This window comes from Bradyrhizobium sp., assembly GCF_016219575.1.
Classification (GTDB): Bacteria; Pseudomonadota; Alphaproteobacteria; order Rhizobiales; family Xanthobacteraceae; genus Bradyrhizobium.
Window position 1 is genome coordinate 171707 of the sequence record NZ_JACRMG010000009.1, and the last position, 111054, is coordinate 282760.

Sequence of the window (111054 nt, forward strand, 5' to 3'; positions counted from 1 at the left end):
GCGGGCCGAAGATGCGGGGGCCGCTACGTGAACCGTGTCCGTCATTTTCCCTCCAATGTCCGCTGTTCTATCCAGACGTGACAGCTGGTCGCGGACATTGGTATATATTATGCCAGTAGACAAGAGAAATCTTTTACGGCCAGCCAAAATATTCCCGGGCCGTGTGGAAAACTGATGCGAAACAAAATCTTAGGGCAGCGCCGCGGCGGCGGCACTGCCTCAAGATCGAAGCGAGGTGGTATTACGGATTAGGCCAATCGGGTGCGCAGGCGCGTATAGCCTTCCTGGATTGCCGTCCAGAACAGCGCGATCAGGCCAAGGATCATGATGGAGCTCACCAGCGCGTTGGAGAAGAACACGCCGAGCGAGCCCTGGGATCCCAGCAGGGACTGCCGGAAGGCCTCCTCCGCCTTGTCGCCGAGCACGATGGCGAGCACCAGCGGCGCAAGCGGGTAGTTGCACTTCTTCAGGAGATAGCCGAGCACGCCGAACACCAGCATCAGCACCACGTCGAAGGTGGAGCTGTGCACCGAATAGGCGCCGATCGCGCACAGCACGAGGATGAGCGGCGCGATGATGCTGAACGGCACGCGCAGGATTGCCGCGAAGATCGGCACGCAGGTGAGCACGACGATGAGGCCGACGAGATTGCCGAGATACATCGAGGCGATCAGGCCCCAGACGAATTCCTTCTGCTCGACGAACAGCATCGGTCCGGGCTGCAGGCCCCAGATCAGGAGGCCGCCGAGCAGCACGGCTGCGGTGGGCGAGCCGGGCACGCCCAGCGAAAGCATCGGCAGCAGCGCTGCCGTGCCGGCGGCATGCGCCGCCGTTTCGGGCGCGACCACGCCCTCGATCTCGCCCTTGCCGAAATTGTTGCCGCGCTTGGCGACGCGCTTGGCGATGCCGTAGCTCATGAACGATGCCGGCGTGGCGCCGGCAGGCGTGATGCCCATCCAGCAGCCGATCAGGCAGGAGCGCAGCGACGTCATCCAGTAGGCCGGAAGCTCCTTCCAGGTCTGCAGCACGACACGCAGGTTGATCTTGGCGTTGCCGCCGCGGAACGCGAGGCCTTCCTCCATCGTCAGCAGAATCTCGCCGATGCCGAACAGGCCGATCACCGCGATGAGGAAATCGAACCCGTTGAGCAGTTCGGTGACGCCGAAGGTGAGGCGCAGCTGTCCCGTGATGGAATCGAGCCCGACCGCGGCAAGCGCAAAGCCGATCATCATGGCGGCAATGGTCTTGAACGGCGGCTCCTTGCTGAGGCCCACGAAACTGCAGAAGGCGAGGAAGTAGACGGCGAATTTTTCCGCCGGCCCGAACTGCAGCGCAAAGCTCGCGACCAGCGGCGCGACCAGCGTGATCATGATGACGGCGAACAGCGCGCCGACGAAGGAGGAGGTGAAGGCGGCGGTGAGCGCTTCGCCGGCCTTGCCCTGCTGCGCCATCGGATAGCCGTCGAAGGTGGTCGCCACCGACCATGGCTCGCCGGGTATGTTGAACAGAATGGAAGTGATAGCGCCGCCGAACAGCGCGCCCCAGTAGATGCAGGACAGCATGATGATCGCCGATGTCGGCGACATGCTGAAGGTGAGGGGCAGCAGGATGGCGACGCCGTTGGCGCCGCCGAGGCCCGGCAGCACGCCGATGACGACGCCGAGCACGATGCCCAGGATCATCACCATGATGTTGAAGGGCTGCAGGGCTACCGCAAAGCCGTGAAAGAGATTGGCGAGTTCTTCCATGTCAGATCCTGCAGCCCCGAGCTGTCGGTTGCGATGTCGTTGTCAGAGACCGAGCCATTCCTCGACCGGGCCCTTGGGCAGCGGCACGAGAAACCAGCGCTCGAAGATGAAATAGGTGACGACGGGCATACCGATCGCGATCGCCGCAACCGTCAGCCAGTTGTACTTGCCGAGCCAGCGCATGAACCAGGCGATGAAGATCATCGAGGCGAGATAAAGCCCGGTGAACGGCATCGCGCCGACATAGATCGCGGTCGGCACCACGACGCTCATCACCTGGCGCAGTTGGCCCCATTCGGCGAACAGGCCCCTGTCGTGTTCGCGCAGCGCGTTCCGGAGATTGATGGCGCTGGCGAGGACGATGGTGATCCCGACATAGAAGGGGAAGAAGCCGGCGCGAGGGCCTTCCGCGCCCCAGTTGATGCCGGCCTTCACGCTGCCGATGATGACGATCACGCCGAACAGCGCTATCGCCAGCGTGACGCCGGCCTCCACCGTCTTGTGCATCGGGCCGGCGCCCGGGCCGTTCGTGGTCATGCGATCCCCCTCTGCGATCACGGTGTCCCGTGATCGCCCCTCGCTAGCTGTTCATCTTTACGCGACTGATACGTCAGTTGGAGGGCGCGAGGAAGCCGGCTTCCTTCATCAGCACCTGGTGCCGCTTCTCCTCGGTTTCGACCCATTTGGCATAGTCGTCCCCGGTCATGAAGGTGGTGTTGAACGCGCCGCTCTTCATGAACTCCTGCCAGTCGGGTGTGGCGCGCACCTTGTTGAAGAGGTCGATGTAATAGGCGACCTGGTCCTTGGTGGCCTTCGGCGCCATGAAGATGCCGCGCAGCATCAGGTATTCCATGTCGAGGCCCTGCGACTTGCAGGTCGGAATGTCCTTCCACGCCTTGCCGTCGGCGATCGGCTCGTCATAGGCCATCGGCTTGCCGTCGAACACGCAAAGCGGGCGAAGCTTGCCGCCGCGCCATTGCGCGATCGCCTCGATCGGATTGTTGACGGTGGAGTCGACGTGGTTGCCGACCAGCTGGACCGCCACTTCACCGCCGCCCTTGTAGGGAATGTAGGTGAACTTGGCGCCGCTGGCCTTTTCGATGCCCACGGTGATGATCTGGTCTTCCTGCTTCGATCCGGTGCCGCCCATCTTCATGGAGCCGGGGGAGGCCTGCTTCAGCGCGTCGACGTAGTCCTTGACGTTCTTGTACGGCTTTTCGGCGTTGACCCAGAGCACGAATTCGTCGAGGGCGAGCATCGCGACCGGCGTGAGATCCTTCCAGTTGAAGGGGATGCCCGTCGCCAGCGGCGTGGTGAACAGGTTCGACAGCGTGATGATGATCTTGTGCGGATTGTTCTGCGACGCCTTGACGTCGAGGAAGCCTTCGCCGCCGGCGCCGCCGGACTTGTTGATCACCACCAGCGGCTGCTTCATCAGGTTGTGCTTGGTGACGATGCCCTGGATGGTGCGGGCCATCTGATCGGCGCCGCCGCCGGTGCCCGCGGGCACGATGAACTCAACCGGCCGAACCGGTTCCCAGGCTGCCGAGGCTGCGATGCTGCTCGCGCCCAATGCGGCCGCAGCCGAGAACGCGATGGATAAGATCGAACGATACATGGTGCTCTCTCCCGTCTGATTTTGCTTCGCCGGTCTTTGCCGGCTTTACCAACCACTGAACCTAACTTTCGCGCGAATTGCAGCCTCTCGTCTCCCGGAGATTGCCATCCGACATCGCGACGGAGCCGCGAAGGGGAATTGTAGGGAAGCCGGGCGAGCGCGGCATCCGCGTCTTTGGGATAATCGGGGAACCGGCGCAATATGGAACTCGCCCGTCGGCTGGGCCATCCATCGCGCACCCGGTGCTGCTGGTGAACTGCACCTTCCATCCCCCGCCACGTTCCGGACCATCCCGGCGCATTTCTAGGACGAGTTTGGTATGCGAAATGCCAGCAAGCAATCCATAGATCGCGCCATTCTGTCGCTACGGCTAATTTGTCGCAGCCCCCCTTGGGTGGGAATTGCGGGCGCAAAAAAAGAGGCCCCGGAAAACCGGGGCCGTCAAGTCTTGGGAGGAAACTCTGGCGCCCGCGACACGGAATGCGCCGGCACCGGAAAGCTGGGATAAATGCCTAGAGACCGAAGCGGGGAAGGTCGCCGTTGCGCAGCGAAATGCGGGCGGAGCCCATCAGCGCGCGATCGATCGCGGCAAGCAGACGGGCGAAGAGCGGGGTGTTGGGCGCGAACCCGATAGCGGCAGTCTTGGCCATGATAGTTCCCTTTCCTGGAGTACGGCCCGGAGGCCGTCTCTTTGAACAGGAACAATTTATGTATACCAAATACCAGAGGCAACAGACTTGTTTGCATAGCAGCATTTTGTCTTTTGCAATGCAATATCGAGGGCAGCGGTATTGTCCTATCTGGGTTCCCGACCAGTCCGTTAGGCGCGCCGGAACGAAAAAGGCCGCCGGTTTGGCGGCCTTTCGTACGGTGCATGGGGTTGTTTTCGCGGTTTACTCGGCGGCCTGCTTGCGCGGCGGGTCGAGCGCGCCGGAATCGTGGATTTCGGCGACCTGGTGATCGCTGAAGCCGAGCACCTGGCGCAGTATCTCGTCGGTGTGCTCGCCGAGCAGCGGGGAGCGGGTGACATCGCTCGGTGAGTCCGACAGCTTGATCGGATTGCCGACCGAGATGTACTTGCCGCGGGTGGGGTGGTCGACCTCGACCACGGTGCCGGTGGCGCGCAGCGACTCGTCCTCGATGATCTCCTTCATCGAAAGGATCGGGCCGCAGGGGATGTCGTCCTTGTTGAGGATTTCCATCGCCTCGAACTTGGTCTTGGTCATCGTCCACTGCTCGATGCGGCCGAAGATTTCGTTCAGCCGCGACAGCCGCGCAGGCGGCTTGGCGTAGTCGGGATGGGTCTTCCAGCCGGGCTCGCCGATCACGTCGCAGATCTTCTCCCACACCGGCGCCTGGGTGATGAAATAGAGGTAAGCGTTGGGATCGGTCTCCCAGCCCTTGCACTTGAGGATGCGGCCGGGCTGGCCGCCGCCGGAATCATTGCCTGCGCGCGGCACGGCATCGCCGAACGGGATGCCTTCGCCGAACTGGCTGTATTCCTTCAGCGGGCCGTGGGCGAGGCGCTGCTGGTCGCGCAGCTTGACACGGGCGAGATTGAGCACGCCGTCCTGCATCGCGGCGGTGACCTTCTGTCCCCTGCCGGTCATGGTGCGCTGGTACAGCGCGGTGACGATACCGAGCGCCAGATGCAAGCCGGTGCCGCTGTCGCCGATCTGCGCGCCGGTGACGAGCGGCAGGCCGTCGCGGAAGCCGGTGGTGGAGGCGGCGCCGCCGGTGCACTGGGCGACGTTCTCGTAGACCTTGCAGTCCTCGTACGGGCCCGGACCGAAGCCCTTGATCGAGGCCACGATCATCTTCGGGTTGATGCTCTGGATCTTCTCCCAGGGAAAGCCCATGCGATCGAGCACGCCGGGGCCGAAATTCTCGACCAGCACGTCGCAGCTCTTGATCAGGGCGGTCAGCACTTCCTTGCCCTTGGGGTTCTTGGTGTCGAGGGTGATGGAGCGCTTGTTGTGGTTCAGCATGGTGAAATACAGGCTGTCCACGTTGGGGATGTCCTGCAGCTGGCCGCGCGTGATGTCGCCGACGCCGGGGCGCTCGACCTTGATCACGTCGGCGCCGAACCAGGCGAGCAGCTGTGTGCAGGTCGGACCCGACTGGACGTGGGTGAAATCGAGAATACGAACGCCCGTAAGCGCCTTGGTCATAATCTTTGCTCCGTAACTCTGTCTGCCCCTGCAGCCGCAGGGAATACCGGGGTTGAGGGGGACTTACTTCTTCTTCAGAACGCTTTGCGGATTGAGGTTGCCGATGCGGCCGCTTTCCGAGCCTGCCGCCGGATCGATCACCGCGTTGATCAGCGTCGGCTTGCCGGAATCCATCGCCGCATTGACGGCGCGCTTCAATTCGTCCGGGGAAGTGGCGTTGACGCCGACGCCGCCGAAGGCTTCCATCATCTTGTCGTAGCGCGCGCCCTTGACGAACACGGTCGTCGCGGGATCGGAATTGGCGTTGTTGACGTCGGTGCCGCGGTAGATGCCGTCATTGTTGAAGATGACGACGCAGACCGGGAGGTTGTAGCGGCAGATGGTCTCGATCTCCATGCCGGAGAAGCCGAAGGCGCTGTCGCCCTCGACCGCGAGCACCGGGTGGCCGGTCTCGAGCGCAGCTGCAATCGCCTGGCCCATGCCGATGCCCATCACGCCCCAGGTGCCGACGTCCAGCCGCTTGCGCGGCTTGTACATGTCGATGACGCCGCGGGCGAGGTCGAGCGTGTTGGCGCCTTCGTTGACGAGGATGGCGTCGGGGCGCTCCTTGATGACGTTCTTCAGCACGCCGAGCGCGCCATGATAATCCATCGGCGACTTGTTGTTCATCAGCTTCGGCGCCATCTTGGCGACGTTCTCCTCGCGCTTCGACTGCACCGCCCTGGTCCAGTCGGCGGGCGGGGCGGTCCAGCCGCTTCCCATCGCCTGCACGAATGCGGAGACGCAGGAGCCGATATCGCCCACGACAGGCGCGACGATCTCGACGTTTGAGTCCATTTCCTTCGGCTCGATGTCGACCTGGATGAACTTCTTCGGCGCTTCGCCCCAGGTCTTGCCCTTGCCGTGCGACAGCAGCCAGTTGAGCCGCGCGCCGATCAGCATCACGACGTCGGAGTCCTTCAGCACCGTGGAGCGGGCAGCGCCGGCGCATTGCGGATGGGTGTCGGGCAGCAGACCCTTGGCCATGCTCATGGGCAGGAAGGGCACGCCGCTCTTCTCGACGAAGTTCTTGATTTCCTCGTCGGCCTGCGCATAGGCCGCGCCTTTGCCGAGGATGATGAGCGGGCGTTTTGCGCTCTTGAGCACGTCGAGCGCGCGCTTGACGGAGGCGGGGGACGGGATCTGCGCAGGAGCAGCGTCAATCACCTTTACCAGCGAGTTCCGTCCGGCGTCGGCATTCATCACCTGTCCGAACAGCTTTGCCGGCAGGTCGAGATAGACGCCGCCCGGACGGCCCGAGACCGCGGCGCGGATCGCGCGCGCCAGCCCGATGCCGATGTCCTGGGCGTGCAGCACGCGATAGGCGGCCTTGCACAGGGGCTTGGCGATCGCGAGTTGGTCCATCTCTTCATAGTCGCCCTGCTGCAGATCGACGATCTCCCGCTCCGACGAGCCCGAGACCAGGATCATCGGGTAACAGTTGGTGGTGGCGTGGGCGAGCGCGGTGAGGCCGTTGAGAAAACCCGGTGCCGAAACGGTAAGGCACACGCCCGGCTTCTTGGTGAGGAAGCCGGCGATGCCCGCGGCATAGCCGGCGTTCTGCTCGTGACGGAAGGAAATCACGCGAATGCCGGCAGCCTGCGCCATGCGGCCCAAATCCGTGATCGGGATACCCGGCACATTATAGATGGTGTTGATGCCGTTGAGCTTGAGCGCGTCGATGACGAGATGGAAGCCGTCGGTCAGCTCTTGCTCGGTGCCCGGTGCCTCGGACTTGACTGCGGTATTCAGCATGGGCGTCGTCTCCCTGATCGTTGGTTCGGACGAGTGGCTCGTCTCTTCGGTGAATGGTTACGTAAAGAGTTCCTGGCCGTGCGTCTCGACATAGGCAGCAAGACCCAGCGTGTGGTCGCGCGCGCGCTTTTCGGCGAGTTCTGTGTCGCGCGCTTCCAGCGCTTCGATGATCGCGAGGTGCTCGGGCAGGGAGGTCGCGGTACGATCCCTGCGCCCGATGGTGAGCTGGCGATAGCCGCGCACGTGCAGGAGAATGTCGTTGGTCATGTCGATCAGCGTCGGCGATTCCGACAGCGAGATCAGCGCCTGGTGGAAGGCTATGTTGGCGCGCGAATATTCCTCGACGTGATCCTGAGGCAGCCGGTCCTTCAGATTGAAATCCTTGAAGAAGTCACGCAGCGCCGTGATGTCGCGCTTGCGGGCGGTGGTGGTGATCAGCCGCGCCGCCATGCTCTCCAGCGCCGCCCAGGCGCGGATCATGTCGACGATTTCGGTCTTGGTGCGGCGGACCACGATGATGCCACGGCGCGGCACGGTCTTCACGAAGCCGTCCTGCTCGAGCATCGCGATCGCTTCGCGAATCGGCGTGCGGCTGACGCCGAGTCGCTCCGACAGCGCGCGCTCGTCCAGCATGACCGGTTCCGGCGTGGAATAGATGTCCATCTTGAGAATGGCTTCCTTCAACGCCTCATAGGCCTTGTTCTTGAAACTGGTCTCTGGCGCAATCCGAACGATCGCTATGTCTGCATCAGCCATGGTTGGCGGCGCCTTGGTTGCTTTGTTCTGGGGCACGACTCGTCTCCTCCTGGGGGAGAGGTCTTTTACCAGAAGAAATGTAGGAAGGTTTTTGGCATACCAAATACCAGTGTGTCAAGTTGCCTCTGTTTTCCGCGAAATGGCACGCTAAGCTGACTTGACAAGTTTCCTTCTGGCATACCAAATACCATAAAATAGCCCGAGCCAAGAGGAAGCCCAGATGTCACATGCCAAGGAAGCCACCGCCAGAGTGCTCCAGGAGGACCCCCCGATGTCCAACAAAGATGCCGTCCGCAAAGTGCTTGATGCGGTTAAAGCCGAGAAACGCACCAGCCTGACTGCGCCTGAGGGCAAGCTGGTTTGCGATGCCTACGGCATCCCGGTTCCGAAGGAGGGCGTGGCAAAGTCGGCGGCGGAAGCCGGCAAGCTGGCCGGCGGCATGGGTTTCCCGGTCGTGATGAAGATCGTCTCGCCGGACATCCTCCACAAGACCGAGGCCGGCGGCGTGGTGGTCGGCGTGAAGACTGCCGAGGACGCCCAGAAGACCTACGACACCATCTTGGCCAATGCGAAGAAGTACAAGGCCGACGCCAAAATCGAGGGCGTCCAGGTGCAGCAGATGCTGGCCGGCGGCACCGAAGTCATCGTCGGCTCCATCACCGACGGCTCGTTCGGCAAGCTGGTCGCCTTTGGGCTCGGCGGCGTGCTGGTCGAAGTGCTGAAGGACATCACCTTCCGCCTTGCGCCAGCCACCAAGGCAGACGCGCTGTCGATGCTCGACGGCATCCAGGCCCATGACATGCTCAAGGGCGTCCGCGGCGGCGATCCGGTGAATCGCGACGCGCTTGCCGACGTCATCGTCAAGGTCTCGCAACTCGTCAGCGATTTCCCCGAGATCGTCGAGCTCGACCTCAACCCGGTATTTGCCACCAAGAAGGACGCGATTGCCGCCGACGTGCGCATCGTCGTCGACTTCGACTACAAGCCGCGCCCGGCGCCGCGTCCGACCGAAGAAATCGTGACGGCCATGAAGCGCATCATGCAGCCGAAGGCCGTCGCCGTGATCGGCGCGTCCGCCGAGGACGGCAAGATCGGCAACTCCGTGATGAAGAACCTGATCAACGGCGGCTACAAGGGCGAGATCTACCCGATCCATCCGAAGGCTGCCGACATCCTGGGCTACAAGGCCTACAAGAGCGTCAAGGACGTGCCCGGTGTGATCGACACCGCGGTGTTTGCCATCCCCGCGAAGTTCGTCGCGGGTGCCCTGGTGGAATGCGGCGAGAAGAAAATTCCCGGCGCGGTCCTGATTCCGTCGGGCTTCGCCGAAGCCGGCGCCCCCGAATTGCAGGCCGAGATCGTTGAGGTCGGCAAGAAGTACAATGTTCGCCTGATGGGCCCGAACATCTACGGCTTCTATTATACATGGTCGAATCTCTGCGCCACGTTTTGCACCGCCTATGACGTCAAGGGCCATGCGGCGCTGTCGTCGCAGTCGGGCGGCATCGGCATGGCAATCATCGGCTTCTCGCGTTCGGCCAAGATGGGCGTCTCCGCCATCGTCGGCCTTGGCAACAAGTCCGACATCGACGAGGACGATCTGCTCGCCTTCTTCGAGCAGGATCCCAACACCAACCTGATCGCGCAGCACTGCGAAGATCTCAAGGACGGCCGAGCCTTTGCGGAGGCTGCCAAACGCGTCGCCAAGAAGAAGCCGGTAATCGTGCTGAAGGCAGGCCGCACCTCGGCCGGTGCAAAGGCCGCGTCCTCGCATACCGGCGCGCTTGCCGGCAACGACAAGATCTACGAGGACGTGTTCAAGCAGTCCGGCGTGATCCGCGCCCGCTCACTCCGGCAATTGCTGGAGTTCGCGCGCGGCGTGCCGGTGCTGCCGACGCCGAAGGGCGAGAACGTGCTGATCATCACCGGCGCCGGCGGCTCGGGCGTGCTGCTGTCGGACTCCTGCGTGGACAACGGCCTGTCGCTGATGTCGATGCCGCCGGATCTCGATGCGGCGTTCCGCAAGTTCATCCCTCCGTTCGGCGCGGCCGGCAATCCCGTCGACATCACCGGCGGCGAACCGCCGATCACCTATGTCAACACCGTGAAGCTCGGCCTGTCCGACGATCGCATCCATTCGCTGATCCTCGGCTACTGGCACACCATCGTCACCCCGCCGATGGTGTTCGCCCGCAACATGGTCGAGGTGAAGAAGGAGATGGAAGCCAAGGGCTTCGTGAAGCCGATCGTGGCTTCGCTGGCCGGCGACGTCGAGGTCGAGGAAGCCGCCGAATATCTCTACCAGAACGGCATCCCGGCCTACGCCTATTCGACCGAACTGCCGGTCGAGGTGCTCGGTGCCAAGTACAAGTGGGCGCGCGGCGCGGGCCTGCTGTGACGCGACTACACCTCGCCCCGTTTGCGGGGAGAGGCATAGGCCGCCTCCGGCGGCCGTTCTTCAAGAATGCCGAAGCGAAGCTCGGCTATGTCGCATCGGAGATGCGATCCGGGTGAGGGGGCTCTCCGCGCACTCACGTCTGTCGAATTTGTGGAGACGGCCCCTCACCCCGACCCTCTCCCCGTAAGGAACGGGGAGAGGGAGAAGGGGAGAGACGTGATCCGACGCAAGGCGACCAGCGCGAAAGAGACGGACGAGCCTGACGTCAGGGATGGCGGCGTCCAGTCGGTCGATCGTGCGCTCTCGATTCTCGAGACGCTGGCCGAGGACGATGAGGGTTATCGCCTGAGCGACCTTGCGGTGCGCACGGGCCTGTCTACCTCGACGGCACACCGCCTGCTGGCGACGCTGGAGAAGCGCCGCTTTGTGCAGTTCGACCGCAGCGAATCGAAATGGCACATCGGCGCGCACAGCTTTTCGGTCGGTGCTACCTTTGCCCGCCGGCGCAATTTTGCGGCGCAGGCGCTGCCGTATCTGCGCAAGCTGCGCGACCAGACCCGTGAGACCGCCAATCTCGCCGTGGTCGACGACGAATCCATCATCGTGCTGATCCGCGCCGAAAGCCGCGAGATCATGCGCTCGCTGACCAAAGTAGGGGGCAGGGTGGCGATGGTCGCCTCCGGCGTCGGCAAGGCAGTGCTTGCGACCTATGCCGACGCAGACGTCAACGCCATCATCCGGCATCACGGCATGCCGCGGCTGACGGAAAAATCAATCGTTCGGCCTTCCGACCTGTTCCGCGAGCTCGAGAATGTCCGCAAGCAGGGCTACGCGGTCGATGACGAGGAAGCCTGCATGGGCCTGCGCTGCATTGCCGCCGTGGTCTACAGCGATTGCAGCGAGCCGCTGGCGGCGATTTCGGTCTCCGGCATGACCAGTCGGGTTACCGACGGCCGGCTGCCGTTGCTCGGGCGCCTCGTGCGCGACGTCGCCACTGAGCTGACGCTGGCGCTGGGTGGCGTATTGCCGGCGACAAAGACCGCCTAACCCGGGCCGGCTCCGCCTGCCGTGGGTTGCTGCCCATCAGCACCTGCAAGGCGCGACACCATCTTGCCACCACGATTCAGTCACAAGCTGCGCCGATAGCTGCTCGCAACCGGTCGCGGACCGGCCTAGCCTTGCGGCCGCCTGGCCGGATCAACCGGCCGGCACACGCATGGGAGGATGTGATGACACGCCAAGTGCGCGATCCCGGGTCGATGATCTCACGACGAACACTGGTCCAAGGCCTGGCAATCGCCGGTGCTGCGGTTGCCGGCGCTGGAAGCGCGCTGGCGCAGAACGGTCAGGTGGCTCCGCCGTCCACTGTGACCACCCCGCCGCGCGATTTCAGTCCGCGCGGCGCCCCGACCACCTATTTCTGGGATCCGGATATCATCGCGGTCGATCCGTCGTTCAATAACCTTGCGCAGCCCAACGCCGCGATCAAACGTCTTTATACCGGGCTGTTGTGGGCCGAAGGCCCAGCCTGGAGTGCGCAGGGCCGCTATTTGCTTTGGAGCGACATTCCGAACAACCGCCAGATGCGATGGTCGGAGGACGACGGCCATGTCAGCGTCTTTCGCACGCCGTCCAACAATTCCAACGGCAACTCATTCGATTTCCAGGGCCGTCAGCTCTCCTGCGAACACCTGACGCGCCGCGTGGTGCGCTATGAACATGACGGCACCGCAACGGTGCTCGCCGATTCCTACAACGGCAAGCGCCTCAACTCGCCCAACGACGTCGCCGCCCATCCCGATGGCAGCTACTGGTTCACCGACCCTCCCTATGGCGGGCAGCTCTATGAGGGTGAGCCGGACGTCGCGGGAGGGCCGAGCAACGCGGGCGGCAAGCTCAATCCGAGGATCGGTCAGCCCGCCGGCTTCGTGCCGGGCAAGCGCGAACTGCCGACGAATTGTTATCGCATCGATCCGTCCGGCCGCGTCGATCTCGTCGTGACCGAGGAGCAGGTGCCCGATCCGAACGGCCTTTGCTTCTCGCCGGACTACAAGAGGCTGTACGTTGCCTCCACCGGCAAGGGGCCGGGCGATACCGGTCCGGGCGGCAAGGGCGAGATGTTCGCGTTCGATGTTGGCACCGACAACAAGCTCACCAACCACCGGCGGTTCAGCGACTTCATGGTCGACGGCGTGAAATGCGGTCCGGACGGCGTGCGTTGCGACGTCAACGGCAATGTCTGGTGCTCGAGCAATGCCGGCCGCGCCGTCGGCTATAGCGGCGTGACGGTTTGGTCGCCGGACGGCAAGCTGATCGGCCGCATACGCCTTCCGGAAGTATGCGGCAACATCTGCTTCGGCGGTCCCAAGCGCAACCGGCTGTTCATGGCTGCGAGCCAATCGCTCTATGCCGTGTACACGGCAACGCAGGGCGCGGGGCCGGGCTGAAACGTTCAGCTCTGGTTGGATGAAACGAAGGAAGCGCCGGCATGAACTGCCGGCGCCCTCGAGTCAGAGATTTGAAATCTGCAGCAGCTTGCGATCGCCGATCCAGGTTTTCGCAAGGTCAGCCTCGGCCTTGCGGGCCGCGACCTTGTCGCCGCGCGCCTTGTGCAGTTCCGCCAACCCGTAATAGGACCAGCCGTTGGCCGGCGCCTTGCGCAGCGCCAGCTCGAATTGCTGCTTCGCCTCGCCATGGCGGCCGGCCTGCAGCAGCGCTGCGGCAAGCGACTGCCGGATCGGGTAGTACCAATAGGGCGGCTCGGTATACGCAAGCTTGTCCTGCAGCGCCGCCGCTTCCTCGAAACGAGTGATGGCGGTGCGCTTGTCGCCTTTGCCCTGGGCGACGCGCGCCATGATCACCGTCCGCGCGATGCGAAGCACCTCCTGCGCCGGAATGCCGGAATCCTTCAGCAGCTTGAAGTCCGAACTGACTTCGAGCTTTTCGATCGCATCGGCCGCGGCCGTTGCGCCCGCAAAGTCGCCCTTCGCCGCCAGCGCCGTGCCGCGCGCATAGAGCCAGAGCGCCTTGACGTAGGGGATGGCATCGCCGGGATCGGGCAGCGCCAGGATCGCCTCGGGCGAGCTGAACTGCGCATGCGCGAAGTACGGCGCCGCCTTGACCGGTTGCACCATCGCGATGCCGCGGGCGGCTTCGTCCGGAATGAGCTTGCCGAGCTTTTCCGCTGCAGCGATCACGGTCGGCCCGTCGCCGGCCATTTGCGCCGAGGCCATCACGAAGTGCACGTTGTGCGGATAATAGCCCATCCGGTAGACGCCCATCGGCGCCTTGGTGTCGTCGAGATACTTCTCGTCGACCTTGACCGCAATCTTGTTGTCCTCCAGCGCGTCGAGATAGCGGCCGACGCGATAATAGATATGGCTCGGCATGTGCACGAGATGGCCGGCGCCGGGGATCGCGTTGCGCAAGCGGTCGGCATAGGGCTCGGCCCGCCGGGGCCGGTCGGACGCCTCGACGGCATGGATGTAGAAGTGGATGGCGCCGGGATGGTTCGGGTTGCGTGCGAGCACGCGCTCCAGCGTCGGCACGATCGGCACGCTCTGCGGGTTGGGCTCGCGGCCGCCCGGCTTCCAGTAGTCCCAGGGGCTGAGATCCATCACCGCCTCCGCGTAGAGCGTGGCGATCTCGTTGTCGGCGGGAAATTGCTTTGCGGCCTTGGCCATTCCGGCGGCATAGGCCTTGTCGAGCGGCGGACGCTCCGCCTTGGGATCGCTGCTGTAGCGCGCAGCGACAGCGTCGATCAGCGCCTGCTCGCGCGGGTTGGCCTTGCCGGCAAGCGACTTTGCCTTCTGCGCAGCGGCATAAGCGGGGGCGATGGCATTTTCCTGCATCGGAAGATTGATGTTGGGCCCGAGCACGTAGGCCTCGCCCCAGAAGCACATCGCGCAGTCTGGATCGAGCTTCTGTGCCTTGCGGAAAGCGCGCTGCGCCTCGTCATGGTTGAAGGCGTAGGCCAGCCGCAGGCCCTGATTGAAATAGGCCTGGGCCTGATCGTTCGCGGTCGTAATCTTGTAGGTGATGGAGCCGAGACCGCCCCACAGCGGCGGCTCGGTGCTGGCGAAATCCGGCGCGGAAGTGGCGGCACTCATCTCGGCGCGCGGCACTTCGGTCTGCGCCAGGCGAACCATCATCATGCGCGGCGGGCCGCTCGCTGCCGACGAGCCGCAGAGTGGAATGGCGGGATCAGCGAGCGATATTTCCGCCGCTGCGGTTGCGCCTGCATCGGCGAGGGTTACGATGTTGCTCGCCAGCAGCGCCGCCAACGCGGTGCCTGCGAGTGCTGCAGCTCCAGCCGAAGCAAGCAGCGAGTGCGTGGATGTGGTCATGTCGTGCTCCCAACATTTGTGCGCGATCCACCCACAACTGTCGTGGCACGTCTTTCTTGCCACAAGTGGATCTCATCCGCACCGAGTTCGTGCTGCCGAATATGGCGCAGCGCGACTTCCCCGGCTTGGAACCGGCGTCCAGAGAACCTCCAGAAAATCTTGATTTATGGCCATCTCGTGCGCGGCGACGACGACGGTTGATACGCGATCCAACCAGAGAATTCGCATCTGGACAGCGGCGGCCTTTTTGGCTGATATGCGGTCAAATGACGCAGGCCACGTCAGCCGCGTACCGCCGGGAGAAAGCCCAATGATTGCACTGCACAAGCGCCTGTTTGGCGCCGCCATCGCCTTCACCCTTGCAGCCATCGGCCCCGCTTTCGCGCAGCCGCTCGAGCTGAAGCTGATGGCGCCGGCAGCCCCGGGCGGCGGCTGGGATCAGACGGCGCGATCGATGCAGCAGGCCCTTGTCGCCGCAAAGATTGCGCGCAGCGTCCAGGTCACCAATGTTCCGGGCGCCGGCGGCAGCGTCGGAATCGCGCAATTCGTCAACAGCGCCAAGGGCGACGGCAACCAGCTGATGGTGAACGGCTTCGTCATGGTTGGCGCGCTCGCCATGAACAAGTCGCCGGTGACGCTCGATCAGGTGACGCCGATCGCGCGCCTCACCGAGGAGATCCAGGTGATCGTCGTGCCGGCGAGCTCGCCGATCAAGACGGCGCAGGATCTGGCCGCAGCCGTCAAGGCCGACATCGCCAAGGTCACGTTTGCCGGCGGCTCGGCCGGCGGTGTCGACCATGTGATGGCGGCACTGTTCGCAGGCGCAGTCGGCGCCGACGCAAAGAAGGTCAACTACATCCCGTTTTCCGGAGGCGGCGAGTCGCTGGCGGCGATCCTCGGCGCAAAGGTCACTGCGGGCATTTCGGGACTGAGCGAATATGAAGGGCAGATCAAGTCCGGCAAGTTGCGCGCGATCGGCGTGACGTCGGAAAATCGGCTGCCCGGCGTCGACATTCCGACCTTCAAGGAGCAGGGCGTCGATCTCGTGCTCGCCAATTGGCGTTCGGTGGTCGCGCCTCCGGGCATCACGGCCGAGCAGCGCAAGACGCTGGGCGATGCCGTCGAGAAGATGGTCAAGTCCGACGCCTGGAAGGATATCCTCAAGCAGAAAGGCTGGGCGGACGCCTATCTCGGCGGCGACGCGTTCGCGGATTTCCTGAAGAAGGAGAATGCCCGAGTCACCGATGTGCTGAAGTCCGTCGGCCTCGTCAAATCATGACGGACAGCCCGTCCCGCGCCACTCCGCCTGCGGCCTCGCCGAGCGTCGATCGCGCCGGCCTCGTCATCGCATTCCTGCTCGCGGCGCTTGCCGCCGTGCTCGTCTGGGATGCAAGCCGGCTGCCGGCCGGCGCGATGTACGGGGTGGGGCCCGGGGCGATGCCGATCGTCGTCGCCGTCGGTCTCGGGCTCCTCGCGATCGGCAATTTGATCGATGCGCTGCGCGGCGGCCTGCCGCCGCGCGAGAGTACCGATCCCAAACCGGTGTTGCTGATTCTCGCCGGACTTGCCCTCCTGATCGCCATCATCGCTTTTGGCGGCGGCTTTATCCTCGCAACGTCGGCGCTGTTCGTCGCGACGTCGGCCGCATTCGGGCGGCGCGCGATTCTCAAGGACGCGGCGATCGCGATCGTTCTGACCACCCTGATCTATCTCGCCTTCGACAAGCTGCTGACGTTGAGCCTTCCCGCCGGGCCGCTGGAGCGACTGCTGTGATCGAGACGTTTGCCGCACTCGCGCATGGCATGGCAGTGGCGCTGCAGCCCATGAACCTGTTGTACGCGCTGATCGGCGTGTTCCTCGGCACGGCGGTCGGCGTGTTGCCCGGCATTGGACCCGCGCTGACCGTGGCGTTGCTGCTGCCGGTGACCTACAAGCTCGATCCCGGCGGCTCGCTCATCATGTTCGCCGGCATCTACTACGGCGGCATGTACGGCGGGTCGACCACCGCGATCCTGATCAATACGCCGGGCGAGAGCGCCTCGATGGCGACCGCGCTCGAGGGCAACAAGATGGCCAAGGCCGGTCGCGGCGGTCCTGCGCTGGCAACTGCGGCCATCGGCTCGTTCGTGGCGGGCACCATCGCCACTATCGGCCTTGCTTTCCTGGCACCCTGGCTGGTCGACGTCGCGGTGAAATTCGGGCCCGAGGATTACTTCGCCCTGATGTGCGTGGCGTTCATCACGGTGTCGGCCACCTTCGGCGACTCGCCGATCCGCGGACTGACCAGTCTCTTCATTGGGCTGACGCTCGGTCTTGTCGGCATCGACAAGCTCACCGGCCAGGCCCGGCTCGCGTTTGGCATCCCCGAACTGCTCGACGGTGTCGAAGTGACGACGCTCGCCGTTGGCCTGTTCGCGGTGGGAGAGGCGCTCTATGTCGCCTCGCGCCGCCATCACACCGAGGAAAAGCTCGAGCCGGTGCGCGGCTCGCTGTGGATGACCAAGGAAGACTGGAAGCGGTCATGGAAAGCATGGCTGCGCGGCACGATGTTCGGCTTTCCGATCGGCGCGCTTCCAGCCGGCGGCGCCGAGATTCCGACCTTCCTCGCCTATTCCACCGAGAAGCGGCTGACCAAGCATCCCGAGGAATTCGGCAAGGGCGCCATCGAAGGCGTGGCCGGACCGGAAGCCGCCAACAACGCCTCCGCTGCCGGCACGCTGGTTCCCTTGCTCACGCTCGGCCTTCCGACATCGGCAACGGCTGCGATGATGCTGGCGGGCTTCCAGCAATATGGCCTCAATCCCGGGCCGCTGCTGTTTGCGGAGCGGCCCGACCTGGTGTGGGGCCTGATCGCAAGCCTGTTCATCGCCAACGCCATGCTGCTCGTGCTCAATCTGCCGCTGGTGGGCCTGTGGGTGCGTTTGCTGGCGATCCCGCAGCCATGGCTCTATGCGGGTATTCTCGTGTTCGCGACCATGGGCACGATTGCCGCAAAGCCGTCGGTGGTCGAACTGTCGATGCTGGCGGGCTTCGGGGTGCTGGGCTTCCTGATGCGCCGCTATGATTTCCCCATCGCGCCTGTTGTCGTCGGCCTGATCCTCGGGCCCATCGCCGAGAGCCAGCTTCGCCGCGCGTTGGCGATCAGCCTCGGCGATCCCATGACGCTACTGCAAAGCCCAATCTCGGCAACGCTGCTCGCCATCGCCCTGATCGCGCTGGTGGCGCCGTTCGTGCTGAAGGGGCTGGGCCGGTTCAAGGCGAACGAGGACTAGTGTGATCGCGCCCCACTTTTTCCAGGGCCTAATCGTTTGACGTGGCGCAGGAATTCCCGCGGCGTCCCACCCTGCGGGAAATAAAGACGCTCTCATTGAGATCGTGCCGCGCCGCCGCGATGATCCTCGCATCGAACACGTTCAAGCGAGGCGCGAAATGGCGAAGATGCGGGCTGTCGATGCTGCCGTGCGCATTCTGGAGAAGGAGGGCGTCTCGATCGCCTTCGGCGTTCCCGGTGCGGCGATCAATCCGCTCTATTCCGCGCTGAAGGCGAGGGGCAGCATCAACCATATCCTGGCACGCCATGTCGAGGGCGCCTCGCACATGGCGGAGGGCTATACGCGCGCCAAGGCCGGCAATATCGGCGTCTGTATCGGCACCTCGGGGCCGGCGGGCACCGACATGATCACCGGGCTCTATTCGGCGATCGCCGATTCCATTCCGATCCTCTGCATCACCGGACAGGCACCGCGGGCGCGGCTCTACAAGGAGGATTTTCAGGCCATCGACATCGAGTCGATCGCCAAGCCCGTCACCAAATGGGCGGTCACCGTGCGCGAGCCCGGTCTGGTGCCGCGCGTGTTCAGCCAGGCCTTTCACATCATGCGCTCGGGCCGGCCGGGGCCGGTGCTGATCGACTTGCCGCTCGACGTGCAGCTCGCCGAGATCGAGTTCGACGACATCATCTATGCGCCGCTGCCGGTCTACAAGCCGGCCGCGACGCGCAAGCAGGTCGAGAAGGCGCTGGAGATGCTCAACGCCGCCGAACGGCCGCTGATCGTCGCGGGCGGCGGCGTCATCAACGCTGATGCCTCGGATCTGCTCGTCAGTTTTGCCGAGACCGTCAACGTGCCTGTCGTGCCGACGTTGATGGGGTGGGGCGCCATCCCCGATGATCATCCGCTGATGGCGGGCATGGTGGGGCTGCAGACCAGCCACCGCTATGGCAACGCCACCATGCTGCAGTCCGACTTCGTGCTCGGCATCGGCAACCGCTGGGCCAACCGCCATACCGGCTCGATCGAGACCTACACCAAGGGCCGCAAGTTCGTGCACGTCGACATCGAGCCGACGCAGATCGGGCGCGTCTTCAATCCCGATCTCGGTATCGTCTCCGATGCGAAGGCGGCGCTGGAATTGTTCGTCAGCGTCGCGAAGGAATGGCGCAAGGCGGGCAAACTGAAAGAGCGGCAGGCATGGCCGGCGGCGTGCCAGGACCGCAAGCGCTCGATGCTGCGCCGGAGCAATTTCGACGACATCCCGATCAAGCCGCAGCGCGTCTATGCCGAGATGACCAAGGCGTTTTCCCGCAACACCTGCTTTGTCAGCGTGATCGGGCTGTCGCAGATCGCAGGCGCCCAGTTCCTCGGCGTCTATCACCCGCGCAACTGGATCAATGCGGGGCAGGCCGGGCCGCTCGGCTGGACGCTGCCGGCCGCGCTCGGCGTGCGTGCCGCCGATCCGGATCGGGAGATCGTCGCGCTGTCAGGCGATTACGACTTCCAGTTCCTGATCGAGGAGCTCGCGGTCGGCGCGCAGTTCAAGCTGCCCTACATCCACGTCGTCGTGAACAATTCCTATCTCGGCCTGATCCGTCAGGCGCAGCGCGGCTTCGATATGGACTATCACGTCCAGCTCTCCTTCGAGAACATCAACGCACCGGAGCTCGGCGTGTACGGCGTCGATCATGTCGCCGTCGCCGAAGGACTGGGCTGCAAGGCGATCCGCGTTACCGATCCGCATCAGGCGCAGGCGGCGTTTGCCACCGCGCGGCAATGGATGAAGGAATACCGGGTGCCCGTGGTGGTCGAGTTCATCCTCGAGCGCGTCACCAACATCGCGATGGGCACCGAGATCGACAATATCGTCGAGTCCGAGGAGATCCTCGACCTGCCGCTCGACGAAGTGCCGGTCAGCCGCACTGAGACGCTGCAGCCGGCCTGAGGCCAGCGCACCATCCGACCTGCAACGCGAGGGAATTTGCCGTGCCCAGATTTGCCGCCAATCTCACCATGCTGTTCGGTGAAATGCCCTTCATCGACCGCTTCGCCGCCGCGCGCGCTGCAGGTTTTCGCGGCGTCGAATATCTCTTTCCCTATGATTTCGACGAGGCGGAGTTGCGGGAGCAGCTCGCCCAGCATGGCCTGACGCAGGTGCTGCACAATCTGCCGGCGGGCAACTGGGCGGCGGGCGAACGCGGCATTGCGATCCTGCCCGACCGGGTGAACGAGTTCCGCGACGGCGTGCACCGCGCCATCGACTACGCCAGGGCGCTCGATTGCAAGCAGCTCAATTGCCTGGCCGGCATCGCGCCTGCCGATGCCGACTTGTTCGAGCTCAACGAGGTGCTGGTCGGAAACCTGCGCTACGCCGCGGAAGCGCTGTCGAGGGAGGGGATCAGGCTGCTGATCGAGCCGATCAACACCATCGATATTCCCGGCTTCTTCCTCAACCGCACCGAACAGGCGGCGCAGATCGTCGCCGACGTCGGCTCGCACAATCTCTTCATCCAGTACGACATCTATCACATGCAGATCATGGAGGGTGACATCGCGCGCACCCTGCAGAAGCATCTCGCGCGCATCGCCCATGTTCAGCTCGCCGACAACCCCGGCCGCAACGAGCCGGGCACCGGCGAGATCAACTATCCCTTTCTGTTCCGGCATCTCGATGCGATCGGCTATCGCGGCTGGGTGGGATGCGAATACAAGCCGCGCACCACGACAGTCGACGGACTCGGCTGGCATGCAGCGCAGATCTTCGAGACCTGAGGATACAAACATGATGAAAATCGGTTTCATCGGCCTCGGCACCATGGGGCGCCCGATGGCTGGCCATCTCCAGGCTGGGCAGCACAAGCTGTTCCTGCACGACGTCGCGCCGCTGCCGCAGGAGCTGATCGACGGTGGCGGCGTCGCCTGCAAATCCGGCAGGCAGGTCGCGCAGGAGTCTGACGCCGTTATCGTGATGGTGCCGGATACGCCGCATGTCGAGGCCGTGCTGTTCGGCGCCGATGGCGTTGCCGCGGGGCTGTCGAAGGGCAAGATCGTCGTCGACATGAGCTCGATCTCGCCGCTCGCGACCAAGGAGTTCGCCAGGAAGATCGAGGGGCTCGGCGCCGACTACCTGGACGCGCCGGTCTCCGGCGGCGAGGTGGGCGCCAAGGCCGCAAGCCTCACCATCATGGTCGGCGGTCCGGAGCGCACCTTCGCCGCCATGAAGCCGGTGTTCGACAAGATGGGCAAGAACGTCACCCATGTCGGCGGCAATGGCGACGGCCAGACCACCAAGGTGGCCAACCAGATCATCGTGGCCTTGACCATCCAGGCGGTCGGCGAAGCCCTGCTGTTCGCCTCGCGCGCCGGCGCCGATCCCGCGCTGGTGCGGCAGGCGCTGATGGGCGGCTTTGCGTCCTCGCGTATTCTCGAGGTGCACGGCGAGCGCATGATCAAGCGCAATTTTGCGCCCGGCTTCCGCATCGAGCTGCACCAGAAGGATCTCAATCTCGCGCTGGAAGGCGCGCGCAGCCTCGGGCTGTCGTTGCCGAACACGGCGCTGGCGCAGCAGATGTTCGCATCCTGTGCCGCCCATGGCGGCAGCGCCTGGGATCATTCCGCGCTGGTGCGCGCGCTAGAGATGATGGCGAACCACGAAGTCGCGAAAGCCTAGTGCTCCCTGGGAAGCGGAAACCTTGTGTTTCCGCTGACTCCCCCGCGGAGCCTGGCTCCGCGGGGATTTTCCCGGGGCGCGGCGCCAGTATTGTTCCGAGGATGGCGAGACTTCGCGATTCGTCTGAAGAGTTCCGGGTCGAGGGAACCGGAACATCATGTTCCTCCAGCGGTTGAGACACATCTTTCAACCACTGGAGGACATGATGAACAAACGTCTCGCTGTTTCGCTGATTGCGGCCTCTCTGCTCGCATCCGGCTCCGCGTTCGCGCAATCCACCACCGTGCAGGGCGCGCAGGAAGGTGCGCGGGCCGGTAGTGAGGTCGGCGGCCCGATCGGCGGGGTCGTCGGCGGCACCGTCGGTGCCGCCGTTGGCGCTGCCGTCGAAATTCCCAATGCCGTGATTACCGCGATTCCGAGGGGCGAGCGGTCGGTTGTGGTGCAGGAGCGCGTCGTGGTCGGCGAATCGCTGCCGCCGAGCGTGGAACTGCGCGTCGTGCCGAACCACGCCGAATATCGTTATGCCGTGGTCAACGATCGCCGCGTGATCGTGGAGCCCCGTACGCGCAAGGTGATCCGCGTCATCGACTGACCGACCGGATGTGCGTGAGGCCAAGTCCCTGCGGAGCGTGTCTCCGCGGGGATTTTTCCTACGAGGCCTGCGTGCGATAGCGGCTGATGAGCCAATCGAGCGTCGCTGCCATGGCGAGGCCGGCGCAGGCGGCCAGCGCGTCGACGATAAAATCCGACAGCCGGGCATGCCGGCCCGGCGCCAAGAATTGCAGGGCCTCCATTGCGCCGGTCACGATGACCGCCACCGTTGCGGTGAGCAGACGATTGCGCCGGTAGGCAAGCCCGAAGGCGAGCCCGACCAGGATGAAGGCAAGCGCGTGCTCGCCGCTCTGGCCGAGATCGGCATGCGGGCGGTAGCGCGGGGGTCCAAGCGTCGCAAGAGTGACGGCGGCGGCGAGGCCCCAGGCGATCAGGCGAAGAAGCATTGTCATGCGAGAGGCATAACACGGATAGGGGACAAGTATTCCGCAGATGCGAGATGCCCGGCGTATTTGGTTAATGCCGCTTCTTTCGGCAAGGCCCGGCTACAGCGGCTGCCGCACGCCAAGCCCGTGCATGAAACGCTCCCTGATCTGAACCGGATCGCGGCGGGTGGTTCCGGTTCCCGGCTTGTCGTCGATGCGCACGCCGATCAGCATCGGCCCGTCCGTGACGAGCGATTGCGCGATCAGGCGCTCAAAATCATCCTCATCCGCGGCCCAGCTGCTGTTTGAAAGGCCGCTGGCGACGGCCACCGCGATGAGATCGGTCAACCCCGCACCCGGCGTCGGCTGCGAGCCGGTGATCTGGTAGATGCCGTTGTCCATCACCACCATGGTGAGATTTTTCGGCGCCAGAGTCGCGATGGTCGCCAGACAGCCGAGCTGCATCAGCAGCGAGCCGTCGCCCTCCAGCGCGATCACGCGCCGCTTCGGCTGCGCCAGCGCCACCCCGAGCGCGATCGGGAAGGCCAGCCCCATGCTGCCGAGCATGTAGAAATTCTGCGGACGGTGACCGGCGGCCCAGAGATCGAAATTGGTGTTGCCGATGCCGCCGACGACGGCTTCCTCGTTCTTCAGCCTGGCAACCAAACGCGAAGTCAGATCGAATCGGTTCATCACTTTGGTGTTGCGGACAGGGCTCGTACTCATGGGCGCGCTCACTTGTCGAAGGTCTTGCCGCCGGTCAGCAGCGGCGACAGGATCAGCGCCACCGGCGCCTGTGTGGTGATGGCCTGCTTGATCGAGCGGTCGGCAATGAACTCGAACTCGTCGAGGCGGGTGCAGGTGTGGTGCTCCATCGCCAGCGAATCCAGCACCGGGCGCATGGTGCGGCAGACCAGCGACTGGCCGAGGTTGAACTCACCGAGCGTGCCGCGTTCGGAAACGAACATGATCAACGGAATCTGCGAGGGGACGACGAGGGAAGCCAGCACGTTGGCGAGCGTGGCAAAACCCGATGTCTGCATCAGCATCGCGCCGCGCATGCCGCCCATCCAGGCGCCGGAGAGGATGCCGACCGCCTCTTCCTCGCGCGCGGTGGCGAAGACGTTGAAGAAGGGATCGGCGTGCAGGTTCCTGATCAGCGGCGTCAGCACCCGGTCCGGCACATAGGGCACTAGTCTTATGTCGTTGCGCTTGAGCGTCTGCAGCACGATCTCGTGCCAGCTCTGCGCAGTCTCCGCGGCCGCCATCAACGTCTCCCTTGTCTTGCGACGATCTTCCTCTAGCGACTGCCTCGCGGTCGTCTGCGCGGCCGAACTTGACGCGCCCGGCAAGATTGTCAACATGCTGCGATCGTAAGCGGCGCATGCGATAATGTGAGATGGCGCGCTTGCGACGATGTGGGAAACAGGGCGCATCAGCTGCGGCATAAGCAGCGAAATCGGGAGGGACGCCATGAACAAGTGGTTGCGGGCCGTTGCCGCGGCAGTTGCCGTTCTGGTCTTCAACGATGTGGCGAGCGCGCAATCCTTTCCCACCAAGCCGGTTCACCTCTTCGTGCCTTATCCGGCCGGTGGCGCGGTGGACGTGGTCACGCGCACGCTGGGCGATGTCGTCGCGAAAAGATGGGGGCAGACGGTCATCGTGGAGAACCGGGCCGGGGCCGGCGGGGTGATCGCGTCCCAGGCGCTGGTCGCCGCGCCTCCGGACGGCCACACGCTGATCGTCGTGGCGAGCGGGCACGCCACCAACCCGTTTCTCTATCCGAAGCTCCCGTACGACACGTTCAAGGATTTCACGCCGATCTCGCTGCTGGCGTCCTCGCCCAACATCCTTCTGGTGCGGGCGGACTCGCCGTTCAAGACGCTCGGCGACCTGATCGCGGAAGCCAGGGCCAAGCCCGGCAGCCTTTCCTTTGCCCACGCCGGCAACGGCACCTCGACCCATCTCGCCGGCGAACTGCTCAAGAGCCTCGCCAAGGTCGATATCGCGGCGATCCCCTACAAGGGCGGCGCGCCTGCGATCAACGATCTCCTGGGCGGACAGATCCCGATCTCGATCAACAATGGACCGGAATCGGTCGGACAGATCGCCGCCGGGAAGGTGAGGGCGCTTGCGGTGACCACGGCCAAACGTGCGTCCTTCCTGCCTGACGTGCCGAGCATGAGCGAAGTCGTTCCCGGCTACGACACCGAGGTATGGTGGGGCCTGCTCGGACCTGCCGGCATGCCGCCGGACGTCGTTGCCAAACTGTCGCGCGACTTCCTCGACGCGCTCAACAGCGACACGGTCAAGGACCGGCTGACGAAGCTCGGCGCCACGCCGATCGGTGCCTCGCCGCAGGAGTTCGGCGCCAAGATCCGTGCCGACTACGAGAAATGGGGGCCGATCTTCAAGGCCGCCGGCATCAAGGCGGAATGATATAGTGTCTGCCGCCATGAGGGCAGCGATCCTCGTCAGTAATCCCGCAACGCTCTATGGTTTTCCCAACTGAAAGTCGGCAAGGCAAATGTCGGTCAACAACAAGCGCGTCTTCTACGTCAAATATCTCGCCCACGACATCTACATCGAGATCATGAAGGGCCGGCCCGATGTGCGGCTTGACCGGCTCGAGAACGAAAGCCCGGCTGATGTTTTCACGCCGATCCTCGCGGCAGCGCACGCCTACCAGATCGGCGCGGCGCGCGACGAGCTGGCGCGGCACTTCCACGTCGACAAGGACTTTCTGAAGCGGACGCCGAACCTTCTGATCGTTTCCTCCAACGGCGCGGGATTCGATCCCGTCGACGTCGATGCCTGCACCGAGGCCGGCGTGCTTGTCGTCAACCAGTCCGGCGGCAACGCCAATTCCGTTGCCGAGCATGCGCTCGGCATGCTGCTGACGCTGTCGAAGCGCATCCTGGAATCCGACCGCGCGCTGCGGCGCGAGCGCAACGTCAACCGCAACGCGCTGATCGGCAATGAGGCCAAAGGCAAGACCATCGGCATCGTGGGGCTTGGCAATGTCGGCCGCCGCATCGCCGAGCTCTGCAACGGTCTGCTGCACATGAAGGTGATCGCCTACGATCCCTACCTGACGGCTGAAGAAATGGCGGCGCGGGGCGGGGAGAAGGTCGAGCTCGACGATCTTCTGCGCCGCTCCGATTTCGTCTCGATCTCTTGTCCGCTCGATGCCGGCAGCCGCGGCATGATCGGTGCCAAGCAATTTGCGCTGATGCAGCCGCATGCCTTCTTCATCACCACCGCGCGCGGCTTCATTCATGACGAGCACGCGCTGTACGACGCCTTGAAGGAGAAGCGCATCGCGGGTGCCGGCCTCGACGTCTGGGACAAGGAGCCGCCGCCGCCGGAGCATCCGCTGCTGCAGTTCGACAATGTGCTGGCGAGCCCGCACACCGCGGGCGTGACCAAGGAAGCGCGGATCAATATGGGCCGCATCGCCGCCGAGCAATTGCTCGATGCGCTGGACGCCAAGCGGCCGCCGCGCATCATCAACCCCGGGGTCTGGCCGGCTTATTCGAAGCGGTTTGCGGCGGCCTTCGGGGTGACGCCGAAATAGGCGCCGGAACGCAGGAGCGGGGGAGAAGAATTCCTCCGCCCCGGAGCCGCGCGAGACAATAAACCCACTGCGGAACGCCGGTTTGGCGAAGCGCTCATTGCTATTTTCGCTGATATCTCGACTACTTAGCTCCGAGATATCATTTTCCCGGTGTGGCCGGAGGTTCCGGCTCCGTTGGGAACAAGCACGATGGCAAAGGTACGCAAATTGCTGCAGACCGCACCGGGCCGGATCGGCCGCCGGTTCGCCCAGTTCGTCGCGATCGCCGCCGCCAGCCTGCCGTCAGTCGGCGCCTGATCCCGATCCCCCCAATCACTCCGGCACGATGCGAACGGCGCCGCGCGCGGCGCTGCTGGCGAATGCTGCGTAGGATTTGAGCGCCGTCGAGACGGCGCGCTTGCGCGGCGCCGGCTTCCATGCGGCCTTGCCCTTCGCCACCATCGCCGCGCGGCGGCGCTCGAGTTCGGCCTCCGGCACGGCGAGGTTGATCTTGCGGTTGGGAATGTCGAGCTCGATGGTGTCGCCTTCCTCGACCAGACCGATCAGCCCGCCTTCGGCCGCTTCCGGCGAGATGTGGCCGATCGACAGGCCGGATGAGCCGCCGGAGAAGCGGCCGTCGGTGATCAGCGCGCAGGCTTTGCCAAGTCCCTTCGATTTCAGATAGCTGGTCGGATACAGCATCTCCTGCATGCCGGGACCGCCGCGCGGGCCTTCATAGCGCACCACGACGACGTCGCCGGCCTTCACCTTGTTGCCGAGAATGGCCTCGACCGACGCATCCTGGCTTTCGAAGATGCGGGCGGGGCCGGAGAATTTCAGAATGCTCTCATCGACGCCGGCGGTTTTCACGATGCAGCCGTCCTTGGCGAGGTTGCCGAACAGCACGGCAAGGCCGCCGTCCTTCGAATAGGCATGCGCGGCGTTGCGGATGACGCCCTTCTCGCGGTCGAGATCGACGTCGTCGAAGCGGCGATCCTGGCTGAAGGCGACCTGTGTCGGCACGCCGCCGGGCGCGGCCTTGTAGAAGTTGCGCACCTTCTCGCTGGATGTGCGGACGATGTCCCAGCGGTCGAGCGCATCCGCGAGCGTCGTCGCGTGCACCGTCGGCACGTTTGTCGTGATCAGCCCGGCGCGATCGAGTTCGCCGAGGATGCCCATGATGCCGCCGGCGTGGTGCACGTCCTCCATGTGCACGTCCTGCACCGACGGGGCGACCTTGCAGAGCACCGGCACCTTGCGCGACAGCCGGTCGATGTCGCTCATGGAGAAGGGCACTTCGCCCTCATGCGCGGCGGCGAGCAGGTGCAGCACGGTGTTGGTCGAGCCGCCCATGGCGATGTCCAGCGTCATGGCGTTCTCGAACGCCTTGAAGCTGGCGATGCCGCGCGGCAGCACGCTCGCGTCGTCCTGCTCGTAGTGGCGGCGGGCGAGGTCGACGATGAGATGGCCGGCCTCGACGAACAGGCTCTTGCGGTCGGCATGGGTCGCCAGCACCGAGCCGTTGCCGGGCAAGGCGAGGCCGAGCGCTTCGGTCAGGCAGTTCATGGAATTGGCGGTGAACATGCCCGAGCAGGAGCCGCAGGTCGGACACGCCGAACGCTCGATCACCTCGACGTCGGCATCGGTGACCGCGCTGTCCGCCGCCGCCACCATGGCGTCGATCAGATCGACGGCGCGCTTCTTTCCATTGAGCACGATCTTGCCCGACTCCATCGGGCCGCCCGAGACGAACACGGTCGGGATGTTGATGCGCAGCGACGCCATCAGCATGCCCGGCGTGATCTTGTCGCAGTTGGAGATGCAGACCATGGCGTCGGCGCAATGCGCGTTGACCATGTATTCGACGCTGTCGGCGATCAGTTCGCGCGAGGGCAGGCTGTAGAGCATGCCGTCATGGCCCATCGCGATGCCGTCGTCGACCGCGATGGTGTTGAACTCCTTGGCGACGCCGCCGGCCTTCTCGATCTCGCGCGCCACGAGCTGCCCGAGATTCTGCAGATGCACGTGCCCGGGCACGAACTGGGTGAAGGAATTGACGACCGCGATGATCGGCTTGCCAAAGTCCTCGTTCTTCATGCCGGTCGCGCGCCAGAGGCCGCGGGCACCCGCCATGTTGCGGCCGTGGGTGGTGGTGCGGGAACGATAGGGCGGCATCGTAAATCCTTGGGCTGGTTCTGGATTTTGTAGAATTGCCGCCCTTATGCCCGCCTTGGCCTTGGGACTCAAGGGCACGGGCGCATGGCTGGACCGCGTCGCCGGCCGTTTTGGCCGGTCGTCCTTGATTAGGCCCCCGAAGTCGGGAAACTGCGGATACGCAAAACGAAGAAAATCCCAGGGAGACGCAATTGGCCCGACTGCCCCTCATCGATCCCGCGAACACCTCCGGCGACATCCGCGCCTCCTTCGACCGGATGACGGTGAAGCTCAATATCTTCCGCATGATGGCGCATGCGGAAGCCAACATGATCCCGGCGATGCGGTTCGCCAATTCCATCCTGCACAAGCAGAAGCTGAGCCACGTCAACCGCGAACTCCTGATCCTGCAGGTCGCCCGCATCGAGGGCGGCGAGTATGAATGGCGCCAGCATGTGCCGATCGCGCTCGGTGTGGGCGTGACCCAGCCGCAGATCGATGCGCTCGAGCGCGGCGACCATGCGGCCGCGGCATTCAACGAGGCCGAGCGCGCGCTGCTCGCCTTCGGCCGCGAGGTCGTCGAGAACGTCCGCGTGCCGGCGTCCGTGTTCGCGGGCATGCGAAAGCATTTCAGCGACCAGGAGATCGTCGAGTCCATCTTCACCATCGGTTGCTACATGATGATGGCGCGGTTGACCGAAGCGACCGAGACCGATCTCGATCCGGCCGCCGGCATGGCCGTGTTCGACAGCGGCAAGAAGCGGAGCGCGTGATGGGCGACGCGGCCGACGTCAAGCCGGAGCGCTACGTCCGCCCGCTCTCCGCGGAGTCGGCGGGCCGCGCACCGGGCAGGGGGCGGCTGGACGGCCGCCGCATCCTGATCGTCGGCGGCGGGCAGCGCATCTTCGATGCGGCGACCGATCCGATCGGCAACGGCCGCGCCATGAGCATCCTGTGCGCGCGGGAAGGCGCCCATGTGGCCGTCGCCGACATCAACGGCACGGCTGCCGATCATACGGTCAGCCGGATCACCGAGGAGGGCGGCCGCGCCTTCACCATCCAGGCCGACGTCACCTCCGAGCATGACGTCGCGCGCATGATCGGGGAAGCGCACCGCACCATGGGCGGCCTCGACGGCATGGTGCTCAACGTCGGTACCTTCGGCAAGACCGGGCTCGACGGCGTCAGCGCCGACGAGTGGAACCGCATCTACGACGTCAATGTGCGCGGCCCGATGTTCTGTTGCCGCCAGGCGCTCGAAATGTTCGAGAATGGCGGCGCCATCGTGTTCATCTCCTCGATTGCGGCGCTGAAGGCGGGTTCGCAGATGGCGGTCTACGATTCATCGAAGGCCGCACTCGGCGGGCTGATGCGCAACATCGCCCATCTCGGCGCGCGGCGCGGCATCCGCGCCAATCTGGTCTATCCCGGCCTCGTCGACACGCCGAACGGCCGCGCCGCCGGTGCCGGCCGGCCGTCGCGCGGCAAGGGAAGCACGCCGTTCGGCCGGCAGGCGACGGCATGGGAGATCGCCTATGCCGTGCTGTTCTTCCTGTCGGAGGAGAGCGTCTACATCACCGCGCAGACGCTCGCGGTGGATGCCGGGTTGAGCGGGTTGTGAGAACGGGAATTGCCGCATGAGCGCGTTGTTCGGAAAAGTCTGCCAGAACGGCTATGTGGTCCGCGACATCGCCTCGGCGATGAAATTCTGGACCGAGGTGCTGCGCGTCGGCCCGTTCTTCTACATCCCGTCGGTGAAAGCCGACTGGTTCAGATATCGCGGCGCCGACTCGGCCGTCGAGATGAGCATTGCGCTCGCGAACTCCGGCGATCTCCAGATCGAACTGATCCAGCAGCGCAACGACGCGCCTTCGATGTATCTCGATTTCCTGCGCGACCACGGCGAAGGGCTGCAGCACATGTCCTACTGGAGCACAGATTATCAGGCGCTCTACGACCGCGCCCTCGCGGCAGGCTTCAAGGTCGGCCATGAAGGCCAGATCGGCGGGCCGAAAGGGCGGTTTGCCTATTTCGAGACGCCGGGCCATGCCGGCACGGTGATCGAGATATCTGACATCAGCGGCTCCAAAGGCCGCTTCTTCGAGCGCGTCAGGGCAGCCGCCGCAGATTGGGACGGCGCCGATCCGGTACGCCTGGTCGGCTAGCGCAGAACTAGTATCCGAACGCCGGAGTGCGCATCAGGTGATCCGTTATGCCGGTCACGCCCGGGATGGATTCAACTGCCACCTTGATGGCCTGCCGCTCCTGCTCGGTTTCGATGAAGCCCCAGAGCTCGACGACGCCGTCGGTCACGGTGACATTCAGCTTGTGGGCGTGGGCCCAGGGTTGCTTCTTGAGCTCGTCGAGCAACCGGGTGCGGATCGCGACGTCCGGAAGGCTCACCTCGAGCCGCGGCCGCACGCTGGCAACGGCCTGGATGATGTTGGCACGGCTGACGATGCCGACCAGTTCTCCATTCTTGTTCACGACGGGAACGCGCTTGATGTGATTCTTCTCGAACAGCTCGGCGACCTCGTGCAGGGGCGTGTCGGGGGCGACCGTCTTGACGTTCGATGTCATCACGTCCTTGACGCTGTTGGCGTGCGACTTGACGTAGTCCGCCGCGAGCGTGCGCGCGTCTGCAAGCATCCACAGCCACCAGGAATAGTGGCGTTCCGTTCCGATCTCTGCACGGCGCATCAGGTCGGATTCCGTGACGATGCCGGCGAGTTTCCCGGCCGCATCGACGACGGGAACGGCGCTGATGCGCTGGCCGATCAGAAGCTTGGCGACTTCCTGGACCGTCGCATTTTCGCCGACGGTAACGACCGGCGAAACCATCACGTCTTGAGCGTTCATGAGAGCCTCCTCTGGGGCGCAGGTAATCCTGATATTTCGAGACGGGCAGGGGCGGGTTGATCCGTGTCAAGCTGGCGGGGGCGTTCGGCGCTTATGTTCAACACGGTTGCACCGCGAAAAATGAGGGGCCTTGATGACGCCTGTCCCCTCGGTTGTCGTGGTCCGTTCAATTGGAGCCTTCGGGGATGAACAAGCTGAAAATTCCACATGATGCATTCGTGTTCGTGGGCGACGGCCGCAAGGCCATTTTCCTGCGCAACGAGGGCGACGAGAAATTCCCGAACCTGAAGACCGAACAGGTGTTCGAGGACGAGAACAATCCGCCCACCCGCGAGCAGGGCACCGACAGGCCCGGTCACCTCGGCAAGGCCATGGGCTCGGGGCGGCGCAGCGCGGTCGAGCCGGCGGATTGGCACGATCTTAACGAGCATCGCTTTGCGAAGACGGTCGCCGCTGCGATGGAGCGGGTGATGCGCGAGAGAAAGGTTCCGGCTCTGGTGATCGTGGCGCCGCCGCGGACACTGGCGGACCTGCGGAGCGCGCTGCATGCCGACGTCGCCGCGCGCGTGATCGCGGAGGTGAACAAGGATCTGACCCGCCATCCGGTGGGAGACATCGAGAAACATCTCACCGGCGGCTGATGCGCCGGCCCCGGCCCTCGCCGGGCGAGGCATGGTCCGCGGCGATCCACGCATCGCCGACCTTGACATATGAACGCTTCACTGCGGCCCAGCCGGTGCGATGGGCGATTTCCTCCTGCCGCGGGTCGCCGGCATGGGAGGCAAAAGCGTGGTTGAAGGCTTCGCGATAGATGTCCTGCGCGTGCGCCGGCAGATGATTGCGGACCGGCGCAGGAAGATCCTCGTTCGTTCGATAGGGCATGGCCGTCAGGCCCCGTTCAGAGCGGCTGTTCGAACTCCTCGGCCGAGTGGCCGAATTGTGAAAGTGCTTCCTCGAGGTAGTCGCTCAGCAGGGGTATGCCGATCAGGTACTGGGCCGTGCGCCTGTTGTGCGCGCGATCTGCCTCGCGGCGGATTTCCTGCCAGTCGCCGATATCGCCATCGCCGCGGCCGAGCCAGGCAAGGGCAACGAGGTCGATCTGCTCGTCCTCGTTCAATCCGCGGATCATGGCGCTCAGCTCGGTACGGGAGGGATCGGATGCGTGGTCTTCCAGCACGGACAGCATCGCGTCATCGCTGCCGTTGGAACCGGAATCGGGATCGGTGACCACGTCTTTCACGTCGAATTGACGAGCCTTGGCGAGGATCACTGCGACCTTTTCGGGCGAGATCGTGAGTTCGGGAATGTCGTTCATGTCCGGCTCCCTTCGAATATGTTCAAATCCTAGCCACCGCTGGCGCCGGATTGTTGAGGAAGGTCAAACACGCAGCCGGCCGGGTCGGTTGTGGTGGCAAGCGGAGCTCGGATCGGGTTGCCGAAAGGGGACAGACGGCCTTTTCGAGCGGCGCGCCAGCATCTAGTCTGCCCTTTGAACCACGGGACCCATGGAAAAAAGACGCATGGGCGAACCATCGGATAGACCTGCGAAACCGGCGGGATCGGGTGCGGCCTGGCCGCATGATCCGATGCTGTGGCCCTATGCCGCCACGAAATTGGCCATGGATTCGTTCTTCTGGTGGGCTCATCGGGGCTCCGCACATCCGGCACCTGGCAACACGCCGCCATTGCCGTGGACGACGCCGAACAAGGTCGCGCTTGAACTGACCACCATGCGCCTGCGAGATTTCTCGCAGCGGCACAGCGGGCAGCCCGTGCTGATCTGCGGGCCCTTTGCGCTGCACACGACGCTGATCGCGGATTTCGCGCCCGGTCACAGCATCATCGAGCGGCTGCAGCAGAGCGGCCTTGACCGGGTCTTTCTCACCGACTGGCGCTCCGCCTCGCCGGACATGCGCTATCTCGCCATCGACCAGTATCTCGCCGATCTCAACGTCGCCGTTGACGAGATCGGATATCCCGTCGATCTGATCGGCCTGTGCCAGGGCGGATGGCTGTCGCTGGTCTATGCCGCACGGTTTCCGGAAAAGGTGCGCCGGCTGGTTCTCGCCGGCACGCCGGTCGACCTTTCCGTGGACTCCGGGCTGGCGCGGCTGGTCGGCAGCACGCCGCAAGCCGCCTTCGAGGGAATCGTCGAAAGCGGCGGCGGCATCGTCAAGGGCGAGCACATCCTGCGCCTCTGGAGCCGCGCCTCCGACACCGATACGGTGCTGCAGCGAAATCTTTCGCAGGCCGGCGTTGTCGATCAGGAACTGCTGGCGCGCTTCATGCGCTGGCATGACGAGACCGTGGACTTGCCCGGCACCTATTTCCTGCAGGTGGTAGGCTGGATTTTCCGGGAGAACCGGATTGCGAACGGGACATTCGTGGCGCTCGGCCGCGCCGTTCGTCCCGGCGACGTGAAGGTACCTGTGTTCCTGCTGGCCGGAAGCGACGACGAGATCGTGCCGGCGCCGCAGGCGATGGCGACCGCGTCGCGGCTGGGAACGCCGGCCATCGACATCGAGCGCGCCGTGGTCCCCTCCAGCCACCTCGGCCTCTATCTCGGCAGCCAGACGCTGGCCGTGGCCTGGCCCCGGATTGCCGGCTGGTTGCAGGCCGACAGGGCGGTTCCGGTGGCCGCCCGGCTCTGATATCAGGTCGGCATGGCGAGATGCGGGCGTCCTGTTGCCCGCGAGAGAAGGACACCACGAATGATTGAATCAGTTGGCATCATCGGAGCAGGCACCATGGGCAATGGCATCGCGCAGGTCAGCGCGGCGGCCGGGCTCAGCGTCACCATGGTCGACATCTCGGATGCGGCGGTGAAGCGGGGACTTTCGACCATCGACGGCAGCCTCGATCGCCTGGTCAAGAAGGAGAAGATGAGCGCCGCCGACCGCGACGCCGCGCTGGCGAGGATCAACGCCACGAGCGACAAGGCAAAGCTCGCCAATTGCGACCTCGTCATCGAGGCTGCGACCGAGAACGAGGAACTGAAGGTAAAGATACTGAAGGACCTCTGCGCCACGCTGCGGCCGAAGGCGCTGGTTGCCACCAACACCTCGTCGATCTCGATCACGAAGCTCGCCGCTGCGACCGACCGTCCCGACCGCTTCATCGGCATGCATTTCTTCAACCCGGTGCCCGTGATGGCGCTGCTCGAGCTCATCCGGGGCTTGCAGACCTCCGACGACACCCACGCGAAGGCGGAAGCGTTTGCAAAACGCGTCGGCAAGGTACCGATCACCGCGCGCAACAGCCCCGGCTTTGCGGTCAACCGCATCCTGTGCCCGATGATCAACGAGGCGGTTTTCGCGCTGCAGGAAGGCATTGCGACGGCGGAAGAGATCGACGCCGGCATGAAGCTCGGCTGCAACCATCCGATCGGGCCGCTGGCGCTGGCCGACCTGATCGGGCTCGACACCATGCTGTCAGTGATGGAAGTGTTTTACACCGGCTTCAACGACCCGAAATACCGGCCGGCGCCGCTCTTGAAGGAGATGGTCGATGCCGGCCGCCTCGGCCGCAAGACAGGCCGCGGCTTCTACGATTACGGCAAGGCCTGATACGGGAAACCTGATGAGGAGAAAACCGGGCGGTCGGGGCGCGCAGCCTTGATCGCCGGTGAACTGCGGAGCGTCAGGCAATCGGCGCCGACGGCACGTGTGGGCTCACCCCTATACTTTAGATATTGCTAAATTAGAATTATTGAATATAATGATTTGCACGGCCGCGCGACGAAGTTCGCGCCATAGGCTGCAACAGCATGACCGGGGAGAAACGCCCGTGACGACGCTCACTCACGATATCGCTCGACAATTTCCGCGCACGGCGCGGATCGACTGGTCGCCCTACCTCGTCGGCGCCGGAATAGGGGTGCTGAGCTGGATCGCATTTGCGGCATTCGGCGATCCGATCGGCGTCACGACGGCTTATTCGCGCATCGCGTCGTGGTTCGCCACCCCGCTGATCGGGGCCGATGGGGTCGCGCAGAACAGCTACTGGAAGAGCATGCCGCTGAAGTGGGACTATGGCGTCTGGTTCCTGGTCGGCATACCCCTTGGCGCATTCCTGTCGGCCTGGCTGTCGGGAACGTGGCGCCTCGAACTCGTCCCCGAGGTGTGGGAGGAGAGATTCGGGCCCTCCATTATCAAACGATTTGCTGCGGCTTTCCTTGGCGGTGTCGTCATCATGTACGGCGCGCGGCTGGCAGGCGGTTGCACCAGCGGCCACGGGATCTCCGGCGGCCTGCAGCTCGCGCTTTCGAGCTGGCTGTTCCTGGCGGTGATGTTCGCCACCGGGCTTGCCGTATCCGCCCTGATGTTCCGGAAGTCGTGAGGAGGTCCCGATGACGACGATGTTGGCGATTTTTGGTCCGCTGTTGATGGGTGGCGCCTTTGGCTTCCTGCTGCAGCGTGGCAAGGTCACGAGCTGCAACGTGATCGAGAACCAGTTCCGCCTGCGGGACTTCACGGTGCTCAAGGTAATGGGCACTGCCATCGTGGTTGGCGGCATCGGCGTCCTGCTGCTGATCGATACCGGCAACAGCAAATACTACGTCAAGGACGCCAACATGCTCGGCGTCGCGCTGGGCGCCGCACTGTTCGGCGTCGGCATGGTGGTTTACGGCTACTGCCCGGGAACAGCGCTCGGCGCGATCGCGTCGGGGAGCATTCACGCGCTGGTCGGCGCGCTGGGCATGGTGGCAGGTGCGATTCTCTACGCGCTGAGCTTCGATTGGCTGAAGGCCCACGTGCTCAACGTCTGGACCCTCGGCAAGGTTCGGCTGCCGGATATCACGGGCATTCCGGACGCCGTCTGGTTTGCCGCGCTGGCGGTCGGTGCCGGATTGTTCTTCTGGTGGATCGAGTCCAGGGAAGCGCGGAAGGCTTGAGCCGGCCGGCCGCGTCTCTCACCGCGGCCGGTTCAGCGACCCCTGCGGCCGCAGAACAGCCTGTGCAGGGTCGAGAACAGCTCGTCGATCCGCGGATCGGCGATGCGATACCAGATCGTCTGACTATCGCGGCGGAAGGTGACCAGACCCTCTCCACGCATCTTGGCGAGGTGCTGCGACAGCGCTGAAGCCGACAGGCCGACCTCGTCGGCGAGTGTGCCCACATTGGCCTCGCCCAGCTCGACCAGCTTGCAAAGGATCAACAGCCGGTGCTCGTTGGCGAACATGCGCATCAGCGCAGCGAGTTCGCCTGCTTTCTTCTCGAGGGTGGCCGTGTCGGGTTTGCGCATGCCGAACTTCAATCACAGCCGGCCGCGGATCGTCAACGGCCTTGCGGCACGCTTGCGCGCTAGAAGGGCGATGCCGCAGCCCTGACGGAAGCCTCGCTGCGTCGCGCGACCGGGACGGCGTCGGCCTTGCCGGATGTCGCCTCGGCTTGCTGCGCCGGCGTGCCGATGGCCGCCGATTCGGTGCGGTATTGCGGCAGCTCGCCCTCGAGCGAATAGAAGACGCAAAGCGCAAGGCTCGCCCACACTGCGCCGCTGAAATAGAGCGACATCCAGGCGATCTCGCCCTTCCAGTGGGCGATGTCGTGGGTCTTGACCCAGCGCGTTGAGACGTCGCGCAGGCCCTCCAGCAGGCCGAGCAGCCGGTTGCCGTCGGCATGATTGGCGCGCCATCGGCTGAAATACATCGGCACGTCGACGGCAATGAGGAAGGCGAGATAGGCGACGATGCCGGCGATCGAAATCACCAGGACGACGCGAACCGGGCCGTGGAATTCCGGCAGCAGCCGCACGAGACCGATCCCGACCAGGAAGAAGGCGACGGCCCACAGCGAATTCTCGATCGCGTTGTAGAGGAAGTTGGTGGTCAGCACGGCGTACCACGAAAAGCATTCGGCAATGAGGATCAGCGGCACGATGATCCACGCGACGTTCAGCACCGTATCCGATCCCGTGATCGTTCCGAGCTGATGCAGGATGATCGCCCATTGCGCGACGAAGCAGATCTCGGCGACCGTCGCCACGGAACGGCCGACCAGCACGCTCGACAGCCAGGTATCGAACAGGCAGATGCGTTGCACATCCGCGCGCGGCAGCACCGAGCGGAAGGCACAGCCGAACACATAAGCGGCGCAGAGCAACAGCATCAGCTCCATGCTGCCGACCGGCTGGGTGCGGAGTTCGCGATAAAGCATGAACCACAGCGCGATATTGACGGTGCTCACCAAAGTCAGCATCGCCCACCACCACGCCAGGGGATTTTGCCGCGCACGCCACAGGCTCATTGCATCGCTCCACAGAATTAATCGAACTGACACTCAGTCGTATTAATTCTGTCACAGGGCGCGGCAAGTCACGACAAAAAATCGCGAGTGTGAATTGTCATATAACTGTCATAAAACGCCGGTGGCGTTGCACAGAAGTGGCGAGTCAGCGCGTCGTGCGCTTGCTGGTGCGGCGGAAGTCGTGATTGCCGCACGCCGGACAGCCTTTATCCTTCAACTCCTCGATCGTTGCGGGGATGTCGTCGTTGCCGAGCTCCCAGCGCTGCCTGCATTCCGTGCACTGATACAGACGGACGCGCGGATTCACCTCCGCTGTATAGAGAGGCCCGTGCCATTGCGCGTTGGCGACAGCGGTCCCCGTCGCAACCAGTTCATGCAACTCGCTGGTCGATCCCAGGATCGATGCGCCGGCATACCGGTTGAAGGCGGGGTAGAGCGCCGTGGTCGCCACGCCGATCGACGTCAGCGCCGCCTGCAGCTTCAATCGGTCGGGCGGCGAGGTGTGACCGAACGACAGCATGCCGTAGCCGCGTCCGTGCTCCAGCAGCTCGACGCCGCGGCGCACGAACAGCGAGGCGCCGGCGATGGTGTAGGGCGGATCGGTCTCGAAACTGTCGAACGTGCCGAGGAGTTGCGCCGGCAGCGGCTCGCGCAGATCGTGAGCGATGATTTCGACAGCGAGATCGGCCTCGCGCGCGGCGCGCTGAAGGAATGCGACGCGCCGCTCGTCGATCTCGAACACCACCAGCCGTCGCGGCAATTGCCGGCCGGCGAGCAGGCGGCCGAACAGGCCGATGGACAGCGCGACCGAATCGTCGTCGCCGAGCAGCGCGATGCGGCGGCCCTCCAGCGCGCCGGACCGGTAGAGCAGGGCGGCGCGCCGAACCGATGTCTCTGCCGTGCAAGGCGCCTGGTCCAGGGTGACGTCGGTCTGCGGCGCAGCAGCCAGATGCGCCTCCATCGCGCGCACGACCTGCTCGAGCGCGGGCGGCAACTGCGCCTGCGGCGTCAGGGGAACCTCGACCGAAAGCGACTCCTCGGCGAAGCCGAGCGCCTCGCGAACCCACTGCTCGCCCTCCTCGGTGAAGGCAAGGCCGTGCTGGCGCATCAGGATGCCGCGCTTTTCAAGCTCGCGGCGGATGGCGGTGGCAATCGGAATCGGCAGGCGTGCCTCGCGTGCTGCATCGGCGAGCCGTCCGGACTCGTTGCGATGCACCGCGCGCAGCAGCGCCTCCACGCCCGCCACGCCCTCGCGAAGCGAGGTCGCTTCCGCGACGTCCTGCAGGATAGTGTCCTTCAACCCGACTTCCCCGTCTTCCGGCACCGGCGTCCGGTCATTTGCGCCGCCCACCATAGTATATTAAGGCTGCGAACCCTATTGCCCCCGGCTCCAGAGATCAGGCCCCCGCAATGTTGATGACCCAGGTTCTCGCAGATTGCTACGCTTGCGAGACATCGATCGAGGACGCCGACGCGCTGATGGCGGCCGCCATGGCGGCGGCCAGGGCCGTCGGGGCGACGATCGTCGGCGAATCGACCGTGCGCTACGTGCCGCATGGGCTGACGATCGCCGTCTTCCTCGCGGAGTCGCATATCGTGCTGACGACATGGCCAGAGCACCGGCTGTTGCTGATCGACACGCTGCTCTGCAATCCCGACATGGACGCGGACAAGGCGATCGACGCCATCGTGGCGCGGCTGTGCCCGGCCGGCGAGGTGGTACGCAGCCGGGTGCCGCGGCGTATCGCGGATGCGCCGAATCAAGCTTAGGCTTCCGCCGGCGGCAGCTCAGCTCTCGCCGGAAAAATGCTTCTCGTAGAAGATCTGCGTCGGCTCAAAACCGACGCGCGCCAGCACCGCCTTCATCGGCTCGTTGGTCGCGCGGGTGCGGAACACGACGCGGTCAAATTTCTGTTCGCGGCAGTAGTCGAAGACGGCCTCGCACAGCTTGCCGACAGTGCCGGTGCCGCGCTGCGAGGGGCTGACGAAGATGGAGTGGAAGTCGGCATAGGATTCCTTGGTGATGAAATTCTGCCGCTTGCTGACATAGGCCCAGCCCACGACCTCGCCGTCGGCTTCCGCCACGAAGGTCGCCGCGCCGCGGTCGTCGACCAGCCGCCGCACCTTCTTGATATAGAAGTCGAGATCGGTGATGGGATCGTCGGGGAACGAGATCTTTGCAATCTCGCGCTCGAAGCCTGCCACGGCCTCCACATCCTTGGCCTGCAGAGGCCGCAACCGGGCCTGGGGTTTGTCGTTCATGGTGTCGTCCGGTATCGCTTCAGCGTTGAGACAGGCAAAAATCGGCTTCAGCTTCGAAATTCGACCTGAAACCAGGGTTGAGAAGTCTATAAGCGCATGAAATGAATAGCGAAAGCCCTGATGGGCGGGTGCGGGTAACGGACCGCGGCCACGCTTCGACGGGCGCCACATGCTTGGGAGTGAAACATGAACCTCATCAAATCCGCCCTGTCGGCCCTGGTACTCGGCTCGGTCGCATTGTCAGGGGCAGCGCTGGCGCAAGGCAAGCCCACCGTCGGGATCGCCATGCCGACCAAGGCTTCGGCGCGCTGGATCGACGACGGCAACAATATCGTGAAGGTATTGAAGGAGCGGGGCTACAACACCGACCTGCAGTACGCCGAGGACGATATCCCCAACCAGCTCTCCCAGGTCGAGAACATGGTCACCAAGGGCGCCAAGGTCCTGGTGATCGCGGCGATCGACGGCACGACGCTCTCCAACGTGCTCAAGCAGGCCAAGGACCGGGGTATCGTCGTGATTGCCTATGACCGGCTGATCCGTGACACGCCCAATGTCGACTACTACGCGACGTTCGACAATTTCCAGGTCGGCGTGCTGCAGGCGCAGTCGATCGAGGAGGGGCTGAAGCTGAAGGAGGGCAAGGGCCCGTTCAACATCGAGCTGTTCGGCGGCTCTCCCGACGACAACAACGCCTACTTCTTCTACAACGGCGCGATGTCGGTGCTGCAGCCCTATCTCGACAGCGGCAAGCTGGTGGTGGCGAGCAAGCAACTGGGCATGGACAAGGTCTCGACCTTGCGCTGGGACGGCGCGACCGCGCAGGCGCGCATGGATAACCTGCTGAGCGCGTTTTACACCACCAAACGAGTCGATGCCGTTCTTTCGCCCTATGACGGGCTCTCGATCGGCATCCTGTCTTCGTTGAAGGGCGTCGGTTACGGCAGCGGCAACATGCCGATGCCGATCGTTTCCGGTCAGGATGCCGAAGTGCCCTCGATCAAGTCGATGCTGCGCGGCGAGCAATATTCCACGATCTTCAAGGATACGCGCGATCTCGCCAGGGTCACCGCCGACATGGTGGACGCAGCATTGAGCGGCAAGACGGTCACAGTGAACGACACCACCACCTACAAGAACGGTGTGAAGGTCGTGCCGGCTTTCCTGCTCAAGCCCGTGATCGTCGACAGGACCAATTGGGAGAAGATCCTGATCGACGGCGGTTACTACAAGAAGGGGCAGATCAACTGAGCCGGATCGTGACCGGGGCCGCGGAGCAGGGTGCGATGGGCCCGGATTATCCTCCCTCGAGGGAATTTGAATGACGGCCCTGCTCGAGATGCGCGGCATCGGCAAATCCTTCGCGGGCGCAAAGGCGCTGGACGACGTCAACTTTTCCGTGCGGCAGGGCGAGATCCATGCCCTGGTGGGCGAGAATGGTGCCGGCAAATCGACCCTCGTGAAGGTGCTGAGCGGCGTCTATCCCCACGGCAGCTATGGCGGCGACATCGTCTATGACGGCGAGGTGCGGCACTTCCGCGACATCAATGATTCCGAGGCGCTCGGCATCATCATCATCCATCAGGAGCTGGCGCTGATCCCGCTGCTCTCGATCGCCGAGAACATCTTCATCGCCAATCCGCCGTCGCGGCTGGGCGTGATCGACCGCGACGCTGTCTACCGGCGGTCGCTGCAATTGCTGGCGAAAGTCGGCCTCGACGAGGCGCCGGATACGCTGGTCACCGACATCGGGGTCGGCAAGCAGCAGCTGGTCGAGATCGCCAAGGCGCTGTCCAAGCAGGTGCGCCTCTTGATCCTCGACGAGCCGACCGCAAGCCTCAACGAAAGCGACAGCTCGGCCTTGCTCGACCTGCTGCTCGAATTCCGGGCCCAGGGCATGTCCGCGATCCTGATTTCGCACAAGCTCGGGGAGGTGGCCCGCGTCGCCGACCGCATCACCGTGCTGCGCGACGGCCATGTCGTCGATACGCTGGAGCGCGAGGCCGGCGGCTTCGAGGAGGATCGCATCATCCGCAAGATGGTGGATCGTGACCTCAAGCATCGCTTTCCCGCGCGCAAGCCCGCGATCGGCGAGGTGGCGTTGGAGGTCGAAAACTGGTCGGTCTATCATCCCCAGCATGTGGACCGGCAGGTCATCCGGAACGTGGACTTCCACGTCCGCCGCGGCGAGATCGTCGGTATCGCCGGTCTGATGGGGGCCGGGCGCACCGAGTTCGCCATGAGCCTGTTCGGCAGGTCCTGGGGCCACCGGATCACCGGACGCGCCCGGCTGAACGGCCGCGAAGTCGACCTCTCGACGGTCAGCCGCGCCATCGACGCGGGGCTTGCCTATGTCACGGAGGACCGCAAGCAGCTCGGACTCCTCCTGGCCGAGGACGTCCGCAAGAACATCACGCTTGCCAATCTCGATCGCGTCGCAGCCGGCCGCGTCATCGACGATATCAGGGAGCTCGCGGTAGCGAGCGAATACCGCGAGCGCATGCACATCCGTTGCTCCGACGTCTATCAGGCGTCGGGCGAGCTGTCCGGCGGCAACCAGCAGAAGGTCGTGCTGTCGAAATGGCTGTTCACCGATCCGCAGGTGCTGATCCTGGACGAGCCGACCCGCGGCATCGATATCGGCGCCAAATACGAGATCTATTGCATCATCAACGAGCTCGCCGAAGCCGGCAAGGCGATCGTCGTGATCTCGTCGGAAATGCCGGAATTGCTCGGCATCTGCGACCGCATCTGCGTGATGGACGCGGGCGCCTTCGTCGGCGAGTTCAGCCGCGCTGAAGCGACGCAGGAGAAGATCATGCGCGCCATCATGCGCAAGGGCGAGCGGCTGGTCGACAGGGAGCTCGAGCGAAAACTGGAACAGAAGCTGCCGGGAGACGCGCATCCATGAGCGACAACACCGCGATGCTTCCCGGGGCAGGCAAGCACACCGGCTTCATCAAGGCCAATCTACGCGAATACGGCATGCTGCTGTCGCTGTTTGCCATCATGCTGTTCTTCGAGTTCGCCACCGACGGCACGTTGCTGCGCCCGCTCAACCTCACCAATCTGGTGCTGCAGAACAGCTATATCGTGATCATGGCGCTGGGCATGCTGCTGGTGATCGTCACCGGCCACATCGACCTTTCGGTCGGCTCCGTCGCGGGCTTCATCGGTGCGATCGCCGCGGTGCTGATGGTGCGGTACGGCGTGCATTTCATTCCCGCCACCATCGTCTGCCTGGCGCTCGGCGGCCTGATCGGCGCGGCGCAGGGCTATTGGGTGGCCTATTTCAGGATTCCGTCCTTCATCGTCACGCTGGCGGGCATGCTGGTGTTCAAGGGGCTGGCGCTCGCCGTGCTGCAGGGACAGTCGGTAGGCCCGTTCTCGCCGACCTTCCAGAAGCTCTCTTCCGGCTTCATTCCGGAACTGTTTCCCGATGCCGGCTCGCTCTATCCGACGTCGCTGCTGATCGGCGCAGTGCTGGCGCTCGGCCTGATCTACGTCGGCGCCAAGACCCGCGCCCGGCTTGCAAGCCACGGTGTCGAGATCGAACCGGCCGCTTTCTTCGCATTGAAGAACTTCATCCTGTTCGCCGCGGTCATGTACTTCACCTACCTGATCGCCTCGCATCGCGGCCTGCCCAACGTTCTCGTCATCATGGTCGCGCTGATCGCGCTTTATGGCTTCATCACCACGCGCACCACCATCGGCCGGCAGGTCTATGCGGTCGGCGGCAACGAGAAGGCGGCGAAGCTCTCGGGCATCAAGACCGAGCGGCTGACCTTCCTGACCTTCGTCAACATGGGTGTGCTGGCCGCGCTCGCCGGCCTGATCTTCGCTGCACGGCTCAACACGGCAACCCCGAAGGCCGGCGCCGGGTTCGAGCTCGACGTGATCGCCGCCTGCTTCATCGGCGGCGCCTCGGCCTATGGCGGTGTCGGGCGGGTCGCGGGCGCCGTGATCGGTGCGCTGATCATGGGCGTGATGAACAACGGCATGTCGATCCTCGGCATCGGGATCGACTACCAGCAGGTGATCAAGGGCCTGGTGCTGCTCGGCGCCGTCTGCCTTGACGTCTACAACCAGCGGCGCTGAGGCTGCGCGCCGGGTTGGCCAGTGAAGCTACTTTGCATGGGGTTGTTTTCGACATTTCAGTTGGACGGATGGGCAGCGTTTTCAGGAACATCAGGTTGCATTGAGCCGGTACTGCGGTTAGGCAATTGAGATGAAATGGAAATTCTCCGTCGCCCCGATGATGGACTGGACCGACCGGCATTGCCGCGTCTTCCATCGCCTCATGACGCGGCGGGCGCGGCTCTATACGGAGATGCTGACCACCGGCGCCATCCTCCATGGCGACCGCGCCCGGCTGCTCGGCTTCGATGCCAGCGAGCATCCGGTGGCGCTCCAGCTCGGCGGCTCGTCGCCGGCGGACCTCGGAGAGGCCGCGCGGATCGGCGAGGATTTCGGCTATGACGAGATCAACCTCAATGTCGGTTGCCCCTCCGACCGCGTGAAGGACGGCCGCTTCGGTGCCTGCCTGATGGCGGAGCCGGCGCTGGTTGCCGAATGCGTCGCCGCGATGAAGCAGGCGGTGAAGATTCCGGTCACGGTAAAATGCCGGATCGGCATCGACGACCAGGATCCGGAAGCCGCCCTCGATACGCTCGCCCGCGGCGTGGTCGCGGCCGGCACCGATGCGCTGATCGTGCATGCGCGAAAGGCCTGGCTGAACGGGCTGTCGCCGAAGGAGAACCGCGACATCCCGCCGCTCGATTACCGGCGCGTCTATCGGCTGAAAGTTGCGCTCCCCGATGTGCCCGTCATCATCAACGGCGGCATCGGCAGCATCGAGGAGGCGAAGGCGCATCTGGCGCATGTCGATGGCGTCATGCTCGGGCGTGCGGCCTATCAGGACCCGTGGCGGCTCCTGGCGGTCGATCCCCAACTGTTCGGCGAGACGGCGCCGCACGCATCGATGAAGGACGTGTTCGAGGCGATGACGCCCTATATCGCGCGCGAGCTCGCATCAGGCACGCGGTTGCACGCGATCACGCGGCATTTCGTCGGCGCCTTCCATGGCGTGCCCGGCGCGCGCGCGTTCCGCCGGCATCTCGCCGAACATGGCGTCAGGAGCGGGGCGGGCATTGACGTGCTGCGCGATGCGGTCGCGCTGGTCCGCGAGCGCGAGGCCGCCTCACTTGCGGCGTGAGTGCTCGGGATAGCCGTGCAGCGACAGCCTGTCGGAGCGCACGCCCCAGCTCTCCAGCCGGTCGAGAAAGCTCATGCCGAGCAGATTGGTCTTCATGTGCCCGCGCGGCACCACCAGCGCCGGCACTGATTTCTCTGTAAGCTTGCCCACGGTGAGGCGATCCAGCGTCAGCCGCGCCGCCCTGGTGTGGCCGCCGGCGGTTTCCAGATCGACATTGTATTCGAGCATCTCGATGGGAACGCCGATTGCCTTCGCCGTCTCCCAGGTCAGCACGACGGATGTTGCGCCGGTATCAATCACCATCGGTGCGGTGACGCCGTTGATCTTCGCCTTCAGTGCGAATTCGCCGCTCTGGCCGCGCGGGATCTGCACCGGAGGCGGTGCCGACAGGCTCTTCTGCCGCAGCATGTGCGAGATGCTGTCGCCGGCGCGCGAGATCTGCTCGGGATCGCCGTAGGCCACCACGGCGCCCGCGGTGCCCGCCAGAAACAGCAGGATGAGCAGGACGCGGGTCATGGTGCCGCTCCCGCAAGAGCCGGCGCGATCAGGCTTTCTTGCGCGCCTCCGGCGGCGTCAGGCCGGCTTGCGCCATGCGCGATGCGAGTTGCGCCATGACGGCGCGCCGCTCGGTGCCGTCCATGCCGGACCAGCGCGCGATCTCCGGCAGCGTGCGGCCGCAGCCGAGGCAGAGATTGGTTCCGGGGTCCATCTGGCAGACTGCGATACACGGCGTTTCTTGGCTCATTCTTGCATAGTGAAGGATGGTTTGGCGCTTGCGCAAGCGCCGGCTGCTACAGCCCGGTGCCCGCGCTCATGATCGGCTTGTGGCGCGGGCGGCGTTTTTCGTCGGCGACATTGGCGTTCTCCGGCTGCAGCGGCGGGGCTTCCTCGGTCATCGGCCCGAGCGCCGACATGACGCGCTCCGGCGGGAAGGTGATGATCACCTCGGTGCCGATGCGAACCTTCGATTTCAGCGTGAAGGTGCCGCCGTGCATGTCGATCAGGCTTTTTGCGATCGGCAGCCCGAGCCCCGCGCCTTGCTCCGCCGACTTGATGGAATTGGAACCCTGGCCGAAAGAGGCGAGCACGATCGGGATCTCGTCCTCAGGGATTCCGGAGCCGGTGTCCTTGACGCTGAGATATTGCCCGCCGGATGCGGTCCAGCCTGCCTTGAGCCAGATCTCGCCGCCCTGCGGCGTGAACTTGATCGAGTTGGACAAGAGGTTGAGCACGATCTGCCGGATGGCGCGCTCGTCGCCCCAGATCTTCGGCATGCCGTGCTCGAACACCTCGTGGATGGTGATGCCGCGGCTGGAAGCGCGCAGCTTCAGCAGATGATGGCAATCGGCGACGACGTTCACCAGCGACACCGCTTCCTCGTTGAGCTCGTAGCGGCCGGCCTCGATGCGGCTGAGGTCGAGGATCTCGTTGATCAGGTTGAGCAGGTGAACGCCGGAATTGTGGATGTCCGCCGAATATTCCTTGTAGACGGGCACGCTGTGCGCGCCGAAGATCTCGCTCTTCATCACCTCGGAGAAACCGAGGATGGCGTTCAGCGGCGTGCGCAGCTCGTGGCTCATCTGGGCGAGGAAGCGCGACTTGGCGACGTTGGCGGACTCGGCGCGGTGGCGCGCTTCGTCGGAGATCGCCTTGGCCTGTTCGAGCTCGCCGATCAGCGCGTCCTTTTCGGCCCGCGCCTCCAGCGTCGCGAGCGTCGTCGAGTGCAGGCGATGGGCGAGCAGCGCAAAGTAGCCTTCGGCGGCGAGCGCCAGCACCGCCAGCACGTAGTTGTCGAGCGTGCCTGACAGGATGAAGTTGAGCGCGATTGCTGCCGTCACCGGCGCGGTAGCCGCCAGCGCCGCAATCGGCAGGCTCGCCGCCAGCATGCTGGACACCGCGATGACCAGCAGCATCAGGAACATCATCAGCGTGTTGGAGGCGACGTCGAGCCCGGCGGGGCGGATCAGGATCGCGGTCCAGGTCAGGCCGTAGAGCAGATCGAGCAAGACGAAACGCGTGCGCCATTTGCGTGTCGCGGGAAGGGAGGCAGGTTCGGCGAGGAAGCGCGCGCAGCTGCGAATGATCGCGGCATGGATGCAGAGCATGCCGCAGGTCCAGGCCGCTGCGGAAACCGGCTGCATCCAGAAGCCGAACAGCGCGCCGGTCGCCACCACCAGCAGCATGACGACGAAGGACGCCGACATCCGTGTTTGTGCGTACTGCCGGAGCAGTTCCGTGTCGAAGGCGGGGCGGGTGCCGCTGGTTGACGTTAACCGGTCGCGCGCCTCGCGGACCCGCTGTGCCGCCACGCGCCGCGCATTGACGGGCGCAGCGGGGGCAGGTTCGGCCGGAAGCTGGACAACTTCAGGCTTTTCAGCGGGTTTACTCATCAGACAACACAATTGCGCCCACGAACCGCGCGGACTTTTGCATTATCTATCTGTGGGCCGAAATCGTTAAGCGATGCCTTAAAGAGCTAAAGAATCCCGTTAACGCGGGGTTAAATTAACCTTTGTTCCTCTCGCGCGGCAAATCCACAAGCGGCTTGCTGGCGAGCGTCGGCAGCGTCGATACGCCGCGATCCCTGGCGTCCAACGCCGACAAGGGACGAAGCTGCTCAAGAGGCCGAAGCTTCTATTTCTGGTTTAAATTGCGATCTGGCGTCAAAACCATAGCAAAGCCCTGAAAAGGGGGTTGATTGACGCTTGCCGCGCCAGAACTCCACCGCGCCAGCGACCATCGGTCTGGCCTGTCTCAAATATAAGTTGAATTCGCGGAACCCTTGGTCGCCGCGCCCGTTGTGAAGTGATCCCCTGGCGCGATGGGATTGGTCAGCCGCCAGCCGACAAGGCCGCTGAGGTTTCACAACCCCGCGTTTGGAGAACACAATGAACAAGATAGCAATCTCTTTCGCGGTGGGCGCGAGTGCACTCTTCGTGACTGGCGCAACGGCTGCACCGCTCGCGGTGAACCGGCTGGCTGCCCCTGACGGCAATGTCCAGAACGTCCGCATGGTATGTGATGAATACGGCCGCTGCTGGCGTCAGCGCTCTGATCGACGCATGATCCTCCGCGAGTCATACGGAAGCGATGTTCGCCGCGATCGCTACGTCCAGCGCCGTGGCTATGAAGAGCGTGGCGGTATCGGCTTCAGTGCGCCTGGCGTGAGCGTCGGTATCGGCACCGGCCGCTACTGACAAGCGAACCTCTTGCAACAGGCCGCGGAGAAATCCGCGGCCATTTTGCATTTGTGCCAGCGACACAAAAACAAAAACTGTACCGTTGGAACTGCCTTGTGTTTCGTCGGTTGGTGATGGGAAGCCCCGAGAGCGGTGGGGTTGAATCCAACCAAGGTCAGCACCCCCCACAATGTTCAAAACCCTGTCAGCCCTGGCGGCATTCGTGGTCCTCGGAGCCTCAGTCATCGCCTTACCCGTACTGGCTCCGAAGGTTGAAGCCAGTGAAGCAATGGCACTCGCAAAGAGCGACCGCCTGCAGGTCCGGGCGGAGGTGTTGAATTGCGGGAACCAGGTCTGGCCACAGATCGAAGCTGCATGTTTACGAACTGGCGCAGGTACGAAAGTTCTGGAAGCCCGTCTTGTCACCGCTCGCCGGTGAGGAATAGCCGACATTTGTTCTGCTCTATCGCAGAGAATCTTGCGTGACTTATTCCGCGTACATGGCCCAATTGCGCGATGATCGCAGCAGCAGTTCAGCGGACCCTGGCACATGAAAGATTTCCCACATGCGTCCTTCCCGCCCGACATCATCAGAGTCATGACGGAAGCGATGGAGAGCGCCGTGTCCGCGCTCCCTCATCCCGTCGCGTCTGCGCACATCCAATCGCTGGCCGAAACCATTCTGCGCACCACCAAGGAAGGCGAGAGAGATCCCGCAACCCTCGCCAGAATGGCTTTGCTGGAGCTTATGGTCTCACCGCGGGCCTGATCGAATCTTTCTTCCGGCTCGGCGCGATTTTAGCTCGCTATTTGCCCGCAATGAGCGCAGCAACGATCTGCGAAACATGAGTTCAGGCAAGTCTCGCTCGGCGACCGCCCGAATTCAGTTGGCCGCCGATGTATTGCCTTCCGAACCCGGTTGCCCGCGCTGGGCGACTTGCGCCGCGCAGACGCTTATCAACTGTCTCGAGGAGAAGTCGCGATGTCGACCGCAATAGGACCGATCGAGGTGCCCAAGGTGCTCGTCGTTGAAGACGAGATGGTCTTGCGCATGCGTGCCGCCGATATCGTCGAAGATGCCGGATTTTGTCCTGTCGAAGCCGTAAATGCCGACGAGGCGATGGCCATTCTGGAGTCCCGCTCGGACATAGCTCTGCTGTTCACGGATATTCAGATGCCCGGCAGCATGGACGGGCTGAAGCTGGCCCATGCCGTGCATGCACGCTGGCCTGCCATCAAGATCGTGCTGGTTTCTGGTCAGGTGAGGCCGTCCGACGCCGAAAGACCGGCCGACAGCCACTTCTTCGGCAAGCCGCTGGGCGTCGAGCAAATGATCGCCGAATTGCAGGCTATGGTAGGCGTGGGCGCGCTAAAGATCTTTCCGGGGGCTCCATCGGCGCAGTCCGGAGAGGATGTTCATCCGGGCACCCCGATCGATCCGCCGTCCCGCTCCGCCCATGAGACTGCATTGTCGGCGGAGAACGACAGTCTTCGCCTGTTGCTGGAACAAGCCGGGATCGACGCCAAGGCCCTGCTTGCGCAAGCCGGGATCGACGCCAAGGAGCGCGAGGCCGCCGACAAGCTGCAAAAGCTTATTCTTGGTGAACTGCATCATCGCATCAAGAACACTCTCGCCACCGTCAGCGCCATCGCTTCGCAAAGCTTCCGGACGGCGACCAGCATCGAACACGGACAGACGGCCATGGAGGGCCGGCTACTCGCTCTCGGACGCGCCCACGATCTGCTGATGCAGATCAGCTGGTCCAGTGCCAGTCTCACTCATACCTTTAGCGGCGCGACCGAACCCTATGACAGCCAGGGGATGCGGCGATTCCATTTCAACGGGCCGGATATCAGGATCACTTCAGGCGCCGTCATTGCGCTTGCGATGACGCTCAACGAGCTTTGCACCAACACCACCAAATTTGGCGCGCTCTCGAACGTCAACGGCCGTGTCGAAATCGCCTGGACGATCGACGAAGAGAAGCAGCGGATGCGTCTGACCTGGACTGAAAAGGGTGGCCCGCCGGTTCAGCAGCCGGCGCGGCGCAGCTTCGGCACGCGCATGATGGAGTCGCTGGGTCAGCAATTGAATGGCCGTGTGCAGCTCACCTACGATCCATCCGGATTTGTCTACCTTCTGGATGTGCCGCTTGGTTCAATCATTGCGACTGCGTGAGGAATCGCTTCCGCAATTGGGAGGAGGTGACATGGCCAACTTCAGGCTTGCGCCAGTCAGTTCCAAACGCGCCTCACCGCTCCAGCCGCGCCATCAGGCTCGAGGTGTCCCAGCGCTTGCCGCCCATTTTCTCGACCTCGGCGTAGAACTGGTCGACCAGGGCGGTGACCGGCAGATTGGCACCGTTGCGGCGGGCTTCTGCGATGCAGATCGAGAGATCCTTGCGCATCCATTCCACCGCGAAACCGAAGTCATATTTCTTTTCGTTCATCGTCTTGTAGCGGTTGTCCATCTGCCAGGACTGCGCTGCGCCCTTGGAGATGGTGTCGACCACGTCGGCGATGTCGAGCCCGGACTTCCGGGCGAAGTGGAGGCCCTCGGACAGGCCCTGGACGAGGCCGGCGATGCAGATCTGGTTGACCATCTTGGTCAGCTGGCCTGCTCCGGCGGGGCCGAGGCGCTTGCACATCCGCGCATAAGCGGAGTTGATGATCGGCTCGGCCGCGGCATAGGCATCCTCGTTGCCGCCGCACATCACCGTCAGCACGCCATTCTCGGCGCCGGCTTGGCCGCCCGACACCGGAGCGTCGACGAACTTGAAGCCGCCCTTGGCGGCTGCGGCGTCAAGTTCACGTGCCACTTCAGCGGAAGCCGTGGTGTGATCGACGAAGGTTGCGCCTTTCTTCATGCCGGCGAAGGCGCCGTCGGGCCCGATCGCCACCGCGCGCAGGTCGTTGTCGTTGCCGACGCAGCACATCACGAAGTCCTGGCCCTCGGCGGCTGCTTTCGGCGTCGCGGCGGTCTTGCCGCCGAATTTTTCCGCCCATTGCTGGGCCTTGGCCGCCGTGCGGTTATAGACGGTCACTTCATGGCCGCCCTTCTTGACGAGGTGTCCTGCCATCGGAAAACCCATCACGCCGAGACCGAGAAAAGCGACTTTCGCCATCGTTGCTACCTTGGGAGTTTGGCCCAGTGGCCTTGAACTGGCCGGGCGGTTCTTGGAGGGAGGCCGCACCATAACCCCTGCGCAGGGGAGGGCAACGGCTTCGTTTGGCCGAAATGGCGGGTTTTGTGCTATGGTCGCCGATCAAAGCGACGTCGCAAGAATGACTTCACAAAAAAGGGAGTGTTTCGCATGGGCGTGAGCGTGGGCGTGCTCGATCATTTCAACATCCGGACCCGGAATCTCGCCGATACGGTCCGCTTCTATGAGGACATCCTGGGTCTCGAAAAGGGCCCCCGGCCGAACTTCGCTTTCCCCGGCGCGTGGATGTACAGCGAGGGCAAGGCCGTGGTGCACCTGGTCGACATTTCCAGGACCGACGAGGCACAGAAGCCGGACTCCGGCGTTGTCCACCATGTCGCCTTCGCCTCGACCGGCTTTGACGGCATGAAGCAGCGCCTGCAGTCGAAAGGCATGGCCTTCGATTCCCGCCAGGTGCCGGGTGGCGACCTCTGGCAGATCTTCGTCGATGACCCCAATGGCGTCATGATCGAGCTGAATTACGAGGCCGCCAAGGAGGGGGGCTCGGTGGCTCCGGTGGAGCGGCGGGAAGACATAGGCGCTAGGTAATTGGGCGCAAGGTAATTGGGCGCGAGGTAGCATTTCCCGCCCAATCGCTCTATAGGCGCTTCCGGAAATAGCTTTAGGAGATGCGCCCTTGAGCGTGACGCAACAGCAGGTTCTCGATGCCCTCTCCAGGGTGATGTCGCCGCGCGGCGTCGCCTTGCCCAATGCCAATGTGCTGTCGGCGATCACGGTCACCGACGGCAAGGTGTTCTTCTCCGTCAATGTCGACGCCGCCGAGGCCCGCGCCTGGGAGAGCGTCCGGGCGCAGGCGGAAGCCGCCGTGCGCGCCATTCCCGGCGTTTCGGTCGCGATGATCGCGCTGACAGCGGAGCGCAAGCCCGGCTCGGCCAGCCCGCCGCCGGTTCCGCAGCCGCACCGCCATACCTCAGGCCACTCACACAGTGCCGGCGTGCAGCCGGCCGCCTCGCACCGGCCGCCGCAGGGCGGGCAGAACCCGATGTCGAAGCAGGCGGAAATCCCCGGCATTGCCGCGATCATCGCCGTTGCCTCCGGCAAGGGCGGCGTCGGCAAATCGACCACCGCGCTCAACCTCGCGCTCGGCCTGCGCGACCAAGGGCTGCGCGTTGGCCTGCTGGACGCCGATATCTATGGTCCTTCGGTACCGCGGCTGACCGGCATCCATGACAAGCCGCAGCTCAACGCCGACCGGAAGATGATCCCGATCGAGCGGTTCGGGCTCTCGATCATGTCGATCGGCTTCCTCGTCGAGGAGGACACCGCGATGATCTGGCGCGGGCCGATGGTGATGTCGGCAATTACCCAGATGCTGCGCGACGTCGAGTGGGGCAAGCTCGATGTGCTCGTGGTCGACATGCCGCCGGGCACCGGGGACGCGCAGCTCACCCTGGCGCAGAACGTGCCGCTGAAGGGCGCGATCATCATCTCGACGCCGCAAGACCTGTCGCTGATCGACGCGCGGCGCGGCCTTGCCATGTTCAGGAAGGTCAACGTGCCCGTGCTCGGCATCGTCGAGAACATGAGCTACTTCCAGTGCCCGCATTGCGGCACGCGCTCCGATATTTTCGGCCATGGCGGGGCGCGGCACGAGGCGGAAAAACTCGGCGTGCCCTTCCTCGGCGAGATACCGCTGCACATGTCGATTCGTGCCACGTCCGATGCGGGAACGCCCGTCGTGGACAGCGAGCCGGACGGCCCGCATGCCGCGATCTACCGTTCCATCGGCGCCAGGGTCCGTGAGCAGCTTCAGGATGTTATCGCAGCTGCCTGAAGCGGTTCTTCAACTTTGGTTTTAGTCAGTGCTGTCATGCCTTTGTTGCGTTTCCGCTTCGCAACTTCCGTGTTAAAGCGCCCCCGCCAGAGCGTCGCCGGTCGTATGCAGCGTGGCCGCCGGACGAACCGCTCGCGAAATCCCCCGGGTACTTCCCACCAAGGAGAGACTTGAATGAAGCGTCGTGATTTTTTGAAGGTTTCAGCGGCCGGAGCTGCCGCAACAGCCGTTGCCTCGCCGGCCATTGCGCAGTCGTCGCCTGAGATCAAATGGCGCCTGACCTCGAGCTTCCCGAAATCGCTCGACACCATCTATGGCGGCGCGGAGCAGGTCGCGAAGTATGTCGCCGAAATGACCGACAACAAGTTCCAGATCCAGGTATTCGCGGCGGGCGAAGTTGTTCCCGGCCTGCAGGCGCTGGACGCGACCTCCAACGGCACCGTCGAGATGAGCCACACGGTGGCCTACTATTATGTCGGCAAGGATCCGACCTTTGCGATCTTCTCGGCGGTCCCGTTCGGCCTCAATGCGCGCCAGCAGAATTCCTGGTGGTTCCAGGGCGGCGGCGAGCAACTTGGCAACGAGTTGTTCAAGAAGCACGGCGTGATCGGCTTCGCCACCGGCAATACCGGCACCCAGATGGGCGGTTGGTTCCGCAAGGAGATCAAGACGGTCGCCGACCTCTCGGGCCTCAAATTCCGCATCGGCGGCATCGCCGGCCAGGTGCTGCAGAAGGTCGGCGTGGTGCCGCAGCAGATCGCGGGCGGCGATATCTATCCGGCGCTGGAAAAGGGCACCATCGACGCGGCCGAGTGGGTCGGTCCCTATGACGACGAGAAGCTCGGCTTCCAGAAGGTGGCCAAATTCTACTACTACCCGGGCTTCTGGGAAGGCGGCCCGATGGTGCACACCTTCTGCAACCTCGAGAAGTGGAACTCGCTGCCGAAGTCCTATCAGGCGGTGCTGGCCAATGCGACCGCGCACGCCAACACCTGGATGGGCGCGCGCTACGACATGCAGAACCCGTCCGCGCTGAAGCGCCTGGTCGCCGGCGGCACGCAGTTGCGCCCCTTCAGCAACGAAGTGCTGGAGGCCTGCCTCAAGGCCACCAACGAGCTTTGGGCGGAGCTGTCGGGCAAGAACGCCGACTTCAAGAAGGTGATCGATGCCATGCAGGCCTACCGGTCCGACCAGTATCTGTGGTGGCAGGTCGCCGAATATACCTTCGACAGCTTCATGATCCGCTCGCGCACCCGCGGCTGATCTAGACTTTAGTCGCAGAGAAAGCCCGGCCCTCCTGAGGGCCGGGCTTTTTTGCGTTCTGGGCCCGGTTTCGGGATGGAAATCGGGCGGGGGATGTTCCATGCTCATGCCAAGCCTCGCCAAGAAGGCCAAAAGCGTTTTCGAGCGAGGCGGTTAGCGTCTTGCGTGAAGAGGACGCGTCAACAACGAAGCATCATGCACAAACACCCAAGGCAGGACTCAATGAAGCGAAGAGATTTTCTCAAGGTCACCGGTATTGGCGCCGCGGGCGCCGCAACCCTGGCCGCACCGGCGATTGCCCAGTCGGCGCCGGAAATCAAATGGCGCCTGACCGCCAGCTGGCCGAAATCGCTCGACACGTTGTGGGGCGGCGTCGAACTGTTCGCCAAGATCGTCGGCGAGGCCACTGACAACAGGTTCCAGATCCAGGCCTTCGCCGGCGGCGAAATCGTTCCCGGTCTGCAGGTTCTCGACGCCGTGCAGAACGGCACCGTCGAGATGGGCCACACCGCCTCCTACTATTATTTCGGCAAGGACCCGACCTTCGCGTTCGGCACGGCAGTGCCGTTCGGTCCGAACCAGCGCCTCAACCAGGCCTGGTACATGCATGGCGGCGGCCGGGAACTGATGAACGAGCTCTACAAGGGCTACAATTGCACGACCTTTCTTGCCGGCAACACGGGCTGCCAGATGGGTGGCTGGTTCCGCAAGGAGATCAACACGGTCGACGATATGAAGGGGCTGAAGATGCGCATCGGCGGTTTCGCCGGCAAGGTGATGCAAAAGCTGGGCGTCGTGCCGCAGCAGCTCGCCGGCGGCGACATCTATCCGGCGCTGGAAAAAGGCACGATCGACGCGGCCGAATGGGTCGGGCCCTATGACGACGAGAAGCTCGGCTTCAACAAGGTCGCGCCGCACTACTATTTCCCGGGATGGTGGGAAGGCGGTCCGATGCTGCTCGGCCTTGTCAATATCGAGAAATGGAACTCGCTGCCGAAGTCGTATCAGTCGGTGATCGAGCAGGCGGGCCAGACGGCCAACAGCTGGATGATCGCAAAATACGACCAGGCCAATCCGGCGGCGATGAAGAAACTGCTTGCCGGCGGCACCAAGCTGCATCCCTTCTCGCCGGCGATCATGCAGGCCTGCCTCAATGCCACCAAGGAGGTCTACGCCGAGACGTCGGCATCCAACCCCGGCTTCAAGAAGGTCCTGGATTCCATCAATAGCTTCACGTCCAACGGGTACCAGTGGTGGCAGGTCGCCGAGCTCGGCTACGACAGCTTCAAGTCGCGTAACCCGCAAGTCTGATCGCACGCGGACGCTTCAAACAAGAACCCCGGAGCGCGACGCTCCGGGGTTTTTTTGTTGCCTGCGACGAGGAGGCGCCGGCTATTGCTTCGGCGGCCCCTGGCCGAAATCGATTGGCGGCAGCTCGATCTGCGGCACCTCGATCTTGACCTTGCTGAGGTCGACGTCGATGGGCTTGTCGAGCAGGGCGGTCACGGTGATCGGGAAGGCGATCACCAGAGCCACCATGATCAGCTGCAGGAAGATCCACGGTACCGCGCCCCAGTAGATGTCGGAGCTCTTCACCTCGCGCGGCGCCACGCCGCGCAAATAGAACAGCGCAAAGCCGAACGGCGGATGCAGGAACGAGGTCTGCATGTTGACGCAGAGCATGACGCCGAACCAGATCAGTGCAGCATCGGCGCCTACCACGGGAGTGAGGACCTTCTGCGCGATCGGCGCCACCATCGGCAGGATGATGAAGGCGATCTCGAAGAAATCGAGGAAGAACGCCAGGAAGAAGATGAAGACGTTGATGAAGATCAGGAAGCCCCAGACGCCGCCCGGGATCGAGGTCAGGTGGTGCTCGAGCCAGACGCCGCCGGATACGCCGAGGAACACCACCGAGAAGCAGGTCGAGCCGATCAGGATGAACACCACCATGGTGGAGATGCGCATGGTCGACTCGTAGCCCTGCTTGATGAGATCGCGCAGGTCGGGAATCTTCACCGCCTCGAGGCAGAGCCAGATCACCGCGATGTAGACCACGGCGAAGGCGAGCTTGAAAAACAGGCTGTCGCGCGACAGCAGTATCGCGATGATTGCGCCGATGCCGGCGGCGATGATGCCGATCAGCATCATCCGGTGACCGGGCTTGCTGAGTTCCTTGTGGTGGATCGCGGCGAGAACGATAGCGCCGATCGCGCCCATGGCGCCGGCTTCGGTCGGCGTCGCGAGGCCCAGCATCATGGTGCCGAGCACGACGAAGATCAGCACCGCGGAGGGGATGATGCCCATCAGGCACTTCTTCCAGAGCGGCCAGCCGGTCAGCGTGCGCGCCTCTTTCGGCACCGCCGGCACATGGTCCGGCTTTACGATACCGAGCAGGAACGTGTAGCCGGCGAACAGCGCGATCTGCAGGATCGAGGGACCCCAGGCGCCGAGATACATGTCGCCCACGGACTTGCCGAGCTGGTCGGCCATCACGATCAGTACCAGCGACGGCGGCACCAGCTGCGTAATGGTGCCGGACGCCGCCAGCACGCCGGTGATGTATCGGACGTTGTAGCCGTAGCGCATCATGACCGGCAGCGAGATCAGCGCCATCGCGATCACCTGCGCCGCCACCGTGCCGGTGATGGCGCCCAGGATGAAGCCGACGATGATGACGGAATAGCCGAGGCCGCCGCGCACCGGTCCGAACAGCTGGCCCATCGAGTCCAGCATGTCCTCGGCGAGACCGCATCGCTCCAGCACCGATCCCATGAAGGTGAAGAAGGGAATCGCCAGCAGCAATTCGTTGGACAGCACGCTGCCGAAGATGCGGCCCGGGATCGCCTGCAGGAAGTTGAGGTCGAAGAAGCCGAGATAGATCGACAGGAAGCCGAACGACAGCCCGAGCGCGGCGAGCGTGAAGGCCACCGGGAAGCCGATCAGCATGGCCAGGATCAGGCCGCCGAACATCAGCGGCGGCATCATCTCCAGGGAAATCATTGCGTCGGCCTCTCGTACTTGGCGTCGATCACCACATAGCCCTGCAGCGCGGCCATGCGCTTGATGACCTCGGAGACGCCTTGCAGTGCGAGCATGACGAAGCCGGCCGGGATGACGAACTTGATGGGCCAGCGGATCAATCCGCCGGCATTGGAGGAAATTTCACCGACCGAGTAGGCCTGCATGAAGAACGGCCAGGACAGATAGGCGAGCAGCAGGCAGGACGGGATCAGGAAGCACAGCGTGCCGATCAGGTCGAGCCAGAGCTGTCCGCGTTCCGACAGCATCAGATAGAGGATCTCGACGCGGACATGCTCGTTGCGCTTGAAGGTATAGGAAGCGCCGAACATGATGACGACGGCGAACATGTACCATTGCAGTTCGAGCCAGGCATTGGAGCTGTAGCCGAATGCGTAGCGGATCATGGCATTGCCGGCACTGACGACGCAGGCGGCCAGGATCAGGAAGTTACAGACATCGCCGAGTTTTTGATTCAACAGGTCGATCGCGTTGCTGAGACCTAGCAATGGACGCATCATTTTCTCCCCGGCGGCCGCGCCGGCGCGCCGATGTTCTTGTTGGGCACCGCTACGCCGCCGCGCGCCGAACGCACGGAACCGTCACACACCTGCAGCAGTGATTGCAACGAAAGTCCTCCCCCTTCACGTGCTTCGCCGTCTTGGCTGTCCCCAACGGAAACAACGGCCTGTTGTCCGGCCGCGCAGGCTTGAAGCACGGGCACCATTTCAGCGCGCCTTGCCGCCGTCAATCGGAAAATGGACAAATTGACGCGGGGGTAAGCGGTTAGGCAGGCCGGGGCCGGCGGGCAGCGAATTCAGCCGCCGGTCACGCTCATGTGGCGGCTGACGCTCGGCCGGTTGTGGCGGCGGTCGATGATGAAGTCGTGCCCCCTCGGCTTCAGCCCGATGGCGCGATCGATCGCCGCGGAAAGCAGCTCGTCATCGGGCGAAATGCGCAACGGTTTGCGCAAATCGGAGGCATCTTCATGCCCGAGGCAGGTGTGCAGCGTACCGGTGCAAGTGATGCGGACCCGGTTGCAGGATTCGCAGAAGTTGTGCGTCATCGGCGTGATGAAGCCGAGCTTGCCGCCGGTCTCGGCCACGCGCACATAGCGGGCAGGGCCGCCGGTGGTCTCGTCGAGATCGGTCAGCGTGAACTGCTGGGCGAGCCGTGTCCGCAACAGCGACAGCGGCACATACTGGTCGATGCGGCCTTCGCCGACATCTCCCATCGGCATAACCTCGATCAAGGTAAGCGCCATGCCCTTGCCGTGCGCCCATTGCATCAGCGCGGGGATCTCGTCCTCGTTGAGGTTCTTCAGCGCGACCGCATTGATCTTCACCGCCAGGCCGGCAGCGCGCGCCGCCTCGATGCCCGCCAGCACCTTGTCGATATCGCCCCAGCGGGTGATGGCGCGGAACTTGTCGGCATCCAGCGTGTCCAGCGACACGTTGATGCGGCGGACGCCGCAATCGGCGAGTTCGGCGGCAAAGCGCGCGAGCTGCGAGCCGTTGGTGGTCAGCGTCAGCTCGTCCAGCGCGCCGGTCTTGAGGTGGCGCGACAGCGAACGTACCAGCGACATCACGTTGCGGCGGACCAGCGGCTCGCCGCCGGTGAGGCGCAGCTTGCGCACGCCCTTGGCGATAAAGGCGGAGCACAGCCGGTCGAGTTCTTCCAGCGTCAGCAGGTCGGCCTTCGGCAGGAAGGTCATGTCCTCCGACATGCAATAGAAGCAGCGCAGATCGCAACGATCGGTGACCGATACGCGCAGATAGCGGATGGTCCGGCCGAACGGATCGACCATCGGTCCAAGCAACGCCTGTTCGGAACTAGCGCTCATTCAATCCGTGCCGTCTTGCTCGCTTTGCGGAGGCAGCGCCCGAGCGCCCCTTTGGCACACAATGTAGGCAGATTGCAATGCACCCACAATCCGCGTGAACGGATCGGCCGATCGGCAAGACGGATCAGCGCGTCGGCGGCGGCGGATTGGGGAAGGGGGAGGCCGCAGGGGCAGCCGCTGACGCCGGGGGCTTTGGCTTCTTCGGCTTGGCGCGGATCGGCTTGGGCGGGCCGGCTGGCTTCAACTCGACAAAGACCGGATTGGGCTCGATCGTCGTTATGGCCGGCGTTGGCACCTCGCCCGTGTTGTCGCCAGGGGTGTAGGTGACCTGCACTGGCACGGTAGCCGGCTGGAACTTGTTCATCGTGAAGGTCACGGAGAAGCCGGTTTCGCCGGCGGGGATATTGACCGAGCAGGGGGTCTTGCAGGTCTGCCCGTTGGAAGTGCGCGCCTCGGCGCCCGAGGGGACGGATTCCAGCGTCACCGGCACCGTCGGCGGCGTAGACTTGAAGGAATCGAACGAAAAGGAGGCGCAGCCGGAAAGCCCCATTCCTGCCACGGCGACCACGATGACACGACGCATGACCGTCACTCTAACTGTGGCGAACCGCCACAATCCCCGGTGGCGACCTTAGGAGCGTCGGAAATGCGGCGCAACGGTGCGCAGCCTCATAGTTAACTGATGGTTAACGGCAAAAGCTCAGAGAAAGTCTGGAAAAATCAATCTATTGCTTTGATTTCAGGATGCTTTCGACGGCTTCCGGCAGTTCGTTCATATGCCCGATCAGGCGATCCGGCTTGAGTTCCGCGATCGGCACGTCGGTGTAGCCGAACGAGACGCCGACCACGGGAATGCCGGCCCGGCGGGCCGCCCCGATGTCGGTTCCGGAATCCCCGACCATGACCGATGCCGGGGAGTGCCCGCCGGCCCGGGCGATGGTCTGGTGCAGGATGGCCGGGTCGGGCTTGGCCACGCCGAACGTGTCCGCGCCGCAGATCGCCGCAAACCGGCGCGTCATGCCCAGCCGGTCCAGCAGCAGTTTCGAAAGCCATTCGAGCTTGTTGGTGCAGACCGCGAAGCGATAGCCGCTCGCTTCGAGGTCATCCAGTGCCGCCTCCAGGCCTTCGAAAGCACGCGACTCGTCGGCGATGTGCTCGGCGTAATAATCGATGAAATCGCGCATCATGCGGTCGAGTTCGCCGACGGTGACGGTGACGCCCTCGACCTCTAGGCCGCGCTCGATCAGCTTGCGCGCGCCCGCGCCGATCATGTTGCGTGCGGAAGCGAGCGGGACCGGCGGCAGCCCCTCGCGGTCGAGCACGAAGTTCAGGGCGTTGATCAGGTCCGGCGCGGTGTCGACGAGCGTGCCGTCGAGATCGAATACGACAATGCGGGGAGAGGTCATGGTCGAAGTCGCTATCGGTCGGGAGGCGCAGGTGCAAGTGGGCAGCTGCTGAAATAGCTGCAAAACCGGGTCCTTTTGCCCCGGATAGCCCGCTTTCGGCGCTGTTCCTGCGTCGAAAACGACGCTAGATATCCCCGCCAGCAGGGCCCCCGGGAGCATCATCGCACGTGGACATGGAAGCACTCAAACGGCAGGCGGCGGCGCGCGCCCTGGAGCGGGTCACTGGCGGCATGAAGCTCGGGCTCGGCACCGGCTCGACCGCGCGGCATTTCGTGGACCTCCTGGGCGAGAAGGTGCGTGCCGGCATGAAGGTGATCGGCGTGCCGACGTCGGAAGCGACCCGCGCCCAGGCCGAGCAGTGCGGCATTGCGTTGACCACGCTGGACGAGGTCGACCGGCTCGACCTGACGGTGGACGGCGCCGATGAGGTCGATCCCGCGCTCAATTTGATCAAGGGCGGGGGCGGGGCGTTGTTGCGGGAGAAGATCGTCGCGGCCGCGTCGGATCGCATGATCGTGATCGCGGATGAGACCAAGTGGGTCGATACGCTCGGCCGCTTCCCCCTGCCTGTGGAGGTGATCCCCTTCGGGCTCGGCGCCACGAGGCGGGCCATGGAACAGGCATTTGCGGTGGCCGGCGTTTCCGGGCAAATGGTGCTCCGAAAGGGCAAGGACGGCCATGCTTTTGTCACCGATGGTGGCCACTGGATCGTCGACGGCCATCTCGGCCGGATCGCGGACGCGCCGCGTCTGGCGAGCCTGCTGAATGCGATCCCCGGAGTGGTCGAGACCGGACTGTTCGTCGGCCTCGCCAGCACGGTGATCCTGGCGGGTGTAAACGGAATTCGCGTTGTTGAACGGCGGTGACGCCGAAATCGAGGAGAATTGGAATGAAGGGCTTTTCGGGAATCTTGTCGGCGGCTGGTCTTGCGGCCACCCTTGCGCTGTCTGGCGTTCCCGCCATGGCACAGGCGCCGAAGCAGGGCGCTGCGCCCGCGGCCAACTCGCAGCCGCTCAAGCAGGCCTCGCCGGCTGCGCTCGCCGCGGCCAAGGAAATCCTGGTCATGAAAAACGCGGCTGCCATGTATCAGGCGGCCGTTCCCAACATCGTCGAGCAGACCAAGAATGCGCTGATCCAGAATAATCTCAACTACCAGAAGGATATCGGCGAAGTGGCCGTCGTCGTCGCCAAGAACCTGGCCGGCCGCGAAAAGGAGATCGGCGAGGGCATGGCACTGGTCTATGCCAACGAGTTCTCCGAGCAGGAGCTGAAGGACCTCGTCACTTTCTACAAGTCGCCGCTCGGCCAGAAGCTGCTCGCGACCGAGCCGCGCGCCATCCAGTTCAGCATGTCCTACATGAACCAGTGGGCGACGATGTTTGCCGGAGTCGTGAACGAGGCGTTCCGTGAAGAGATGAAGAAGCGCAACAAGCCGATCTGATCGCGGTCGGCTGAGAAGGGCAGGGCCGCCATGGCTGAGTTCGACGTCGATCTCTTCGTCATCGGGGGCGGCTCGGGCGGCGTTCGCGCCGCCCGCATCGCGGCCGGCCATGGCGCCAGGGTGATGGTCGCCGAAGAGTACCGGATGGGCGGCACATGCGTGATCCGCGGCTGCGTGCCGAAGAAGCTGTTCGTGCTCGGCTCGCATGTCCATCAGGAGATCGAGGACGCCGCGGGCTTCGGCTGGACCATTCCGCAGGCGACGTTCGACTGGCCGACGCTGATCGTCAACAAGGACAAGGAGATCGCGCGGCTGGAAGCGGCCTACACCGCCAACGTCGAAAAATCCGGCGCGCAAATCGTCAAGTCGCGTGCGGTATTCGAAGAACCGCACACGCTGCTGCTTGCCGACGGCAGGAAGGTGACTGCCAAATACGTGCTGATCGCCACGGGCGGCCGCCCCAACCACGGCGCGGAAATCCCGGGCATCGAGCACGTCATCTCGTCCGACGAGGCGTTTCATCTGCCGCAATTGCCGAAGCGCGTGGTGGTGCAGGGCGGCGGCTATATCGCGCTGGAATTCGCCTGCATCTTCGCCGGCTACGGCAGCGACGTCACGCTGGTCTATCGCGGCGACAACATCCTGCGCGGCTTCGACGACGATGTGCGCGCGCATGTGCGCAAGGAGGTCGAGAAGCGCGGCATCACCGTGATCACCGGCTGCACCATCGACAAGGTGGAGAAGCACGGCAATGAGTTCACCTCGCACTTGTCCGGCGGTTCGAGCCTTGCCTCGGATCGCGTGATGTTCGCGATCGGCCGGCATCCCAACGTCGCCAATCTCGGGCTGGAGAAGGCCGGCGTTGCCATTAATCCGAAGAACGGCGGGATCGCCACCGATGGCTGGTCGAAGACCTCCGTGCCGCACATCTATGCCATCGGCGACGTCACCCACCGCGTCAACCTGACGCCGGTCGCGATCCGCGAGGGCCATGCCTTTGCCGACACCGTGTTCGGCGAGCGGCCGGTCGAGGTCGACCACAGCAACATCCCGACCGCGGTGTTCTCGCAGCCGGAAGTCGGCACCGTCGGCCTGTCGGAGACGGACGCCCGCGCGAAATTCAGCCACGTCGACATCTACAAGGCCGAGTTCCGGCCGATCAAGGCGACCATGTCGGGCCGCGACACCCGGGTGCTGATGAAGCTCGTGGTCGACGGCACCACCGACCGCGTGCTGGGCTGTCACATCGTCGGCGATGCCGCCGCCGAGATCATCCAGGCCGTTGCGATTGCCGTGAAGATGAAGGCCACCAAGGCCGACTTCGACGCCACCATGGCGCTGCATCCGACCGCCGCGGAAGAGCTGGTGACGATGCGCACGCCGACCGCGCGCCACGTGCGGCAGGCGGCGGAGTAGGGACGGCCTTCCCACTCAACCGTCCCTGCGAAATTGGCTGTCGTAACCGCGGTCGACGGGAGCACAATTCCCGTGCGCCGAATCCCGGAGTTGATTCACCTCAACCATGTAGCGCGGCTCGCCGGCTAGGTTGAAGGCAGGCAAAAGCGGGCTTGCGGCAATGATCCAGGACGTCATCAGGCTGGTGCGGGGATACACGGACGCTCTGTTTGCAGGTTTCACCAAGGCAGCGAAGAATGGACGGAAAGTCATCTATCCCTGGGGCCTAATGGGCCGCGGCTACGTCATCGCCACCGACGAGATCGAGGAGCAGCTGAAGCAGCGATACGCGGTCTCCGTTGTCGTCGTGACCATTCTCCTGGGAATTGCGTTCTCATTCGGAGGATTCGCCGGAGGACTTGGCGTCCTCATCCTTTGCCTTGTCGGCTATGTCGTCTATGTGAAACGGCTTGTGGCCGGCATGGAGTCCTCGGACGAAGGGTTACCGCTGGTGGAGGCCTACGCCGCCACGGCGCGGGCGTACAGCCCTCGCCAGTTATGGTCATGGGTGTACTGCGGACTTGTGCTGATCGGCCTCGGTATCGCGGTCATCCTCACCGGACAGTCCGGTTCCATCAAGCCGGAGCTTGGGATTCTTCCCGAACTGGTAGTCTTCTTCGGCTTCGGGATCCTTGTCACTGCTTTTGGCGGTTGGATGCTGTTCCTGCGCCGCGGCGTCGATCAGTCGGGGGCCGCCGCTCCTCCGCCCGCCAGCAAATCGATCATGGCAGAAGAGATCGGTTTCTACTTCACGGGCCAGATGGGCCCGCTTCGCGCCGGGCTTATCGCATTCTTCGGTCTCGCACTGTCGGGCGCCGGCATCTTTATGCTGCTGATCGACAGTGCGGAGCGTTCCATGGAAACCGTCGGCATGGTCGTATTGTTCGGACTCATCGCCGCGTGGGGCATCGCCGAACTCGTGCTGCGCTATCGCGAGCGCCATCGCTAGCCGATCGCCATCTCCGACGTCACTGTCCCGCATTCACCAGGCGGTAGACGCCGCGCTCGAAGGCATCGTAGACGGCCAGCGCCTTGGCATCGGCGAACGGCAGGAACTGCATCATGATGACGCCGGCAATGCCGCCGACGGGATCGATCCAGAAGAACGTGTTGTTGATGCCGCCCCAGCTCAGGCTGCCGGGCGCGCGCTTGCCGGCCACCCGGTCGGCGGTGATGAGGAAGCCGAGCCCCCATTTGTCGCGACCGTCGGCGATGAAGGTGAAGTCGGCACTGCGCGGCAATGCGCTCTTGAGCGCGGGCACCGAGACCGCGCCGATATGGTTCTCCCCCATCAGCGCCACCGTCTCGGCCTTGAGCACGCGCTGCCCCTCGAGTTCGCCGCCGTTGAGCCACATGCGCATGAAACGCCCGTAGTCCGCAGCGGTCGAGGCGAGGCCCCCGCCGCCGATCGGCGCGGCGATGCTGAGCCCGGGCTGCGGATTCTGCAATTCGATGTCGCCGTCCATGCGCGCGCCGGAGCGCTGCTGCTGCGCGACGAGGCGCGGCCCCTTGGCTTCGGGCACGTTGTAGGACGTGTCGTCCATCCCGAGCGGGCCAAGGATGTGGCCGCGGAAATAGTCCTCGAGCTTCTCGCCCGACACCGCCTCGACCAGGCGGCCGACGACATCGGTGCTGGTGCTGTAGTGCCAGCGTTCGCCCGGATCGAACAGCAGCGGGCCGCCGAACGGCCAGGATTTGCCGTCGCGCGGCCTGAAGTCGCGCCAGATCTCGCTGGTGAAGGGATAGGCCAATCCCGACGTGTGGGTGAGGAAATGCCTGACGGTCGGCGGCTTCGATGCCGGACGCAGCCGATAGGCTCCGCTCGCCGCGTCGAAAGACTCGAAGACCTCGGGGTTCGCCAGCTCCGGCAGGTAGTTTTCGGCGGGGTCATCGAGACCGAGGCGGCCTCGCTCGACGAGTTGCATGAGGGCGAGCGAGGTAATCGGCTTGGTCATCGAGGCGATGCGAAACAGCGCATCTTGCGTGACCGGGCGTCCCGTCGCGACATCGGCCACGCCGAACGCGCCCTCGTAGAGCACGCGCTCGCGGTTCGTGACCAGCGCGACCACGCCCGGCACATCCCTGCGCCCGACCGCCGCGCACAGGCTGTCGTCGATCGCCGCACTCTCCGGTGCATTTCGTGCGCCGGCCGGCATGCCAGCCGCAACGCCCGCGGCGGCCGCCGCTTCCGCAGTCTTCCGATCCATGCCGGCTCAGCCCTTGCGCATTTTGCCGAGCAGGTAGTTGTCGTAGTAGTTCTCCGCGATCTGCGTGTAGGAGAGCACTTCCTTCATGTAGGCGTCGTGGCTCTCCTTGGTCTTCTTGAACAGCGCGCTCTTGGCGGCCAATTCGTTCAGGTGGTCTTGCGTGGCCTGGTAGCAGGCATCCATGACCGGTTGCGGGAATGCGCGCAATTCGGCGCCGCCCGCAATGAGCCGCTTCAGGGCCGCGGGGTTCACGCTGTCATACTTCTCGATCATCCAGGCACCTGCCGCCGTGCCGGCCTGGGTGAGGATCGCCTGGTATGGCTTGGGAAGCGCGTTCCACTTCTCCTCGTTGACGATCATGTGCAGCATGGCGCCGCCTTCCCACCAGCCTGGGAAGTAGTAGTACTTCGCCACTTTGTAGAAGCCGAGCTTCTCGTCGTCGTAGGGGCCGACGAATTCCGCCGCGTCGATCGAGCCCTTCTCGAGCGCCGGGTAGACTTCGCCGCCCGCAATCTGCTGCGGCACGATGCCGAGCCTGGCCAGCACATGGCCGCCCATGCCCGCGATGCGGAATTTCAGGCCCTTGAGGTCGTCGACCGTCTTGATCTCCTTGCGGAACCAGCCGCCCATTTGCGTGCCGGAATTGCCGCACAGGATGGCGTGCGCCTTGAACGGCTTGAGGGCTTCGTTGCAGAGGTCGGCGCCGCCGCCGAACGTCCACCAGGAATGCTGATGGCGGTGGTTCATGCCGAACGGCGCACCCGTCGCATAGGCCAGCGCCGGCTCCTTGCCGATGTAGAAATAGAGCGGCGTCTGCGCCATCTCCACGGTCGCCGAGCTCACGGCATCGAGCGCCTGCAGGCCGGGCACGATCTCGCCCGCCGCAAAGGTCTGGATCTGAAACTTGCCGTCGGTGGCATCGGCAACATATTTCGCAAAGGTCTGCGCCGTGCCGAAAATAGTATCGAGCGACTTCGGAAAGCTCGAGGTCAGGCGCCACTTGATCTCGGGCGAGCCCTGCGCGATGGCAGGTGCTGCAACCAGCGTCGTCGCGCCGGCCAGCGCGCTGCCTTTGAGGAACGTACGGCGTTTCATGATGTGATAGCTCCCTTGAATTGCAAATCTGTCGGCGCGAGCAAAGGGCCGCCCGGGGCCGTTCGACCGCATCATAGCGAACTTTGACGCACATGTCGCTTTTGGAGGCAAGGGGAAGGCGGCGTCGCGGCGTGCGACCGAAGCTGCGAGTTGCCCCATCATAGGCGCGATGGCCATCCGGCGGATTGGTTAATCATCGATGCCATCCCCTTGATGCAGGTTTTGCCGGGCGGGATCGGATACGGCAATCAGGCTCGCTCCCGCCGCGCGTTTCGCCACACTCCGAATGGGCGACATGATCCAGGTAAAGTCCCGTAGGAGCCGGTTAGGAATTTGCAGATTACCGTGCGTCCGGGTGGGGAGAGCGCAAGGAAATGAAATCACGCAACCGGCGGCCGGTTGCCGCAGCTGACGGTGCGGGCCGTCATCGGCTCGATCACACGGTGCTGACGAGCCTGCTGGCGCCGATCGGACATTCCTTCGAAGTCTCGCGAGAGCGCCGCCGCCTGATACGGTCGCGCGTGCGAATGGCCGCGGGCGCCCTGTTCGTCATGACGCTGGCGTGGATCGTGGTAGATGCCTGCACGATGCGCTGGCCCTACTGGGGTATCGTGGCGGCCGAGCGGATGATTGCCGCAGGCGCATTCGCGCTTCTTGCATTTGGACCGCGCGCCCTGCTGCCGGCGGGACAGTTCACGGCGGTAGGGGCCCTGGTCCTGATCCCCATCTTCTTTCTGCTGGGTGTCCATTCGGCGGTCGACGGCTTTTCCGCGATCGGCGATTCCGTATTCGTGTCGACGGCGTATCTGTACGCGCCTTTCCTGATCGCGGTCAGTTTCAGCGTATTTCCGTTGACCGCGCTCGAAAGCGTCATCCTGAGCCTGCCTGTCCTTGCGCTGGCGATGTTGTCGGTAGCTTCCAGGCCCGAGCTGTTTGCCTCGCCCTCGGCTACGTTGCTTCGGCTGGGCCTCATCATCTCCGTCGCGGCATTCGCGTCGATGAGCCAGCTCCGGCTGCTGATCGGACTCACGGAGCATTCGGTGCGCGACCGGCTCACCGGCGCGTTGACGCGGCGCGCAGGCGAGCTGAGGCTGCGAAGCGAGTTCTCGCGCGCATTGCGCAGGAAGCAACCGATGACCGTGGCCTTCATCGACATCGACAACTTCAAGGCCGTCAACGACAAGTTCGGGCACGTTGCCGGCGACGATGTATTGCGCGAGGCGGCCCATTCCATCGACGACATCCTCGAACAGAGCGGCTTTCTCATCCGCTGGGGCGGCGAGGAATTCGTGCTCTGCATGCCGCGTGCGGACCTGGCTGCGGCGCATCGGCGGATCGAGGCAATCGGGGCTCATGGGCTCGGAGAGCGCCCGGAGGGCGGGCAGGTAACGGCGAGCCTCGGATTTGCAGAGTACAGCAGCGAGGGCATCGACGATGCCCTGACCCTGGTCAGGGTCGCCGATGAGCGCATGTATGGGGCGAAAGCGGCGGGCAGGAATTGCTACCTGGATGGTTCGGGTGCCTCGGCCTGCTTCATTAGAGTTGCCCGGCCTTCCTCGTTCGCCTGTGCAGGCACTGGGGCACGCGCTGCCGGCAGGCTTCGTCTCGTCGTTGACTAACCCGCGAGTCACTCTCATAAGTAATTGAGCACCGCTGAGAGGGCTTGATGCAGGTTGTTAACCTGGATCAAGGCCGTCGCCGGTGCGCAAACCCGGCAATGTAGCGGTCAACATCCATCAATGAATAACTTGTCGCCGTGCGCAGCGTGCCCGCATTATGCACTCGGCTTTTGCGATGCGGTCCTGGGCCACTCGGGGGACGCCGGGCCGGAAGCGCCCAAGCGATGGCAATATCATCGCGTGGTGCCCGCCGGCGACCAGATCGTTGCGCGAAATCACCGCTATCCCGATGTGTTCGTGCTGTGCGTCGGCTGGGGATTTCGTTTCGTGCAGCTTGCGGACGGACGCCGCCAGATCCTGCAATTCCTGCTGCCGGGCGATCTCTTCTCGGTCGCTTCGGTGTTCGAAGAGCGCGCGCATTTCTCGGTGAAGGCCCTTACCGAGGCTCAGGTCAGCGGCATGCGCAGAGGTGAGGTCAAGAGCCGCCTTGCGGAAAATCCGGCGGTGGTCGCGGCGCTGGCCCGAACCTGTTCGGCGGAGACGGAATGCTCAGACGAGATGGCGGTCGTGCTCGGTCAGTATTCGGCGGAAGAGAGAATTGCCTTCCTGCTGCTGCATCTGATGCGGCGCATCGCTGCCCGCAGCGTAATCCGCGGCGGGCAATATCCGTTTCCGCTGCGGCAGCAGCACATCGCGGACGCCGTCGGCGTGACGGCGGTGCACGTGAGCAGGACACTCGGCGCGTTTCGCGACCGCGGCGTCGTCGAGTTCTCGAACGGGGTGCTCCGGGTGCTCGACCAGAATGAACTGGAGCGGATCGGTTCATTGAACTGACCCGGCAGCCGGCGGGTACCAGAGCGTTTTCAAGCGAAGCCTGTCCCGCACTTGATGCGGGATGGATACCGGTTGGCGTGAAGAAAACGCGTCAAGGCAGGAATCCAGAGCTTCGGTTCTGATTCAATCAGAGCCGAAGCGTTAATCTATCCAGACGCTGGTGTAGGAAGACAGCGAGACTGCCATGTCGAGCGCAAGGTACTTGCCCAGCGTTGCGACCAGGTTCGGCTTCGAATGACCCGGCAGCGGGCCGTCAAGGATTTCGTCCGAAAGCTCGGCGCTCAATTTCGCGTAGCAGGCGACGTGCCACTTGCAATCCAGCCCCATTTCGCAATGCCTGATTCCCATCAGGGATGCACTGCTGAAATATTCCTGATCGAACTTGCTGTCGAACAGTCTTTGCCAGCGCCGGCAGTGCCCTGTCCTGAGTTGCTCGATCTGCTCGGTAGTCGGGGAATTCGGAATGACGGTGCGGACGGCCTGGTAGAAGCGATCGGTCACGACCAGCGCACGGTGCTCGGCCACAGGCCAGATCAGGCGCGCCAGCCTCTGCGAGGGAGCGTCGATTTCCAGAAAACTGATCAGCGCGTCATTCATGATACGGAGAGACTAGGCGAGCGGGCTTAAAGCTCCCTAGCGCCGACTTGATGCATGTTATCCCTCGCGGCCCGTTTTCCACGGGATGGCCGCAACCTTTCCAGGGCGCGCCAGGAGGCAACGACCGGCAGGGGCGGCATTCGGCACGCCGGCGTTCGGCTTGACACGCCGTTTGGCGGACGGAATAACCGGCACATTGGAGCACTTCGGATGTCGACCGTGGATGTGATGGCCGAGGACGACCCCATCGACGAGATCGCAACGATTGAAGGCCGGCTCGAGGAGCTTGCCGCAGTTTCGGAGCGATGCAGGAAGATCATTCTGGTTTCCAAGGCGGCTATCGGCGGCGGCATTGCATTGCTGCTCGGCATGATGGCCGGCCTGCTCGGACCCAGTCAGGTCGCCGCCATCGGATCGATCGCCGCGGTTCTCGGCGGCATCGTGTCGCTTGGATCGAACGTCAGCACGCTGCAACAGACGATGGCGGCGATGGACGCGGCCGAGCTGGCCCGCGCGGATCTGATCGGCAGGATGGACCTCAGGGTGGTAGGTGAGGGCACGCCAAGCTGATATGGTTCTTCTCACGGGCTTGTGATGCCGTGGTTTGCGCCATCGCGGGGTCCTTGAACAGGCGGGTGGTACAAACATCAATCGATCCTCACTCGCGCGTATCGAAGATCATGGTTCTTCACTTTCTCGGCCGCATCTTGAGCGTGGTCCTGTGCGCCGTCGCGCTCGGCACCGCTTCCGCGTCCGCGCAGGATGCGGCGAGCCTCGTCAAGGTCGAATTGCTGGCCGAGCCGTCCGCGATCGTGCCGGGCGAGCCATTCACCGTCGGCATCAAGCTGTCGATGAAGCAGCACTGGCACACCTACTGGCGCAATCCCGGCGATTCCGGCGAGCCGACGCAGGTAACGTGGAAGTTGCCGCAGGGCTTTGTGGCCGGCGAACTGCAATGGCCGGCGCCTTCGCTGATCCGGGTTGGGCCGGCCGCGAACTTCGGTTACGAAGGCGAGACAATCCTGCTGGCACGCGTTACGCCGCCGCGGGACTTGAAATCGGGTGCATCGGTCGATCTTGCCGCCGATGTCGCCTATCTCGTCTGCGAGAAAATCTGCATCCCCGGTGAAGCATCGGTCTCGCTTTCGCTTTCCGTCGCGGAGCCGGGCGCACCGTCGCGGGACAAAGCAGCCTTCGAAGCGGCGCGCAGCAGGCTGCCGCAGCCGTCGCCATGGAATGCGAGCTTCAGCGCCGACACGAAGGCGATCACGCTGTCGCTGCGCTCGGCCGACCTGCGCGGCGATGCCATCCGTTCGGCGACGTTCTTTCCGTACGACAACACGCTGATCGACAACGCCGCACGGCAAGGCCTGCGCGCGGACGGGCAGACGACGCGGCTCACGATCGAGCGCAGCCAGATTGCGAAGCAGGTTCCACAGCGCATCGAGGGTGTGCTGGTGCTGGAAGAAGACGTCGGCGGCAAGATCGTTCCGCATGCCTTCGCGATCGACGCGACGCGCTCTGCGGTTCCGGCGGCGGGGGAGGGCGGAATGACCCTGCTCTATGCCGTGGTTTCCGCGTTGATCGCAGGCGTCATCCTGAACTTCATGCCCTGCGTGTTTCCCGTGCTGTCGGTCAAGATCCTGTATCTGACGGAACACAGAGCGGAGACGCCGCGCCGCATTCGCCTGCATGGCATTGCCTATGTGCTCGGGATACTCGCGAGCTTCACCATGCTGGCCGGTGTGCTGCAGGGGCTGCGCGCCGGCGGTGCCGAGGTCGGCTGGGGTTTTCAGTTGCAGTCGCCGCTGACGGTAGCCGCCCTCGCGTTCATCCTGTTCGCGCTGGGCTTGAGCCTCTCCGGCATCCTGACCATCGGAACATCGCTGACGCGAATCGGCGGCAGCCGGCTACTGCAGAGCGGCGGATTGTCGGGCTCCTTTTTCGCCGGCGTGCTGGCAACGGTGGTGGCGACGCCATGCACCGCGCCCTTCATGGGCGCGTCGATCGGCTTTGCCCTGGTGCAACCCTTTGCCGTCGGGCTCGTCGTCTTCCTTGCGCTCGGGTTCGGGCTTGGGCTGCCGTTTCTGGCTCTCACCTTTGCGCCTGGCCTGCAACGGCTGCTGCCGCGGCCGGGACGCTGGATGGAAACGCTGAAGCAGGCTCTCGCTTTCCCGCTCTATGCGACCGTGGCCTGGCTGATCTGGGTTCTCAGTTTCCAGGTCGGTGCGTCGGGCTTGCTCGCAGCGCTCGCAGCGCTGGTACTGATTGCATTCGGCGCCTGGATCTTTCGGGTATCGCAGGAGCAGGGCCATGCTTCGGGTCGTGTGCTTCAGGGTATGACCGCCGCCATGGTTGCCGGCGTCGTGGCGCTGACGGTCCTGATCGACCGCGATCGGCCGACCGCGGCGAACGCCGGGTATGCCTCGAAGGCCTCATCCGAGGCGTTCAGCCAGCAGAAGCTCGATGCGCTGCTCGCTTCCGGACAGCCCGTGTTCGTCAACATGACGGCCGCATGGTGCATCACCTGCCTCGTCAATGAACGGACCGCGCTGTCGACGGACGCCGTGCGCGAGATGTTTGCCGGCAAGCGCGTTGCGTATCTGAAGGGCGACTGGACCAACCGCAATCCGGAGATCACACGCCTTCTTGAGCGGTTCGGCCGCAGCGGCGTGCCGCTTTATGTGCTATATCGCAGCGGCGGCGAGGCGGTCGTGCTGCCGCAAATTCTGACGCAGTCGCTCGTGCTTGATGCGCTGCAAGAAATCTGAACGGATTGCACCGGAACTGGAGACAGCAATGAACAGACGCACGTTCGCAACGATGTTCGCCTCTTCCGCCGCCGTCTTGCTGCTGGCCGTCGGGCCGTCGCATGCGGAGCCGAAGGTCGGCACACCGGCGCCGGCATTCTCGGCGGTGAACAGCGAGGGCAAGACGGTCAGGCTCAGCGACTTCAGCGGCAAGACGATCGTGCTGGAATGGACCAACGACGGCTGTCCCTATGTCCGCAAGCATTATGGCAGCGGCAACATGCAGTCCTTGCAGAAGAAATGGACCGATCAGGGCGTGGTCTGGCTGTCCGTCATCTCGTCGCCGCCCGGCGAGCAGGGCTTTGCGGATGGCGCCCGCGCCAACTCTCTCACCGCGGAACGCAAGGCGTCGCCGACGGCGGTGCTGCTCGACCCGAAGCAGCAGGTTGCGCGGGCCTATGGAGCGACCGTCACCCCGCACATGTACATCATCAAGCCGGACGGCACGCTCGCCTATGCCGGCGGCATCGACGACAAGGCGACGGCGCGCCCCGCCGACATCAAGGATGCGAAGAATTTCGTCGATGAGGCACTGGCCGAATTGAAGGCCGGCAAGCCGGTTTCGAATCCCGCCACGCGCGCCTATGGCTGCACGGTGAAATACTCATCGTAGGGTGCGCCTTGCACGCCTCCGGTTTTGCCCCCGCGTGACGAATATCGATCATGCGGGGCGCAGGCGGCTAGCGGCTCTCCTTGCCCAGCAGGAGATCGACCGTATGCGCGGCAATCCTGCGAAGCTGGGCCTCGTCGTCGAAGGCGCGTTCAAGCACGGCCAGTCCGCGCGTCACGGTGGCAATGTGGAGGGCAGCCATCGCGGGGTTGCCCTTGAACTCGCCCCGCGCGGCGCCCTCTGACAAGGTCTCCTGAACCAGGTCGGTGATGCGGGTCATCAGGCCTGCGAAGGCCTGGCGTGCGTTCTCATCCAATCCTTCATTCTCGCCAAACGTCAGTTCCATCAATCCCCGTGTCGTCGGGCATCCGCGGGGCGGTGAGCCCGAACGGAAGTTCCTGATGGTCACATCGAAAAACGCCGTCAGGCGCTTTCGCGGGCTGCCCGCGCCGAGCGCTTTTTGCAGCGTGTTGAGATATTCGCCGGCATAGCGCTCATAGGCGGTCAGGAACAATGCTTCCTTGCTGCCGAAGGCATTGTAGAGGCTGCCGCGCTGCACGCCCGCATCGCGCGCGATGTCCGAGAGCGATGTGCCGCGTACGCCCTTGCGCCAGAATTGCTCGAACGCGACGCGTAAGACCTCGTCGTGGTCGAACTCGCGCGGCCTCATATGTTGCTCCTCACGATAAGAGGCCGCGGCCAAATCCGGGTCTGGCACGAGGCAAAAAGTATTTGACACATCGTCAAGAACGTGGCTCTCATTTTAGACAACATGTCAAGAACCATGCAGCCGATGGTTCGTTTCGTCAAGGAGGATGCCATGCCGCTGATTCACATCTCGCTGCGCGCCGGCAAGCCGGACGCCTACCGGCAGGCGATCTTCGACGGCCTTTACCGCGCGATGCGCGAAGCGCTGGACGTGCCCGAGGACGACCAGTTCATGGTCATCACCGAGCATGACGCTGCGAACTTTCGCACCGGCAGCGCCTATGGTGTCGCGCGGACCAACGATGTCGTCTACATCCAGATCACGGTGTTCGACACCCGCACCGCGGAACAGAAGAAAGCGCTGTTCAAGCAGACCGCGGAGTTGCTCGGCAGGAACCCCGGCATCCGGCCGGAGAACGTGTTCGTGGTCGTACTCGAGTCCGCGAAAGAAAATTGGTCGGTCGGCCACGGCCTGGCGCAATTCGCTTGAGGCGGGCGCGAAATTACGACGCGTTCTACATAAGCGATCGCACTGAAGACAATCAGCTATTGCTGATAAGACGCCAATGGCGTCCTTTTTGCTCTGGAAGATTGGGCGCCAATGGCGTATATTGCCAAGGTGGCACGCCGACTCATTACTGTTGCAGAGACGCCTCTCTTCAGCCGCCAGGCTCTGCAAGTCTGGAACGAGGCCGAGCGAGAAGCCCCGTAATCCCGAGGAAGGAGACCTGATCCCGGAAACGGGGGGTGTGCGGAAGATCCGATGGGCGCGGCCCGGAAGCGGCAAACGCGGCGGCGCACGCGTGATCTATTTCTATCACAGCGGCGACCGGCCCCTCTATTTGCTGCTGGTCTATGCGAAAGCGCGTCAGGAGAACTTGACGGTGGAAGAGAAGAAGATCGTCCGAAAGCTGGCGGCGATCTTGAAAAGTTGAACGGCGGGTGAAGCAGGAACGAGGCCATGGGAAAGTTTGGCAAGGAACTGATCGAAAGCTTGAAACAAGCGGCGAGGCATGCCGCAGGCAAGAGAATACGGGGGGGCCGGGTGTCCAAAGTCGAATTGCCGGACGTGAAGGCCATACGCCTTTCGCTCCGGATGTCGCAACATCACTTCGCCGCGGCGTATCGGATTCCGCTTCCCACGTTGAAGAACTGGGAGCAGGGCAGGCGCATGCCCGATGCTCCGGCGGCTGCCTATCTGCTGGCGATCAAGCGGCGTCCCAGGGAAGTCATGGAGGCTGTCTCGCGTCCATGAGGCTTCTTGTGGTGGATGGCCTTGCGCAATTCGCCTGAGGGCGCGACACCGGTGGCCTCGCCACCTCGCTTGCTAGCAAGCGCAGCTATCGGCAATATGCAGCCGGAGTGCCGGGATTCATTCCGCGGCGCGCGCGGTTGCCGGGACGAGATCTTCGCAGAGGGTACCGTCACGGCGCCGCCAGAATGGGCGCTTCGATCATGACGCCTGCATTCGATCTGGTCATCTCGCCACTTGTCGTCACTGACGAAGTGGAGGTTGTCGAGCGCAAGGGTACCGGGCATCCGGACACGATCTGCGATGCGCTGGCAGAGACGTTTTCCCTCAATTTGTGCCGGGAGTACCTGAGGCGGACGGGCCGCGTGCTTCATCACAACGTCGACAAGGCGCTGTTGTGCGGGGGCCGGGCCGCGGCAGCCTTCGGCGGCGGCGAAGTGATCGAGCCGATCCGGATATTTCTGGCCGGACGCGCCGTCTCGGCCGTCGGGAACGAAATCATTCCGGTGCGCGACATTGCCGTCGAGGGATCGCGTGCATGGCTGAAGGCAAACCTGCATGCGCTTGACGCCGATCGACACTTCCTGATCGACGCGATGGTTCAGCAAGGCTCTCAGGACTTGCAGGCGCTCTTTGCGCGAAGCCATCAAGTGCCGTTGGCGAATGATACATCCTTCGGCGTCGGCCATGCTCCGCTGAGTGCGCTCGAACGGGCGGTGCTGGCGATCGAGCAGCGCCTGCATGCCCGCGATCGCAACCGCGACCGGCCTGCCTGGGGTGAAGACACCAAGGTCATGGCGGTGCGAAACGGCGGCCGTCTCGACCTGACGATTGCATGTGCCATGATCGGACGTCATCTCGAAGACGCCGAAGGCTACATCGAGCACAAGGCGGCGCTCGCCGCGTTGGCGCGTGATTGCGCCAGCGAGCACGGGTTTGCCGAATGCCACGTGGTGGTGAACGCCGCTGACGACATTGCGGCCGGCAGCCTGTATCTCACGGTCACCGGCACCTCGGCGGAGGCCGGCGATGACGGACAGGTCGGCCGTGGCAACCGCATCAACGGGCTCATCACGCCGTTGCGGCCCATGAGCCTTGAGGCCGCCGCGGGCAAGAACCCGGTCAGTCATGTCGGAAAGATCTACAATTTCCTGGCACGGCGCATCGCCGAGGCGATTGTCGTTGCCGTCCCGGAGGTGAGCCAGGTTCATTGCCTGATCGTGAGCCGGATCGGCGCGCCGATATCCGCGCCGGCACTGGTTCATCTCAGGCTTGCGACGAAGGATGGCACGCCGCCCGACGGGCTCCGCGCCACGACGACGGAACTGGTTGCGCATCACGTGGGGAAAGTCGAGGAACTCAGCCGCGAACTGATGTCAGGAAAAATGCAGGCGTACTGAACGACCGGACGCCAAATCTTGTCATTGAGCTAGCTCAACGCAACCTTGCAAGAATCCTCCTAACAGGATGTGTGTAACCGAACAACCTCCGGGTAGGGTGCTGAGGTTACAGGCCCGGCCTCCTAGGCACGCCGGGCCTTTTTCTTGCTGCTTCGCCTGCAGCCGTTCCGACGGCCCCGCAGTGCCCTGCCTATGGTATGCAAGATATTTCGTGATGCGTGATAAGATCCTTTCAGCATGGAGGAAGTCTTGCGTGAAAAGGAGCTCCGGGTTGCACTCGTCTGCTTTGGCGGCGCCTCGCTCGCAATCTACATGCACGGGATCACGAAGGAGATTCTGAAACTCGTGAGGGCGTCCGGTGCCCTTCATGCCATCGCCGACCGCAACAAGCGCTCGACCGCAGACTTCTTCGATGTTCGCAACCGGGCCGATCCCGAATACGACACCGAATCGATCTATTTCGACCTGCTGCGCGACATCGGGCGAACGGTCGATTTGCGGGTCATCGTCGACATCGTGGCGGGAGCCTCGGCGGGCGGCATCAACGGCATCATGCTGGCACGGGCGTTGAGCCATGACCTGCCGATGAGACGACTGCGGGACCTCTGGCTCGAGAATGCCGATGTCACCGAACTCCTGGCATCGGAAGCGAAGGCGCACGTATCCAGCAAGTGGTTTCTGCGGCCGTTGTTCTGGGTAGCGGGTCTGGCTGGCCTCGGAGCTGTCAGCGACCTGGAGGTTCGTTCCAAGCTTTCGCTGTTCGTGCGGTCCCGCTGGTTCGAGCCGCCGTTCGACGGCCCGAAGATGACCGCGCTGATGTACAACGCGGTGGCCGCCATGGGAGCGGGGGAAAAATCCTCGCTGCTTCCTTCCGGCCAGGGTCTCGACCTGTTCGTGACGCTGACCGATTTCAACGGTTACCAGCGGACCATGCAGATTCACAATCCGCCCGTCATTCACGAGCGCGAACACCGTCACCGGCTGCACTTCAGATACCGCAGGCGTCCGAGCGGAGCCGTCGAGAGCGATTTCGAGATGGTGAATGCGCCTGCGCTGGCTTTCGCCGCGCGCGCGACGTCGTCGATTCCCGGAGCGTTTCCGCCGGCACGCATCGTGGAGGTCGACGAGTTCCTGAGGCGGCGCTCCATCGATTGGCCGCGCCGCGCAGACTTCATTGCGCGCAATTTCGACAACTACGCACGGATGAACGTCGACGTTGCCTCCGTTCCGTTCATCGATGGCAGTGTCCTGAGCAGCCATCCCTTTCGGGAAGCGGTCGGTGCCATCCGTGGGCGGGCTGCCTACCGCGAGGTGGATCGACGGGTGGTCTATGTCGATCCCAACCCCACACCGGTCGGCTCGGCCGCGCATCACGGCATGCCGGGATTTTTTCCGACGCTGAAGGGCGCGTTGTCGGAGATCCCGTTGTCCCAGCCGGTGACCGATGAGCTCGGCTGGGTAGGCCAGTTCAACGAGCAAGTGCGCCGGCTAAGGGCGATCGTCGATAGCGCGCGGCCGCATGTCCGCCGGCTGGTCGGGGAGGTCATTGCCATCGACCACGAACAGCCGGTCAGCGAGGACCGGATTCGCGGCTGGCGCGAGCAGGCAAATATCAGGGCAGCCCGAGACGCCGGTTTCGCATACGATGCCTATGTACGCCTCAAGCTGGCTTCGGCGCGCGATTTCGTCAGCCGGCTGATCATGGAGATCCGCGGCGTTCATCCGGAATCCCCGTTCGCGCGGGCGATCACGGAGATCATGAACGCGTGGGCGGTCGAATCCGGCGTGACCTACGATCCCGCAGCCGGCAAGTCGTCAGCCGTGGAAGGCGCTGAAGGCTCTGACAATACCCCGAAATGGGTCGCCTTCCTGCTGGCGTTCGACGTCGACTACCGAATGCGCAGGCTGCGGTTCCTGATCGAGGGCCAGAATCGCATCTCGCAAATGCTCGGCTCGGGAGCATTCGAGGGTCTGGATTTCGCCGTCGTCGATCGCCTGAAGCGCAGGTTCTACGAATGCACCGAAGCGCTCGAACGAAGGGAGACGGCTGCCGCCGTCAATTCGGCTGCGCGCGATTTGGTGGAGGACATCTTCCGGATGGGACCGTCTCCGGCCGAAGCCAGGGAGATCGGCAAATATGCGCAGTCCTTCGCCGTGCGGCACAAGGACCGGATCGACGCACTCATCGAGCGCCTTGCTCTGGATATCGATCTCAAGGCCAGCACGTCGGACATTGACGTTCTTCTTGCGGAAACCGAGGGGTGGCCTCCGCTGGCGATGCGTGAGTTGCTCGTGAACTATCTCGGCTTTCCCTTCTGGGACATCGTGACGTTTCCGATCATGCCGTGGCGCGAGGCGGGGGAATTCAACGAGGTTCGCATCGACCGCATCAGCGCACAGGATGCCGTCGGCATCAACCGGCTGGGAGAGTTTCGCCTCAAGGGCACCGGGTTCAGTCAATCGGCGGCGTTTCTGTCGCGCGCGTACCGCGAGAACGACTACCTGCTGGGCCGTCTGCACGCCGTCGATCGCCTGATCGATATCGTCTCCGAGGCGGCCGGCCCCGATTCACAATCGCCGGCCGTCATCGCGGCGCTGAAGAGAAGAGGATTCTTGCGGATTCTGGATGCAGAGGAGCGCCATCTGCCCGCGTGTAGGCAATTGGTGGAGAAGCTGCGTGCCGCGCTCATGGCGGAGGGGACGGCCTGAAACGGCCTGGCCCTAGTTCGGCTTGTCGGCCTGTCGCCTGAGTTCCCCGATCAGGGCCGCGAGGTTGCGGTCATCCGGCGTGATCGCCGCGAGCCGTTCCGCGTAAATGAGCGCGGAGCTGGCGTTGCCTGCAAGGCGGTTGAACGAAACCAGCGCCGACAGGATATCTCTGTCGCTGGGATGACGTTTCAGCGCTTCGTTCAGGACCGTGATGGCCTCGTCGCGCCGGCCGGCAGAATGCAGCGCGACGGCGTAGACATAGGCGTAGCGGGAACGGTCCGGTTCGAGCTCGACGGCCTTCTGCAATTCGGCGAGCGCGTCGTCGGATCGCTTGAGGCGGGTCAATGTCAGGCCGAGCGTGTGATGCGGTGCTGCATCGCGCGGTGATGCCGCAAGCGCCGCTCGCAGGATCGCTTCGCCATCGCTGTCGCGGCCGAGTTGCCGGTAGAGGTCGGCGAGATTGATCGCCGCCGCCGTATATTGCGGGCTGAGTTTCAGCGCACCCTTGTACTCGGCCTCGGCATCGGCGGTCTGCCCGCGCTGGGCGAGGAAATTCCCGAGCGAGGTGCGGGCTTCGGGCCGCTCGGCATTGGCGCGCTGCGCGGCAACGAATTCCGCCGCCGCCTGGTCGAAGCGCGCGCGGTCGGCTGGCGGCTGGCTTGCGGTTGGAACGGAAGCGAGCAGGGCAGCCGCGCGGATGCGAACGCCGCGCACGGGATCGGAGAGCAGGGGCGAGGCCAGCGGCCAGATTTCTGCGGCGCTCGCATTCTCCAGCATGTCCAGTGCGCCGATCCGTACCATGGGATCGGGATCGGCGAGGCCGCGGCGCGCCTCGCCGATATTGCGGGTGGAGACGTAAGGCGCCAGCTCTCCCAGCGCCGCGGCACGCGCCACCGCGGGTGCATTTCCGTCAGCGGCGAGGACGGCGAGCAGCGCCGCTGCGTCGGTCCGGTCGCTGCGAGCGGCGTGGAACGCCGCTCCATAAGTCTGCAGGCCCTTGCGGGTGGGGCCGAACCATTCCTCGATTGCCTTGGCGGCCCAGGCCGCCGGCTTGTCGCGGTGGCAATCGTTGCACGCATTCGGCGTGCCGAGCGCAACGGAAAGATCGGGCCGCGGAACGCGGAACGCATGATCGTGGCGGGGATCGATCACCATATAGGTTCGTGCCTGCATGTGGCAGGAGATGCAGGTTGGCGCAGCATCGGCGGCGTGATGGCGATGCTTGGCGTCGGCGTATTTTTCGGGAGCATGGCATTGCAGGCAGACGCCTTCGCCGGAGATTTTCAGCTTTCCGCTGTGCGGCTCGTGACAATCGCTGCAGGTGACGCCGGCGGCGAACATCTTGCCCTGCTTGAACGGCGTGTAGTTGTAAGGCTCCTCGGCGTCGCGAATCTGGCCGTCGGCATGATAGGTGGTGCGCGCCAGCGGCTCGACCAGATGGGTCTGCGATAACCACTGGCCGGGCACCCAATCCTCATGGAAGGCAGCGCGGCGCGCGTGGCAGAGGCCGCAGGTCTCGACCTCCTTGCGCAGCGTGGCCGGCGCGACGCTGCGCCTCGCACTGCCAGTCTGCGCGTCGATCGGCCAGGCGACGTCGCGGCGCTCGTCGAAGCGCACCAGCAGTCCCTTGCTGGAATCCTCGCGTTTGCCGAACGGCCACCAGCTCCGTTGATCGCGTGCCCAAGCCGCGTGACGCGAGCCCTGTCCATGACAGGTCTCGCAACCCACGCTGATCTCCGCCGATGTCGTGGCAAAGCGATCAGTATTGGCGTCGTAGTTCTTGCGCAGGCCGGTCGAGTGGCACTCCGCGCACATGAAATTCCAGTTCTGGTTCAGCTTGGTCCAGTGCAGGACATCGTCGTGCCTGATCTCTTCATTGGGCGAGAGGTGAAACCAGCGCTGCCCGCCCTTGTCCGCAGGCCGGCTGTCCCAGGCGATCGACAGTGCCTGAAGGCGCCCGTCCGAAAACTCGACCAAATATTGTTGCAGCGGATCGATGCCGAAAGTGTACTTCACTTCGAAGACGGCGGGCTTGCCGTCGGGACCGTCGGTTTCGACCAGGAATTTGCCGTCCTTGCGGAAAAAGCGGGAGCGCAAGCCGAAATAGTCGAAGCTCTTGTCGTTGAAGTCGCCGAGTACCGTCTTGTCGGTGGCGTGCGCCATTGCTGCCTTGTGCTGCGAGGCGCTCCATAGCTTTGCTTCGCCCTGGTGGCAGCCGGCACAGGTCTCGCTGCCCACGTAAGTCGCTGGCGACGAATCCCGCGCATTGGAGGCCGGACCGCCAGGGTAGACCGTTTGAAAGACTGGGCCGGTCGCGAGCACGATCGCTGCCACGACGATGGCCGCAATCCAGATCGCGTGCCTGGAAATCCCGGCAGCATCGCGTTTCTCAGGGCCGCGCGTGTGGGCAGGAGCGGCTTGAGGTGGAGCCGCCGCAGCGCCCTTCGGTGTCTTGGCACCGGATTTCCGCCGCTTGCGTGCCAACGACTGCCCCTTGAATGCTGAGATCGCCGCTACCGATCACGCAATCCCGCTCGGGACTGCCGAACCATCTTCGGTCGGCGTCGCATCAAGTCAAGTCGGGGCGGATCGAGCGCCGGGCAGGCGGGCCGTCAGGAGAAGCGCATCGCCTCTCAAGGCTTCTTGCTGTTTCGGTTCTTGCTTGCGCCCCGCAGCGGTGTCGCGGGTGCGAGGGATTGCGCGTAGCCGGCCATCTGGATGCAGGTAAGCAGGTCGACATAGCTTTCGCTTCCGCCGGCGACGGCCTCGCCCTCGCATTGCTTTTGAACGGCGGCGGAGGCCGCGAGCCAGACAGGAGGGAGCTGTTGTTGCGCGTTATTTTCGTCCCGCATGCAATCATCGTAGCTTTGGGACAAGGCCAGGCCCATGGCCTTGTCGGCCGCGACGGTGGCCTTGCAGGTGGCTTCCACATTGAGATGGGGAACACGGTCGTTGACCGGCACCGTCAACGGACTTCCAAGCATCGCCAGGGACAGCAGTGCAATCTTCATTGGAATAGCCTCCTGCGCGTTTGGTGTCCCGCATCTCTGCGGGGACCGGTCTCAGGTGCAGCGCAATTCGCGTTCAGGGTCTCAGTAGCAGGGCGGATACGGATAGTAACCGCAGGCGGGAGGAGGAGGCGCGTACGCCCCGTAGGCCGCCGCACCGACGGCTGCGGCTCCGGCATAATAAGCGCCGCGATACGCAGTACGCCGTCCTACGCCGGCAAAGGACATCGGCGTGAACGGACGTCCGATGATGTCGATGAAGACCGACGCTGCGCCGTCCGCGCCCTTGATCTCGCCTTCGAGGACGTCGACGTCAAAGGTGAGATTATCGCCTTCGAGCTTGGGGTTCTTCAGCACCACGACTGCATCGCGGACCCCATTACCGTCTCGCTGGAAAGCCGACACTGTCGCGTTTGGCGGGTCCTTGGCGAAATTGTCGCTGCCGGACGCCCAATCCTCGACAATGCGGCTGGTCAGATCGTGGCCGGCGGAGCGGACAGGTCGATCGGCAAACACGATCGCATTGGGCGAGATGCCGCTCAGCACCAGCTTGCCGGCCTGTAGCGTGGCACCTTTCGAATTCAGGACGAACAGCGAGGGCACAATATCGGGCTTGGCTACTCCGATCTTCTTCTGCAGCGGCACGTGAGGCGAAGGAGGAGTCTGGGCGGATGCCGCCTGCACCATTGCGAAGGCAGCAGCCGCGACGACGAAGACACGGAAATTGGCAAGCATTCAATTCTCCATTAATCGACAAACAACCAAATGCAGTCAACGCTGCAAATCAAAACCGGCATTGACGCAAATCAATAAGGGGCGCACCTTATCTGCGATCAATGTTTCTGGCGCCACGCCAAAATATTGATTGCGGCATGGCGGCGGCGGCGGGTGGCAACAAAACGGAGCGCGCACCATGAAGCGAAATCTGGTTGCTTTGTCGCTGGGAGTCTTGCTTGGCCTCGTGCAGAGCGCCGCTGCAATAGCCCAACAGCAAACCACCGGTGTTCCCGGTTCATCGAGCGCCACGACGACGATCGACGGAAAGCAGCTGCCGCCACCCGATCCCAAATTTGGCGGGGTCATCAAGGATGGCGCCCTGCAGTCGAAGCCATGGTGGGCGCCGCGTATCGTGCCGCCGAAGGGCGCACCCAATGTCTTGCTCATCATCACGGACGATGCCGGTTTCGGAGTGCCCAGCACGTTTGGCGGTGTCATCCCGACGCCGGCGATGGATCGAATCGCAAGCGAAGGCTTGCGCTACAATCGCATGTTCTCGACCGCGCTGTGTTCGCCGACCCGGGCAGCGCTCATTACCGGGCGCAACCATCACTCGGCCGGCTTCGGTGTCATCTCCGAGCAGGCGACCGGCTTTCCCGGCTACAGCAGCATTCTCGAAAAGGACAAGGCGACGATCGGGCGCATTCTGCTCGACAACGGCTATGGAACCTCGTGGTTCGGCAAGAACCACAACACGCCGGCGTTCGCGGCGAGCCAGGCGGGACCCTTCGACCAGTGGCCCATCGGCATGGGCTTTGAATATTTCTACGGTTTTGTCGGCGGTGACGCCAACCAGTGGCAGCCGAACCTGTTTCGCAACACCACGCAGATCTATCCGTTCGAGGGCAAACCGGGCTGGAATCTCGTCACCGGCATGGCCGACGATGCCATCGACTACATGACGCGGATGCACCAGATCCAGCCGGATAAGCCGATCTTCATCAAGTACGCACCCGGCGCCACGCACGCGCCTCATCACCCAACCAAGGAATGGGTGGACAAGATCAGCAAGCTGAAACTGTTCGACGAAGGCTGGAACAAGGTGCGCGAGCGCATCTTCGAAAATCAAAAGCGCCTCGGCGTGATCCCGATGGACACCAAGCTGTCGCCCTGGCCGAAGGACGTGCTGAAGGAATGGGACCAGCTGACGGCCGAGGAAAAGAAGCTCTTCATCCGCCAGGCCGAGGTGTTTGCCGCCTACGTCGCCTATGGCGACCACGAGATCGGCCGCGTGATCCAGGGATTCGAGAACCTGGGCAAGCTCGACAACACGCTGGTCATCTACATCAACGGCGACAACGGCACCAGCGCCGAGGGCGGCCCGATGGGCACGCCGAACGAGGTCGCGTTCTTCAACGGGCTCAACGAATTGCCCATTGAAGTGCAGATGAAGTTCTACGACGTCTGGGGCACGGATCAGACCTACAACCATATGTCGGCCGGCTGGTCCTGGGCGTTCGACACACCGTTCTCCTGGTTCAAGCAGAACGCGTCCCAGCTCGGAGGCATCAACCAGAACATGGTGGTCTCATGGCCGGCACGCATCAAGGACAAGGGCGGCCTGCGCGAGCAGTTCGTCCATGTCATCGATGTCGTGCCCACGATCCTGGAGGCCGCCGGCATCCGCGCGCCGGAGTTCGTCGACGGCATCAAGCAGAAGCCGATCGAGGGCACCAGCTTTGCCTACACATTCGATGCGAAGAACGCCAAGGCATCGACACGTCACAAGACCCAGTACTTCGAGATGATGGGCCAGTGGGCGCTGTATGACGACGGCTGGTTCCTGAGCACGAAGGTCAACAGGGCTCCCTGGGAGGCCTTTGGCCCGGCCAACACTGATCCGCTGAACAAGCAGGTGCTCGAGCTCTTCAATCTCAACAAGGATTTCAATCAGACCGAAAACATCGCGTCGAAATATCCGCAGAAGGTCAAGGAGATGAAGGACAAGTTCATCGCCGAGGCAAGGAAGTACCAGGTCTTCCCGATGGATGCATCGGTCGGTGCACGTGCCATCGCGCCGCGGCCGAGCATCGCTGCCGGCCGCAAGGAGTTTGTCTACACCCGGGCAATGACGGGGCTGCCCCAGGGAGACTCGCCGCTGCTGCTGAATACCTCTTATACGATCACCGCCGACATTGAAGTGCCGCAGGGCGGCGCCGAGGGCATGATCCTGACCTCGGGAGGACGGTTTGGGGGCTACGGCTTCTATTTGCTGCAGGGCAAGCCGGTGTTCCTGTGGAACATGGTCGATCTCGAGCGCCACAAGTGGGAGGGCGCCGACGCGCTGTCGCCCGGCCGGCACACGATCGAGTTCGATTTCAAGTACGAAGGGATCGGCGTCGGCACGCTCGAATACAACAACTTCAGCGGTCTCGGCCAGGCCGGCACCGGCACGTTGAAGGTGGACGGCAAGGAGGTCGCCACAAAGCGGATGCCGAAGACGCTGCCTATGATCCTGCAATGGGATGAAAGCTTCGACATCGGCTCCGACACGCTGACCGGCGTGAACGATGCGGACTACAAGCCGCCCTTCACATTGACGGCCAAGCTCAACAAGCTGACGCTGAGGGTCGATCGGCCGCAACTGTCGCCCGCAGACATCAAGAAGCTGCAAGCCGCCATGCAGGAGAAGGCCAAGAGTGATTGATCGCGGCCCGGAGGCAAAGTGTGACATTTGAGTTTCAAGCGAAATAGATCGAGGCGGTCGAACCGCTTTCCTGTTGCATCAGGAAGCAACGGGGAATCAGCTGGCATCATGACCGAGCGTAGGAGATTGCTAATGCAGCGTGACGCACCGGAATTCAGGCGCCTGCGGCGACGGCTGAGTGTGGGCCTAGCCGCCGCCGCGCTTGCTTCGCTTTCCCCGCAGATCGCCCGCGCCGACGAGAGCGGTATCTCGTTCTGGCTGCCGGGATTATACGGCAGCCTTGCTGCCACGCCGGGCACGCCGGGCTGGTCGATCGCCGCGATCTATTATCATACGAGCGTGAATGCATCGGGTGCCGCCGCCGCCTCCCGTGAATTCCAGGTCGGAAGGTTCTCGCCGAACGTCAACATCGATCTCAATGTGTCCCTGCGCGGCCAGGCCGATCTGGTGTTCCTCGCGCCGACCTACACCTTTGCGACGCCGGTGTTCGGCGGCCAGCTGTCGGCGACGCTCGCCAGCGTCTACGGCAGAAATTCCGCGAGCATCGCCGGCACCTTGACCGCGATGGCGGGACCGATCGTGATCACTCGCAACGGATTCCTCGAAGACGCACTCACCTCCTATGGCGATCTCTATCCGACCCTGAAACTAAAGTGGAATAACGGCGTCCACAACACCATGGTCTACGCCGCGGGTGATATTCCCGTCGGCGATTACAATCCAAACCGGCTCGCCAATATCGGCATCGGTCACGGCGCCATCGACTTCGGCGGCGGTTACACCTATCTGAACCCAACGACCGGCACTGAACTGTCAGGCGTTGCCGGCTTTACCTACAATTTCAAGAACCCCGATACGCAATATCAAAGCGGCATCGATTTTCATTTCGACTGGGGTGTGTCGCAGTTCCTGTCGAAGCAGGTCTTCGTCGGCTTCGTTGGCTATGCCTATCAGCAGATCACCGACGACACCGGGCAACCGCCCGTTCTCGGCGGATTTCGTTCGCGCGTTTTCGGCATTGGCCCGCAGCTTGGTTATATTTTCCCGATTGGAGCCAATCAGGCGTTTCTGGGCTTGAAGGGATATGGCGAGTTCGACGCCGCCAACCGGCCATCCGGCTGGAATACGTGGCTGACATTCTCGATCTCGGAGGCGGTGCCCGCCAGTACCGTCAGGCCGACCAATCATCAGATGAGAAAATAGCGCGCCCGAGGCGCGCGCGAGGCTCGGTAATTTTTTTGGCCCGGCGAAGCGGAGACGGAATACCGGGGAGCGCTTGACCTGCATCAACGGCGATCTTCACATCGCAGCCATTGTGCAAATTCGTGACTTTTTTGCTTAGCGAACGCCGTTTCTCGACAGGAGTTTCCGCCATGAAGATCAGTCGCAGCATGCTTGCGGCCGCTGGATTTATTGCTCTTGGGTGTGTCCCGGCATTGGCTCAGCAGGTCACGGGTGTCCCGGGTTCGCCCGGTGCTACCACCACGATCGACGGAAAACAGCTTCCGCCTCCCGAACCGAATTTCGGCGGGGTGATCAAGGAGAAGGCTTCGGAGTCGACGCCATGGTGGGCTCCGCGCGTCGTGCCCCCGAAGGGCGCGCCCAATGTGCTGCTCATCATGACCGACGATGCCGGCTTCGGTGCGCCGGGCACGTTTGGCGGAGTGGTGCCGACGCCGGCGCTCGACCGTATCGCCGCGCGGGGACTGCGCTACACCAATTTCCACTCCACCGCACTTTGCTCGCCGACGCGGGCCGCCATCATCACCGGACGCAACCATCACTCGGTGGGTACAGGCGTGGTAGGTGAACTGGCAACCGGGTATCCGGGTTACGACACGATCATCCCGATCGACAAAGGCACCGTCGGTACGATCCTGAAGGAGAATGGCTACGCCACTTCGTGGTTCGGCAAGAACCACAACACGCCTTCGTTCCAGTCGAGCCAGGCCGGACCGTTCAATCAGTGGCCCACCGGCATGGGCTTCGAGTATTTCTATGGCTTCGTCGGCGGCGATGCCAGTCAGTGGCAACCCAACCTGTTCCGCAACACGACGGCGATCTATCCGTTCCAGGACAATCCCGGCTGGAACCTGACGACCGCGATGGCTGATGATGCCATCCAGCACATGAAGCAGCTGAAGGAGATCGCGCCCGACAAGCCGTTCTTTGTCTATTACGTCCCGGGTGGCACGCATTCACCGCATCATCCGACGCCGGAGTGGATCAAGAAGATCGGCGACATGAAGCTGTTCGATCAGGGCTGGAACAAGCTGCGCGAGACGATCTTCGCCAATCAGAAGCGGCTGGGCATCATGCCCGACTACGCCAAGCTGACGCCGTGGCCGAAAGAACTGCCGCAGTGGGATTCCATCAGTGAGGTCGAGAAGAAGCTCTTCATCAAGCAGGCCGATGTCTACGGCGCCTATCTCGCCTACACCGATCACGAGATCGGCCGGGTCATCCAGGCCGTCGAAGACCTCGGCCAGCTCGACAACACCCTCATCATCTACATCAGCGGCGACAACGGTGCGAGCGCGGAAGGCATGCTCAACGGCACGCCGAACGAGTTCACCACCTTCAATGGCGTCGCGGTGCCGGTGAAGGCCCAGTACCTCTGGTACCCGTTCTGGGGATCGGACAAGACGTTCCCGCATTTTGCCGCGCCGTGGGCGTGGGCAATGAGCACTCCGTTCAAGTGGGTGAAGCAGGTACCGTCGCATTTCGGCGGAACGGCACAGGGCATGGCCATCTCCTGGCCCGGCCATATCAATGATTTGGGTGGGATCCGGCGCCAGTTCCACCACGTCATCGATGTCGTCCCGACTATCCTCGAAGCTGCGGGTATCTCACAACCCGAAATCGTCAACGGCATCAAGCAGAGCCCCATCGAAGGGGTGAGCATGGCGTACACGTGGGACAAGGCCAACGCGAATGCCCCGACCCGGCACACGACGCAATATTTCGAGATGCTGGGCAATCGCGGCATCTATCACGATGGGTGGATGGCATCCACGACGCCGATAACCCTCCCGTGGGAGCTGAGCAGCGCTCCTGCGCCGGATGTCATCACCGGCTACAAGTGGGAACTGTACAACGTCAAGGAAGACCCCACCCAGTACAACGACCTCGCCGCCCAGATGCCGGAGAAGGTCAAGGAGTTGCAGGCCATCTTCGATACGGAGGCGAAGAAGTACAATGTGCTGCCGCTCGACAACACGACGCTGCCGCGCTGGAATGCGCCGCGCCCGAGCCTCACGGCGGGACGAACGGTGTTTACCTATTCCGGCGAACTGAGCGGCGTGCCGGCCAGCGCTGCGCCGAGCATCCTGAACAAGTCCTACACCATCACCGCCGAGGTCACGATTCCCAAGGGCGGTGCGGAAGGCATGATCGTGACGGAAGGCGGGCGCTTCGGCGGCTATGGTCTCTTCCTGAGCAAGGGCGTGGGCGGCTTCCGATCCGGCAAGCCGGTGTTCCTCTACAACCTGCTCAACCTCAAGCGCACGATCTGGTCGGGGCCGGAGCTCGGCGCCGGCAAGCACACCATCGTGTTCGACTTCAAGTCCGATGGTCCCGGCCTGGGCAAGGGCGGTACGGGCGTGCTCATCGTGGACGGTAAGGAAGTGGACAGGAAGTCCATCGAACACGGCACGCCGGTCACATTCCCTGAGGACGAGACCTTCGACGTCGGCTTGGACAGCCGCACGGGCGTCGCGATGATCGAATATCGCTACGATCCGCCGTTCAAGTTCACCGGCAAGATCAACAAGCTGACGTTCAAGCTCGAACCGGAGATCAAGGACCCGGCGCAAGCCAAGGCGGAACTCGGATCCAGGCCGGCGCCGGAGCCGGATCCCATTGAAGCGACGAAGCCTCAAAAGCCAGCCGCGAACGTCGGGAAGAAATGAAAAGCGCACTGGCGTTCGCTGCCATCGGCGAAGCGGCGACGGGACTGGCGCTTCTGATCGTCCCGTCGCTGGTCGGTCAGTTGCTGCTTGGCGAGCCACTTGTAGGCATCGCCATACCGGTTGCACGCGTGGCCGGCATCGCCCTGATTGCCCTGGGGATCGCCTGCTGGCCGGGTCCGCCGCTGCTCGGCATGCTGACCTACAGTGCGCTGGTAACGCTGTATCTTGCCTATCTCGGTTTTGCGGGCGGTTTGTCCGGCGTCCTTCTCTGGCCGGCGGTCATCCTGCACGCGATCCTGACCGCGCTATTGGCTCGCGACGTCGTGCGAATGAGGCAATGAAGTTTGCTCGCCTCGTGAGAGGCCCGCTCAATTTCGGGAACTGCCGAGCTGGCAGGAGTATTGATCCGGATCAATCACCGCTGCCTGATCGATCGTTAGCTTGAATTCTTCTGTTCATGGAGCAATGGCATGTCGATAGTTCGCACCACGGCTTTCGCGGCGATCCTCTTGATCGCCGGCTCCGCATCCGTGCTCGCACAGGGCGCTGCAGGCACACCGGGATCGCCGGCCGCGACGATCACCATTCCTGGCGATCAACTTCCGCCGCCGCCGCCGAAATTCGGCGGTGCCATTACAGAGGACGCCAAGGGCTCAAAGCCTTGGTGGCCGCCGACGGTCGTGCCGCCCAAGGGGGCGCCGAACGTGCTGCTAATCATGACTGACGACTCCGGTTACGGCGTGCCGAGCACCTTCGGCGGCGTGATTCCGACGCCGACGCTCGATCGCATCGCCAGCAGAGGTCTGCGCTACACCCAATTCCACTCGACGGCTCTTTGTTCGCCGACCCGCGCCGCGTTGATCACGGGCCGCAACCATCATTCGGTGGGATATGGCCAGATCAGCGAAATGGCCACTGGCTACCCGGGCTATGACTCAATCATAGGACCGGAGAACGCCACCGTCGGCCGGATGCTCAGGGACAACGGCTACGCTACTTCATGGTTCGGCAAGAACCACAATACGCCTTCTTTCCACTACAGCGCGGCGGGGCCTTTCGATCAATGGCCAAGCGGGATGGGCTTCCAGTATTTCTACGGCTTTATGGGTGGTGAAACCGACCAGTGGACCCCGTACCTGTTTCGCGACCACAGCCCCGTGTATCCGTGGATCGGGAAGAAGGGCTACAACCTCGTCACGGACATGGCGGACGACGCAATCCGCTACATGAAGGAGCTCAACGCCTCGGCTCCTGACAAGCCGTTCTTCGTCTACTACGTGCCCGGCGCGACGCATGATCCGCATCAGCCGACCAAGGAGTGGATCGACAAGATCAGCAAGATGCGCCTGTTCGATCAGGGTTGGGAGAGGCTGCGTGAACAGATATTCGCCAATCAGAAGCGCCTCGGCGTCGTTCCCGCGAACACGCAGCTCACGCCTTGGCCCGCCGAGCTGCCGAAGTGGGATTCGCTCTCCGACGTGAAGAAGAAGATTGTCATTCGCCAGGCTGATGTGTTTGCGGCATACACGGCCTACAACGATAACGAGATCGGTCGCGTCATCCAGGCGATCGAGAGCATGGGTAAGCTCGACAACACGCTGATCATCTACATCAACGGTGATAATGGCACGAGCTCGGAAGGCTCGATGATGGGTACGCCGAACTTCATGACCGTCGCCAACGGCGTGCTTGAGCTGCCCGAGATCGAGTATCTACGAAACTACGAAGCTTGGGGCAACGAGCAGACCTATCCGCACATGGCCGTGCCATGGGCGTGGGCATTCGATACGCCGTTCAAGTGGGTCAAGCAGGTGGCGTCGCATTTCGGCGGGATCCGACAAGGTATGGCCATCTCTTGGCCGGGCCACATCAACGATGTCGGCGGCATCCGCACGCAATTCCACCACATGATCGATGTCGCACCGACAATCCTTGAAGCGGCCGGCATTAGGGCGCCGGACATGGTTGACGGCATCAAGCAGAAGCCGATCGAGGGCGTTAGCATGGCGTACACGTTCGACAAGGCGAACGCCAACGCACCGTCGAAGCGTACCACCCAATACTTCGAGATGTTCGCCAATCGTGGAATCTATCACGAAGGCTGGTACGCCTGCACCACGCCGCCCGTTCCGCCTTGGCTCGTCGGGACGGCGAAGATGCCCGACGTCTTGGATTACAAGTGGGAACTCTACAACATCGCCGAGGACTTCTCGCAGAACAACGACCTCGCGGCGAAGAATCCCGAGAAGCTGAAGGAGTTGCAGGCGTTGTTCGTGCAAGAGGCGAACAAGTACCAGGTCTTCCCGCTGGACAACGCTGTGCTCACGCGCCTCATCACGCCGCGGCCAAGCGGGACGGCCGGGCGAACGGAGTTCACCTACGTGGGTGAGAACGTCGGCATTCCAGTCGGCAACGCTCCGAGCATCCTGAATCGGGACTACAAATTCACTGTCGAAATCACGATCCCGAAGGCCGGTGCCGAGGGAATGATCGCTACAATGGGCGGTCGGTTCGGCGGCTATGGACTCTACCTGCTCGGCGGCAAACCGGTTTTCGTATACAACCTTTTGAACCTGAAGCGCTATCGTTGGGAAGGGGGCGTCGGAGCGGAGAACTGGTTGGGCCGGTCGCTTGATCCGGGCAAGCATACCATCGTGTTCGATTTCAAGTATGACGGACCGGGTCTCGGCAAGGGCGGCACCGGCGTGCTGTCGGTCGATGGGAAAGTGCTGGCGCGCCAGAAGATGGAGCGCACGATTCCATTCCTGATGTCGCTCGACGAGTCCTTGGACATTGGGTTGGATACCCGCACGCCCGTCGACGATAGCTACAAGCTGCCGTTCCGTTTTACCGGCACAATCGACAAACTGACCATCAAGACCGGGCCGGAGCAATTGGCCGCAGCCGACCGCGAGCGAATGAAGCGGGCACTCGCCACCGCGCACGATTGATCGACAGAGCTGTTGCAGATCGCGGGCCCCGTGGGTGCCCGCGGTCATCAGGTTTCCGTGCGCCGCGAAAGAGCGCGATCCCCAGGTGGTTGTGTGATGGAGAATGTAATCCAATTGATTCCGGTAACGCCTTCGATCGACCAACTGGCACGGATCATCGGTAACGTGGCAGCCCCGGCTTTCCTGCTGGGAGCGGTCGCGTCCTTCATCTCGGTACTTATTTCCCGCATCAACCGGGTGATCGACCGAACCCAGTTCCTTCACGGCCTGACTGAGGGCGATGCTTCAAAGGCTTACCTCAAGGCGGATATTCCCCGCCTGCGTCGTCGGGCCGCGCTCTTGAACAGATCGCTGTTCTGCTCCATTCTTTCTGCAATCCTCACGGCGCTCATCATCATTGCTGCTTTCATCTGTGCGCTGTTCAACGTCGCCCACGAATATGGCATCGCCATACTGTTCATGGCGGCTCTGCTGACGTTCTGTGCGTCCCTCATCGACCTCGCCCGCGAAACGAGAATTGCGCTTCACGACAACGATCTTCGAACGTAAGTGTGGTCCGGTGCTCGAACGTTCGGTCGGTGGACGTGGCAAAGGCTTCCGGTACACCCCGGCCACACTACTCCGCCTGCAGCCATTCCGCCGCGCCGCGCCACAGCGTGTCGCGGTACTCGGGGCGGAAGATGTGACCGATCTTCTTCACGCCGGCGTGTCGCCCTCGCGGGCAAGCGCCGATGGCGTTTGTTACCTTCGAGCTACCACGTTTCCGCGTATGGCCTGACCTCGACATTGAACGACCATGCCGAACGGGGCTGACCTGCCAGGTGCCATGCTTCGTCGGCGATCGCGGCGGGCGCGATAAAGAAGTCGTCGGGCTTCTGCTTGAAGCGCTCGCGGGCCCAGGGCACGTCGATCACGGCATCGATGACGACATAAGCAACGTGCACGCCTTTTGGCCCGAGATCCCGGGCCATGGCCGGCGGTTACCATGGCCGGTGCCACGCGGCGTGCGAGATAGAGCAAACCCATGGTGTTGACCTGGAAGTTGCGATTGAGCATGGCCGGGTCGATTTCCATGAACGTCCCCCAGCCGCCGCCCACGGCATTGTGGATCAACACGCTTGGGGCTCCCATCTCGCGCTCGACCCGATCCATGGCAGCATCTACCTGGGATTGGTCCGACACATCGCAGACATAGGCCTTTGCCGACGGGACCTGTTTCGCGAGATCGGCCAACCGCCCGGCGTCTCGTGCCAGCATGGCAACACGATAGCCGCCTGCAGCGAAGCGGCGCACCAGCGCCGATCCCGTTCCGGGGCCAACCCCGCTTACGACACAAACCGGTTCTGCCATCTGAATTCTCCTTAAGTCGCGGAACGAAGGGCCTCGGCAACGAAGTCAAGGCGGTCGTTGCCGAAGAACATCTGATTGCCAACGAACATGGTCGGCGCGCCGAACACGCCGCGCTCGGCCGCCGCTTTCGTTTCTGCGTCAAGCCTTGCGATGGTGGCCTCGGCGTTCGCGCGCTTGACGAGCGCGGAGGCCTCGAGCCCTGCTTTTTCCAACAGGTCGAACAGTACCGAACGTTGGGAAAGATCGACCGGCCGGCCCCAGATCGCGGCAAAGACCGCTGTGACGTACTCGGCGCCTCTGCCATCCTCGATAGCGACGAGCGCGCCTCGGTCCAGCTCGGCAAAATCAAGGGATTTCGAGTGCGGGTTTCTGGAAAAATCGACATTGTAGCGCTTGACCCAGCGCTGCAGATCCGAGCCTGCGTATTTGCCCTTGTTCTTGCACTCGATCGTGGTCGGCCGGTTGCCGACGATCGTCATCAGTTCGAGGATACGAAACGGACGATAGACGATCGTTGCACCATGTTCGGCCGCGAGCTTCGGCAGCTGGGTGTGCGCGAGATAGGAGTAGGGGCTCGGGAAGTCGAAATAGAACTCGACTGTGCGCGTCATGATCGTCCTCGTCTCTGGGCTGAACGGCGGGTCTGATTGCGAGAGGCGATCAGGCGTCCAGCCTGTTCCTGGTCGCGCGAAGGATGTCGTCCGACAGTCTTGGATCGCTCACGGCGCGGGCGAGCACGAGCGCCCCGACCAGAGAGGCGACGGTCGCAAGCGCCTCCTCGTCCCGCCGTCCTTGCCTGACCCTGGAATCAATTCGGCCGCTCACCCAGCCGGTCATGGCCTTCACTCCGGCGGTGAATCTCTCTCGCACTGCCTTGCTTTGGCGCGGCATCTCGCAACACAGGGCTGCCAGCGGGCAGCCGCTGCCCACCCTGTCCCGGTGGGCCGCCGAAAGATATTCCGAAACGTAGTCGCTCAGCGCCAACGCTTCGGGCACTTCTTGCCCCTTGGCTTCTATCACATGGGCCACGGCTTCTTCGACGAGCCGTTCCCTGGAGCCGAACTGGCTGTACAGGCTGCCGTGGGTCATCCCGGCCGCTTCGGTCAGTGCGTCAACGCTTACGCCGGCGATGCCGCGCTCGCGCATCAGGCGTGAGGCAGCCTTGAGGATCCGCTCGCGATTGCTGGCGGCTTGTTCCTTTGAAACGCGCATGTCGCTGTCCCGGGGTCTTGACAAATAGAATGACGATCGTCATCTATACTAATAATTACGATCGTAATCAAAGTCAACAGCCAATCGCGTCGTCAGGAGCAGGGTCATGACCAGGATCAACCCACGGATCGCACTCGTTACCGGTGCCTCGTCAGGCATCGGCGAAGCAACGGCGGAGCGGCTCGCAAGCGCCGGCTACAAGGTCTACGGCACCAGCAGGCGAGGAGCCCAGGCCGGCCGGCGATCGTTCGAGATGCTGGCCCTCGACGTCACCAGCGACGAATCCGTGCAAGCCGCCGTCGGCAATGTGATGCGGCACGACGGCCGCATCGATCTGCTCGTGAACAATGCCGGCTTCGGCGTCGCTCCCGCCGGAGCGGAAGAGAGTTCGATCGATCAGGCCCGGTCGATCTTCGAGACGAATTTTTTCGGGCTGGTCCGGATGACCCGCGCCGTCCTGCCTCACATGCGGCGCCAGGGCAGCGGTCGCATCATCAACATCGGCTCCGTGCTCGGCTTTCTGCCGATGCCGTATGGCGCGCTCTACTCCGCCACCAAGCATGCGGTGGCGGGCTATTCGGAATCGCTCGACCATGAACTGCGCACCAGGGGGGTTCGGGTCTCGGTCGTCGAGCCCGCCTATACGAATACGGCATTCGACGCGAACTTCATGGAGCCGGATGCCAAGCTCGACGAGTATCGCGAGGCCCGGGCCGGCGTGAGCAAGAGGGTGAGGGAAGTGATGCCGGTTGCCGAGCATCCGGGCGTTGTGGCCGACACCGTGCTGAGGGCGGCCGACGCAGCGCAACCGAAGGTGCGATACACGGCCGGCAGGCTGGCGAAGCGCCTGCGCCTTCTCCGCAGATTTGCGCCAGCCGGCCTGGTGGATGCCGGGATTCGAAGGGATCTGCGGCTCGATGCGCCGCTTGCTTCACTGCCTCCGCGCACCGCCCGAGCTTTCTGACAACGTGCGGCTGGTGCAAGCGTCGCCTCCTGTCGGGCCATATCCAGCGTCTTTCGGGTAGGAGAAAACATGAGAGCACTCGTCTTCAAGCGCTACGGCAAGCCAGATCAGGTCACTTTCGCTGATATTGCCCGGCCAGTGCCCATGTCGGACGAAATTCTCGTTCAGGTCCACGCGGCGGGCCTCAACCCGATCGACAACATGATTCCGAAAGGAACGTTCAAGCCCATCCTCCGGTTTCAGCTTCCGGCCACGCTGGGCAGCGATCTGGCGGGAGTCGTTGTGGAGGTCGGAAGCCGTGTAACCCGTTTCAAGCCTGGCGATGCCGTCTTTGCCAGTATCTTCGACCTGGGCACGGGCGCTCTGGCTGAATTTGCGCTCGTGCCCGAGAGCGCGGCCGCGCTGAAGCCGGCGAATCTCGATTTTGTGCAGGCGGCCTCGATCCCGATGGTCGGATTGACGTCATGGCAAGCGCTCAAGGAGCGCGCACGGCTTAAGCCCGGCCAGAAATTGTTCGTCCCCGCAGGCGCCGGAGGTATTGGCACGTTCGCGATCCAGCTCGCGAAATACCTCGGTGCAAAGGTAGGGACGACGACAAGTACTGGTAACAGGGATCTGGTAGGGAGCCTCGGAGCCGATGAGGTGATTGATTACAAGAAGCAGCAATTCGAGGAAGTGCTGCAGGACTACGACGCCGTGCTGGGCACGGTTCGGGGCGATGCAATCGAGAAATCCCTTCGGATATTGAAGCCCGGGAGCGCCGTCGTCTCGCTCATCGGTCCGCCGGATGCCGCATTCGCTTGCGCCCGCGGCATGAACTTCTTCATGGTGTTCCTGTTCGGGTTGCTGAGCCGCAAGATCATCCGCCATGCCAGGAAGGGCGGCACCGCGTACTCGTTCCTGTTCGTGCGTCCAGACGGCAGCCAGCTCGCAGAGATCGGTGAGCTTCTCAAGGCAGGAAGCATCCGGCCGGTGATCGACAAGGTATTTCCGTTCGAACAGGCCAAGGAGGCGCTTGCGTATCTCGAAAAAGGCCGCGCCAAGGGCAAAGTCGTCGTTCAGATGAAGTAACGGCGTCGAAAGCAGCTGCTGGCGGCGAGATCACATCGGAGCAGGCAACATGACTCAATCGGAAAAACGCGGCAGCCAACCTTCCGTCGAGGACGTCGCGCTCATTGTCGGAGGCGGGCCTGGCATCAGCTCAAGTTGCGCCAGGTTGTTTTCGGAAAGCGGCATGCGTGTCGCCGTCGCGGCCAGGAATCCCGACAAGGCGGTTCTTGAGGCGCTCGAGAAGCAGCATGGCGTGCGCCGATACGCTTGCGATGCAAGCGAACCGGCGGCCGTGGCGCAGTTGTTCGAGAATGTCGTTCGCGACGTCGGGACGCCGAGGCTCGTGGTCCATAACATCGACGGCCGGGTTCCCGGCATTTTCCGCAAAAGCGTCGTGGAAGCCGATCCGGTCATGGCGTTCGCAACGGTTCGCAACGCGGCGTTCAGCGCGTTTCTGGTCGGTCAACAGGCCGCGCGACTCATGCTCGGGAACGAACCCGACGCCAACAGCGCGAGAGGAACCATCATCTTCACGAACGCCAGCGCGGCGCTGAAGGGCTTCCCGTCGAGCGGCGCCTTTGCCATGGCATGTCATGCAAAGTCCGGACTCGCGCAGAGTATGGCGCGAGAGCTGATGCCGCAGGGTATTCATGTCGCGAACGTGCCGATCGATGCGGCGATCGGCTGGACCCAGGAAGACGGGACTCGCGCGCATCGGCTGGCCGGAACGGCTGTCGACGACAACATGGCCGACCCCGACCATATCGCCGAAACCTATCTGCAGCTGCACCGCCAGCATCGCTCGACATGGGCGTTCGAGGTCGTGCTGCGGCCGTGGGTCGAGAAGTGGTGATTTACTCCGCCTGCAGCCATTCCGCAGCACCGCGCCACAGCGTGTCGCGGTACTCGGGGCGGAAGAAGCCCATGTGCCCGATCTTGTTCACGCCGATATCCTTCGGCGAGATGCTGACGATGTCGGGCCTGGTCGCGGTGAAGCCGGAGCACAGCAGTTCGACCGCGGTGCGCGTCGCCCAGGGATCGTCGGTAAAGCAGATCGCGCGCAAGGGGCCCTTGTAGTTGTGGAAATTTTCGCGGGTATCGAGCGTGGAATCGCCGAACAGATAGCGCTCCTTCATCACCCAGCTCACCCATTGCAGGAAGGCGTCCTTCGGCAGGTCCATGCCGAGGCCTGCCCAGCCCGGCATGTAGCCGAACAGCTTGGTTAGGGGCACGCCGGCGAAATTCAGCATGGCATAGACGCGGTAGCGCTCGGGCGAGGCCATCAGCTTCCAGTATCCGGCCTGTGCCGCGATGAAGAGCGCGCGCGAGATTTCCTTGTTGTTGGGCAACAGCCCCAGCGCTTGGCCCCCGAAGGAATGGCCGACATAGGTCAGCGGCATGTTGCCGTAGCGCTCGCGCATCCATTGCACGGCGGAGGCGACGTCCTTGGCGGCCCAGTCGGCCATCGAGGCCTTGAAGCCGACCAGCGAGCGCGGCTGGTTGTAGCCGGTCACGGCCTTCAGCCTGCTATCGCCGGTGCCGCGGTAGTCGTAGGTCAGTACTGCGCAGCCGCGCCGGGCGAGATAGCCGGCAAAGCCGCGATAGACCCTTCGCGGTACGGCTGTGGCGGAGTTGATCAGCACGGCATGGCTGCGCTTGCCGGTGCGGGGCAGGAACAGCGTCGCCCCCAGCGGATAGCGGTCGGCCGCCGTCACGATCACGTCGTCGGCAAAGACATCGTCCAGCGCAGCCTCGGCCACCTCTGACTTCCCCAGCAAACTTCAAGCCCGCCTAACAAATGCGAATTCAGCTTTTGCCGCAAGGGCTTGACCTGACAACTATAATCCTTGTGGCGGAGTTTTGTCGGCCTGTGTATAACCCGGCCCTCGCAACCGCATCTAAGTAGCGGTTTTTGCTCAGGAGTTAACGATCATGGCCGAGCGGTGGACGCCCGACAGCTGGCGCAGCAAACCGGTGCTTCAGATGCCGCAATACCCCAACGAAGGGGCGTTGAAGGACGTCGAGGCGCAGCTTGCGACCTTTCCGCCGCTGGTGTTCGCGGGCGAGGCCCGCAGCCTGAAAAAGGCACTGGCGCGGGTGTCCAGGGGCGAGGCCTTCCTGCTGCAGGGCGGCGACTGCGCCGAGAGCTTTGCCGAGCACGGCGCCAACAACATCCGCGACTTCTTCCGCGTCTTCCTGCAGATGGCGGTCGTGCTGACCTATGCCGGCGCGCTGCCGGTGGTGAAGGTCGGCCGCATCGCCGGCCAGTTTGCCAAGCCGCGCTCCTCGCCGACCGAAAAGATCGACGGCAAGGAATTGCCGAGCTACCGCGGCGACATCATCAATGACATCGCCTTCACGGAAACCGCGCGCACGCCCGATCCGCAACGTCAATTGATGGCCTACCGGCAGTCGGCGGCGACGCTGAACCTGTTGCGCGCGTTTGCGACCGGCGGCTACGCCAATCTGGCCAGCGTGCATCAGTGGATGCTCGGCTTCCTCAAGGATTCCCCGCAGTCCCGCCGCTACAAGGAGCTGGCCGACCGCATCTCCGAGGCGCTGAACTTCATGCGCGCCTGCGGCCTCGACCTCGAGGCCCATCCGGAACTGCGCGCCACCGATTTCTACACCAGCCACGAGGCGTTGCTGCTGGGCTACGAGCAGGCGCTGACCCGCGTCGACTCCACGACCGGCGACTGGTACGCGACCTCGGGCCACATGATCTGGATCGGCGACCGCACCCGCCAGCTCGATCACGCCCATGTCGAATATTTCCGCGGCATCAAGAACCCGATCGGCCTGAAATGCGGCCCGTCGCTGAAGCCGGACGAGCTGATCAAGCTCGCCGACGTGCTCAACCCCGACAACGAGCCGGGCCGTCTGACGCTGATCACGCGCTTCGGCAACGAGAAGGTCGGTGAGCATCTGCCCGGCATGGTGCGCGCGATCAAGCGCGAGGGCCGCAGCGTGGTGTGGTCGTGCGATCCCATGCACGGCAACACCATCACGTCCAACACCGGCTACAAAACGCGGCCGTTCGACCGCATCCTCTCCGAGGTGAAGACCTTCTTCAGCGTGCATGCTGCCGAAGGCACCCATGCCGGCGGAGTTCACCTGGAGATGACCGGGCAGGACGTCACCGAATGCCTCGGCGGCGCGCGCGCCATCACGCATGAGGATCTGAGCGATCGCTACCACACGGTCTGCGATCCCCGCCTCAATGCCGAACAGTCCATCGACCTGGCCTTCCTGATCGCCGAACTCCTCAAGCAGGAGCGCGCCGGCAAGGCGGCGCCGATGCCGGCCGCTGCGGGACTCTGATTTGCTGCGTCTGTGGCGGGCCACCATCAACACGCGTAACGGGCTCGCCTTTGCGATCCGCTCGGAGCAGGCTGTCCGCGAGGAGCTGTTTGCGCTCGCGCTCTCGATCCCGCTGGCCTGGCTGGTCGGCGCCACCGTGATGCGCCGGGTGGAGCTGGTCGCGGCCGTGGCGTTCGTCCTCGTCGTCGAACTGCTCAATACCGCGATCGAGAAGCTCGCCGACCGCCTGACCACGGACCGCGATCCCAAGATCGGGCAGGTCAAGGACATGGGCTCGGCCGCGGTCGGCGTGGCGCTGCTGATGGCCGGGCTGTTCTGGCTGTTTGCCATCGCCGAACGCATGGGCGCCTTTTAATCCCGGCAATTGCAGTTTGCTCTTGTGCAGGGCAACATCGCGACATGAACAAGACCGCCGAATTCAGGATCACGCTGGCGCAGCTCAACCCGACCGTGGGCGACGTGTCGGGCAATGCCGCCAAGGCCCGCGCCGCGCGCGAAAAGGCGCGTGCCGAGGGCGCCGATCTCGTCGTGCTGCCGGAACTGTTCATCACCGGCTATCCCCCGGAAGATTTGGTGCTGAAGCCGGCGTTCCAGGCGGCCTGCCGCGAGGCGGTCGAGGCGCTGGCCCGCGAGACCGGAGGCGGCGGACCGGCGGTGCTGATCGGCACGCCCTGGGTCGAGGAGGGCAAGCTCTATAACGCCTGCGCGCTGCTCGACGGCGGACGGATCGCCGCCCTTCGCTTCAAGGCTAATTTGCCGAACTACGGCGTATTCGACGAAAAGCGCCTGTTCGCGCGCGGCCCCGCCTCGGGTCCGGTGACAGTGAAGGGCGTGCGCGTCGGCGTGCCCATTTGCGAGGACATCTGGCTCGAGGAGTCCGAGGAGTACGAGAACGTCGTCGAGTGCCTTGCGGAAACCGGCGCGGAAATCCTGGTGGTGCCGAACGGCTCGCCCTACGCGCGCGACAAGAACGACCTCCGCCTTTCCATCGCGGTCGCCCGCGTCACCGAAAGCGGGCTGCCGCTGGTCTATCTCAACCAGGTCGGCGGGCAGGACGAACTGGTGTTCGACGGCGCTTCCTTCGCGCTCAACGCCGATCTCTCCGTGGCCGCGCAACAGCCGGCCTTCCAGGAGGACATCGTCACGCTGGTCTGGCGCAGGGACGGGAGCGGCTGGCGCTGCTCGGGTCCCGTGACGCCACTGCTCGAAGGCGACAGGGGCGATTACGCGGCCTGCGTGCTCGGCCTGCGCGACTATGTCCGCAAGAATGGATTCCCGGGCGTGCTGCTCGGCGTTTCCGGCGGCATCGATTCGGCGCTGTGCGCGGCGATCGCGGTTGATGCGCTCGGCGCGGAGCAGGTGCGCGGCATCATGCTGCCCTTCAAATACACCGCGCAGGTCTCGCTCGACGATGCGGCCAGGCTGACCGAGGCGCTCGGCATCCGCTACGAGGTGCTGCCGATCGCGGACGCCGTCAACGGCTTCGAAAAAATCCTCTCCGTGCCATTTGCCGGCCTGCCGCGCGACATCACCGAGGAAAATCTGCAGGCGCGCACCCGCGGCACGCTGCTGATGGCGATCTCCAACAAGACCGGCGCCATGGTGGTGACGACCGGCAACAAGTCGGAAATGTCGGTCGGCTATGCCACGCTCTACGGCGACATGAACGGCGGCTTCAACCCGATCAAGGACATCTACAAGACAGAAGTCTTCCGTCTGTCGTCGCTGCGCAATTCATGGAAGCCGGATTTCGCGCTCGGCCCCTCCGGCGAGGTGATCCCGCCCAACATCATCACGCGCCCGCCGACCGCGGAATTGCGCGAGAACCAGACCGACCAGGATTCGCTGCCGCCCTACGACGTGCTGGACGGCATCCTCGAGCGGCTGGTGGAGCGCGAGATGCCGCTGGCGGAGATCGTCGCTGCCGGATTCGACAGGGAGGTGGTGGCGCGGATCGACCGCCTGCTCAACATCGCCGAGTACAAGCGCCGCCAGGCCGCGCCCGGCGTGAAGGTGACCGAGAAGAATTTCGGCCGCGACCGCCGCTATCCCATCACCAACCGCTTCCGCGACAGCGGCAAGCCGCTGCCGAAGCCCGACGAGGCGCTGGTCTCGCGCGCGGGACGTGTTTCAGCCGAAGCTTTTGACGGATAGGCGCGGCTCTCGACCCTCTTGTCGGAGCTCGCACAAGCAATGGGGGGTCGAATGAGGCGAAGGGATTTCGTCGCCGGCTTGGCAGTGTCCGCCTTGGGACCGCTTGCGGCGCGCGCGCAGCAGGGCATGCCGGTGATCGGATTCCTCAGCACGCGATCCCCCGATGAGGCCGCGGGCCACACCAACGCCTTTCGCCGTGGTCTCGAAGAGATGGGTTACTTCGAAGGACGCAGCGTCGCCATCGAATATCGGTGGGCAAAGGGCGATTACGGCCAGCTGCCGTCGCTTGCCTCCGAGCTGCGCGGCCGGCCGCTTTCGCTGATAGCCGCAGCGGGCGATCCCGCCGCGCAAGCAGCCAAGGCTGCGGGCCTTGCGGTTCCGATCGTCTTTATCGTAGGGCAGGATCCGGTACGCTCGGGCCTGGTCGAGAGCATGAACCGGCCGGGCAGGGCCACGGGTGTTAACTTCTTCACCGGCGATCTCGGCAGCAAGCGGCTGGAGCTGCTCTTCTCAATGGTGCCATCGGCGCAACGTGTGGGGCTGCTGCTCAACCCGCGTTTCGGGACCGACACATTCGAGCAGCTTCGGCAGTCCGCCTCCGCGGCGGCGCTGTCGCTTGGCCGCGAGCTGGTCGCGCAGTCAGCGGCGACGGATGCCGAGATCGAAGCGGCGTTTGCGGCGCTGGTCGCGGCCGGCGTCGGCGGGCTCATGGTGCAGAACGATCCCTTCTTCGACAGCCGTCGCAGCCTGATCCTGAGGCTGTCGTCACGTCACCGGCTGCCCGGCATTTTTCATATCCGCGAGTATCCGGCGGATGGCGGGCTGATGAGCTATGGCGCCAGCCTCTCCGACACCTATCGACAGCTCGGTGTCTATGCCGGCAAGATTCTGCGCGGTGCCAGGTCGGATGACCTTCCGGTGTTGCGGCCAACGAAGTTTGAACTGGTCATCAATGTGCAGACTGCAAAGGCACTTGGCCTTGCCGTACCGCAAAGCATTCTCATCGCGGCGGACGAACTCATCGAATGAAGGATGTCGCAGCGATCCCGACAAGTAGCCCCGCAGATTGGGCAACTGTTGGTGTCTAACTTACCGCGTCGTCGTGTTGTTGTTCGGGATGAAGGTCGGCCCGACCGAGCGGATCGGCTTGTCCTTGCCGTCCGCGGGCGGTGATGGCGCAGCCGCCGGCGGCGCGCTCGCGGTGGTCGCCGGGGCGGGCTGGCCTTTCTTGCCGGCCGCGGGCTGAGCGCCCTTGGGCTGCTGCGCCTGCATCTTCTGCTGCTGCATCTTCTTGGCGCTCTCTTCGGTGACGATGATGTCGCCCTGCTGCTCGAGCATGGCCTTGTCGTCGACCGACTTCAGCGCATCGGACCAGGTCTGCCCGGCGGCCTTGCAGGAGCAGCCCGGCGTGAACTCGGCGCGGAACTTGAACGCCGTCGGCAGCGCCGTGTAGAGCTGGCCGGCCGTCGACACCGCCTGGTTCATGTCCTCGCCGGGATTGCGGTGGGCATAGAGGGTGGCTTCCGTCGCCGGGCACAGCGCCTTGCAGGTCTTCTCGTCGTCGGGGAAGCGCGCCGGCACCGTCGCGAACGAGACCGGGAAATAGGCGCCGTCGCAGGTGCGCACGCACACCGTGCGATAGGTGCCCGACATCGAGCCAAGATCGCCGCCCGGCATCGACGGCGCGTTGTTGCCGAAGAGGCCGCCGAGGAAGCCGCCGGGTCCCTGTTCGCGCGCCGCCGCGGCATATTGCGGGCCGCAATTGTTCTGCGCCAGCGCCGTCATCACGGAGCGGCGCTGGTTCTCGCGGTCGGCGCCGCCGAGCCCGCCCGAGCGAAGCCGTTCCAGGCTGGTGGTGATCTGGTCGAGATTGCCGCGCATCTGCTGGATCTGGTTGTTGACCGGACCGCATTGCGCGCTTTGCTGGTTGAACAGCGAAAAGAAGCCGGAGCTGTCGCAGCCCATGCGCTTGGCCTGCGAGGTGACGCGGTCGAGTTCACCCTGCTGGCGCGCCTGCGCTTCCTGGTAGCGGCGGATCTGCTCGTCCTTGGCCGGGTCGCCCGAGCCGGTGCCGCGGTCGATGGTGGCAAGCTGCATCTCGAGCCGCTGGCAGATCGGGTTGCCGGTAGCACCGGGCGGACCGGCCTGCTGCGGTGGCCCGCCCGGCTGCATCTGGGCGAGGCCGTCCGTCGAAAGCGCAAGCGGTGCGGCGAGCACGGCGCAGGCGAGGAGCCACCGGGAGAGGGGATTGGTCAGTCTATGCAACATATCCGGCCATCAGCGATTTCGCGGGCGGCCCGACGGCCGCGAGCCGCGCGGCCGACGCACAAGAAGCGCGGCCAAGACCGACTTCCTAGCCGCTTCCGTGGGCAGCGTCACGTCGTTTTGGCGGCAGGCCTGTGGCGGTCACGGTCAATTACCGGCGAAAACGCGTGGTTTTCAGCGCTCGCAGGTGATGGCGACGTATTCATTGCATCCGGAATGGCCGCAGCGGTCGGTCACATTCCTGGGAACGGCGCCCGTGATCTCGTCGGGATCGACACGGCGGTAGGAGACGGCCTGGGCAAAATCCCGCTGCTGGCAATAGGCGCGCGCGGCATGCGCGCCGCATTTCTCGCCCTTGGCCAGGCACTGGTCGACGCCATAGCCGTCAGCCTGGTTTGCGATGATGAACACGCGGGTGTCGGCAAACGCCGCGGAGGCGGCGAGGGTGAATGCGCCGGCCAGGAAAAGGGATCGCATGCTGCACCGATCGAATGAGGAGCCCAAGCGTCAGATATCCCCCATTGGTTAAGAATGATTAACCATGGGGCATCCGGCGCGGAGGCGCCGTTTGGCGGCGAAAAGCGGCCAAAAAGCGGCCGTTTGCCCTTGACGCGGCGGCTTTGGCGGCCCAATGGTAGCCGCATGAACGGCCACCTCGAAATCTGCAGCATTTGCCGCGAGATTATTAGCTAGCGATTCGCTGGCTGAGGCCGTCTTTTCTCTCGAACGAGATTGTTGGACGCCCGGCCGCCACCGGACGGAGTCCCATGCAATTGCGCTTCTACGATACGTTGACCCGGGAAAAGCGGCCCTTCGTGCCGCTCGATGCCAATAACGTCCGCATGTATGCCTGCGGACCGACGGTCTACGACTTTGCGCATATCGGCAACGGCCGCGCCGCGATCGTGTTCGATCTCCTGTTCCGCGTGCTGCGCCATCATTTTGGCGCGCAACACGTCACCTATGTCCGCAACATCACCGACGTTGACGACAAGATCAACGCGCGCGCGGCGCGCGACTATCCCGGCCTGCCGCTGAACGAGGCGATCCGCAAGGTCACCGAGGAAACCTACCAGCAGTACCAGGACGACGTCACCGCGCTCGGCTGCTTGCCGCCGACGGTGCAGCCGCGCGCCACGGAACACATTCCTGAGATGCGCGCGATCATCGAGAAGCTCGTTGCCGGCGGCTTCGCCTACGTCGCGGAAGACCACGTGCTGTTCTCGCCGCAGGCGATGAATGCCGCGAATGAGGTCATGCCTCGCTACGGTGCGCTGGCAAAGCGCTCGCTCGACGAGATGATCGCCGGTGCTCGCGTTGATGTTGCGCCCTACAAGCGCGACGTCACCGACTTCGTGCTGTGGAAGCCGTCAAAACCCGGCGAGCCGTCCTGGCCGTCGCCGGCAGGCATTGCCGTGCCCGGCCGTCCCGGCTGGCACATCGAGTGCTCCGCGATGGCGTGGAAACATCTCGGCGAACGCTTCGACATCCATGGCGGCGGCATCGACCTCGTATTCCCGCACCACGAGAACGAGCTGGCGCAGACCTGCTGCGCCTTCCATGCCGATCGCATGGCGAATTTCTGGATGCACAACGGCTTCCTGCAGGTCGAGAGCGAGAAGATGTCGAAGTCAGTCGGCAACTTCTTCACTATTCGCGATTTGCTGGCCGATTGGCCGGGCGAGGTGCTGCGCCTGACCATGCTAAAGACGCATTACCGTTCGCCGCTCGACTGGACCCTGAAGAGCGCCGAAGAGAGCGCGAAGACGCTGGACGATTGGTACGCCGTGGCAGCCGATGCCAGGGGCGGGGAGCCTGCGCCTGCCGCGGTGGAAGCGCTTTCCGACGATCTCAACACCGCGCAGATGCTGGCGGCGCTGCACGCGCTGCGCCATGAAGCCAACGCCGGCGAAAAGACCCGCGCCGATTTCGCCGCGACGCTACGCATGCTCGGCTTCCTGTCGCAGACGGCGGCGGAATGGAAGGGCCGCAGGCAGCAGGCGAGCGGCATCGATCCCGCGCGGGTGGAGAGCCTGATCTCCGACCGCGCCGCCGCGCGCGCCCGCAAGGATTTCAGGGAATCCGATCGCATCCGCGATGAGCTCGCCGCCATGGGCGTCGTGCTGAAGGACGGCAAGGACGCCGACGGCAAGCCCGTCACGACATGGGAGATGGCCTGATGACAAAACCCGATACACCTTTTCCAAAGCACTGGCGCTATTACATCTTTATCAAATGGGCTGTCATCGTCGCCGCCGCGCTTCTTGTCCTGAAGCTGCTCGGGGTGTTCTAGGCCATGGGTCAGTCGCTGCCCACGCCTGCGTTGCGGCCGTACCTCGCATCGGATGCGCCGATGCTGGCGCAAATCTTCGTGGCCGCGATCCAGGAACTGACCGGCGACGATTACAGCGAGGCGCAGCAGGAAGCGTGGGCGGCGGCCGCCGAGGATGAGGACGCCTTCGGCAAGAAGCTCGCGGGCGAGCTGACGCTGATTGCGACCATGCAGAACTCCCCGGTCGGCTTTGCCTCGCTCAGGGGCACCGACCATATCGACATGGTTTATGTGCATCCCAGCGTCGCCGGGCAGGGCGTCGGCGCCATGCTGATCGATGCCCTGGAAAAACTCGCGGGCGCCCGCGGCGCCAGGGCGCTGTCGGTCGACGCCAGCGACACCGCCTTCGATTTCTTCAGGAAGCGCGGCTACGTCGCCAAACAGCGCAATTCCGTTCCCCGTGAGGGCGAATGGCTCGCCAACACCACGATGCAGAAGGAACTCAAGCCTTCCGCCGGAGCTCCACAATGAGCCGCGAACGCCTCTATCTCTTCGACACGACGCTGCGCGACGGCGCGCAGACCAATGGCGTCGACTTCACGCTGCATGACAAGCAGATCATCGCGCAAATGCTGGACGAGCTCGGCATCGATTATGTTGAGGGCGGCTATCCCGGCGCCAACCCCACCGACAGCGAATTCTTTGCCGCCAAGCCGAAGCTCAAGCAGGCGCGCTTCACCGCCTTCGGCATGACGCGCCGCCCCGGCCGCTCGGCGTCCAACGATCCCGGCCTGGCCGCGCTGATCGAGGCCAAGGCGGATGCGATCTGCTTTGTCGCAAAAGCCTCGGCCTATCAGGTACGGGTGGCGCTGGAGACCACCAACGAGGAAAACCTCGCTTCCATCCGCGACAGCGTCAGCGCGGCTAAGGCCGCCGGACGCGAGGTGATGGTCGATTGCGAGCATTTCTTCGACGGCTACAAGGAGAATGCCGACTTTGCGCTGGCCTGTGCGAAAGCGGCCTATGATTCCGGCGCGCGCTGGGTGGTGCTGTGCGACACCAATGGCGGTACCATGCCCCACGAGGTCGAGAGCATCGTCACGGCGGTGACGAAGCACATCCCCGGCAGCCATGTCGGCATCCACGCCCATAACGACACCGAGCAGGCGGTGGCGAATTCGCTGGCCGCGGTGCGTGCCGGCGCGCGGCAGATCCAGGGCACGCTCAACGGCCTTGGCGAGCGCTGCGGCAATGCCAATCTCTGCTCGCTGATCCCGACGCTGCGGCTGAAGCAGGAGTTTGCCGACGCCTTCGAGATCGGCGTCACTCCTGCGCAGATGGGCGGCCTGATGAAAGTGTCGCGCACGCTGGACGACATGCTCAACCGCGCGCCGAACCGCCACGCGCCCTATGTCGGCGAGAGCGCCTTCGTCACCAAGACCGGCATCCATGCCTCCGCCGTGCTGAAGGATCCGCAGACCTACGAGCATGTCGCGCCGGAAACCGTCGGCAATCACCGCAAGGTGCTGGTGTCCGACCAGGCCGGCCGCTCCAACGTCATCGCCGAGCTCGAGCGCGCCGGCATCCCCTTCGAGAAGAACGATCCGAAGCTGACGCGCCTCGTCGAGGAGATGAAGGAGAAGGAGGCGGCGGGCTACGCCTACGAATCTGCCGACGCCTCGTTCGAGCTGCTGGCTCGCCGCGTGCTCGGCCGCGTTCCCGAATATTTCAAGGTCGAGCAGTTCGACGTCAATGTCGAGCAGCGCTACAATGCCGTCGGCGAGCGCGTCACCGTGGCGATGGCCGTGGTGAAGGTCGACGTCGCCGGCGAGCGGCTGATCTCGGCCGCCGAAGGCAACGGCCCCGTCAACGCGCTCGACGTCGCGCTCCGCAAGGATCTCGGCAAGTACCAGAAGTACATCGAGGGCCTGAAGCTGATCGACTACCGCGTGCGTATCCTCAATGGCGGCACCGAGGCGGTCACGCGCGTGCTGATCGAGAGCGAGGACGAGAACGGCGACAGCTGGACCACCGTCGGCGTCTCCCCCAACATCATCGACGCCTCGTTCCAGGCGCTGATGGATTCGGTAGTCTACAAGCTGGTGAAGTCGGGCGCGCCGGCGTGAGAGGGCGAGCGACCCATCCATCGTCATGGCCGGGCTCGTCCCGGCCATCCACGCCTTTGGCGCAGCGAGGAAGAAGAACGTGGATGCCCGGGACAAGCCCGGGCATGACGAGGGTAGGATGTCTTGCGCGCTCAATAGCGACGAAGGTAGTCGTGCATGATCGACCACATCTCCGTCGCCGTCCGTGACCTCGACCGCGCCGCACGCTTCTACGAAGCCGTGCTGGCGCCGCTCGGCCTTACCCGCCTCGTCACGCGGCCGGCCACGATCGGCTTCGGCAAGGCCTACTCCGAGTTCTGGATCAACCTGCGTGCCGGCATGGCCGGTGCGGAGGAGGGCAGTGGCGTGCACATTGCGCTGCGCGCCAGATCGACTGCCGATGTCGATGCCTTCCATGCCGCAGCACTCGCCAGCGGCGGCCGCTGCGACGGCCCGCCCGGCATCCGCCCGCACGACCGCGTCAAATATTACGCGGCCTTCGTCATCGACCCCGACGGCAACCGCATCGAAGCCGTGACGTTTCCGCAGTAGGGGCGGACAGTCTCCGCTGTCGTCCCTGCGAACGCAGGGACGACAGGTGTTGCAAATTCAACTCGACGGGTAAATCACTTCCGAATGACGGAATCGTGTCAAGTCCTAAAATTGAAAATATTTCGCTTTACCGGAATTCGGATTTACGGTATGGATTGACCCGTCCCGGCCCACTGAGGGGCGTTTCGCGATCGTCACGATACGTTGGGCTGAGGATGCGATGGACGCGGCAATCCCAAGCGTAACGGCCCGGTCCCGAAAGGGGTCGGGGTCCGCCGCCGGACGAAGGAGCGCTGCGTACGGCGAAGTCGTGTGGTCCTGGCGCCGCGACCCTGGCGTCTATCCTCGCCGGCCTGTGCTGGCGGGGCAACGGGGGCAAAAGAGGCCGTTCCCCGGGGAGAGCACGAAGTAAGCCGTAAAGCCATTGCGCGGGGAAGGCCGGGCTGTCCCGGCTGTACCTGTAGTTCAACCCGTGTGCACTTTCTGTAGCACTCTTCGCACACGGGACTGCGGGCGCAGTCGGCGCCCGGCCTTCCCTGGGCCCTCTTCACAAGAGGGGGCCGACGAGATGGCAGGCCTCGGGCGAAAACGCGCCGCGAGAACGAGAACACATGCCTATCGTCGGGAAAACGTAGGGCGGATTAGCGAAAGCGTAATCCGCCATTGGCTCGTCGATAATGGCGGCGGATTACGCCTTCCAGTTTCGCTCGTTGAACGATCGCGGACGGGGTCGGCTAATCCGCCCTACGGCCACGGCTCGCTACATCCGCCGCGCCACTTCCGGCGCCATGGCCTTTGCTTCTTCCGGAATCCGCGCCGCGGCGGCGCGCAGGCGGGGCAAGATGTCCTCAACGCGCTCGGCCTTCAGCACGTCAACCTCGAGATTGGGGCGGATGAATTGCGCGCTGCGCATGTGGGCGAGAAGCGACAGCAGCGGCTCCCAGAAGCCGTCGATATTGGCGAGCAGGATCGGCTTGGCGTGACGGCCGAGCTGCTGCCAGGTCATCATCTCCACCAGCTCCTCCAG

Annotated in this window: 108 protein-coding genes and 1 pseudogene (2 of these 109 only partly in view); 64 read left to right on the plus strand and 45 right to left on the minus strand. The window is 63.8% G+C overall.

All coding sequences use genetic code 11. The features are described from left to right. The 8 genes from oxlT to HZB49_RS05870 all read right to left on the minus strand — a co-directional run. On the minus strand, window positions 1–45 hold the beginning of the coding sequence (gene oxlT / locus HZB49_RS05835; RefSeq protein ID WP_291609561.1) for an oxalate/formate MFS antiporter. 1251 nt of this gene lie to the left of the window's left edge; the window shows 45 of its 1296 coding nt (coding positions 1–45); its start codon is at window positions 43–45; the stop codon falls past the left edge of the window. Between the two features lie 203 nt (window positions 46–248). Further along, entirely contained in the window at window positions 249–1748 is a 1500-nt protein-coding gene (locus HZB49_RS05840; RefSeq protein ID WP_291609562.1) for a tripartite tricarboxylate transporter permease, read from the minus strand. Window positions 1749–1790: 42 nt separating this feature from the next. Further along, window positions 1791–2285, minus strand: coding sequence for a tripartite tricarboxylate transporter TctB family protein (locus HZB49_RS05845; RefSeq protein ID WP_291609563.1), 495 nt, complete (start codon window positions 2283–2285; stop codon window positions 1791–1793). Between the two features lie 73 nt (window positions 2286–2358). Continuing rightward, window positions 2359–3366, minus strand: coding sequence for a tripartite tricarboxylate transporter substrate-binding protein (locus tag HZB49_RS05850; RefSeq protein ID WP_291609564.1), 1008 nt, complete (start codon window positions 3364–3366; stop codon window positions 2359–2361). Between the two features lie 512 nt (window positions 3367–3878). Further along, window positions 3879–4016: a hypothetical protein gene (locus HZB49_RS05855; protein ID WP_291609565.1), complete on the minus strand. Its 138-nt coding sequence runs from the start codon at window positions 4014–4016 to the stop codon at window positions 3879–3881. Window positions 4017–4259: 243 nt separating this feature from the next. Next, entirely contained in the window at window positions 4260–5537 is a 1278-nt protein-coding gene (gene frc / locus HZB49_RS05860) for a formyl-CoA transferase (protein WP_291609566.1), read from the minus strand. A gap of 63 nt (window positions 5538–5600) precedes the next feature. Next, a complete protein-coding gene (gene oxc, locus HZB49_RS05865) occupies window positions 5601–7331 on the minus strand; it encodes an oxalyl-CoA decarboxylase (protein ID WP_291609567.1) in 1731 nt (576 codons plus the stop codon). Window positions 7332–7388: 57 nt separating this feature from the next. Further along, window positions 7389–8087 (minus strand): GntR family transcriptional regulator, encoded by a 699-nt coding sequence (locus tag HZB49_RS05870; protein ID WP_291611103.1) that lies wholly within the window; start codon window positions 8085–8087, stop codon window positions 7389–7391. 271 nt (window positions 8088–8358) lie between these two features. Between HZB49_RS05870 and HZB49_RS05875 the strand changes: the two genes are divergently transcribed. The 3 genes from HZB49_RS05875 (at window position 8359) to HZB49_RS05885 (ending at window position 12932) form a co-directional block, all read left to right on the plus strand. Continuing rightward, window positions 8359–10485 (plus strand): acetate--CoA ligase family protein, encoded by a 2127-nt coding sequence (locus HZB49_RS05875; protein ID WP_291609568.1) that lies wholly within the window; start codon window positions 8359–8361, stop codon window positions 10483–10485. 216 nt (window positions 10486–10701) lie between these two features. Then, window positions 10702–11532, plus strand: a complete 831-nt coding sequence (locus HZB49_RS05880; protein ID WP_291609569.1) for an IclR family transcriptional regulator C-terminal domain-containing protein — start codon at window positions 10702–10704, stop codon at window positions 11530–11532. Window positions 11533–11714: 182 nt separating this feature from the next. After that, complete coding sequence (locus HZB49_RS05885; protein WP_291609570.1) at window positions 11715–12932, plus strand: SMP-30/gluconolactonase/LRE family protein; 1218 nt, start codon at window positions 11715–11717, stop codon at window positions 12930–12932. Window positions 12933–12995: 63 nt separating this feature from the next. Here HZB49_RS05885 and HZB49_RS05890 read toward each other — a convergent pair whose 3' ends face one another. Continuing rightward, on the minus strand, window positions 12996–14831 hold the full coding sequence (locus tag HZB49_RS05890) for a tetratricopeptide repeat protein (protein ID WP_291609571.1): 1836 nt from the start codon (window positions 14829–14831) through the stop codon (window positions 12996–12998). A gap of 310 nt (window positions 14832–15141) precedes the next feature. Here HZB49_RS05890 and HZB49_RS05895 point away from each other — a divergent pair, with 310 nt between their 5' ends. The 7 genes from HZB49_RS05895 (at window position 15142) to HZB49_RS05925 (ending at window position 22365) form a co-directional block, all read left to right on the plus strand. After that, a complete protein-coding gene (locus HZB49_RS05895) occupies window positions 15142–16110 on the plus strand; it encodes a tripartite tricarboxylate transporter substrate-binding protein (protein ID WP_291609572.1) in 969 nt (322 codons plus the stop codon). After that, on the plus strand, window positions 16107–16604 hold the full coding sequence (locus HZB49_RS05900; protein ID WP_291609573.1) for a tripartite tricarboxylate transporter TctB family protein: 498 nt from the start codon (window positions 16107–16109) through the stop codon (window positions 16602–16604). The genes HZB49_RS05895 and HZB49_RS05900 overlap by 4 nt, the downstream gene beginning before the upstream one ends. Before the next feature lie 29 nt (window positions 16605–16633). Next, complete coding sequence (locus tag HZB49_RS05905) at window positions 16634–18103, plus strand: tripartite tricarboxylate transporter permease (RefSeq protein WP_291611105.1); 1470 nt, start codon at window positions 16634–16636, stop codon at window positions 18101–18103. A 157-nt stretch (window positions 18104–18260) separates the two neighbouring features. Continuing rightward, entirely contained in the window at window positions 18261–20048 is a 1788-nt protein-coding gene (gene gcl / locus HZB49_RS05910) for a glyoxylate carboligase (protein ID WP_291609574.1), read from the plus strand. A 41-nt stretch (window positions 20049–20089) separates the two neighbouring features. Continuing rightward, window positions 20090–20875: a hydroxypyruvate isomerase gene (gene hyi / locus HZB49_RS05915; RefSeq protein ID WP_291609575.1), complete on the plus strand. Its 786-nt coding sequence runs from the start codon at window positions 20090–20092 to the stop codon at window positions 20873–20875. A gap of 10 nt (window positions 20876–20885) precedes the next feature. Then, entirely contained in the window at window positions 20886–21773 is an 888-nt protein-coding gene (locus HZB49_RS05920; protein ID WP_291609576.1) for a 2-hydroxy-3-oxopropionate reductase, read from the plus strand. 205 nt (window positions 21774–21978) lie between these two features. Then, window positions 21979–22365, plus strand: a complete 387-nt coding sequence (locus HZB49_RS05925; RefSeq protein ID WP_291609577.1) for a DUF1236 domain-containing protein — start codon at window positions 21979–21981, stop codon at window positions 22363–22365. Window positions 22366–22423: 58 nt separating this feature from the next. On the opposite strand, the gene HZB49_RS05930 is transcribed toward HZB49_RS05925, so the two are convergent. The 3 genes from HZB49_RS05930 to HZB49_RS05940 form a co-directional block, all read right to left on the minus strand. Beyond that, window positions 22424–22777, minus strand: a complete 354-nt coding sequence (locus HZB49_RS05930; RefSeq protein ID WP_291609578.1) for a VanZ family protein — start codon at window positions 22775–22777, stop codon at window positions 22424–22426. A 93-nt stretch (window positions 22778–22870) separates the two neighbouring features. Further along, complete coding sequence (locus tag HZB49_RS05935; RefSeq protein WP_291609579.1) at window positions 22871–23476, minus strand: thiamine pyrophosphate-dependent enzyme; 606 nt, start codon at window positions 23474–23476, stop codon at window positions 22871–22873. 8 nt (window positions 23477–23484) lie between these two features. Next, window positions 23485–24018, minus strand: a complete 534-nt coding sequence (locus HZB49_RS05940; protein WP_291609580.1) for a thiamine pyrophosphate-binding protein — start codon at window positions 24016–24018, stop codon at window positions 23485–23487. 205 nt (window positions 24019–24223) lie between these two features. Between HZB49_RS05940 and HZB49_RS05945 the strand changes: the two genes are divergently transcribed. Together HZB49_RS05945 and HZB49_RS05950 are read left to right on the plus strand one after the other, a co-directional pair. Then, window positions 24224–25189 (plus strand): tripartite tricarboxylate transporter substrate binding protein, encoded by a 966-nt coding sequence (locus tag HZB49_RS05945; RefSeq protein ID WP_291609581.1) that lies wholly within the window; start codon window positions 24224–24226, stop codon window positions 25187–25189. A gap of 88 nt (window positions 25190–25277) precedes the next feature. Further along, window positions 25278–26327, plus strand: a complete 1050-nt coding sequence (locus HZB49_RS05950) for a hydroxyacid dehydrogenase (protein ID WP_291609582.1) — start codon at window positions 25278–25280, stop codon at window positions 26325–26327. A 312-nt stretch (window positions 26328–26639) separates the two neighbouring features. Here the strand turns inward: HZB49_RS05950 and ilvD are convergent, their stop codons facing one another. Then, window positions 26640–28481 carry a dihydroxy-acid dehydratase gene (gene ilvD, locus HZB49_RS05955; protein WP_291609583.1) on the minus strand — a complete coding sequence of 614 codons (1842 nt, stop codon included), beginning with the start codon at window positions 28479–28481 and terminating at the stop codon, window positions 26640–26642. Window positions 28482–28672: 191 nt separating this feature from the next. Here ilvD and HZB49_RS05960 point away from each other — a divergent pair, with 191 nt between their 5' ends. From HZB49_RS05960 to HZB49_RS05970, 3 genes are read left to right on the plus strand one after another with little or no spacing between them, the layout of a single operon-like run. Next, window positions 28673–29233: a carboxymuconolactone decarboxylase family protein gene (locus HZB49_RS05960; RefSeq protein ID WP_291609584.1), complete on the plus strand. Its 561-nt coding sequence runs from the start codon at window positions 28673–28675 to the stop codon at window positions 29231–29233. Then, window positions 29233–30081 (plus strand): SDR family oxidoreductase, encoded by an 849-nt coding sequence (locus tag HZB49_RS05965; protein WP_291609585.1) that lies wholly within the window; start codon window positions 29233–29235, stop codon window positions 30079–30081. The genes HZB49_RS05960 and HZB49_RS05965 overlap by 1 nt, the downstream gene beginning before the upstream one ends. A 16-nt stretch (window positions 30082–30097) precedes the next feature. Further along, a complete protein-coding gene (locus HZB49_RS05970) occupies window positions 30098–30625 on the plus strand; it encodes a VOC family protein (protein WP_291609586.1) in 528 nt (175 codons plus the stop codon). Window positions 30626–30632: 7 nt separating this feature from the next. Here HZB49_RS05970 and HZB49_RS05975 read toward each other — a convergent pair whose 3' ends face one another. Further along, complete coding sequence (locus tag HZB49_RS05975; RefSeq protein ID WP_291609587.1) at window positions 30633–31319, minus strand: CBS domain-containing protein; 687 nt, start codon at window positions 31317–31319, stop codon at window positions 30633–30635. Window positions 31320–31504: 185 nt separating this feature from the next. Here HZB49_RS05975 and HZB49_RS05980 point away from each other — a divergent pair, with 185 nt between their 5' ends. Further along, window positions 31505–31960: a host attachment family protein gene (locus tag HZB49_RS05980; RefSeq protein WP_291609588.1), complete on the plus strand. Its 456-nt coding sequence runs from the start codon at window positions 31505–31507 to the stop codon at window positions 31958–31960. On the opposite strand, the gene HZB49_RS05985 is transcribed toward HZB49_RS05980, so the two are convergent. Next, window positions 31947–32201 carry a ChaB family protein gene (locus HZB49_RS05985; RefSeq protein ID WP_291609589.1) on the minus strand — a complete coding sequence of 85 codons (255 nt, stop codon included), beginning with the start codon at window positions 32199–32201 and terminating at the stop codon, window positions 31947–31949. The two genes, HZB49_RS05980 and HZB49_RS05985, sit on opposite strands and share 14 nt — an antisense overlap. Window positions 32202–32217: 16 nt before the next feature. Then, window positions 32218–32634: a DUF3775 domain-containing protein gene (locus tag HZB49_RS05990; protein ID WP_291609590.1), complete on the minus strand. Its 417-nt coding sequence runs from the start codon at window positions 32632–32634 to the stop codon at window positions 32218–32220. A gap of 205 nt (window positions 32635–32839) precedes the next feature. Here HZB49_RS05990 and HZB49_RS05995 point away from each other — a divergent pair, with 205 nt between their 5' ends. From HZB49_RS05995 to HZB49_RS06010, 4 genes are all read left to right on the plus strand, one after another. Continuing rightward, a complete protein-coding gene (locus HZB49_RS05995) occupies window positions 32840–33970 on the plus strand; it encodes an alpha/beta fold hydrolase (RefSeq protein ID WP_291609591.1) in 1131 nt (376 codons plus the stop codon). Window positions 33971–34030: 60 nt separating this feature from the next. Next, complete coding sequence (locus tag HZB49_RS06000; protein ID WP_291609592.1) at window positions 34031–34885, plus strand: 3-hydroxybutyryl-CoA dehydrogenase; 855 nt, start codon at window positions 34031–34033, stop codon at window positions 34883–34885. 151 nt (window positions 34886–35036) lie between these two features. Next, a complete protein-coding gene (locus tag HZB49_RS06005; RefSeq protein WP_291609593.1) occupies window positions 35037–35657 on the plus strand; it encodes a YeeE/YedE thiosulfate transporter family protein in 621 nt (206 codons plus the stop codon). Between the two features lie 10 nt (window positions 35658–35667). Next, window positions 35668–36213 carry a YeeE/YedE thiosulfate transporter family protein gene (locus tag HZB49_RS06010; RefSeq protein ID WP_291609594.1) on the plus strand — a complete coding sequence of 182 codons (546 nt, stop codon included), beginning with the start codon at window positions 35668–35670 and terminating at the stop codon, window positions 36211–36213. A 32-nt stretch (window positions 36214–36245) separates the two neighbouring features. Here the strand turns inward: HZB49_RS06010 and HZB49_RS06015 are convergent, their stop codons facing one another. The 3 genes from HZB49_RS06015 to HZB49_RS06025 all read right to left on the minus strand — a co-directional run bounded on the left by HZB49_RS06015 (window position 36246) and on the right by HZB49_RS06025 (window position 38864). Further along, window positions 36246–36563 carry a metalloregulator ArsR/SmtB family transcription factor gene (locus HZB49_RS06015; protein WP_291609595.1) on the minus strand — a complete coding sequence of 106 codons (318 nt, stop codon included), beginning with the start codon at window positions 36561–36563 and terminating at the stop codon, window positions 36246–36248. A gap of 59 nt (window positions 36564–36622) precedes the next feature. Next, window positions 36623–37564: a hypothetical protein gene (locus tag HZB49_RS06020; RefSeq protein ID WP_291609596.1), complete on the minus strand. Its 942-nt coding sequence runs from the start codon at window positions 37562–37564 to the stop codon at window positions 36623–36625. Between the two features lie 145 nt (window positions 37565–37709). Continuing rightward, a complete protein-coding gene (locus HZB49_RS06025; RefSeq protein WP_291609597.1) occupies window positions 37710–38864 on the minus strand; it encodes a bis-aminopropyl spermidine synthase family protein in 1155 nt (384 codons plus the stop codon). A 116-nt stretch (window positions 38865–38980) separates the two neighbouring features. On the opposite strand from HZB49_RS06025, the gene HZB49_RS06030 reads away from it, so the two are divergent. Next, a complete protein-coding gene (locus tag HZB49_RS06030; protein ID WP_291609598.1) occupies window positions 38981–39334 on the plus strand; it encodes an S-adenosylmethionine decarboxylase in 354 nt (117 codons plus the stop codon). Between the two features lie 18 nt (window positions 39335–39352). On the opposite strand, the gene HZB49_RS06035 is transcribed toward HZB49_RS06030, so the two are convergent. Further along, window positions 39353–39826: a GNAT family N-acetyltransferase gene (locus tag HZB49_RS06035; protein WP_291609599.1), complete on the minus strand. Its 474-nt coding sequence runs from the start codon at window positions 39824–39826 to the stop codon at window positions 39353–39355. A 186-nt stretch (window positions 39827–40012) separates the two neighbouring features. On the opposite strand from HZB49_RS06035, the gene chvE reads away from it, so the two are divergent. The 4 genes from chvE (at window position 40013) to dusA (ending at window position 45041) form a co-directional block, all read left to right on the plus strand. Next, window positions 40013–41077, plus strand: coding sequence for a multiple monosaccharide ABC transporter substrate-binding protein (gene chvE / locus HZB49_RS06040; RefSeq protein WP_291609600.1), 1065 nt, complete (start codon window positions 40013–40015; stop codon window positions 41075–41077). A 70-nt stretch (window positions 41078–41147) separates the two neighbouring features. Beyond that, window positions 41148–42737, plus strand: a complete 1590-nt coding sequence (gene mmsA, locus HZB49_RS06045; protein ID WP_291609601.1) for a multiple monosaccharide ABC transporter ATP-binding protein — start codon at window positions 41148–41150, stop codon at window positions 42735–42737. Then, complete coding sequence (gene mmsB, locus HZB49_RS06050; protein ID WP_291609602.1) at window positions 42734–43924, plus strand: multiple monosaccharide ABC transporter permease; 1191 nt, start codon at window positions 42734–42736, stop codon at window positions 43922–43924. Before mmsA ends, mmsB begins: the two co-directional genes overlap by 4 nt. A gap of 130 nt (window positions 43925–44054) precedes the next feature. Continuing rightward, window positions 44055–45041: a tRNA dihydrouridine(20/20a) synthase DusA gene (gene dusA / locus HZB49_RS06055; RefSeq protein WP_291609603.1), complete on the plus strand. Its 987-nt coding sequence runs from the start codon at window positions 44055–44057 to the stop codon at window positions 45039–45041. Here dusA and HZB49_RS06060 read toward each other — a convergent pair. Genes HZB49_RS06060 through HZB49_RS06070 form a run of 3 tightly spaced genes read right to left on the minus strand, consistent with a single transcriptional unit; the run spans window position 45027 to window position 47431 of the window. Continuing rightward, window positions 45027–45557 carry a TIGR02281 family clan AA aspartic protease gene (locus HZB49_RS06060; protein WP_291609604.1) on the minus strand — a complete coding sequence of 177 codons (531 nt, stop codon included), beginning with the start codon at window positions 45555–45557 and terminating at the stop codon, window positions 45027–45029. The two genes, dusA and HZB49_RS06060, sit on opposite strands and share 15 nt — an antisense overlap. A 28-nt stretch (window positions 45558–45585) precedes the next feature. Further along, window positions 45586–45786, minus strand: coding sequence for a DUF1289 domain-containing protein (locus HZB49_RS06065; RefSeq protein WP_291609605.1), 201 nt, complete (start codon window positions 45784–45786; stop codon window positions 45586–45588). Window positions 45787–45832: 46 nt separating this feature from the next. Next, window positions 45833–47431 (minus strand): HAMP domain-containing sensor histidine kinase, encoded by a 1599-nt coding sequence (locus HZB49_RS06070; protein ID WP_291609606.1) that lies wholly within the window; start codon window positions 47429–47431, stop codon window positions 45833–45835. A gap of 498 nt (window positions 47432–47929) precedes the next feature. Here HZB49_RS06070 and HZB49_RS06075 point away from each other — a divergent pair, with 498 nt between their 5' ends. The 4 genes from HZB49_RS06075 (at window position 47930) to HZB49_RS06090 (ending at window position 50399) form a co-directional block, all read left to right on the plus strand. Further along, on the plus strand, window positions 47930–48238 hold the full coding sequence (locus HZB49_RS06075) for a hypothetical protein (RefSeq protein WP_291609607.1): 309 nt from the start codon (window positions 47930–47932) through the stop codon (window positions 48236–48238). 172 nt (window positions 48239–48410) lie between these two features. Next, window positions 48411–48659 carry a hypothetical protein gene (locus HZB49_RS06080; RefSeq protein ID WP_291609608.1) on the plus strand — a complete coding sequence of 83 codons (249 nt, stop codon included), beginning with the start codon at window positions 48411–48413 and terminating at the stop codon, window positions 48657–48659. A 111-nt stretch (window positions 48660–48770) separates the two neighbouring features. Continuing rightward, window positions 48771–48989, plus strand: coding sequence for a hypothetical protein (locus HZB49_RS06085; RefSeq protein ID WP_291609609.1), 219 nt, complete (start codon window positions 48771–48773; stop codon window positions 48987–48989). 213 nt (window positions 48990–49202) lie between these two features. Further along, window positions 49203–50399: an HWE histidine kinase domain-containing protein gene (locus tag HZB49_RS06090; protein WP_291609610.1), complete on the plus strand. Its 1197-nt coding sequence runs from the start codon at window positions 49203–49205 to the stop codon at window positions 50397–50399. A gap of 73 nt (window positions 50400–50472) precedes the next feature. Here the strand turns inward: HZB49_RS06090 and HZB49_RS06095 are convergent, their stop codons facing one another. Next, a complete protein-coding gene (locus tag HZB49_RS06095; RefSeq protein WP_291609611.1) occupies window positions 50473–51345 on the minus strand; it encodes an NAD(P)-dependent oxidoreductase in 873 nt (290 codons plus the stop codon). Between the two features lie 189 nt (window positions 51346–51534). On the opposite strand from HZB49_RS06095, the gene HZB49_RS06100 reads away from it, so the two are divergent. The 4 genes from HZB49_RS06100 (at window position 51535) to HZB49_RS06115 (ending at window position 55792) form a co-directional block, all read left to right on the plus strand. Next, window positions 51535–51972, plus strand: a complete 438-nt coding sequence (locus HZB49_RS06100) for a VOC family protein (RefSeq protein WP_291609612.1) — start codon at window positions 51535–51537, stop codon at window positions 51970–51972. 88 nt (window positions 51973–52060) lie between these two features. Further along, the gene (locus tag HZB49_RS06105; RefSeq protein WP_291609613.1) at window positions 52061–53218 is read left to right on the plus strand and encodes an Mrp/NBP35 family ATP-binding protein; all 1158 of its coding nucleotides are present in this window, start codon (window positions 52061–52063) and stop codon (window positions 53216–53218) included. Between the two features lie 174 nt (window positions 53219–53392). Then, window positions 53393–54481, plus strand: coding sequence for a TRAP transporter substrate-binding protein (locus HZB49_RS06110; RefSeq protein WP_291609614.1), 1089 nt, complete (start codon window positions 53393–53395; stop codon window positions 54479–54481). A 222-nt stretch (window positions 54482–54703) separates the two neighbouring features. After that, entirely contained in the window at window positions 54704–55792 is a 1089-nt protein-coding gene (locus tag HZB49_RS06115) for a TRAP transporter substrate-binding protein (RefSeq protein WP_291609615.1), read from the plus strand. A gap of 81 nt (window positions 55793–55873) precedes the next feature. Here the strand turns inward: HZB49_RS06115 and HZB49_RS06120 are convergent, their stop codons facing one another. The 5 genes from HZB49_RS06120 to gph all read right to left on the minus strand — a co-directional run bounded on the left by HZB49_RS06120 (window position 55874) and on the right by gph (window position 60751). Continuing rightward, window positions 55874–57484: a TRAP transporter large permease subunit gene (locus HZB49_RS06120; protein ID WP_291609616.1), complete on the minus strand. Its 1611-nt coding sequence runs from the start codon at window positions 57482–57484 to the stop codon at window positions 55874–55876. After that, the gene (locus HZB49_RS06125; protein WP_291609617.1) at window positions 57481–58020 is read right to left on the minus strand and encodes a TRAP transporter small permease subunit; all 540 of its coding nucleotides are present in this window, start codon (window positions 58018–58020) and stop codon (window positions 57481–57483) included. Before HZB49_RS06125 ends, HZB49_RS06120 begins: the two co-directional genes overlap by 4 nt. A 299-nt stretch (window positions 58021–58319) precedes the next feature. Next, entirely contained in the window at window positions 58320–59345 is a 1026-nt protein-coding gene (gene moaA, locus HZB49_RS06130; protein ID WP_291609618.1) for a GTP 3',8-cyclase MoaA, read from the minus strand. Between the two features lie 124 nt (window positions 59346–59469). Beyond that, window positions 59470–59928, minus strand: a complete 459-nt coding sequence (locus tag HZB49_RS06135; RefSeq protein ID WP_291609619.1) for a hypothetical protein — start codon at window positions 59926–59928, stop codon at window positions 59470–59472. Between the two features lie 142 nt (window positions 59929–60070). After that, entirely contained in the window at window positions 60071–60751 is a 681-nt protein-coding gene (gene gph / locus HZB49_RS06140; protein ID WP_291609620.1) for a phosphoglycolate phosphatase, read from the minus strand. 167 nt (window positions 60752–60918) lie between these two features. On the opposite strand from gph, the gene rpiA reads away from it, so the two are divergent. The 4 genes from rpiA (at window position 60919) to HZB49_RS06160 (ending at window position 64596) form a co-directional block, all read left to right on the plus strand. Continuing rightward, window positions 60919–61617 carry a ribose-5-phosphate isomerase RpiA gene (gene rpiA / locus HZB49_RS06145; RefSeq protein WP_291609621.1) on the plus strand — a complete coding sequence of 233 codons (699 nt, stop codon included), beginning with the start codon at window positions 60919–60921 and terminating at the stop codon, window positions 61615–61617. 23 nt (window positions 61618–61640) lie between these two features. Further along, a complete protein-coding gene (locus tag HZB49_RS06150; RefSeq protein WP_291609622.1) occupies window positions 61641–62192 on the plus strand; it encodes a DUF2059 domain-containing protein in 552 nt (183 codons plus the stop codon). 30 nt (window positions 62193–62222) lie between these two features. Then, the gene (gene gor / locus HZB49_RS06155) at window positions 62223–63608 is read left to right on the plus strand and encodes a glutathione-disulfide reductase (protein ID WP_291609623.1); all 1386 of its coding nucleotides are present in this window, start codon (window positions 62223–62225) and stop codon (window positions 63606–63608) included. 160 nt (window positions 63609–63768) lie between these two features. After that, window positions 63769–64596 (plus strand): hypothetical protein, encoded by an 828-nt coding sequence (locus HZB49_RS06160; RefSeq protein ID WP_291609624.1) that lies wholly within the window; start codon window positions 63769–63771, stop codon window positions 64594–64596. Between the two features lie 19 nt (window positions 64597–64615). Here HZB49_RS06160 and HZB49_RS06165 read toward each other — a convergent pair whose 3' ends face one another. Continuing rightward, window positions 64616–65854 carry a serine hydrolase domain-containing protein gene (locus HZB49_RS06165; protein ID WP_291609625.1) on the minus strand — a complete coding sequence of 413 codons (1239 nt, stop codon included), beginning with the start codon at window positions 65852–65854 and terminating at the stop codon, window positions 64616–64618. Between the two features lie 6 nt (window positions 65855–65860). After that, window positions 65861–66949: a TRAP transporter substrate-binding protein gene (locus HZB49_RS06170; protein ID WP_291609626.1), complete on the minus strand. Its 1089-nt coding sequence runs from the start codon at window positions 66947–66949 to the stop codon at window positions 65861–65863. Window positions 66950–67323: 374 nt separating this feature from the next. Between HZB49_RS06170 and HZB49_RS06175 the strand changes: the two genes are divergently transcribed. Next, complete coding sequence (locus tag HZB49_RS06175; protein WP_291609627.1) at window positions 67324–68568, plus strand: GGDEF domain-containing protein; 1245 nt, start codon at window positions 67324–67326, stop codon at window positions 68566–68568. A 240-nt stretch (window positions 68569–68808) separates the two neighbouring features. Then, entirely contained in the window at window positions 68809–69402 is a 594-nt protein-coding gene (locus HZB49_RS06180; RefSeq protein WP_291609628.1) for a Crp/Fnr family transcriptional regulator, read from the plus strand. A 141-nt stretch (window positions 69403–69543) separates the two neighbouring features. Here HZB49_RS06180 and HZB49_RS06185 read toward each other — a convergent pair whose 3' ends face one another. Further along, window positions 69544–69999, minus strand: a complete 456-nt coding sequence (locus tag HZB49_RS06185) for a protoglobin domain-containing protein (protein WP_291609629.1) — start codon at window positions 69997–69999, stop codon at window positions 69544–69546. A 228-nt stretch (window positions 70000–70227) separates the two neighbouring features. Between HZB49_RS06185 and HZB49_RS06190 the strand changes: the two genes are divergently transcribed. The 3 genes from HZB49_RS06190 (at window position 70228) to HZB49_RS06200 (ending at window position 73422) form a co-directional block, all read left to right on the plus strand. Continuing rightward, window positions 70228–70569, plus strand: a complete 342-nt coding sequence (locus HZB49_RS06190; protein ID WP_291609630.1) for a hypothetical protein — start codon at window positions 70228–70230, stop codon at window positions 70567–70569. A gap of 110 nt (window positions 70570–70679) precedes the next feature. After that, window positions 70680–72770 carry a protein-disulfide reductase DsbD domain-containing protein gene (locus tag HZB49_RS06195; protein ID WP_291609631.1) on the plus strand — a complete coding sequence of 697 codons (2091 nt, stop codon included), beginning with the start codon at window positions 70680–70682 and terminating at the stop codon, window positions 72768–72770. 28 nt (window positions 72771–72798) lie between these two features. Next, a complete protein-coding gene (locus tag HZB49_RS06200; RefSeq protein ID WP_291609632.1) occupies window positions 72799–73422 on the plus strand; it encodes a thioredoxin family protein in 624 nt (207 codons plus the stop codon). Window positions 73423–73489: 67 nt separating this feature from the next. Here HZB49_RS06200 and HZB49_RS06205 read toward each other — a convergent pair whose 3' ends face one another. Continuing rightward, window positions 73490–74089 (minus strand): TetR/AcrR family transcriptional regulator, encoded by a 600-nt coding sequence (locus tag HZB49_RS06205; RefSeq protein ID WP_291609633.1) that lies wholly within the window; start codon window positions 74087–74089, stop codon window positions 73490–73492. Window positions 74090–74239: 150 nt separating this feature from the next. Between HZB49_RS06205 and HZB49_RS06210 the strand changes: the two genes are divergently transcribed. From HZB49_RS06210 to HZB49_RS06230, 5 genes are all read left to right on the plus strand, one after another. Next, window positions 74240–74617 carry a tautomerase family protein gene (locus HZB49_RS06210; protein WP_291609634.1) on the plus strand — a complete coding sequence of 126 codons (378 nt, stop codon included), beginning with the start codon at window positions 74240–74242 and terminating at the stop codon, window positions 74615–74617. A 313-nt stretch (window positions 74618–74930) separates the two neighbouring features. Continuing rightward, window positions 74931–75062, plus strand: coding sequence for a hypothetical protein (locus tag HZB49_RS06215; RefSeq protein WP_291609635.1), 132 nt, complete (start codon window positions 74931–74933; stop codon window positions 75060–75062). Between the two features lie 26 nt (window positions 75063–75088). Beyond that, window positions 75089–75382, plus strand: a complete 294-nt coding sequence (locus tag HZB49_RS06220) for a transcriptional regulator (RefSeq protein WP_291609636.1) — start codon at window positions 75089–75091, stop codon at window positions 75380–75382. A gap of 185 nt (window positions 75383–75567) precedes the next feature. Then, a complete protein-coding gene (locus HZB49_RS06225; RefSeq protein ID WP_291609637.1) occupies window positions 75568–76779 on the plus strand; it encodes a methionine adenosyltransferase in 1212 nt (403 codons plus the stop codon). Between the two features lie 249 nt (window positions 76780–77028). After that, window positions 77029–79488 (plus strand): patatin-like protein, encoded by a 2460-nt coding sequence (locus tag HZB49_RS06230; RefSeq protein ID WP_291609638.1) that lies wholly within the window; start codon window positions 77029–77031, stop codon window positions 79486–79488. Window positions 79489–79500: 12 nt separating this feature from the next. On the opposite strand, the gene HZB49_RS06235 is transcribed toward HZB49_RS06230, so the two are convergent. The 3 genes from HZB49_RS06235 to HZB49_RS06245 all read right to left on the minus strand — a co-directional run bounded on the left by HZB49_RS06235 (window position 79501) and on the right by HZB49_RS06245 (window position 83183). Continuing rightward, window positions 79501–81651 carry a tetratricopeptide repeat protein gene (locus HZB49_RS06235; RefSeq protein ID WP_365857440.1) on the minus strand — a complete coding sequence of 717 codons (2151 nt, stop codon included), beginning with the start codon at window positions 81649–81651 and terminating at the stop codon, window positions 79501–79503. A 470-nt stretch (window positions 81652–82121) separates the two neighbouring features. After that, window positions 82122–82499 (minus strand): hypothetical protein, encoded by a 378-nt coding sequence (locus tag HZB49_RS06240; protein ID WP_291609639.1) that lies wholly within the window; start codon window positions 82497–82499, stop codon window positions 82122–82124. Between the two features lie 81 nt (window positions 82500–82580). Continuing rightward, on the minus strand, window positions 82581–83183 hold the full coding sequence (locus tag HZB49_RS06245) for a hypothetical protein (RefSeq protein WP_291611109.1): 603 nt from the start codon (window positions 83181–83183) through the stop codon (window positions 82581–82583). 226 nt (window positions 83184–83409) lie between these two features. On the opposite strand from HZB49_RS06245, the gene HZB49_RS06250 reads away from it, so the two are divergent. After that, complete coding sequence (locus HZB49_RS06250; RefSeq protein WP_291609640.1) at window positions 83410–85920, plus strand: arylsulfatase; 2511 nt, start codon at window positions 83410–83412, stop codon at window positions 85918–85920. A 132-nt stretch (window positions 85921–86052) separates the two neighbouring features. After that, the gene (locus HZB49_RS06255) at window positions 86053–87123 is read left to right on the plus strand and encodes a transporter (protein ID WP_291609641.1); all 1071 of its coding nucleotides are present in this window, start codon (window positions 86053–86055) and stop codon (window positions 87121–87123) included. On the opposite strand, the gene HZB49_RS06260 is transcribed toward HZB49_RS06255, so the two are convergent. Further along, the gene (locus tag HZB49_RS06260) at window positions 87092–87313 is read right to left on the minus strand and encodes a hypothetical protein (RefSeq protein WP_291611193.1); all 222 of its coding nucleotides are present in this window, start codon (window positions 87311–87313) and stop codon (window positions 87092–87094) included. The genes HZB49_RS06255 and HZB49_RS06260 overlap by 32 nt on opposite strands. Here HZB49_RS06260 and HZB49_RS06265 point away from each other — a divergent pair. The 4 genes from HZB49_RS06265 to HZB49_RS06280 all read left to right on the plus strand — a co-directional run bounded on the left by HZB49_RS06265 (window position 87294) and on the right by HZB49_RS06280 (window position 93331). Beyond that, window positions 87294–89831 (plus strand): arylsulfatase, encoded by a 2538-nt coding sequence (locus tag HZB49_RS06265; protein ID WP_291609642.1) that lies wholly within the window; start codon window positions 87294–87296, stop codon window positions 89829–89831. The two genes, HZB49_RS06260 and HZB49_RS06265, sit on opposite strands and share 20 nt — an antisense overlap. Continuing rightward, window positions 89828–90172, plus strand: coding sequence for a hypothetical protein (locus HZB49_RS06270; protein WP_291609643.1), 345 nt, complete (start codon window positions 89828–89830; stop codon window positions 90170–90172). The genes HZB49_RS06265 and HZB49_RS06270 overlap by 4 nt, the downstream gene beginning before the upstream one ends. Before the next feature lie 129 nt (window positions 90173–90301). Beyond that, window positions 90302–92782 carry an arylsulfatase gene (locus HZB49_RS06275; RefSeq protein WP_291609644.1) on the plus strand — a complete coding sequence of 827 codons (2481 nt, stop codon included), beginning with the start codon at window positions 90302–90304 and terminating at the stop codon, window positions 92780–92782. A gap of 96 nt (window positions 92783–92878) precedes the next feature. Next, the gene (locus HZB49_RS06280; protein WP_291609645.1) at window positions 92879–93331 is read left to right on the plus strand and encodes a DUF2721 domain-containing protein; all 453 of its coding nucleotides are present in this window, start codon (window positions 92879–92881) and stop codon (window positions 93329–93331) included. Window positions 93332–93534: 203 nt separating this feature from the next. Here the strand turns inward: HZB49_RS06280 and HZB49_RS06285 are convergent, their stop codons facing one another. The 4 genes and pseudogenes from HZB49_RS06285 to HZB49_RS06300 form a co-directional block, all read right to left on the minus strand. Continuing rightward, a complete protein-coding gene (locus HZB49_RS06285; RefSeq protein WP_291611195.1) occupies window positions 93535–93753 on the minus strand; it encodes a hypothetical protein in 219 nt (72 codons plus the stop codon). A gap of 55 nt (window positions 93754–93808) precedes the next feature. Next, a pseudogene (locus HZB49_RS06290) lies at window positions 93809–94132 on the minus strand (SDR family NAD(P)-dependent oxidoreductase); the annotation flags it as partial. An 11-nt stretch (window positions 94133–94143) separates the two neighbouring features. Then, window positions 94144–94743, minus strand: a complete 600-nt coding sequence (locus HZB49_RS06295) for a 2-hydroxychromene-2-carboxylate isomerase (protein ID WP_291609646.1) — start codon at window positions 94741–94743, stop codon at window positions 94144–94146. Window positions 94744–94792: 49 nt separating this feature from the next. Next, window positions 94793–95344 (minus strand): TetR/AcrR family transcriptional regulator, encoded by a 552-nt coding sequence (locus HZB49_RS06300; RefSeq protein ID WP_291609647.1) that lies wholly within the window; start codon window positions 95342–95344, stop codon window positions 94793–94795. Window positions 95345–95450: 106 nt separating this feature from the next. Here HZB49_RS06300 and HZB49_RS06305 point away from each other — a divergent pair, with 106 nt between their 5' ends. The 3 genes from HZB49_RS06305 to HZB49_RS06315 all read left to right on the plus strand — a co-directional run bounded on the left by HZB49_RS06305 (window position 95451) and on the right by HZB49_RS06315 (window position 98211). After that, on the plus strand, window positions 95451–96308 hold the full coding sequence (locus tag HZB49_RS06305; protein ID WP_291609648.1) for an oxidoreductase: 858 nt from the start codon (window positions 95451–95453) through the stop codon (window positions 96306–96308). A 69-nt stretch (window positions 96309–96377) separates the two neighbouring features. Next, on the plus strand, window positions 96378–97379 hold the full coding sequence (locus HZB49_RS06310) for an NADP-dependent oxidoreductase (protein WP_291609649.1): 1002 nt from the start codon (window positions 96378–96380) through the stop codon (window positions 97377–97379). A 49-nt stretch (window positions 97380–97428) separates the two neighbouring features. Beyond that, window positions 97429–98211, plus strand: coding sequence for an SDR family oxidoreductase (locus HZB49_RS06315; protein ID WP_291609650.1), 783 nt, complete (start codon window positions 97429–97431; stop codon window positions 98209–98211). A gap of 1 nt (window position 98212) precedes the next feature. Here HZB49_RS06315 and HZB49_RS06320 read toward each other — a convergent pair whose 3' ends face one another. Beyond that, window positions 98213–99118: an alpha/beta fold hydrolase gene (locus HZB49_RS06320; RefSeq protein ID WP_291609651.1), complete on the minus strand. Its 906-nt coding sequence runs from the start codon at window positions 99116–99118 to the stop codon at window positions 98213–98215. Window positions 99119–99290: 172 nt separating this feature from the next. Here HZB49_RS06320 and HZB49_RS06325 point away from each other — a divergent pair, with 172 nt between their 5' ends. The 4 genes from HZB49_RS06325 to HZB49_RS06340 are packed head-to-tail and all read left to right on the plus strand — an operon-like array spanning window position 99291 to window position 103862. Further along, window positions 99291–100679, plus strand: coding sequence for a class II 3-deoxy-7-phosphoheptulonate synthase (locus HZB49_RS06325; RefSeq protein WP_291609652.1), 1389 nt, complete (start codon window positions 99291–99293; stop codon window positions 100677–100679). A gap of 1 nt (window position 100680) precedes the next feature. Further along, window positions 100681–101034: a diacylglycerol kinase gene (locus HZB49_RS06330; RefSeq protein ID WP_291609653.1), complete on the plus strand. Its 354-nt coding sequence runs from the start codon at window positions 100681–100683 to the stop codon at window positions 101032–101034. Window positions 101035–101078: 44 nt separating this feature from the next. Continuing rightward, window positions 101079–102833 carry an NAD+ synthase gene (locus tag HZB49_RS06335; protein ID WP_291609654.1) on the plus strand — a complete coding sequence of 585 codons (1755 nt, stop codon included), beginning with the start codon at window positions 101079–101081 and terminating at the stop codon, window positions 102831–102833. Window positions 102834–102884: 51 nt separating this feature from the next. Next, window positions 102885–103862, plus strand: coding sequence for an ABC transporter substrate-binding protein (locus HZB49_RS06340; protein ID WP_291609655.1), 978 nt, complete (start codon window positions 102885–102887; stop codon window positions 103860–103862). A gap of 60 nt (window positions 103863–103922) precedes the next feature. Here HZB49_RS06340 and HZB49_RS06345 read toward each other — a convergent pair whose 3' ends face one another. Both HZB49_RS06345 and HZB49_RS06350 read right to left on the minus strand, forming a co-directional pair. Further along, window positions 103923–105101, minus strand: a complete 1179-nt coding sequence (locus HZB49_RS06345; protein ID WP_291609656.1) for a DUF2865 domain-containing protein — start codon at window positions 105099–105101, stop codon at window positions 103923–103925. Window positions 105102–105272: 171 nt separating this feature from the next. Continuing rightward, a complete protein-coding gene (locus tag HZB49_RS06350) occupies window positions 105273–105575 on the minus strand; it encodes a hypothetical protein (protein WP_291609657.1) in 303 nt (100 codons plus the stop codon). Window positions 105576–105865: 290 nt separating this feature from the next. Here HZB49_RS06350 and cysS point away from each other — a divergent pair, with 290 nt between their 5' ends. From cysS to HZB49_RS06370, 4 genes are all read left to right on the plus strand, one after another. After that, window positions 105866–107278 carry a cysteine--tRNA ligase gene (cysS, locus tag HZB49_RS06355; RefSeq protein WP_291609658.1) on the plus strand — a complete coding sequence of 471 codons (1413 nt, stop codon included), beginning with the start codon at window positions 105866–105868 and terminating at the stop codon, window positions 107276–107278. Between the two features lie 116 nt (window positions 107279–107394). After that, window positions 107395–107901, plus strand: coding sequence for a GNAT family N-acetyltransferase (locus tag HZB49_RS06360; protein ID WP_291609659.1), 507 nt, complete (start codon window positions 107395–107397; stop codon window positions 107899–107901). Next, window positions 107898–109496 carry a citramalate synthase gene (gene cimA, locus HZB49_RS06365; RefSeq protein WP_291609660.1) on the plus strand — a complete coding sequence of 533 codons (1599 nt, stop codon included), beginning with the start codon at window positions 107898–107900 and terminating at the stop codon, window positions 109494–109496. The genes HZB49_RS06360 and cimA overlap by 4 nt, the downstream gene beginning before the upstream one ends. A gap of 156 nt (window positions 109497–109652) precedes the next feature. Next, on the plus strand, window positions 109653–110027 hold the full coding sequence (locus tag HZB49_RS06370; protein ID WP_291609661.1) for a VOC family protein: 375 nt from the start codon (window positions 109653–109655) through the stop codon (window positions 110025–110027). 760 nt (window positions 110028–110787) lie between these two features. Here the strand turns inward: HZB49_RS06370 and HZB49_RS06375 are convergent. Continuing rightward, window positions 110788–111054, minus strand: partial view of a TIGR00730 family Rossman fold protein gene (locus HZB49_RS06375; protein ID WP_291611111.1) — the 3' portion only. Its footprint extends 339 nt past the window's final position; 267 of the gene's 606 nt are visible here — the last part of the coding sequence; the start codon falls outside the window, past its right edge; its stop codon occupies window positions 110788–110790.

What these genes read in the sequence shown, in the direction of transcription:
- HZB49_RS05840 (WP_291609562.1), bottom strand. Translation starts at nt 1,748, where the DNA reads ATGGAAGAACTCGCCAATCTCTTTCACGGCTTTGCGGTAGCCCTGCAG.
- HZB49_RS05845 (WP_291609563.1), bottom strand. Translation starts at nt 2,285, where the DNA reads ATGACCACGAACGGCCCGGGCGCCGGCCCGATGCACAAGACGGTGGAG.
- HZB49_RS05850 (WP_291609564.1), bottom strand. Translation starts at nt 3,366, where the DNA reads ATGTATCGTTCGATCTTATCCATCGCGTTCTCGGCTGCGGCCGCATTG.
- HZB49_RS05855 (WP_291609565.1), bottom strand. Translation starts at nt 4,016, where the DNA reads ATGGCCAAGACTGCCGCTATCGGGTTCGCGCCCAACACCCCGCTCTTC.
- frc (WP_291609566.1), bottom strand. Translation starts at nt 5,537, where the DNA reads ATGACCAAGGCGCTTACGGGCGTTCGTATTCTCGATTTCACCCACGTC.
- oxc (WP_291609567.1), bottom strand. Translation starts at nt 7,331, where the DNA reads ATGCTGAATACCGCAGTCAAGTCCGAGGCACCGGGCACCGAGCAAGAG.
- HZB49_RS05870 (WP_291611103.1), bottom strand. Translation starts at nt 8,087, where the DNA reads ATGGCTGATGCAGACATAGCGATCGTTCGGATTGCGCCAGAGACCAGT.
- HZB49_RS05875 (WP_291609568.1), top strand. Translation starts at nt 8,359, where the DNA reads ATGTCCAACAAAGATGCCGTCCGCAAAGTGCTTGATGCGGTTAAAGCC.
- HZB49_RS05885 (WP_291609570.1), top strand. Translation starts at nt 11,715, where the DNA reads ATGACACGCCAAGTGCGCGATCCCGGGTCGATGATCTCACGACGAACA.
- HZB49_RS05890 (WP_291609571.1), bottom strand. Translation starts at nt 14,831, where the DNA reads ATGACCACATCCACGCACTCGCTGCTTGCTTCGGCTGGAGCTGCAGCA.
- HZB49_RS05895 (WP_291609572.1), top strand. Translation starts at nt 15,142, where the DNA reads ATGATTGCACTGCACAAGCGCCTGTTTGGCGCCGCCATCGCCTTCACC.
- HZB49_RS05900 (WP_291609573.1), top strand. Translation starts at nt 16,107, where the DNA reads ATGACGGACAGCCCGTCCCGCGCCACTCCGCCTGCGGCCTCGCCGAGC.
- HZB49_RS05905 (WP_291611105.1), top strand. Translation starts at nt 16,634, where the DNA reads ATGGCAGTGGCGCTGCAGCCCATGAACCTGTTGTACGCGCTGATCGGC.
- gcl (WP_291609574.1), top strand. Translation starts at nt 18,261, where the DNA reads ATGGCGAAGATGCGGGCTGTCGATGCTGCCGTGCGCATTCTGGAGAAG.
- HZB49_RS05920 (WP_291609576.1), top strand. Translation starts at nt 20,886, where the DNA reads ATGATGAAAATCGGTTTCATCGGCCTCGGCACCATGGGGCGCCCGATG.
- HZB49_RS05925 (WP_291609577.1), top strand. Translation starts at nt 21,979, where the DNA reads ATGAACAAACGTCTCGCTGTTTCGCTGATTGCGGCCTCTCTGCTCGCA.
- HZB49_RS05930 (WP_291609578.1), bottom strand. Translation starts at nt 22,777, where the DNA reads ATGACAATGCTTCTTCGCCTGATCGCCTGGGGCCTCGCCGCCGCCGTC.
- HZB49_RS05935 (WP_291609579.1), bottom strand. Translation starts at nt 23,476, where the DNA reads ATGAGTACGAGCCCTGTCCGCAACACCAAAGTGATGAACCGATTCGAT.
- HZB49_RS05940 (WP_291609580.1), bottom strand. Translation starts at nt 24,018, where the DNA reads ATGGCGGCCGCGGAGACTGCGCAGAGCTGGCACGAGATCGTGCTGCAG.
- HZB49_RS05945 (WP_291609581.1), top strand. Translation starts at nt 24,224, where the DNA reads ATGAACAAGTGGTTGCGGGCCGTTGCCGCGGCAGTTGCCGTTCTGGTC.
- HZB49_RS05950 (WP_291609582.1), top strand. Translation starts at nt 25,278, where the DNA reads ATGTCGGTCAACAACAAGCGCGTCTTCTACGTCAAATATCTCGCCCAC.
- ilvD (WP_291609583.1), bottom strand. Translation starts at nt 28,481, where the DNA reads ATGCCGCCCTATCGTTCCCGCACCACCACCCACGGCCGCAACATGGCG.
- HZB49_RS05965 (WP_291609585.1), top strand. Translation starts at nt 29,233, where the DNA reads ATGGGCGACGCGGCCGACGTCAAGCCGGAGCGCTACGTCCGCCCGCTC.
- HZB49_RS05970 (WP_291609586.1), top strand. Translation starts at nt 30,098, where the DNA reads ATGAGCGCGTTGTTCGGAAAAGTCTGCCAGAACGGCTATGTGGTCCGC.
- HZB49_RS05975 (WP_291609587.1), bottom strand. Translation starts at nt 31,319, where the DNA reads ATGAACGCTCAAGACGTGATGGTTTCGCCGGTCGTTACCGTCGGCGAA.
- HZB49_RS05980 (WP_291609588.1), top strand. Translation starts at nt 31,505, where the DNA reads ATGAACAAGCTGAAAATTCCACATGATGCATTCGTGTTCGTGGGCGAC.
- HZB49_RS05985 (WP_291609589.1), bottom strand. Translation starts at nt 32,201, where the DNA reads ATGCCCTATCGAACGAACGAGGATCTTCCTGCGCCGGTCCGCAATCAT.
- HZB49_RS05990 (WP_291609590.1), bottom strand. Translation starts at nt 32,634, where the DNA reads ATGAACGACATTCCCGAACTCACGATCTCGCCCGAAAAGGTCGCAGTG.
- HZB49_RS05995 (WP_291609591.1), top strand. Translation starts at nt 32,840, where the DNA reads ATGGGCGAACCATCGGATAGACCTGCGAAACCGGCGGGATCGGGTGCG.
- HZB49_RS06000 (WP_291609592.1), top strand. Translation starts at nt 34,031, where the DNA reads ATGATTGAATCAGTTGGCATCATCGGAGCAGGCACCATGGGCAATGGC.
- HZB49_RS06005 (WP_291609593.1), top strand. Translation starts at nt 35,037, where the DNA reads ATGATTTGCACGGCCGCGCGACGAAGTTCGCGCCATAGGCTGCAACAG.
- HZB49_RS06010 (WP_291609594.1), top strand. Translation starts at nt 35,668, where the DNA reads ATGACGACGATGTTGGCGATTTTTGGTCCGCTGTTGATGGGTGGCGCC.
- HZB49_RS06015 (WP_291609595.1), bottom strand. Translation starts at nt 36,563, where the DNA reads ATGCGCAAACCCGACACGGCCACCCTCGAGAAGAAAGCAGGCGAACTC.
- HZB49_RS06020 (WP_291609596.1), bottom strand. Translation starts at nt 37,564, where the DNA reads ATGAGCCTGTGGCGTGCGCGGCAAAATCCCCTGGCGTGGTGGTGGGCG.
- HZB49_RS06030 (WP_291609598.1), top strand. Translation starts at nt 38,981, where the DNA reads ATGACCCAGGTTCTCGCAGATTGCTACGCTTGCGAGACATCGATCGAG.
- HZB49_RS06035 (WP_291609599.1), bottom strand. Translation starts at nt 39,826, where the DNA reads ATGAACGACAAACCCCAGGCCCGGTTGCGGCCTCTGCAGGCCAAGGAT.
- chvE (WP_291609600.1), top strand. Translation starts at nt 40,013, where the DNA reads ATGAACCTCATCAAATCCGCCCTGTCGGCCCTGGTACTCGGCTCGGTC.
- mmsA (WP_291609601.1), top strand. Translation starts at nt 41,148, where the DNA reads ATGACGGCCCTGCTCGAGATGCGCGGCATCGGCAAATCCTTCGCGGGC.
- mmsB (WP_291609602.1), top strand. Translation starts at nt 42,734, where the DNA reads ATGAGCGACAACACCGCGATGCTTCCCGGGGCAGGCAAGCACACCGGC.
- dusA (WP_291609603.1), top strand. Translation starts at nt 44,055, where the DNA reads ATGAAATGGAAATTCTCCGTCGCCCCGATGATGGACTGGACCGACCGG.
- HZB49_RS06060 (WP_291609604.1), bottom strand. Translation starts at nt 45,557, where the DNA reads ATGACCCGCGTCCTGCTCATCCTGCTGTTTCTGGCGGGCACCGCGGGC.
- HZB49_RS06065 (WP_291609605.1), bottom strand. Translation starts at nt 45,786, where the DNA reads ATGAGCCAAGAAACGCCGTGTATCGCAGTCTGCCAGATGGACCCCGGA.
- HZB49_RS06070 (WP_291609606.1), bottom strand. Translation starts at nt 47,431, where the DNA reads ATGAGTAAACCCGCTGAAAAGCCTGAAGTTGTCCAGCTTCCGGCCGAA.
- HZB49_RS06075 (WP_291609607.1), top strand. Translation starts at nt 47,930, where the DNA reads ATGAACAAGATAGCAATCTCTTTCGCGGTGGGCGCGAGTGCACTCTTC.
- HZB49_RS06080 (WP_291609608.1), top strand. Translation starts at nt 48,411, where the DNA reads ATGTTCAAAACCCTGTCAGCCCTGGCGGCATTCGTGGTCCTCGGAGCC.
- HZB49_RS06085 (WP_291609609.1), top strand. Translation starts at nt 48,771, where the DNA reads ATGAAAGATTTCCCACATGCGTCCTTCCCGCCCGACATCATCAGAGTC.
- HZB49_RS06090 (WP_291609610.1), top strand. Translation starts at nt 49,203, where the DNA reads ATGTCGACCGCAATAGGACCGATCGAGGTGCCCAAGGTGCTCGTCGTT.
- HZB49_RS06095 (WP_291609611.1), bottom strand. Translation starts at nt 51,345, where the DNA reads ATGGCGAAAGTCGCTTTTCTCGGTCTCGGCGTGATGGGTTTTCCGATG.
- HZB49_RS06100 (WP_291609612.1), top strand. Translation starts at nt 51,535, where the DNA reads ATGGGCGTGAGCGTGGGCGTGCTCGATCATTTCAACATCCGGACCCGG.
- HZB49_RS06110 (WP_291609614.1), top strand. Translation starts at nt 53,393, where the DNA reads ATGAAGCGTCGTGATTTTTTGAAGGTTTCAGCGGCCGGAGCTGCCGCA.
- HZB49_RS06115 (WP_291609615.1), top strand. Translation starts at nt 54,704, where the DNA reads ATGAAGCGAAGAGATTTTCTCAAGGTCACCGGTATTGGCGCCGCGGGC.
- HZB49_RS06120 (WP_291609616.1), bottom strand. Translation starts at nt 57,484, where the DNA reads ATGATTTCCCTGGAGATGATGCCGCCGCTGATGTTCGGCGGCCTGATC.
- HZB49_RS06125 (WP_291609617.1), bottom strand. Translation starts at nt 58,020, where the DNA reads ATGCGTCCATTGCTAGGTCTCAGCAACGCGATCGACCTGTTGAATCAA.
- moaA (WP_291609618.1), bottom strand. Translation starts at nt 59,345, where the DNA reads ATGAGCGCTAGTTCCGAACAGGCGTTGCTTGGACCGATGGTCGATCCG.
- HZB49_RS06135 (WP_291609619.1), bottom strand. Translation starts at nt 59,928, where the DNA reads ATGCGTCGTGTCATCGTGGTCGCCGTGGCAGGAATGGGGCTTTCCGGC.
- gph (WP_291609620.1), bottom strand. Translation starts at nt 60,751, where the DNA reads ATGACCTCTCCCCGCATTGTCGTATTCGATCTCGACGGCACGCTCGTC.
- HZB49_RS06150 (WP_291609622.1), top strand. Translation starts at nt 61,641, where the DNA reads ATGAAGGGCTTTTCGGGAATCTTGTCGGCGGCTGGTCTTGCGGCCACC.
- gor (WP_291609623.1), top strand. Translation starts at nt 62,223, where the DNA reads ATGGCTGAGTTCGACGTCGATCTCTTCGTCATCGGGGGCGGCTCGGGC.
- HZB49_RS06160 (WP_291609624.1), top strand. Translation starts at nt 63,769, where the DNA reads ATGATCCAGGACGTCATCAGGCTGGTGCGGGGATACACGGACGCTCTG.
- HZB49_RS06165 (WP_291609625.1), bottom strand. Translation starts at nt 65,854, where the DNA reads ATGGATCGGAAGACTGCGGAAGCGGCGGCCGCCGCGGGCGTTGCGGCT.
- HZB49_RS06170 (WP_291609626.1), bottom strand. Translation starts at nt 66,949, where the DNA reads ATGAAACGCCGTACGTTCCTCAAAGGCAGCGCGCTGGCCGGCGCGACG.
- HZB49_RS06175 (WP_291609627.1), top strand. Translation starts at nt 67,324, where the DNA reads ATGAAATCACGCAACCGGCGGCCGGTTGCCGCAGCTGACGGTGCGGGC.
- HZB49_RS06185 (WP_291609629.1), bottom strand. Translation starts at nt 69,999, where the DNA reads ATGAATGACGCGCTGATCAGTTTTCTGGAAATCGACGCTCCCTCGCAG.
- HZB49_RS06190 (WP_291609630.1), top strand. Translation starts at nt 70,228, where the DNA reads ATGGCCGAGGACGACCCCATCGACGAGATCGCAACGATTGAAGGCCGG.
- HZB49_RS06195 (WP_291609631.1), top strand. Translation starts at nt 70,680, where the DNA reads ATGGTTCTTCACTTTCTCGGCCGCATCTTGAGCGTGGTCCTGTGCGCC.
- HZB49_RS06200 (WP_291609632.1), top strand. Translation starts at nt 72,799, where the DNA reads ATGAACAGACGCACGTTCGCAACGATGTTCGCCTCTTCCGCCGCCGTC.
- HZB49_RS06205 (WP_291609633.1), bottom strand. Translation starts at nt 74,089, where the DNA reads ATGAGGCCGCGCGAGTTCGACCACGACGAGGTCTTACGCGTCGCGTTC.
- HZB49_RS06210 (WP_291609634.1), top strand. Translation starts at nt 74,240, where the DNA reads ATGCCGCTGATTCACATCTCGCTGCGCGCCGGCAAGCCGGACGCCTAC.
- HZB49_RS06220 (WP_291609636.1), top strand. Translation starts at nt 75,089, where the DNA reads ATGGGAAAGTTTGGCAAGGAACTGATCGAAAGCTTGAAACAAGCGGCG.
- HZB49_RS06225 (WP_291609637.1), top strand. Translation starts at nt 75,568, where the DNA reads ATGGGCGCTTCGATCATGACGCCTGCATTCGATCTGGTCATCTCGCCA.
- HZB49_RS06235 (WP_365857440.1), bottom strand. Translation starts at nt 81,651, where the DNA reads ATGGCGCACGCCACCGACAAGACGGTACTCGGCGACTTCAACGACAAG.
- HZB49_RS06240 (WP_291609639.1), bottom strand. Translation starts at nt 82,499, where the DNA reads ATGAAGATTGCACTGCTGTCCCTGGCGATGCTTGGAAGTCCGTTGACG.
- HZB49_RS06245 (WP_291611109.1), bottom strand. Translation starts at nt 83,183, where the DNA reads ATGGTGCAGGCGGCATCCGCCCAGACTCCTCCTTCGCCTCACGTGCCG.
- HZB49_RS06250 (WP_291609640.1), top strand. Translation starts at nt 83,410, where the DNA reads ATGAAGCGAAATCTGGTTGCTTTGTCGCTGGGAGTCTTGCTTGGCCTC.
- HZB49_RS06255 (WP_291609641.1), top strand. Translation starts at nt 86,053, where the DNA reads ATGCAGCGTGACGCACCGGAATTCAGGCGCCTGCGGCGACGGCTGAGT.
- HZB49_RS06265 (WP_291609642.1), top strand. Translation starts at nt 87,294, where the DNA reads ATGAAGATCAGTCGCAGCATGCTTGCGGCCGCTGGATTTATTGCTCTT.
- HZB49_RS06260 (WP_291611193.1), bottom strand. Translation starts at nt 87,313, where the DNA reads ATGCTGCGACTGATCTTCATGGCGGAAACTCCTGTCGAGAAACGGCGT.
- HZB49_RS06270 (WP_291609643.1), top strand. Translation starts at nt 89,828, where the DNA reads ATGAAAAGCGCACTGGCGTTCGCTGCCATCGGCGAAGCGGCGACGGGA.
- HZB49_RS06275 (WP_291609644.1), top strand. Translation starts at nt 90,302, where the DNA reads ATGTCGATAGTTCGCACCACGGCTTTCGCGGCGATCCTCTTGATCGCC.
- HZB49_RS06280 (WP_291609645.1), top strand. Translation starts at nt 92,879, where the DNA reads ATGGAGAATGTAATCCAATTGATTCCGGTAACGCCTTCGATCGACCAA.
- HZB49_RS06285 (WP_291611195.1), bottom strand. Translation starts at nt 93,753, where the DNA reads ATGGCCCGGGATCTCGGGCCAAAAGGCGTGCACGTTGCTTATGTCGTC.
- HZB49_RS06295 (WP_291609646.1), bottom strand. Translation starts at nt 94,743, where the DNA reads ATGACGCGCACAGTCGAGTTCTATTTCGACTTCCCGAGCCCCTACTCC.
- HZB49_RS06300 (WP_291609647.1), bottom strand. Translation starts at nt 95,344, where the DNA reads ATGCGCGTTTCAAAGGAACAAGCCGCCAGCAATCGCGAGCGGATCCTC.
- HZB49_RS06305 (WP_291609648.1), top strand. Translation starts at nt 95,451, where the DNA reads ATGACCAGGATCAACCCACGGATCGCACTCGTTACCGGTGCCTCGTCA.
- HZB49_RS06310 (WP_291609649.1), top strand. Translation starts at nt 96,378, where the DNA reads ATGAGAGCACTCGTCTTCAAGCGCTACGGCAAGCCAGATCAGGTCACT.
- HZB49_RS06315 (WP_291609650.1), top strand. Translation starts at nt 97,429, where the DNA reads ATGACTCAATCGGAAAAACGCGGCAGCCAACCTTCCGTCGAGGACGTC.
- HZB49_RS06325 (WP_291609652.1), top strand. Translation starts at nt 99,291, where the DNA reads ATGGCCGAGCGGTGGACGCCCGACAGCTGGCGCAGCAAACCGGTGCTT.
- HZB49_RS06335 (WP_291609654.1), top strand. Translation starts at nt 101,079, where the DNA reads ATGAACAAGACCGCCGAATTCAGGATCACGCTGGCGCAGCTCAACCCG.
- HZB49_RS06340 (WP_291609655.1), top strand. Translation starts at nt 102,885, where the DNA reads ATGAGGCGAAGGGATTTCGTCGCCGGCTTGGCAGTGTCCGCCTTGGGA.
- HZB49_RS06345 (WP_291609656.1), bottom strand. Translation starts at nt 105,101, where the DNA reads ATGTTGCATAGACTGACCAATCCCCTCTCCCGGTGGCTCCTCGCCTGC.
- HZB49_RS06350 (WP_291609657.1), bottom strand. Translation starts at nt 105,575, where the DNA reads ATGCGATCCCTTTTCCTGGCCGGCGCATTCACCCTCGCCGCCTCCGCG.
- cysS (WP_291609658.1), top strand. Translation starts at nt 105,866, where the DNA reads ATGCAATTGCGCTTCTACGATACGTTGACCCGGGAAAAGCGGCCCTTC.
- HZB49_RS06360 (WP_291609659.1), top strand. Translation starts at nt 107,395, where the DNA reads ATGGGTCAGTCGCTGCCCACGCCTGCGTTGCGGCCGTACCTCGCATCG.
- cimA (WP_291609660.1), top strand. Translation starts at nt 107,898, where the DNA reads ATGAGCCGCGAACGCCTCTATCTCTTCGACACGACGCTGCGCGACGGC.
- HZB49_RS06370 (WP_291609661.1), top strand. Translation starts at nt 109,653, where the DNA reads ATGATCGACCACATCTCCGTCGCCGTCCGTGACCTCGACCGCGCCGCA.